Genomic DNA, 115,343 nt, shown 5'->3' with positions numbered 1-115,343 from the left:
TCTGATGCGTATTTTCGGCTCCGAGCGGTTGGAGAAGGTTCTGACATCGCTAGGCCTGAAAGAGGGCGAGGCGATTATCCATCCGTGGGTCAACAAATCCCTTGAGCGCGCACAGGCCAAGGTCGAAGGCCGCAACTTTGACATCCGCAAGCAGTTGTTGAAATTCGACGATGTGATGAACGAGCAGCGCAAGGTTATCTTTGGCCAGCGCCGTGACATCATGGAAGCGCAGGATCTGCACGAGATCACCGAAGACATGCGTCACCAGATGATTGATGATCTGATCGATCAGTACATGCCGAAAAACACCTATGCCGACCAGTGGGACACCCAAGGTTTCTATGCTGCGGTGATCGAACAGCTGGGCATTGATGTACCAGTGATTGCATGGTGCGAAGAAGACGGTGCAGATGATGATGTGATCCGCGAGCGTCTGATCGAGGCGTCCGACAAACATATGGCCGAGAAGACTGAAAAGTTCGGCCCCGAAAACATGCGCAACATTGAAAAGCATTTTCTGCTGCAAACCATCGACGCCAAATGGCGTGACCACCTGCTTACACTAGAGCATTTGCGTTCGGTTGTGGGGTTCCGCGGCTATGCGCAGCGTGATCCACTGAACGAATACAAGAACGAATCCTTCCAGCTGTTTGAAGGGATGCTCGACAGTCTTCGTTCAGACGTGACCCAGCGTCTCGCGCGGGTAGAGCCAGCGAACGAAGAAGAGCAGCAGCGCATGATCCAGCAGATGCTTGCCCAGCAACAAGCCGCAGCAGAAGCTGCGGGCGAGGCTGGCGCGCCTGTTGATGTAGCTGAAAATGTGGCGGCTGGTTTCGATGAAAATGATCCTTCGACATGGGGCAATCCGGGCCGCAATGATCAGTGTCCGTGTGGTTCTGGTAAAAAGTTCAAGCATTGTCACGGTCAGCTTGCTTGAACCCTGACCACATAAAATCGTCACAGTAACGGCGCAGGGCCGCCCCAATCCGGCCCTGTTTATGAATGATACGTAATCTCGACCCAATCCGTAGCAAGGGACCGAGAGAATGCGCCATCGCAAGGAAATCATTACGACTGTCGGAACATTGGCCTGCGCCATTGGCATCGGTTTTTTCATGCAGCAATCCGCTTCTGCACCGCAGATGTCCCCTGAATATCAGGGTCAGACATTGGTAAACGCAGATGCTGTTGTGTTGGATGTAGAAGAAATCATTCTCACTTCGGCAGAATTCGCCGAGGATTTCGTCGCTCCCAAAGCGGAAGAGGCAGTGACCCTTGTTGCCGCGCAGGAAATTGTTGCCCCCCCATCCGAAGATGTGCCTGTTGTGCAAACTGTCGCCGCTATCGCGGTTGAACCAGCAGCGCCCGAAGCGCAGCCCGAGCCTGCGTGTCTGATTACCGCCAATGCACGGCCTATTGCAGCGGCGATGGTTAACCTCACCGTTGATGCAGCCTGCTTGCCGTCAGAGCGGGTGACGGTGCATCACAGCGGTTTGCTGTTTAACCAGATGACAGACGCAGAGGGTAAGTTCGACATTACGGTTCCTGCGATGGAGCAGGATGCGACCTTTATCGTCGCGTTCACCAACGGCGACGGCGCTGTGGCACAAACCATCGTTGAAGAGCTAACTGACTTCGACCGCGTTGCCCTGCAATGGAAAGGCGATACAGGGTTTGAGCTGCACGCACGTGAGTTTGGTGCGGATTACGGCAGCGAAGGTCATGTCTGGTCCGGGGCTGCGCGTGATATGTCTTTTGCTGTGACAGGTCAGGGCGGCTTTATCTCGCGCTTGGGAGATATGGATGTTCCCGATGCGCTGTTGGCCGAGGTCTATACATTCCCTACCGGAACCAGCCGTGGCACAGGTGATGTCGCGCTGAGTGTCGAGGCCGAGGTGGCAAACAACAACTGCGGTTTGGAAATCGAGGCGCAAGCTTTGCAGACCCGCAGTGGCTTTGACATCACATCCCGTGATTTGACGCTGTCAGTTCCCGACTGTGACGCCGCTGGTAACTTTCTGGTGTTGAATAATCTCTTCGAAGACCTGACAGTCGCGTCTAACTAACGCACTATCAGAGGTCATATGATCAAAGCGATATGTGCGGCGGGTTTCGCCGCACTTTTCCTGTTTAACGCCACCCTGCCCGTATTGGCGCAGGACATCACGCTCACCTCGCGCGACAGCAAGGTTGAGCTGAGCGGGACGTTGCTCGGCTTTGATGGAGAGTTCTACCGCGTTCAGACAGAATACGGCGAGCTGACTGTCGATGGCTCTGGAGTGCTGTGTTCTGGTCCTGCATGCCCCAACCTACAGGATTTTGTGGCAGAGCTTTCGATATCTGGTGCGCCAACATTGGGTGCCATTGTCATGCCCGCCCTGATCGAAGCATTCGCCCAGAAAAACGACTATCTGACCGAGCGTGAAGAAGGTGCCGATCCAACCAGCTTTACCTATCTGATCCGTCGCGCAGAGGATGGTAAGCTGGCCGCGCGGTTCTTCTTCCGCGTAACGAATACCGACGAAGGATTTGCTGACTTATTGGCGGATGAGGCCGACATTGTGATGTCACTGCGCGAAATCCGTCCCGAAGAACGAAGCCGCGCTCGCGAGGCAGGGTTGGGCGATATGACAGGGATCAATCGCAGCCGCGTTTTGGCGCTGGATGCGATTGTGCCTGTGGTATCAGGAAGCAACCCCGTGCAGGGAATTTCGCCTGCTGATCTGGCGCAGGTGCTGGCTGGTCGTATCACGAACTGGCAGGCATTGGGCGGTCCCGATGTGCCGATTGATCTGCATTTGCCTGACGATGCCTCGGGGCTGGGGCAAGCGATAGTGGACCAGTTGTTGCTGCCCGCGGCCTTGTCGGGGTTGTCCGAGACAGCGACGCGTCACGCATCGCCCGTAGCACTCGCACAGGCCGTTGCAGCGGATACTTTTGCGCTGGGTCTAACCAGCTATGCCGAGCGGCGCGAGACGCAAGCCTTGATGCTGACGGGCAGTTGCGGTTTTTCGATGCAAGCCTCCAGAAGAACCATTAAAACAGAAGATTATCCGCTGACTGCGCCAATGTTTCTGTACTTTCCCGCCCGTCGCCTGCCACGGCTGGCGCGGGAGTTTCTGGCCTTTACCCGCGGACCTGCAGCACAGATTGTTATCCGTCGCTCTGGATTTGTGGACCAGACGCCAGAAGAGATTGCGGTGGAGCAGCAAGGCAACCGGTTTGCCAATGCGATAGCAAAAGCAGGATCCGAGATCACGCTGGGGGAGTTGCAGCGTATGGCTGCAACGCTGACGCCTATGGCACGGCTGAGCACGTCATTCCGGTTTGAGGCGGGGTCAATCCGTCTGGATGCGCAGTCGCGCTCAAATGTGCAGCAGCTGGCGCGTGCGCTGGAGGTGGGGCAATACGATGCGCGGCGTTTGCTGTTTGTGGGGTTCAGTGATGGAAATGGCGCTGCCGAGGCGAACCGAGACATTGCCCTGCGCCGCGCTGATGCCGTACGCCGCGCGGTGAGTGAGGCCGCCGAGGCTGCTAATCTGGGACGTGTTGAACTGGGTGTAGATGCTTTTGGCGAGGCCATGCCTATGGCCTGTGATGACAGTGCTTGGGGTAGACGGGCCAACCGCCGCGTCGAGGTATGGGTCCGCTAAAGATACCCTTCCGCGCGGAAGCTAAGTTCTTGAGATTTTCCGATAATCAGGTGGTCATGTAGCGTGAGGCCGAGAGCGTCACAAGCTGCGTTAACGCGGTGTGTCATCTCGATATCCGATTGCGATGGCGTTGGATCGCCCGAAGGGTGATTGTGCACGAGGATCACGGCCGAGGCGTTGAGTTCCAGCGCGCGTTTGGCCACTTCACGCGGGTAGACAGGGACGTGGTCAACCGTGCCTTTTGCCTGTTCCTCATCCCCGATTAGCATATTTTTCCGGTCAAGATAGAGCACGCGAAACTGCTCGGTTTCGCGGTGGGCCATGCTGGTGTGGCAGTAGTCCAGAAGGGCATCCCAGCTAGATAAAACATGAGTTTGCATCACGCGTGAACGGGCCATGCGGTGGGCTGCCGCCTCCACGATCTTTAGCTCGGTCACGACAGCGTCACCGACGCCGGAGATGTCGCGCAGCCGCGCCTCGGACGCGGTGAGGACACGGTTGAAATCACCGAACCGATCCATCAGCGCGCGGGCGAGCGGTTTGACGTCGCGGCGTGGGATGGCGCGGAACAGGACCAATTCCAACAGTTCATATTCGGGCATCGCGGTGGCACCACCTGCCATGAAACGCGCGCGCAGACGCTGGCGGTGGTCGGCGATATAGGACGGCTGTTTGCCGCCCACGGGGGTGGTAGCGGGCGCTTCGTCCATGAGGAAAGGGAGAGGTTGTTCGTTGAAGTCGGACATGGGGAGAGCATTGTCCGAAGATGGTTAGGGAATGGTTAACACGAGGGGTGTAGGACCACAAAACAGGGGGTGCCATGGGTACACCGCCTGTACACCCCCTGTGCACCGTCTGGCATAAGATCTGCTGTAGTGCGGGCGGAGGGTGCGGGATTGAGTTTATAGGAAAAATAAAGAAAAGGGGCGCGGGGGGGTGACCCAGCGCCCCGTTGGGGAGGTCTACATTTTTTGGGCCGCTTAGCCCTTCATTGAATCCCAGAAGGATTTCACGGAGGAGAAGAAGCTGCTGCTTTCGGGGTTGTTCTCTTCCGAGAGGTCCTCGAATTCGCGCAGGAGTTCTTTCTGGCGCGCTGTGAGATTGACCGGAGTTTCTACGGCGAGTTCGATGATCATATCGCCTGTGGCGCCGCCGCGCAGATGTGGCATGCCTTTGCCGCGCAGGCGCATCTGGCGGCCTGACTGGCTGCCAGCGGGAACCTGTACACGGCCGCGACCACCGTCGATGGTGGGTACTTCGATGCTGCCGCCGAGGGCGGCACTGCCCATAGTGACGGGGACGCGGCAGAAGAGGTTCGGGCCGTCACGCTCGAACAGCTCGTGCTCTTGTACTTCGATGAAGATATAAAGATCACCTGACGGGCCGCCGCGCATGCCTGCTTCGCCTTCGCCTGCAAGGCGGATGCGGGTGCCTGTTTCGACACCAGCGGGGATGTTGACGCTGAGCGAGCGGTCTTTTTCAACGCGCCCCGCGCCACGACATGTGTTGCAGGGGTTTTTGATGATCTGACCGAGGCCGGAGCAGGTGGGGCAGCCACGTTCAACCGTGAAAAACCCCTGTTGTGCGCGAACCTTGCCCATGCCGGAGCATGTGGGGCAGGTGGTGGGTTCGGCGCCGCCTTCAGCACCCGAACCGCTGCAGGAGCCGCAGGCCACGGATGTGGGGACGTTGATGGATTTTTGCAGGCCCGAGAATGCGTCCTCGAGGGAGACGCGCAGGTTGAACCGCAAGTCAGATCCGCGTGCGGCACGACGACCGCCAGCTTGGCCACCACGCCCGCCCATGAAGTCACCGAACAGATCGTCAAAAACATCGGAGAAGGCAGACGAGAAATCACCCTGACCGCCGCCGCCGCCAAAGCCACCACCAGGACGGCCGCCACCGCCCATACCGCCTTCGAATGCGGCATGACCGTACCGGTCGTAGGCTGCTTTTTTGTCGGCGTCTTTGAGGACTTCGTAAGCCTCGTTGGCTTCTTTGAACTGCGCTTCGGCTTCGGGCTTGTCAGTGTTGCGATCTGGGTGAAGCTCTTTCGCTTTGGTGCGGTAGCCCTTTTTGATCTCGTCGGCGGAGGCGCCTTTGGCGACGCCGAGGACATCGTAATAATCACGTTTTGCCATGGGTACTATCCTTTTCAGGAACGTGAAGGGCCGGCCCGTCTGATCGGACCGGCCCTGTCATTGGTTCCGCCGCGCGGATTTACGCGCGTTTATCGTTGTCGAGGTCTTCGAAATCGGCATCGACGATATCATCGTCCGCACCTGCATTCGGAGCTTCGTCCGCTGCTGCGGCCATGTCATCCTCGCTCGCATCCTGCGCGTTTTTGTAGATCGCCTCGCCCAGTTTCATCGCCGCTTCGGTGACATTCTGGATACCGGATTTGATCTTCTCGGCGTCTTCTGTCTCCATCTCGTCTTTCAACGCTGCGATGGCCAGCTCGATGGCTTCAACAGTGGTCGGATCGACCTTATCCGCATGCTCTTCCATCGATTTCTCGGTGGAGTGGATGAGGCTTTCGGCCTGATTTTTGGCTTCGATCAGCGAGCGGCGCTCTTTATCCGCATCTGCGTTCTCTTCCGCATCTTTGACCATTTTCTCGATATCGGCATCGGACAGACCACCGGAGGCTTGGATGGTGATTTTCTGTTCTTTACCTGTGCCTTTGTCCATCGCACCTACGGAGACGATACCGTTGGCGTCAATGTCGAAGGTCACTTCGATCTGGGGCATGCCACGTGGGGCAGGCGGGATCGATTCGAGGTTGAACGCACCCAACAGTTTGTTGTCGGCGGCCATTTCACGCTCCCCCTGGAAGCAGCGGATGGTTACGGCGTTCTGGTTGTCTTCCGCGGTCGAGAAGATCTGGCTCTTCTTTGTGGGGATTGTTGTGTTGCGGTCGATCAGACGGGTGAACACACCGCCGAGGGTTTCGATACCCAAGGACAGGGGTGTCACGTCAAGCAGAACCACGTCTTTGACATCACCTTGCAGAACGCCAGCCTGAATTGCAGCGCCGAGGGCCACGACTTCGTCAGGGTTCACACCTTTGTGCGGCTCTTTGCCGAAGAATTTTGTCACTTCTTCGATAACACGAGGCATGCGGGTCATACCGCCGACCAGAACGACTTCGTCGATGTCGGAAGCGGACAGGCCGGCATCCTTGAGCGCTGCGGCGCAGGGCTTCATCGAGGCTTTGATCAGGTCGCCTACGAGGCTTTCCAGCTTGGCGCGGGTCAGCTTCATCACCATGTGCAGCGGCTGGCCGTTAGCGCCCATTGAGATAAACGGCTGGTTGATCTCGGTCTGGGTTGCGGAGGACAGCTCGATCTTGGCTTTCTCGGCGGCTTCTTTCAGACGCTGAAGGGCCATCTTGTCTTGGGTCAGATCGACCTGATTCTCTTTTTTGAACTCGTCCGCGAGGTAATTGACGATGCGCATGTCAAAATCTTCACCGCCGAGGAATGTGTCGCCGTTGGTGGATTTCACTTCGAACAGGCCATCGTCGATTTCCAGAATGGTCACGTCGAATGTACCGCCGCCAAGGTCATAGACCGCGATGGTTTGCGTATTCTCTTTGTCGAGACCGTAGGCGAGGGCCGCCGCTGTTGGCTCGTTGATGATGCGGAGCACTTCGAGGCCGGCGATTTTGCCCGCGTCTTTGGTGGCCTGACGCTGGGCGTCGTTGAAATAGGCGGGTACGGTGATGACCGCCTGGGTCACGTCTTCGCCGAGGTACGACTCGGCGGTTTCTTTCATCTTGCCGAGGATGAAAGCGGAGATTTGCGAAGGCGAATATTTCTCGCCGCGTGCTTCGACCCATGCGTCACCATTGCCGCCATCAATCACATTGAAGGGCATGTTTTTGCGATCTTTGGCCAGATCCGCATCGTCGTTGCGACGGCCGATCAGGCGCTTGACGCCGAAGATTGTGTTTTCCGGGTTTGTGACGGCCTGACGTTTCGCAGGCTGGCCTACAAGGCGCTCGTCATCTGTGAAAGCCACAATGGATGGTGTGGTGCGCGCGCCTTCTGCGTTTTCGATAACGCGGGGCTGGCTGCCGTCCATGATGGCGATACAGGAGTTTGTTGTTCCAAGGTCAATACCAATTACTTTGGCCATGTGTTCGATCCCTCATTTAGCTCAAGGCGATTACTCGAAGCGGTGGCCCGTTGTGGCACCATTGCTCCGATCTGGTTAACGCTGGATACGTATCGTCTCCAGCGGTTCGGTGGGTATATAGTGAGGGGGTCGGGGTGCTGCAACCATGGCAAACACCAAGATGTGATGATTCAGGGAATATTCCTGAAAATTGAGCATAAATTGAGGATAATAGTGGTGAAACTGTCGGTTAAAGGCTTCGATATCCATTCGGGGTGTCTGGATATTGCGGCGCAACGGGCCGTTTTGACGGCTGTGCGCGGTGTGGTGGCCGATGCGCCGTTCTTCCGGCCTGATACACCTTATGGCAAACCGATGTCTGTGCGGATGAGTGCAGCGGGGCAATACGGCTGGTATTCGGATAAAAAGGGCTACCGCTATGTGCGCAACCATCCGTCAGGACGCCCTTGGCCCGCGATCCCCGAGCCTGTGCTGGACATCTGGCGCGACGTGACAGGGCTGGCGCGGATGCCTGAGTGTTGTTTGATCAATTACTACGGAGCAGAGGCCAAGATGGGGTTGCACCAAGACCGCGATGAGGCATCGATGGAATGGCCTGTTGTGTCGGTATCGCTAGGCGATGACGGGTTGTTTCGCATGGGCAACGTCACGCGCGGCGGCAAAACCGAGAGCCACTGGCTGCGATCGGGCGATGTGGTGGTCATGGGGGGCGATGCGCGGTTGGCCTATCACGGCGTTGACCGGATCAGGTCAGGGTCCAGCACGCTTTTGCCCAAAGGCGGACGGCTGAACCTGACGCTGCGGGTGGTGACGTGAGGGGCATGGCCCCCGTCCCGATGCAGCGGTAATGAGACATTGATGTGTCAGTACCCCGGACAGACCAGTGACCCGCCTTGCATGGTGCCTTGGCCTCGGACACATCCGGCAGGGGCGTCATTTGCGACGCTTGTCTGATAGACGGGTTCGAATGTGGCAACAGGTGCAGGCCTTTGTGTTGCAGGTTGGGTGGCTGCGGGTGCAGGGGTATATGACTGCCCGCTCAACAGTTTTGCTTGCGCGCATTGGTTAATGGCGCGCGCTTGCGCAAGGGGCAGGCCCGGACCGTTGACCACTGATACTGCGACACTCCCGTTGTTCAGACGCAGTACGTTCACGGCTTCTGGAATGTTGAGCCCCTGGTCTGCCTGACATGACATGATTGCCTGCCGCTGAACGTCTTCTGGCATCGCAAGAATTTGGTCGGCGCCGTATGTGCCGCCACAAGCTGATAGGAGTGTGGTGGCGACCACGGCTGTTGATGTCATGAAAATTCGGCAGTTCATCATTGTTGGTTCTTCCTGTTGCGCTTGTATCTTAGGCATAGGGTTGAAAACGCGCTAACACTAGCAAGTTTTGCCATACTCCGCTTCATCGATGTCTATGCCGAGCCGTTCAGGTGCCAGCCGCAGCGAAGAGCGTTGCAAGCGGCAGCGACGAGCCAATGTGTTAGCGCCGCGCGCTCCAGCTGATAGAGGCATGGCGGCGGGTGTAGAATTCGCCCATCAGGCCGATCATAATCAGGATCAGACCTACCCACAGAGCATACATCGGGTCGCTGTAGCGCGGGTTGTAGTTAAGGAAGGCATAGCCGCGTGCCTGATCAATTGTGTGGAACAGGGGGTTCCAGTCGAACATGGCCAGCATGAAACCGGGAAGGGTGTTGGCGACAAACATCTTGCCTGACGCGATCATGTTCGCGCGTTGGTAGATGGTGGAGAAGATGCCGACAGCGGTGGGGAACCACGGCTTGATCGCTAGCAGGACCACGCCCAATGCGGCACCCGTGAACCACGCCAAAATTAGCATGCCGAACGCGGCCATGGGTTGTTCGATATGCACAGGCACAAAGGCCACGTGATAGACAAACAGGATCGCACCCAGCGACAACACCTGAATATAGAGCGAGCCGAGGGCGGCGGAGCAGATGGAAATGATGGTGTTCATCGGGGCGTGCTGCATCATCGCACTTGCCGGCCCTTCGGACCCCACGACAGAGCCGAGCGCCTTGGAGTGGGTCATGTAGAGGAAGATGCCCGACATAATATAGAGCAGAAAATCACCGCGGATGGCCGCACCGCGCAGGCCGAGAATAGAGAACATCACATAGAAAGCGGCCACAAAGATCACCGATTGCAGGATGTTCGTCGCGATGGCGAGAAACGCGTTGTTATGGCTTTTACGGACAGAGCGGACGATGGAATGATAGATCAGCTCAAGCATCGACAAAGTGACGGTGAGGTTAGATCTGTTTCTGCGAACGGGTTGGAACATCTGCTGCCTGCCTTGCGGTTATGACCACTGTTGCACGGAATTCTTGCCGATCCGTTACAAGCGCATCATAAGGTATCTCAAACTTATATCAACGAAGGATGGCGAGAGTTGGGCATGGATTACGAAAAACTGACGCATGTGATGCGCAAACTGTCACTAGAGGCAGGTGACAAGATCATGGAAATATATGGTCGTGATGATTTTGATGTGAAGGCCAAGTCTGACGACAGCCCTGTGACTGCGGCAGATGAAGCAGCGGACAAGATCATCTCGGACGGGTTGCGCGAGGCGTTTCCAGATGTGTTGCTGATCACCGAAGAGCAGGCGGATACACATAGCACCACTGCGGGGACGTTCCTGATTGTTGATCCGCTGGACGGCACCAAGGAATTTATCCACCGCCGTGGCGATTTTACGGTGAACATTGCATTGGTCGAGGGCGGCATCCCAACGCGTGGTGTGGTTTATGCGCCTGCAAAAGGCCGGATGTTCTTCACAGGCGCGGCTGGCCAGTCGGTTGAGGAAACAGGCGATTTCGACAAGGAGAATGTAGGCCCGCTGAAGGCGATATCAGTCTCTAACCCTGACAATGGGGCGTTGATGGTTGTGGCGAGCAAGTCGCACCGTGACCAAGCAACCGATGACTACATCGGCAAATATAATGTCAAGGATATGAAGAGCGCGGGAAGCTCGCTCAAGTTCTGTCTGATCGCCACGGGCGAGGCGGACATCTATCCCCGTGTTGGCCGCACGATGGAGTGGGATACGGCTGCGGGACATGCCGTGCTGAAAGGTGCGGGCGGCGATGTGGTGCGGTTTGATGACCACAGCCCGTTGGTCTACGGCAAGGCAGATTATGCCAACCCGTTTTTCATCGCCTACGCCCCCGGTGTCGATCTGAAAGACGCGTGAGCGGAACCGCCGCGCAAAGAGCAGACCAGACATGAGCGAACAGACCGTTAGTGTGATTATCGTCAGCCGCGGGCGCCCTGATGCGCTGCGGCGGTGTCTGACGGGCGTGGCGCAGCTGCAATACCGCCCGTTTGAGGTGGTGGTGGTGGCCTGTCCTGACGGGATCGCAGTGACCGAGCGGCTGGAGATATTGCCAGACATCAAATGCATCGCATTTGACGAGGCCAATATCTCGGCTGCGCGCAATCTGGGTTTGGTCCATGCAGCGGGCGAGGTAGTGGCGTTCATCGACGATGACGCAGTGCCAGAGCCGCTGTGGCTGCATCATCTGGTGGCGCCTGCAGCGCGTAGCAACGTCGCGGCGATGGGCGGCTATGTGCGCGGGCGCAACGGGATCAGTTATCAGTACAAGGCGCGCACGCTGGACGGCAACGGCACCGCCCAGACGGTGGAGATTGATCCGTTTCAGGCGACAGTTCTGGCCCCGCCCAAGGGCCGTGCGATCAAGACAGAAGGCACTAACATGGCGTTTCGGCGCGATGCGCTGGTGGCGATTGGCGGGTTTGATCCTGCGTTTCGGTTCTATCTGGACGAGACGGATGTGAATATGCGGCTGGCGCGGGCGGGTCATTCAACAGCCTTGGTACCGTTGGCGCAGGTACATCACGGATTTGCCGCCAGCGCGACGCGCCGTGATGATCGGGTGCCGCGTGACCTGTACGAGATCGGCGCAAGCTGGGGTGTGTTCCAGCGCAAACACATACCCAAAGAGGCGCGCGCAGACCATTGGGACGGAATTTGCGCAGCAGAGCGGCGGCGGGTTTTGGACCATATGGTCGCTGGTCGGCTGGAGCCGCGTGATGTGCGGCGTCTGATGAAACGATTGCTGGCAGGATATGCCGAAGGTCAAACCCGCAGCTTTGGGGGAGCGGCGTTGGCGCGGCACGCAGTTTTGCCGTTTCGTCCGGTGGCGCCCGTCCGCCGCAAGGTGCGGTACGAGGCCGTGCGCGGGTTTCGGGGCACCGCTGCCGTGCAGGCGGCTGCCCGCCGCGTGGCGCAGGGCAGCATCGAGACGGTTTTTATCCTGTCGCGCACTGCCCTGTTCCACCGTGTCTCGTTCACCGAGCAGGGAGTCTGGATTCAGCGTGGGGGGTTGTTCGGGCGTGCTGACCGCGATGAGCCATTGTTTCGTCTGACGCGGTTCTCGCGCCGTGTGACACGCGAGCAAAAACGTGTCTCTCTTGTTCGGGGGCAACAGGATTGGTAACACGTGCGCCAGAGGCACAATTCCGCATAGTTTATGATAAATGTCATATTTACGCCTTTGTTATGGACCACAGAGGCTAAAAGAACGAAGCGAACGAGTGGTAAGGACCGCTTTGCCGGCCCCGAATGACCGACCGGTGCGCAATAAAAATACTAATATGATATGAGGCTATCGAAGAATTATGGGTAACAAAGTCACCACCGCTATTTTTCCTGTCGCTGGTATGGGAACCCGTTTTCTGCCTGCGACGAAATCGGTCCCGAAAGAGATCATGACGCTGGTGGATCGTCCCTTGATCCAATACGCGATTGACGAGGCACGTGCCGCAGGCATTACCGAATTTATCTTTGTTACCTCGCGGGGCAAAGGTGCGCTGGAGGACTATTTTGACCTCGCGCCGAACCTCGAAGAAGAGCTGCGCAGCAAGGGCAAGGACGAGCTGCTGGATATTCTACAAAAGACAAATATGGACAGCGGTGCCATCGCTTATATCCGCCAACACAAGGCGCTGGGCCTTGGGCATGCGGTATGGTGCGCGCGCCGTCTGATCGGAGATCAGCCCTTTGCGGTGATCCTGCCTGACGACGTGATTGCCGCGGAAAAGCCGTGCTTGCAGCAGATGGTCGAAGCCTATGAGGAGACAGGCGGCAACATGGTTGCTGCGATGGAAGTCGCGCCGGAAAAGACATCGTCCTACGGGATATTGGATGTAGCCAAGGAAGACGGCAATCTGGTTGATATCAAAGGTATGGTAGAAAAGCCGAAAGCCGAAGATTCGCCCTCGAACCTTGCTGTGATCGGTCGCTATATCCTGTCGCCATCGGTTTTGAAGAATCTGGATGACATGAAGCAGGGCGCGGGTGGAGAGATACAGCTGACCGATGCGATTGCTGCGGAGCTGGCGCAAAAGCGCAAGGTTTATGGCTACCGTTTTGCCGGTCAGCGGTTTGATTGCGGCTCTAAATCAGGGTTTTTGCAGGCGACAGTGGCTTATGGTTTGGCGCGGCCTGAATTGCGCGAAGATCTGGCAGGCTATCTGCGCGATATCATGCCTGATCTGGCCTAAGGCCCACACAACGGGAGGCAGACCCCGCACTGGATAACACACCCGACATGCGTAAGGCCCCGCCAGCGCGATTGCTGGACGTCACCCGCGTGCTGCGGCGTGCAGGGCGTGTGTGGACTGGCGTTGACCGTGTGGAACTGGCCTATCTGGAGGCATTGATTGCCGATTCTGTGCCTGCATGGGGTCTGGCGCGTACGCCTTTGGGGTATATTTTGCTGGACCAAGAGGGGCTGCACGCGCTGCTTGGGCGCCTGAATGGCGCTGTTGCATGCGCGCCACCCGATATTTTGTCGCGGCTGCAACGGGGCGCAACTGATGCCGCGCGGCGGATGCAGAGCGATGCACGGCGGTTGTCTGTTGCGCGCTGTCTTCCGCGCGGGCTGGCCGCAATGTTGCGGCGCAGGCTGCCTGTAGGGGTCGCATACCTGAACACCGGCCATAGCAACCTGTCCAAACGTGTGCTGGAGGCGGTGCGTGCGCTGCCGCAATCGCGGATTGCGGTATTTGTGCATGACGTCATTCCCTTGGATTATCCGCAGTACCAACGCGCAGGCACGGTAGCGGTGTTTGAGCAAAAGATGCGCCGCGTGTGCGCTTATGCCGATCTGTTGATCTGTAATTCGGCCGATACACTGGGCCGTGCGCGGGCCGTCATGGCGCATTGGGGGCCTGTGCCACAGGGTATTGTTGCGCATTTGGGGACAATACCGCCTGCGCCTGAGCCAGCTGAATTGCCCGCAGGTCTGCCGCCAGAGGGGCCGTATTTCATCACGGTCGGCACGATCGAGCCGCGCAAAAACCACGCGTTGCTGCTGGATATCTGGGATCGGTTGGGCCCTGATGCGCCCTATTTGTTAATCTGCGGCAGCCGTGGATGGAACAACGAGGCTGTCTTTGCGCGGCTGGATGCGCTGGGTGCGCAGGCGCGGGTGCGCGAGGTTTCCGGTCTGTCTGATGGTGCGCTTATGGCGCTGGTACAGGGTGCGCATGGCATGCTGTTTCCCAGCCACGCCGAGGGATTTGGCATGCCTGCCGTAGAGGCATTGCAGCTGGGGACCCCTGTGATGTGCAGCAATATGGCGACATTTGGGGAAATCCTTGCCAAAAAGGCCGTTTACATAGATGATTCAACCCAAGATATGTGGGAAGAGACAATAATTGAGTGGTCAAAACAGTCTCGGGATACGCTGCGGGTAAATGATTTTGAAGCGCCGACGTGGGAGGCGCATTTCAAGATTGCATTAAGTTATACCTGATAGGCGTGCAGGAAGGCTGACGACCAAGAGTATGAGGGCAGTGTTTGGGTGCAATCCGATCATATCGCCTGAGGCTACAGCGGAAACGTTGGCGCATCAGGGCATTTAGAAAACGGCGCGAACTCAAAAGCGTCGTGGACCGGACCGATCAGATTCGGCCCGACGATATTCTGTTGTTCTGCACCCAGCGAAACGAGAAAATCCGTCTGCCGTATTTCCTTGAGTATTACCGCAAGCAGGGTGTGAATCATTTCTTTTTCGTGGACAATGACAGTGACGACGGTGCGCTGGATTATCTGCGCAACCAGCCCGATGTGTCGCTATGGCACACGCGCGCCAGCTATCGCCGTTCGCGATTTGGTGTGGACTGGTTGAACTGGTTGCAGCGAAAATATGCGCATGGCCATTGGGTTCTGACCGTCGATCCGGACGAGTTTCTGGTCTATCCATTTTGCGATACGCGGCCTTTGCGTGCGCTGACGGATTGGCTGGATGCGTCCTCGATCAAGTCGTTTTCGGCGATGCTGCTGGACATGTACCCCAAGGGGCGGCTGGACGAGCAGCCTTACCGTGCCGGACAGGACCCGATCCAGATCGCGTCTTGGTTTGACAGCGGCAACTATACGATGGCCCGCAACCATGCGTTCACCAACCTGTGGATACAGGGTGGGCCGCGTGCGCGTGTGTTCTTTGCCGACAAGCCTGCCAAGGCCCCTGCGCTGAACAAGGTGCCGTTGGTCAAATGGGACCGTAAATACGTCTACGTCAGCTCTACCCATATGCTGCTGCCGCGCGGCCTGAACCAAGTGTATGACGAGTGGGGCGGCGAAAAGGCCAGTGGAGTGCTGCTGCATGCCAAGTTTATTGATACATTCGGCGCCAAGGCCGAGGAAGAATTGCAGCGGGGCGAGCATTACGCCGGATCGGTAGAATACAAAGCCTACGCAGAGCGGGTGAAGGAAAACCCGCAGCTGTGGTGCAAGTGGAGCGAGAAATACATCAACTGGCGCCAGTTGGAGATTTTGGGCCTCATGTCGAAGGGGAACTGGGCGTGACCGCGTCTATGGGTGTTGCGATGCTGGTGCATACTGCACTGGGCCGCGCCGAGCAGGTTGCGCGCCATTGGGCGGCAGCGGATGTGCCTGTGGTGATCCATGTGGACCGCAAAGTGCCGAAAAAGACCTATGACCGCTTTATCGCCTCGTTGTCGGATGTGCCGAACGTGCTGTTTAGCCAACGCTATCGCTGTGAATGGGGCACTTGGGGGATTGTCGCAGCCTCGCAGGCGACGTCCGAGTTGCTGCTGGCAAGCTTTCCTGACGTGCGGCACGTCTATCTGGCCTCGGGCTCATGCCTGCCGCTACGGCCTGTGCATGAATTGATCGACTATCTGGCAGAACGCCCGCGCACCGACTTTATCGAGAGCGCGACAACGGCGGACGTTCCGTGGACAGTCGGTGGCTTGGACGAGGAACGCTTTACCATGCGGTTCCCCTTTTCGTGGAAGCGGCAGCGGTATTTGTTCGACAAGGCGGTGAATTTCCAGCGCGCTATCGGGCTAAAGCGAAAAATGCCGCCCGGTGTGGTGCCACATATGGGATCACAGTGGTGGTGTCTGACGCGGCAAACCCTGTCGGCGATCCTGCAAGACCCCGAGCGGCCCGCCTATGACCGCTATTTCCGCCACGTGTGGATCCCTGACGAGAGCTATTTTCAAACATTATCGCGGTTGTATTCGATCAATGTCGAAAGCCGTTCGCTGACCCTGTCCAAGTTCGATTTTCAGGGCAAGCCGCATATTTTCTATGATGATCACTTGCAGCTGTTGCGCCGCTCTGACTGTTTTGTGGCGCGCAAGATATGGCCTTATGCGGACCGTCTGTATGAGGCGTTTTTGACCGATGCCGCCAGTGCAATGAAAAAGACAGAGCCGAACCCAGGCAAGATCGACCGCATTTTCGCCAAAGCAGTCGAGCGGCGGACGCGGGGGCGGTCGGGCCTGTATATGCAGTCACGCTTCCCCAATGAGGATTGGGAGAATGGCGTAACGGCGGCTGAATACTCCATGTTTCAGGGATTTGCAGAGCTGTTCGAGAATTTTGAACCGTGGTTGCATAACGCTACGGGTGCGCGGGTGCATGGGCATCTGTTTGCGCCTGACCGTGCGCATTTTGCCGAAGGCCAGACCACGCTGAACGGTGCGCTGAGCGATAATGCGATCCAGCGCGACTATAACCCCGAGACGTTCCTCACCAATCTTATTTGGAACACGCGTGGCGAGCGGCAGTGTTTTCAGTTTGGACCGCTGGACAACCAAGATATTATCTGGCGCGTCGCCAAAGACCCTAACGCGCAGATTTCGGTGATTACGGGCGCATGGTCGGTGCCGCTGTTCCGCTCAAATATGGATTTTGCGGATATTCGCCGCATCGCCGCGACTCTGCAGAAAGTGGAGAGCGAGCATATGGATGTTCTGCGTTCGCCTTTTACCAAAGCGCGGGTGCGTATCTGGAGCATGGCGGAATTTATCGAGGCTCCGATGGAGCCGTTACAGGGTATATTGGACGAGATCGGGCAGGCGCGGATCAGGCGTCTTTCGGAGGCGCCCAAAATGGTGGACCTGCATGGTTTCGGCCAATTTTTGCAAAATCTGAAGAATCAGGGGATGCATCCCTATCTCATGGGCGATTTCCCTGTTGAGCGTGGGCCAAGCTCAAACACGGATGTGCCACGCAAACCTTATCTGGTGAAATAATAATGACGAGACGCTTTAGCAGCTTTGTTGTGTTCGCAGAAATGCGGACGGGGTCCAATTTTCTGGAAGCGAATTTGAACGCTTTCGCAGGCATAAAATGTCATGGGGAGGCGTTTAATCCGCATTTCATCGGCTATCCAAACAGTACCCAGATATTAGGGGTGGATCAGGCCACGCGGGACATGGACCCGGGTGCATTGCTGCGGGCGATCCGCCACGATCCGGCTGCAATGGGCGGGTTTCGCTATTTTCACAACCATGATCCGCGCGTGCTGGATTTGGTGCTGGATGACCCTGAATGTGCCAAGATCATCCTGACGCGCAATCCCGTCGAGAGCTATGTCAGCTGGAAGATCGCGCAGGCCACGGGCCAGTGGAAGCTGACAGACATGAAAGCGCGCAAGGCGGCGCAGGCGGTGTTTGTACCTGCCGAATTCGAGGCCCATCTGGGCGCATTGCAAGAGTTCCAGCTGCTGCTGATGAACCGCTTGCAGACCAGTGGGCAGACGGCGTTCTATGTCGCCTACGAAGACCTGCAGAGTGTCGAGGTAATGAATGGTATTGCCACCTATCTGGGCGTGCCCGAGATGCTGGAGGATCTGGACAATAACCTGAAAAAGCAAAATCCCAGCCCGCTGTCGGAAAAGGTGAGCAACTATGCGCAGATGGAGGCCGCATTGGCGCGGCTTGACCGTTTCGACCTGACGCGTACTCCCAATTTTGAGCCACGTCGCGGGCCGAATGTGCCAGGATATGTGGTAGGGGTGCAGGCGCCACTTTTGTATATGCCGATCGCGGGGGGGCCGCAGCAAGAGGTGCGCCGCTGGCTGGCCGCGTTGGATGGTGAAAAGCAAAATGCGCTGGGCATGAAGATGACACAGCAGCAGCTTCGCCAGTGGAAACGCAAAAGCGTAGGCCATCGTAGCTTTACTGTGCTGCGGCACCCTATTCTGCGCGCCCATGATGTCTTTTGCCACCGGATCATGAACTCGGGTCAAGGCAGCTATTTGCAGCTGCGTCGCACATTGGTGCGCCGTTACAAGCTGCCGCTGCCTGAAGAAGGGACAGAAAACACCGTAGATCTGGCCACCCATCGCACAGCGTTTTTGGCGTTTTTGGCTTTTCTCAAGGGCAACCTTGCAGGGCAAACGTCTGTGCGGGTTGATCCTGCATGGTGTACACAAGCGCAGGCAATACAGGGATTTGGCGAGTTTACGCTGCCCGATCTGATTCTACGTGAGGATGATATGGTGCGTGAGCTGGACGCATTGGCGCGCAGTGTCGGTTATACAGATGCGCCGCGTGTAGCACCTGTATCGTTGCACGGCTTCCATGCGCTGGAAGACTTTTATGACGATGAAACCGAGACGCTGGGCGCTGATGTGTATGAGCGCGACTATATGATGTTCGGGTTTGACCGCTGGCGTTAGCGGTTAGGCCGCTTTGACGGCCTCGGTCTCGGTCAGGATTGTGTAGAGTGTGCTGGCGCTGTGATTGGCGCGCAGTTTTGCGCAGATATTGGCATCACGCAGGGTGCGCGAAACCAGTGCCAATGCCTTGAGATGTTCAACGCCAGCGTCCTGTGGTGCGAATAGCGCAAAGGCAACATCGACTGGCTGGCGATCAACGGAACCGAAATCGACAGGTTTTTCCAGCAGAACAAACAGCCCTTTTACTTTGTCTACGCCGGGCAAACGGGCATGTGGCAGCGCCACGCCGTGGCCCACACCTGTGGGCCCCAGCGCTTCGCGGGCGATAAGTGCTTCGACTACTGTTGCGGCGTCCAGGCCATAGGCGCTTTCTGCCAGCTCACCCAGATCCGAGAGGAGCCGTTTTTTGCTGGTCGTTGACGACAGCACCTTTACCGCCTGAGGCGTCAGAAGTTTTGCGAAGTTCATGTCTCTGCTTATCCCTATAAGCGCGTAGCTGTGCGCGCTCTAGCCCGTTCTCTAGGCAGGGTCAATCCAGCCGATGTTGCCGTCTTCGCGGCGATATACGACGTTGACCCCGTCCTTGCCTTCTTGTCTGAACACCTGCACGGGCGCACCTGATAGCTCCATCTGCATGACGGCCTCTCCTACAGACAATGTTGCGATTTTAGTCTGCATTTCAGCGATGATCATGGGCTGGAGTGTTTCGGGTTCTTCCCCTTCGGCATCCTTTTCTGAAGCAAGGATATACGACGAAGCCCCCAAAAGTTCAACAGGAGTCGCACGTTCGCGATGGTGATCTTTCAACCGCCGCTTGTAACGCCTCAGCTGCTTCTCCATTTTCTCGCTACAGCTGTCAAAGGCTGCATAAATTTCGTTTTCGTGGGCCTTTGCGGATGCGGTGAGGCCCGTTGAGAGGTGGACGGTCGTCTCGCAGACGAATTCATGCCCTGATTTTGAAAAGATCACCTGCGCATCAGTCGGTCGTTCGGCATATTTCTGGACGGCAATGTCCAGTTCTGTCTTTACATGCGTTTGCAATGCTTCGCCGATGTCGATCTGTTTTCCGCTGATCTGGTACCGCATAGTGTCTCCTTCAATGTGTAAACTGAACCTGCGAACGCGCCCGTGTCAGGGTACGATATGGCCGGTTCAGGTGCGGGGAATAGGCGGCTGGTTGCAGGTTGTCATCTGCCGCGCCACCCGCAGGTAGCAACGCCATCAGATACGTGAACAGCCAGTTCGCCATACTTGATTAGACGGCTGACACGTATGAAAAGTCAATCATTTATGACAAGAAAGCTTACACGCAGGGCGGGAAATAGCTCAGGAAATCTTAAAATTGTCACCAAGATAGACGCGGCGCACGTCGCCATCCTGAACCACCTCGTCAGGGGTGCCTGACATCAGTACACGGCCCTCGTGGAGGATATAGGCGCGGTCCACGATCTCGAGGGTTTCGCGGACATTGTGATCGGTAATCAGGACACCGATGCCGCGTTTTTTCAGGTCGGCGACCAGATGGCGGATATCGCCCACGGATATGGGATCAACGCCTGCGAAAGGTTCGTCCAGCAGCAGATATTTCGGGTTGGCGGCCAGACAGCGGGCAATTTCGACGCGCCGACGCTCGCCGCCTGACAGGGCCAATGCGGGCGCGCGACGCAGGTGCTCGATGGAAAACTCGCTTAGCAACTCATCAAGGCGTTTGAGTTTCTTGCGGCGGTTGCTCTCGACGATGTCGAGAACGGCAAGAATGTTTTCTTGTACAGAGAGGCCGCGAAAAATGCTCATCTCTTGCGGGAGATAGCCGATACCAAGCTGGGCGCGGCGGTACATGGGAAGGGTTGTGACGTCTTTCCCGTCGATCGTGACAGAGCCACTTTCGGGTGTGACGAGACCTGCGATGGAATAGAAGGTCGTGGTTTTGCCCGATCCGTTGGGCCCCAGCAGGGCCACGACTTCACCGCGCATCAACTTCATCGAGAAGTCGCGGATCACGATTTTCTTGCGGTAGGATTTGCGCAAATGTGAAATGCGCAGGCCTGCACTGCCTTCCGCGACGGTCAGTTCCGGGGTCGCCATCAGTTATTGCCACCTGTGGAAAGGCGGGTGCGGACATTGCCCGACATGCGTGCGGTGCCATCGCGCAAGCGGATGGTCATGGTATCGGCGCTGAGCGCGCTTGCCCCCTGCGCGAGCAGAACATTGCCGCGCATCACGATGGTGCCGTCATCAATGCTGTAATCCGCCCGCTGTGCTTCGGCAGCGTCCGGGCCTGACACAAGGGTCACGCCGCCGGTCGCCTCCATCTTGGCGATGCCGTCAGCGGTGGCGCGGTACACGACCAGCACGCGCTGGGCCGACAGGCGCATTTCACCTTGGCCAATTACCACGTTACCTGTGAACACGGCGGTACCTGTTTGCTGGTCAACCGACAGCTCATCCGAGCTGACTTCGACAGGCAGATTGGTGTCCTGTGCGATGGTGCCGAAGGCAACGCTGGCCCCTTGGGCGATAACCTGAGTCGAGAAAAGTGCCGCAAAAACCGCGATCAGCAACAAACGTAAGCTCATAATTTGCACACACTTTCATACTCAGTTGGGGGTATATACCATTTTCACACCGCTACTGAAAACCATTTGAGCGGCATCCGCGTCTTTTGGCGTGAATATCCGCATATTCCCCGCATCCAGCCGCCCCAGAGGCCCTGTTGCCGCGACCTGTTCGGGGGCCGTAATGTCGAGTGTGGAGACCTGCGTTTCAAGCCGCTGGGTGGTGATGCTGTAGCCGGAGGACGTGACCATTTGCACGTTACCTGACAGTTGGGCACTGTTGGCTGCGATATCAAGCTCGACAACATCGGCGCGCAGATCGAATGTTGCGCCTTTGCTGGTGCGGATAGAGGCGGCCACATCTTCGGCGCGGTTGGTGCCGACGCGGTCCTGAAGTGTGACCAGCTTTTCCGCCGAAAACGATATCTGGTCGCCGCGCGATGTGGTGCCAGAGAAAAACGGCCCCGTGATCTGTTGGTCGCGCAGGCGGTCTTGTACTTCTTTATCGGCAAACGGAATCGCGGTTTCGGTTTCCATCGCGCGCGACAGCAAGAACAGCGTGGACAGCAAGGCGAGGGCCGCCAGCGGGAATGCGACCTTTAGCCATGCAATAGTGCGTGAATAGCGGTCGCGCCCGATGCCTGTCATGAGTGTGCGAAGATGTCCGTATCGGGCCAGCCTGCAAGGTCAAGCTGTGCGCGCATGGGCAGGAAGTCAAAGCATGCCTGCGCCATGTCCATACGGCCTTCCCGTTCGAGCATTCCGTTCAGGACATCGCGCAGCTGGTGCAGGTACAGCACATCGGAGGCGGCATAGTCGATCTGGGCGCGGGTAAGTTCGGGCGCACCCCAGTCGCTGGACTGTTGCTGTTTGGAGATATCGACGCTCAGCAACTCTTGCAGCAGTTTGGCCAGACCGTGGCGATCCGTATAGGTCCGGATAAGGCGGCTGGCAATTTTGGTACAATAGACCGGTGCTGTGACCGCGCCAAATGCGTTGAGCATTGCCGCAATATCGAAACGTCCGAAGTGAAAAAGCTTGAGCACATTCGGGTCTTCCAGCAGGCGGCACAGGTTTGGTGCCTGTGTCTGGCCGCGTGCGATCTGGACCAGATGCGCGTTGCCATCGCCACCTGACAGTTGCACCACGCAAAGGCGGTCGCGGTGCGGGTGTAGGCCCATCGTTTCACAATCGATGGCGACCATGGGGCCAAGATCTAGATCATCGGGGAGGTCGTTCTGGTATACGGTATTTGTCATGGCACATCCTATACAGGGCACAAAGAGAAGGCGAAAGCACCGCGGCGTCAGGGCGGCGGAATATGGGTCAGCGCAGGGCGTGCGAAACGGGAGAGCAGCGTATCGACACGCAGATGGCATTGATGGCCTACCCAATCGGGAGGCAGGACAGCACGGGGAAGATCGGGGTGCCGCAGGACAATACGCCGCCAGTTATGAACAATAAGACACCGCAGCACTGCTATTTGCATCGGTGTCAGCGCACCAGCCTTTAGCGTATCGCAGGCGGCTTTAAGAATAGGTAGCAGCGCGGTGTATTCCGCCTCAAGCATTTGCGGTGCGATCTGCTCGCGCAGCCACAAAGGGGCTGGCGCACCGTTCAGGCGCAGGGCGTTTTTGGGCGGGATCGCCGCGCTGCTGCCCAGATAGATGCGCGGCAGCAGGGCTGCAAAGCCGCGATTTTCCATATCGTCCCGCAGGGTTGTGGTGGCATCGGGAAGGATAACCAGCTGCCAATCTGTTGTGGCTGCGGCAGGGCTTGCATAGATACGCGCGCTGGCCTGCCGTGTCTCGGTGCGGCTGGCGGGGGTGAGGGTGTGATGCCCGGTGCGACCGTGTTTGTGCGAAGCGATCCATCCGTCATTGCGCAAGCGGTGCAGGGCGACGCGCACGGCCTCGGGGCGGATATCCATTTCGGCCATGATGGCGGACAAGACCGGACCATCGATGGTATTGCCCTCTTCCTGTGCCAGATCGCCAAACAGTGTGACCATCAGCGGCCATACCCTATGGCCGCCCAGCGCCAGCAGCGCGGTTTTGGTCTGGGTGAAAGGGTCGGTGGTCATCAGTGGGGTCCGTTTTGGCGCGTGGTGCTGCTCGCCCCCTGTCATATACGCATTTTGCGGCGTAGGGCCAGCACCGCGGGCGATGGTTTTATGTGCCACCACTGGACACGGCGTGCTTGGCGGGGGAACATGGTGGAAAATACCCCGATCATACGGGGGTAAGAGGGGTGAATCGTGTCATATCTGTTAGAGCCAGCAATCGGTATCTGCCGTTTTTCGTTTTGCGGCAAAGGGGACTGGCGCGCATCGCGGGCGGCCAAGACGCCAGAGCAGATCGAGGCGTTTTGCACCAAAGCGGCTGCCACGCTTTATGCGCCTGACCGTATGGCGCTGCGGTTTTTCCTGCTGGAGAATTTCCTGTTGCCGTCCCTGCGCGCACAGATTGACCGCAATTTTATCTGTTTGATCCTGACCTCTGACATCATGCCCGATATGTACCGCACGCGGCTGGAAAAGCTGTGTGCCGATGATCCCAATCTGGAACTGGTCGTGTCGTCCGAGCGGACGGTTCACAAGGCGCTTTGGCCGCGCATGGCTGAGCTGAATGCACAGGCGGGGCGGCCTTTGGTCAATTTTCGCATCGATGATGATGACTGCCTGTCGAACGATTATGTTCAGGAATTGCGCAGCTATATGACCCGTCTGGGGGACAAGATGCCGGTAAGCTATTCGCGCTCGAACGGGTTGGTTGTCACGCATTATGCGGCGGATGGGGAAATGCAGATTTATCAGGCGCATTTGCCATTCAACAGCATGGGCACGGCGATCCGCGTGCATGGCGAGCGGACCATATTTTCGTTTGGGCATAATGCCCTGCACAAGCGGTTCCCTGCAATCGTCGATAATGCAGGACTGGGCTATATCTCGATCAAGATCGACGGCCACGATTCTGTGCCGATCAGCATGGCGATGCCTCATATCAAGAAAACCCATGCTCCTGTGAGCCGTAATGAGACAGAGGCCGCTTTGGCGCGGTTTTTCCCTTTTCTGGGCGACGGCACCGCATCGCGCTGTGATGTGTTGATCGACAAAATCAATCAGGCGGCAGCTCTTGCGCAGCATGGTGATGCTGCGGTGTCTTCGGCGGCGCAATGAAGCAGACCTGCGCGGGGGTGCTGCGGGCGTGACGCGGGTATTCAGCATATTCGAGCGGATCGGCATGGGTGGCGGTGGCAAGGTCAAGGCCGTCTACCACCGCATGAATGCGTTGGCGGAAATGGATGAGTTCGACCCCGTGCTGCTGACCCTTGATCACAGCCCGCGTCAAAAGCTGAACTTTGCCAAGCTACAGGCCGATGGAATTATTGCGCCGCGGGTGCGCTGCCTGTCCGTGCCCGAGGCATGCCTTGACGCCGCGCGTGCAGCTGGTGTGCAGCCCTTTGACGGCTTTCCCGTCTATGACCGTAAAGAGCGAAAGGGCAACAAGACGCTCTATTTCCGCAGCGGCGTAGAAGTGATGATGGACCGGACCAAGCCCGCGCCAATCGGCGAGATCACCAAGCGCAGCGTGCCGCACCCGCAGGGCGAGCAGCTTTTTACCCTGATCGGGGGGGCGTTGCACCAGATGGTCCAGCGCAAGGCAGACGGGACTGTCGAGACAACGGATTACGTGCAGTCCCTACCGATCAGGTGGCTGAAAACCAAAGATAGAGCGTTTTCCATTGGCAGGAATCTGATCACCGACACGATTTGCCGGATGCAGCGGGTATATGGGCAAAATGTCTTTCAACAAATCTCCTGGGGCGATGCGGCGGTGTTTTTTGACGGCGTCACCTCGGCCTATCTAGCGCCTGTAACGGACGCACGGCGCGCGCTGTTTCTGCATGCGGATCATCGCGGACCTGCGGGCGATATCGTGCCGCGATCCAAGTTCCTGATCGAGAATTTCAAGGGCGAGGCGATTATCACGTCGACGCATGTGCATAGGGCGCAGATCGCCAAAGATGTTGTGCCTGCCGCCCCTGTGCATGTGATCCCGCATTTCTGCGAGGCCGATCGTATTCGTGCAGGCACGCGCCGCCATCTGGTGACGGTGTCGCGGCTGGAACTGGTAGGCAAGCCGATTGATGAATGCATCAAAGCGTTTTGCCGGATCAAAGATGCCTTTCCCGATGTGGATTACCTGATTTATGGACTTGGCGCGGGGCAGTCTGATCTGGAAGATTTGATTGCGCGGTTGGGGTGTGGTGACCGTGTGAAGCTTGCTGGATACACAACCGACCCTGCAGATGTGTTTCAGCGTGCGATTGCTTCTGTCTACCCCACGATGACCGAGGGGTTTGGCCTTTCGATACTCGAGGCGCTTTCGGCGGGGTGTCCTGTGATATCGTATGACGTTAACTATGGCCCGCGCGAGATGATTACGACGGGTCAGAACGGGGAGCTGGTTGCCCCCCATGATATCGGGGCGATTGCAGATGCCATGACCCGTGTTTTGTCGCAGCCTGCGCATTATCAGGGCAGCACGCACACAGGATTGGAGCGGTACACCCGCGCCGCCTATCTGGAGAATTATCGCACCATCGTGCGCGCGCTGGCGGCTGGTACTACGGGGCAGAACGATACCTAGATCGCTACACCATGGCCGAAGGACGGCAATACTTGCGATTGCGTGCTGACGCTTTTCCTATTTTGGATGAGGACTGGCGCGGGCGTCCCCGCTGCGGTGTGATCTGCATAACGAGGTGATCACCCCGTAGGGAATAATCGCAATTTGATGCAATGTAGCACGCAGGTAGCGCGAGGCGGGTTATTTACCGTTTGTGCTTTTCGTATTTTACAGATCAGGATTTCGCCGTGACACTTATCAATACATTGCCGAACGGATCCAACACAACTGGCCGAGAGCTTGAGGATTTTGCGCTAAACCTCGAAGAGACCCGCGCCAACGCAGAAGACATGCGTGGCAAGGCCGAGACGATGGAAGAGGTCGTCAAGGATGCGCGCTGGGCGATGGAGCAAGTGAGCGAGGTGGAGGAACAGGCGACTGAATTTCTCGCCACCATCCGCTCCATGGATTTCTCGCTCAAGATCGCGGCCAAGCTCGGGCCATTGAAAATACCTGCGAAATTTGTCGACCGCGTGCTGGACCGTTTGGAGAATGTCGTCGAGACCGTGCGCGACAAGGCCCGTGCGCTGGAGCGCAAGATCGAAAACGGCAACTACATCGAAAAGCTGGAGCGCGCCGAAGAGAAGCTGGGTAATGTGCAAGACGGTCTGGAAGTGACCGAAAACAAGCTGACCCAATATTCGGGCACCATACAAAGCATGCTCTTTGCTTTTGATGCAGTGGGCAGTGTGCTGGACCCTGTAGAGAACGCGGGCAACAGTGCTGCACGTCCGCTCAACGATGTACTGGTGCCGATCAACCGTACCTATAACGAGATCGAGGCGCTGTTCGATGGTCTGGAGGAAGCGTTTCAGGCGGCTGGCAGCACGGCGTCTTTGTTTGATCCGCTCTCGGCTGTTGCCAAAAGTTTTGGTGCGATCAATGGCGCGCTGGGCGTTCTGAGCCCGGTTCTCAAAGAGGTGCAATCGGCGCTGTCGCCTGTGGAGTGGCTGTTGGATGCGGTGGGGTTCATTTATGACATCACTGTTGGGCCTGTGATCGACTTCTTGCTGGACAAGCTGGGTGTGACGGCGATTTTTGATGGTATCGCCAATCGCATCGCGGATCTGCTGCCCAATGTGAACGTCCTCGACGAGATGGAGCGGCGCATTGACCAGACGCTGGACCAGATCGAGGGATTTCTGGACGGATGGGACAACCGCATCACCGAATATGTCGACGATATTACCGAAGATATCGTGGAGGCGCTGGAAAACATCACCCCCGATGCGCTGCGGTTCGGCACGGACGGACGTGATGTGGTCGAGGGGCGCACGGACGGGTTTGACCTGCTGAACGGGTTGGAGGGGAATGACACCCTCTATGGTTATGCGCAGGCGGATGGCCCCGACAGTGCCACCCGCAGTGATGTGTTTGTGGCGTCCAGCGGAGATGATTTCAATTATGGCGGTGCAGGCACCGATTATCTGGTGCTGCGCGGGCGGGTAGACGATTACAAGATCAGCCAGTTCTCTGACAGCGCCCCCGTTGTCTTCAACGATCTGGGTGGGCGCTGGGGCCGTGAGGTGGCCGAGGGGATCGAGCAGTTCGTGTTCACCAATGGCGTCCTTACCCTGCAACAACTGATCGACATGGGCGCGCTGTCGCCTGCGGCCACCAACGGTCCTGACCTGATTATTGGCGGGGCGGATGACGATGTGATCGCGCCGCTGGACGGCTCGGACACTGTAGACGGTGGTGGAGGCTCTGACACCTATCTGATCCCAAAGATAGATGGTGTAAGTGGGCGCGATGTTACCGTGGTGCTGCAACAATCTATCCGTGACAGTGCCGGCAAGGAATATGACGGATATGCATGGGACGGGCGCACCCGCGACTATCTCGACAGCATCGAGAACGCGACAATGGAGGTCGACCGCTCTGCTACCTTTAGCGGGACGGACGGCAACAACATCCTTATCGGCTCCACCCGCCTAGATTTTCTGCAAGGGTTGGCAGGCAATGATTTCCTTGTGGGCGGTGACACCAGGGATATTCTTGTGGGCGGCACGGGGCGTGACCGCGTCTATGGGGGCGCAGGCAATGACATCCTGTTTGGCAATGCCTCGTCGGGGCGCGGCTCTATCTATGACGGGGGCGAAGGAACCGCGGATTGGCTCAGCTACGCAACCTCGAATTCCGTGCGTAACAATGGCCTCGATTACCGTTTCGTAGAAACCACAGGCTCTGGCGCGCTGGTGATCAACGGTGCAACGGGGGTGGTTCAGCATATGAACGGCTCGCGCGTGATTGGCACAGATACTATTTCTGGCATCGAGGAAATCACAGGCTCTGACAGTAACGACACGATCTTTGGCGCGTCGGGAGATAACGGAATAGACCCGTATTCATATGACGGTGGTGACGGTGATGATCTGATTTACACAGGCGGAGCTGACAGTGCTCTTGGTGGGGAAGGTAACGACCGGATCATCATGACTGTCGGCGGCAGCTATGTGGACGGCGGGAATGAAACGCGCGGCGCGGATGGCGAAAGCCTTGGCGGGGATACGCTTGATCTGCGCGGGCTGGGGGATGTGCGCTATAACATCCAGAACTCGTTCAACCAGCGTGTTGACTACACCGCCTTTGGTGATTTCGAGGTGGAGCGACTGGGGGATCAAAACGGCAGCCCGGTTCGCGGGCTCACACAGCTGTTTGATGGCCGGTTCGACAGCATCGAAACCCTGTTGCTGAGCAATGGAAACGATGAGTTCTTTGGGGCAGGCACAGCGCGGCTGGAAATCTTCGGTGCAGGGGGCGACGACCGCTTTGTGCGCAAGCAGGGCAATGACGGAGGCGCACAGGGGCGTTTCCACGGCGGCGACGGCAACGACTATTTCGAATTTGATGGCGAGGGCAACGAGGCCTACGGCGATGCGGGCAATGACCGCATGATTATCAACACATCCGAGCGGGATGTGATCCTTGAGGGCGGGACGGGCGATGATTTCATCACCGTTACGCGCGCCTTTGGTACTGTCACGGGCGGCGCTGGATATGACAAGCTGGCCTTGTCGAACCGCACGGGCGGAACACGATCGGATGTTGATTTGGCCACAGGCATGGCGACTGTCTACACGATCAGCAGCTTTTCGGGCACCGAGCAATCTATTATCGGTTTTACGGGTGTGTCGGGTTTTGAGGAAGTCATCGGTGGTGATGTAGAGCGCGATACCTTCCGCGGCACAGACAATGGCGAACGGTTTGTCGGCCGTGGCGGCAACGATAGTCTGAGCGGGCGCGGTGGCCGTGACGAGCTGTTTGGCGGTGATGGCAACGACACGCTTGACGGCGGGACGGGCAATGACTTTTTCCACGGCGGTGCGGGCAATGACCTGATTATCGGTGGGACAAACTTTGCCGAGACGAACACGGCATCCTACGCGAACACCCGCGTGGACGGCGCGGAAGGCCAGATTGAAGCGGGCGATTTCGGCGCGGTTCAGGTAGACCTTGGCACGGGTCGTGCCACAGGGGCGCAGGGCAGCGATACGCTGAGCGGGATCGACAATGTGATCGGCAGCGGCTTTGACGATCTGCTGGTCGGTGATCGCGGGAACAATGCCCTGACGGGTGGTGCAGGCGATGACACCCTGCAAGGTGCCAGCGGCAACGACGTGCTGGTGATGGGTGAGGGTGATGACATCGCCGAAGGCGGTACAGGTAACGACACAATCATCGCAGGGCCGGGTGAGGCAACTATCAATGGCGGGTCGGGCGATGACCTGCTGAGCTTTGGTGTGTTGGAAGGGAAGGTCTTTATTGATCTGACCACTAACAGGTACAGCGCCGACCTGATCGAGACGCGTGCCGTCTGGCGCGATGGTGGAGATGTCATGGCGCGCAACTGGAACGGCACATCCCTGAGACCCTCGGATATTGTCGAGATCGAAGCGGGTTTTGCCAACAGCGCTGACGATCTGACCCGGAGTTTGCCTGCGCCGGACGATCCGGATGCGGACAATTTCGAAGTTACCTTTGCCGAAGCGGTAAATGCCTATACAGGACGGTTCCGCAACATTGAGCGCGTGCAGGGCGGTGCTGGTGATGACACTGTGCAAGGCACACAAAACGCGGAATCTATTGCGGGGGGTGCTGGTAATGACCTGTTGCTGGGTGGCGCGGTGCGTGATCTGGCCGACGACAGCTTTGAGGCGCAGATCTACCGCGTCTATCAGGCCACGCTGGACCGTTTCCCTGACACAGGCGGCTTTGACGGTTGGGTTGCAAGACTGGAATCGGGCCAGAATACGCTTGCCAGTGTGATCCAGCAATTTGTAGCCAGCGCCGAGTTCCGTAACACCTACGGCGCGCTGAACGACGAAGATTTCGTCGAGCTGCTCTATCAAAACGTGTTGGGCAGAGAGCCTGATCTGGCGGGCGGTGCATTTTGGGAGGAGCAGCTCGCCTCGGATAACCTCAGCCGCGTCGAGGTGGTGTTGGGCTTTTCCGAGAGCCGTGAGTTCAAGGAAGCGACTGCCCTCAACGCAGCCGCCTTTGCCACCAATAATGTCCAGAACGTCTTTGCCGATGATGTGTTTCGTCTGTATCAGGCGACGCTGGATCGCAACCCCGATGCAAGCGGCTTGGATGGATGGACCAATAGTCTGGCGGCAGGAACCGCGCTCACGCAAGTTGCAGGCGGGTTTGTGGGCAGCCGAGAGTTTAGCGCAACCTATGGCAACCTGAACAACAGCCAGTTCGTCAACCAGCTGTATCTCAATGTGCTTGACCGCGCGGGAGATGCGGCCGGTATCGCGGGCTGGGTCAGCCGCCTAGAAGGGGGCAGCAGCCGTGCGGAGGTGGTTACAGGGTTTTCCCAGAGCCGTGAATTCTCCCGCAATTCTGACGCCGACTTTATCCAGTATATGCGTAGTATTGCAGGCGATACACTGGAAGGCGAAATGGGTGACGATCTGCTTGCAGGCAATCTGGGTGCGGACCGGTTCATCTTTACCTCAAACCTTGAAGAAGACGGCACTTTGAGAAGTCAGGACCGCAATATGGTTCTGGGTATTGATCGCTGGGATGCGCTAAGCTTTGAGGACTTTGGCTATGCAAATGCAGGCGAGGCGCACGCGCGAATGTCCCAGTCAGGTGATGATGTGGTCTTTTCCGATCAGGGTGTTGTTACCTATTTCAATGATATCACCCTTGCAGAAATCCAGACTCTGAGCATGACGATCGTCTAAATTTGCAGGGCCGTCGCAGGGATGTGTAGCACGATGCCCGCACCCTGCCGCCGCCCTCGTGCGAGGCGCATGGTCCAGCCTTCTGTACTGGCGATGTGATCGGAAATGGCAAGGCCAAGGCCGGAGCCTTCGTGCGCTGCGCCTTTTTGCTCCAGCCGAACATGTCGTTTGCGGGCCTGCGAAAACTGGGTTTGTGTCAGTCCCGGGCCTGTGTCATGCACCTCTACCCGCAGGCCAGTGCCATCGCGGCGCAGCGCAATCAGGACTGCGCCTGTGTCGGTGAATTTTACGGCATTGGCGACAAGATTGCTGACCAGCCGCATCAATGCAAAAGTCGAGACCACCGTATCGGGTGCGGCCAAAGCAAGGCGCACCTCAAGACCTTTCGCTTCGGCCTCCGGTGCGAACATGGTTTGGACACTGCGCAGCACTGCGTGAATCCCCATTTCTGCTGCTGGCGGCTCGCCGTGCTGTTCTATCGTGTCTGCACCTGCGATCCGGTCCTCTATCAGCCGTTCCATGTAGGCCAATGATGCCTCGAACCTGCGCACATTGTCAGCGCGTGCGCGGTGTCCACCCCCTGTGCCAGTATCAAGACCGCGAAGTGCCAGCCGCAGCCCCTGCATGGGTTGGCGCAGATCGTGCACTGTGTTTTCCAGTATTTCGCCGCGGCCTTGTGCGAGCGCCTGCGCGCGTTCGTACCGTGCGCCCAGTTGGGTCAGCCTGTTGGCGAGTGCCGTGTTTTTATGTGCCTGCACCAGTGAGGCATCAAGTGCTGCCCGCCGTGAGCGGCGCAGCGTGTTAAACCGGTCAGCGATGGCCAGCCCGATCATCAGCGCATCAAATACCAATGCGGCGCGCATGGAGTCGTATTGTACCTCCTGACTGATTTCGATGCCGACGATATGGCGGGTATTCAGGATCACGGCAGAGCCAACCACTCCGAGCCATGCGACAACATAAAACCGCACCTCGCGGAAGCGCGTGCGGGCGGCGACGATCCCTGAAATGGCGAAAGTAATGATGGCGACCATGGAAAAAACGATAAGCAATTGCTTTAGCAGTTGCGGATAGGTGAACCAGAGTGATGCGGTGAGCAGCAGCGTCATTGCGATGATGGTTCGCAAGACGATATCCATCCGCGGATGCAGGCGCGGGGTTTCGAGAAAGACCCGCGCATAGACTGCGCCGGAAATGATCACTCCCGATCCTGTCACAACCGATGCCATCGAATTGAATGCAGGCCAGTTCGGCCAAAGCATCTGAAATGCCACGCCGTCACCGTGCATGATATACAGCAAGGACGAGACCGAATAGGCGGCATAAGCCGCGAATACCCGCGCCCGAAACAGTACCAGCGACAGCATCGCCACCGTTATCAGCAGTGCCATCATGCCGTAGAATAGATATGCCTTTGCGGTACGGACGTTCGCCAGCGCCGAAAAGCTCTCCAACGTCTCGATGCTAAGGGCAAGATGCGACGAGCCTTCGCTGCGGTAGCGGATCAGTACTGTTGCTTCTTCGCCCTGTGCGAGTGTGACGGGTGCTACCAGCTGTGGAAAGGCGATGGGGCGCGCGTCAAACGGGCTTGTCCGGTCTGTGTCAAAGACGGTTTCGACCTCACCGTTCGCGCGCAGGATAAATACCGAATATTCCTGAAAGAAATTGTCCCGTGCATGCAGCCGCCAGTTTTGGTTTTCGGTGGTGTTGCGCAGCCGCAGACGCAGCCAGATGCGATCGGATGTGTACCCGAAATCAGGCCAGGCAGAAGTGACGGGTCTCATCGCCGGCGTCTCGCCTGCACTGAAATTCTGGGGCGACAGGCGGTCTCCGGTTTCAAGCAGCGCGTCAATATGGCCGCGCAACTGTGCATCCTGTGCAGGCCCTTCCAGAACCAGCACAGGGCTCTGCGCACGGGCTTGCCCGCTCCCGAAGATCAGTAGACAAACCGCCAAAGCGGCCAGAATGCCCAAAACCCGTTTCATCTACCGCACCCGTTCAAATCTTGGCGAAAACGCTACCATGGTATAGAATGGCGCGGATTGAGGGAGAAAAACAAGTCATGACAACGCGTGTCCTTGTGGCCGATGACCACCCGTTTCTGGCGGACGGTCTGGCAAGCGCGATCAACACTCTGCAAGGGTTTGAAACGGTTGGCATTGCGCGCAATGGGGTCGAAGCGATCGCGCATCTGCGCAGCCTGCGCCCCGACTGTGCCGTGATCGATTTTGCCATGCCTGGGGCAAACGGGCTGGAGGTATTGCTGGAGTTCAAGCGATGGGCGCCGCACACCCGCGTGATGGTGCTGACAGGTAATCAAAACCCTGAAACGCTACACGCGCTTTTTGATGCTGGTCCTGACGCGCTAATCGCCAAATCTGCCAGTTCCGAGCGCATCCTGAAAGCGTTGGAAGATATTGCGGATGGCGGGCAGGTTTTTGATCCGGCTCTGCTGGCGGTTGCGCAGAAGTATATAGAAACCCCTGCGCTTAGTCCTCGTGAGGCAGAAGTCCTGCATGCCATCGCGCGCGGGCAGTCCAATGCGGACGCCGCGCTGAGCCTTGGGCTAAGTCCTAAAACTGTAGACGGCCATCGTACAAAACTGATGCGGAAACTGGGTGTTCATTCAACAGCACGCCTGATTCTAGTCGCGGTGCGAGATGGCCTGATCGACCCGAGCAGTGTGGAATAGGTATATAAAACTTGCTGGTAAATTTCCCGCTGATTCAGGCAGCTGAAAAACAACATCTTCAAACAGTTCTAGTTGAAAATTTGGTGCCCAGAAGAGGACTCGAACCTCCACACCGTTGCCAGTACTAGCACCTGAAGCTAGCGCGTCTACCATTCCGCCATCTGGGCACACCTTGTAAGGGCTGCGTCTAAGGTGCGTAGCGGTAGGTGTCAATTATAATTTATGTGGCTTTTGGAAACTTCTTGCCCAAGGCCGCAGGTGCGGTTTTTTGCGCCTTGTTTGAAATGATGTGCGGGGGTACACCCTTGCCTGATAACGCGTGAGGGTATGCAACATGTCTAAACTGGTAACTATCTACGGCGGTTCGGGCTTTGTCGGGCGGTATATTGCACGGCGGATGGCCAAGGCAGGCTGGCGTGTACGGGTTGCTGTACGGCGCCCGAATGAGGCGATGTTTGTGCGGACCTACGGCGTGGTCGGTCAGGTCGAGCCTGTGCTTTGCAACATTCGTGACGATGCGTCTGTCGCGTCGGTGATGAAGGGTGCGGATGCGGTGGTGAACTGTGTGGGTGTCCTGGCCGAGGCGGGCAAGAATACGTTTGACGCAGTTCAGTCCGAAGGACCGGAGCGGATCGCACGACTGGCGCGCGCTGCGGGGATTAAACGGATGGTGCATGTCTCGGCCATCGGCGCGGACATGGAGAGTGCCAGTGACTATGCGCGGACCAAAGCCGAAGGCGAGGCGGCTGTGCTAAAGCATCAGCCTGACGCGATGATTGTGCGGCCCTCGATTGTTTTCGGGCCTGAGGATGAGTTCTTTAACCGCTTTGCAGGCATGACGCGCTTGTCGCCTGTGCTGCCCGTTGTAGGAGCAAGCACGCGGTTCCAGCCTGTGTATGTTGACGATGTTGCACAGGCGGTTGTGAAGGGCGTGGTTGGTGATGCCAAGGGCATCTATGAGCTGGGTGGCCCTGTCACGATGAGCTTTCGCGAGCTGATGAACCTGATGCTGGAGGTGATCCGTCGCCGCCGCGCAGTTGTGAACATCCCGTTCTTTGCGGCACGGATCATGGCGTTTGCTTTTGATATGTTGCAGGCGGTCACGCTGGGGCTGGTAAAGAACGGCATGATTACCCGCGATCAGGTCAAGAATTTGCGTAAAGATAATGTCGTATCTCCAGATGCGGCGGGCTTTGATGATCTGGGCATTAATCCTGTTGCAATGGTGGCTGTACTTCCTGAGTATTTGTGGCGTTTCCGCCCGTCGGGGCAGTATGACGCGATCAAGGAATCCGCGAAAAACCTGCGCTCCAGCTGATGGAAAATACAACGATTGTCGCCGCCTTTCTTGGGCTGCTGGAGGGACTGACAGAGTTTATTCCTGTATCGTCTACGGGGCATATTCTGCTGGCGGGGCATTTTCTGGGGTTCGATTCTGCGGGTAAGACATTCGAGGTTGTGATCCAGCTGGGGGCAGTTCTGGCGATCCTCACGCTCTATGCGTCGCGCCTGACGGCAGTGTTTGTCGCAGCCCCGCACGACCCGGGTGCGCGGTGGTTTATCGGGAGCGTTCTGCTGGCGTTTTTGCCTGCTGCGGTGATTGGCGTTTTGGCGCACGGGTTTATCAAGACTGTCCTGTTCGAGACGCCGATGCTGATTGCGGTGATGCTGATTTTTGGGGGCATCGTGCTGGTCTATGTGGACCGCGTTGCGCCGCCTGCCAAATACGACAACGCGATGCGGCTGCCTTTGTCGATGGCCGTCAAGATCGGCTTTATCCAGTGTCTTGCAATGGTGCCGGGTGTGTCGCGCTCGGGGGCGACAATTGTTGGGGCGTTGATGCTGGGGGCCAGCAAGCGCGCGGCGGCAGAGTTCTCGTTCTTTTTGTCGATGCCAACAATGGCGGGGGCCTTTGCCTATGACATGTACAAGAATCGTGATGTGCTGGACACAACCGCGCTGAACGAAATCGCTGTTGGCTTTGTGATGGCGTTTATTACGGCTGTCTTGGTGGTGAAATGGGTGCTGGGGTATGTAAGCAAGCACGGGTACGCCTTGTTCGGGTGGTGGCGTATTATTGTTGGGTCTATCGCTTTGGTGTTTCTTATCAGTGGCTTCTAACCTCTTATATCCGATTCGGACCTAATTTGGTGCGATTGGCGGTGGTTTGCCGCAGTGCGGCGGAAAGAAATCTACATATAGGTCAGCATTGCTGCCTTTTATTTCCTTTAGGCTTCGTTTATTCGGGTGCCTCAGACGGAAATTGAGGATCAGAGTCATGGCCAAGCAACCTATGTTGAAATTCACCAGCGTTGAACGGGACATGCCGGAGAAGCGTCCGCCCAATTTACGCAAAGAAGACTTCAACGAGATTTACGCAGAGTACGCTGATGCCAAGGCAAAGGAGCAATCCAGCCGTTGCAGCCAGTGTGGCGTGCCATATTGCCAGACCCACTGCCCCTTGCACAACAACATCCCCGACTGGCTGCGTCTGACAGCAGAAGGGCGGTTGCAGGAGGCCTACGAGATCTCGCAAGCGACGAATACCTTCCCGGAAATTTGTGGACGCATCTGCCCGCAGGACCGTCTGTGTGAGGGCAACTGTGTGATTGAATCGTCGGGCCATGGCACCGTGACCATTGGTTCGGTCGAGAAGTATATCACCGATACTGCGTGGGAGCAGGGCTGGGTCAAGCCGATCACTGCCAACCATGAGCGGACCGAGTCCGTCGGGATTATTGGTGCGGGGCCAGGTGGCCTTGCGGCGGCTGATTTTCTGCGCCGCGCTGGTGTGCAGGTCACGGTCTATGATCGCTATGACCGCGCGGGTGGTTTGATGACCTATGGTATCCCCGGCTTCAAGCTGGAGAAAGACATCGTCATGCGCCGCAACGAACAGCTGGAGCAGGGCGGTGTGACCTTTAAACTGAACTGTGCAGTGGGAGAGGATATCTCTTTCCAAGAAATCCGCGATGCGCATGACGCCGTGATTATCGCAACGGGTGTCTATAAATCACGGGATTTGACCGTGCATGGCAGCACGGCAGACGGTGTCGTAAAGGCGCTGGATTTCCTGACTGTGAGCAACAAGAAAAGCTTTGGTGATGATGTGCCAGCCTTTTCTGACGGTAGTTTGAACGCCGAGGGCAAGCGCGTTGTGGTGATTGGCGGCGGTGATACCGCGATGGACTGTGTGCGCACCTCGATCCGTCAGGGTGCGACAAGCGTCAAGTGTCTGTACCGCCGTGACCGCGCCAACATGCCTGGCAGCCAGCGTGAGGTGGCCAATGCCGAGGAAGAAGGTGTGGTGTTTGAATGGCTGACCGCGCCCAAGGCGTTTGTGACCGATCTGCGGGCGACAGATGCGACAGATAGCAGTGCCGCTGCCGGACCTGTCAAAGGCGTGATGGCGCAAAAGATGCGTCTGGGCCAGCCAGATGCGACAGGCCGCCAAGCGCCCGAAATCATCGAAGGCTCTGATTACGTCGAGGAGGCTGATCTGGTGATTATGGCGCTGGGGTTTGAGGCCGAGGATTTGCCAACGCTATGGGATTGTCCCGACCTGCCCGTGAACCGCTGGGGCACCGTAAAGGCCGACTATATCACAGGCCGCACCGAGGCCGAGGGCGTCTATGCCGTTGGCGACATCGTGCGCGGTGCGTCTTTGGTTGTTTGGGCGATCAAGGACGGCCGCGACTGCGCCGAAGCCATCATTGAACAGCTGAACGGCGCGGCGTCTATCGCGGCAGAATAGGGGGGTGCGATTTGTACACCCCCTGTACACCGGCGATGCACCGCACCGTGCGCCCCTGAATATCTGGTCGGTCAGTCGTGCTGACCTAGATCAACGGAAGAGTTAACAATGTCTGAGCAAATCCAAGGTCAGTGTTTATGTGGGGCGGTTCAAGTGACCGCCGCTGTGGACCAGCCACGCCTTCGGGCATGCCACTGCGATATGTGCCGCCAACATACATCGGGCGCGTTTTTTTCGCTGGAGACTGTCGCGGGAAGCATCGCCGTGACGGGCCCTGCACGGGACTATCAATCTTCGGATTGGGCAAGTCGCGGGTTTTGCGGCGCCTGCGGGTCGACGCTTTGGTATCAGATGGACGGTACGCGCAATCTGTCGGCAGGATTGTTCCCCGATGCGGGGGGCGGAATGCTGAAGGTAGAGTTTTTCGCGGATAAATGTCCGCAGGGCTACGCGCTGGCGGGCCAACACAAGAAGATGACGACAAAAGAGACAATTGCATTGTTTGCACCACAAGATGGAGACGCCAAATGACCAAGTATGATGACGCATGGGTTGCCCGTGAAGAAGCCAAGCGCGCGTTCATGGCCGAGAAGGGTCTCTATTCGCCCGAGGAGGAGCATTCCTCCTGCGGGGTAGGGCTGGTTGTGAACATCGACGGATCGCGCAGCCGCGAGGTGGTCGAGAACGGGATCAAGGCGCTGAAAGCGATTTGGCACCGTGGTGCGGTGGATGCGGATGGCAAGACGGGCGATGGTGCGGGTATCCACGTACAAATCCCTGTGCCGTTCTTCTACGATCAGGTGGAGCGGACGGGCCACACCCCGCGCACGGATGAATTGCTGGCAGTAGGTCAGGTGTTTTTGCCGCGCACGAATTTTGGCGCCCAAGAAACATGCCGTACCATTGTCGAGACCGAGATCTTGCGCATGGGCTATTACATCTATGGCTGGCGCCATGTGCCGGTGAAGGTCGAATGTTTGGGCGAGAAGGCCAATGCGACACGCCCCGAGATTGAGCAGATCCTGATTTCCAACGCCAAGGGTGTGGATGAAGAGACATTCGAGCGGGAGCTGTATGTGATCCGCCGCCGCATTGAGAAGGCGGCGATCGCGGCACAGGTACCGACGCTGTATATTACGAGCATGTCGTGCCGTTCGATCATCTACAAAGGCATGATGCTGGCCGAGCAGGTGGCGGAGTTCTATCCCGATCTGATGGACGAACGGTTCGAGAGTGCCTTTGCGATCTATCATCAGCGGTATTCCACCAACACTTTCCCGCAGTGGTGGCTGGCGCAACCGTTCCGCATGTTGGCGCATAACGGTGAGATCAACACGCTGAAAGGCAACCTGAACTGGATGAAGTCCCACGAGATTCGCATGGCATCAGCGACATTTGGGGATATGGCAGATGACATTAAACCCATCGTAGCTGCGGGATCGTCGGATTCGGCGGCACTGGACTCGGTTTTTGAAGTTCTGGTGCGGGCGGGGCGGTCGGCCCCTATGGCCAAGACGATGCTGGTGCCGGAAAGCTGGTCCAAGCAGGCAGTGGAACTGCCACAGGCGTGGCGCGATATGTACTCCTACTGCAACTCCGTGATGGAGCCTTGGGACGGCCCAGCAGCGCTGGCGATGACTGATGGTCGTTGGGTCTGTGCGGGGCTGGACCGTAACGGACTGCGCCCGATGCGGTATGTCGTGACCAGTGACGGGATGCTGATTGCGGGCTCTGAGGCGGGCATGGTGCCGTTGGACGAGGCGCGTGTGGTGCGCAAGGGCGCGCTGGGCCCAGGGCAGTTGCTGGCCGTGGATATGCAAGAGGGCAAGCTGTTCGGTGATACCGAGATCAAGGACAAGCTGTCGGCCGCGCGCCCGTTCGGTGATTGGGTCGGCAAGATCAACGAGCTGGACGATGCGCTGTCGGGCGTGACAGAAAAGCCGTTGTTCGAGGGGAACGAGCTGCGTCGCCGCCAGATTGCTGCGGGATATACCATTGAGGAGCTGGAGCAGATTCTGGCCCCGATGGCAGAAGACGGCAAGGAAACACTGGCGTCGATGGGTGATGATACGCCCTCGGCCGTATTGTCGGGCAAGTACCGCCCGCTGAGCCATTTCTTCCGGCAGAACTTCTCTCAGGTGACGAACCCACCGATTGATAGCTTGCGCGAGTTCCGCGTGATGAGCCTGAAGACACGTTTCGGGAACCTCAAGAACGTGCTGGACGAGGACAGCAGCCAGACAGAGATTTTGGTGCTGGACAGCCCGTTTGTGGGCAATGCCCAGTGGGACGAGCTGACCAAGCATTTCAACGCCGATCTGGTGACGCTGGATTGTACGTTCAAGGCAGGTGCTGGAAATCTGAACGCCGAATTGATGCGGATCAGGGCCGAGGCGGAGGACGCAGTGCGTTCGGGCGCGGGGCATATTGTGCTGACGGATCAGACCAGCGATGCCACCAAGATTGCGATGCCGATGATTCTTGCCACTTCGGCGGTACACAGCCATCTGACGCGCAAGGGTCTGCGCACCTTCTGTTCGCTCAACGTGCGGGCGGCCGAGTGTATCGACCCGCATTACTTTGCCGTGTTGATCGGGTGTGGTGCGACCGTGGTGAACGCGTATCTGGCCGAGGACAGCCTTGCTGACCGTATCGGGCGCGGACTGCTGGATGTGGATCTGACAACAGCCATCGCGCGTTACCGCGAGGCGATTGACCAAGGGTTGCTCAAGATCATGGCGAAGATGGGGATTTCGGTTGTCTCGTCTTATCGCGGTGGTCTGAATTTCGAGGCGGTGGGCCTGTCTCGCGCCATGTGTGCCGAATACTTCCCCGGTATGACAAGCCGCATCAGCGGTATCGGCATCACGGGTATCCAGCGCAAAGCCGAAAGCGTGCATGCCCAAGGCTGGGCAGGTAATGACACGGTGATGCCGATTGGGGGCTTTTACAAGTCGCGCAAATCGGGAGAGACGCACGCATGGGAAGCAACCTCCATGCATATGCTGCAATCTGCGTGCAACCGCGCATCCTATGAAATGTGGAAGCAGTATAGCGCCAAGATGCAGAGCAATCCGCCAATCCATCTGCGCGATCTGCTGGCGCTCAAGCCGCTGGGCGAGGCGATCCCGATTGAAGAAGTGGAAAGCATTACCGCGATCCGCAAGCGGTTTGTCACGCCTGGTATGAGCCTTGGGGCGTTGAGCCCTGAAGCGCATAAAACCCTGAACGTGGCGATGAACCGCATTGGCGCAAAGAGCGACAGTGGTGAGGGCGGTGAAGACCCTGCGCACTTCCACCCAGAGCCGAACGGCGACAACCCAAGCGCCAAGATCAAGCAGGTGGCGTCGGGACGTTTTGGCGTAACCGCCGAATACCTGAACCAGTGTGAAGAGCTGGAGATCAAGGTCGCCCAAGGTGCAAAGCCCGGTGAGGGCGGCCAGTTGCCTGGTATGAAGGTGACGGAGCTGATTGCACGGCTGCGCCACTCGACCCCCGGTGTGACGCTGATCTCGCCGCCGCCGCACCATGACATCTATTCGATCGAGGATCTGGCCCAGCTGATCTATGATCTCAAGCAGATCAACCCGCGCTGTAAGGTGACAGTAAAGCTGGTGGCAAGCAGCGGTGTTGGCACGATTGCAGCGGGTGTGGCCAAGGCCAAGGCGGATATCATCCTGATCTCGGGACACAATGGCGGCACGGGTGCCAGCCCTGCCACATCCATCAAATACGCGGGTCTGCCGTGGGAGATGGGCCTGACCGAAGCGCATCAAGTTCTGTCGATGAACAATCTGCGCGACCGTGTGACACTGCGCACGGACGGCGGTTTGCGCACAGGCCGTGACATTGTCATGGCGGCGATGTTGGGGGCCGAGGAATACGGTATCGGCACTGCCGCGTTGATCGCGATGGGCTGTATCATGGTGCGCCAGTGCCAGAGCAATACCTGTCCTGTAGGTGTGTGTACGCAGGACGAAGCCCTGCGCGACAAGTTTACAGGCAATGCTGATAAGGTTGTGAACCTCATCACCTTCTACGCCACCGAAGTGCGTGAGATTCTGGCGAGCATTGGTGCGCGGTCTTTGGATGATGTGATCGGGCGGGCGGATTTGCTGACGCAGGTCAGCCGTGGCTCGGCGCATTTGGATGATCTGGACCTGAACCCGCTGTTGATCTGTGTCGATGACGCGCGGGACACAGTGTATGACCGTCACAAGGCGCGCAATGCGGTGGCGGAAACGCTTGATGCGCAGATCGTCAAGGACGCGGTGCGGTTCCTTGAAGATGGCGAGAAGATGCAGCTGAGCTATGCAGTGCAGAACACGCACCGCACAGTCGGTACGCGGATTTCCAGCCATATCGTCAAACGCTTTGGCATGCGCAACGATCTGCAGCCCAACCACCTGACGGTAAACCTGACAGGCAGTGCGGGCCAGTCGCTGGGGGCCTTTGCGGCACCGGGCCTAAAGCTGGTCGTGGCGGGGGATGCCAATGACTATGTCGGCAAGGGTTTGTCCGGTGGTACGGTTGTTGTACGTCCGCAGATGAGCAGCACGATTGTGGCGTCAGAGAACACAATCATCGGCAATACGGTTCTCTATGGTGCAACAGATGGCTACCTGTTTGCCGCTGGTCGCGCGGGTGAACGCTTTGCTGTGCGCAACTCGGGTGCCAAGGTGGTGATCGAGGGGTGTGGTAGCAACGGGTGTGAATACATGACCGGTGGTGTTGCCGTCATTCTGGGTGAGATCGGTGCCAACTTTGGTGCGGGTATGACTGGTGGCATGGCGTATCTGTATGACCCCGAAGGGTGTGCAGTGGACATGATGAACCATGAAACACTGGTACATTGCCCTGTGACGACCGCCCATTGGGAGGATCAGCTGAAAGACATGATCGAGCGCCACGTGGCAGAGACAGACAGCCGCAAAGCGCGCGATATCTTGCAGCACTGGGATTTGGAGAAGGTGAACTTTGTCCAGATCTGCCCCAAGGAAATGCTCAGCCGTATTCCTGCGCCGCTGGGTAACGAGCAGCAGGCGGTGCCTGCGGAGTAAGCGTTTAAGAATTGTGTCAGCGACGGAAACAATCTGTTTCGCTGACACAAAATGACCCTTTTTGGAAACAATGACGGGCAAACTCTCGGCATGATTGGCCTGCATCCTGTGCCTATAGACAGAGCAGAGGATTTTGACATGACCATGAGTATTTTTCATACGCGTTTTCTTATTGCGCTGAGCGGGTTTGTCCTGCTCAACAGTTGTTCGGCCTTCGGGTAGGGGTGCTGCTGCGTGATGTTGAGGACACGTGCCTGCGTGATATTTGCGCGCAGGGGATGGATTGTTCACAACAAACAGCAGCACGGCTATAGCTGAGCAATGGCAAAAGCGACGACCAAACCCAAACGTGTGGCCAAGGCCAAGGCGAAGCCTGCCAAAACGGCGCCGCCCGCGATGACGTTGCGCCGCCGCGTGCGGCGGTTTGTCTGGCGCAGCATTGCCTATTCGTTTTTATTTGTCGCGGCGGCCGTCTTGTTGGGACGCGTGATTAACCCGCCCACCACTGCCTATATGATGGGCGAGCAGCGCAGGCTGGGCGGCATTGACCATGAGTGGGTGCCGATGGGTGAGATTGCCCCTGTCATGGCACGTGCTGTTGTGGCGGCAGAGGACGCGAATTTTTGTCAGCATTGGGGATTCGATGTGGCTGCGATCAAGCTGGCCATTGCCCAAGGATCGAACCGCGGAGCCTCGACCCTGAGCCAGCAAACGGTGAAAAACGTCTATCTGTGGCACGGACGGACCTGGGTGCGCAAAGCACTGGAGGCGGGGATTACGCCGATGGTTGAAGCCATCTGGCCCAAGCGGCGGATATTGGAAGTCTATCTGAACGTCGCCGAGTTTGATGAAGGTGTGTTCGGGGTGGAAGCTGCGGCGCGGCATTATTTCAACGTCGGACCAGAGGCTTTGACTGCGCGGCAGGCTTCGGCGCTGGCGGCTGTGTTGCCCTCGCCCAAGACGCGCAGTGCCTCGCGGCCCACGAATTTTCTAAAGAAACGGGCGGCGCAAATCCGCTCTGGCGCTGCTACTATTCGCGCAGACGGGCGGAGTGATTGTTTCGAGAGTTGAATAATCGCGCGTCACAAGGCATTTAGGGACAGCCCCTATTTACGGATGTCCCATGGCCCGCCTTTACCACGTTCCTCTGTCGCCCTTTTGCCGCAAAATCCGGCTGAGCCTTGCGGAAAAGAAGGTGGAGGTTGATCTGGTTGAAGAGCGTTATTGGGAGCAAGACCCCGACTTCATGCGCCGTAACCCTGCGGGCAAAGTGCCTGTGCTGCGGTTGGACGGCATCATGATGTCCGAGAGTGCAGCGATTTGTGAGTATATCGAGGAGACGCGGCCAGAGCCGTCGCTGCTGCCCAGTGATGCAGCACAACGGTTGGAAGTGCGCCGGCTGGTCAGCTGGTTTGATGACAAGTTCCATCACGAGGTCACCAGCAAGTTGCTGTACGAGCGGGTGAACAAGAAGATGATGAAGGCGGGCTATCCCGACAGCAAGAACGTCAAGGCGGGTGCGCGGGCGATCAAGTTTCATCTGGGATATATGACGTGGTTGCTGGACCATCGGCGTTGGCTGGCGGGAGATGTGATGACGCTTGCGGATTTTGCTGCTGCTGCGCATTTGTCTTCGCTGGATTATATTTCGGACGTTGATTGGAACAGCTGCCCCGAGGTGAAGGACTGGTACGCGAAGATCAAGTCGCGGCCAGCGTTCCGGTCGATACTGGCCGATCAGGTGCCGGGGTTCACACCGCCGAAGCATTACAATGATCTGGATTTCTAAACCCGCTGCTGTTTGCGCGTGTGGATGGTGCGGGATTGAGTTTAAGGGAAAAATAAAGAAATGGACCTGAAGCAGCGGATGGTTCAGGAGGCCTTGGGCATGGGGTTCGTCGCTTGTCGGGTGTGCAGGCCTGATGCTGTGCCGGAGGTGCCTGCACGGCTGGATGCGTTTCTGGAGGCGGGATATCACGGGCAGATGGGCTGGATGGAGGAGCGTGTGCAGTGGCGCGGCAATCCATCGGTGCTGTGGCCCGAGGCGCGATCAGTGGTTATGCTGGTGGAGAGTTATGCGCCCGAGCATGACCCGTTGGCGGTGCTGGAGCGGCCCGAGTTGGGGGCGGTTTCGGTTTATGCGCAGGGGCGCGATTATCATGATGTGGTGAAGAAGCGGCTCAAGCGTTTGGCGCGGTGGCTGATTGCACAAGAGACCTGTGAGGTGAAGGTCTTTGTGGATACGGCACCTGTGCCCGAGAAGGCATTGGCGCAGGCGGCAGGCCTTGGGTGGCAGGGCAAGCATACCAATGTTGTGAGCCGTGAGTGGGGGAATTGGGCCTTTTTAGGCTCTGTTTTTACCACATTGGCGTTAGAGCCTGATGCCGCTGAGGTGGACCGTTGTGGCAGTTGCACGGCCTGTCAGGACATTTGCCCCACCAATGCGTTTCCCGTGCCGTACCGTTTGGATGCGCGGCGGTGCATTTCGTATCTGACGATTGAGCATAAGGGACCTGTTGACGAGGATTTGCGCGCGGCACTGGGCAACCGGATTTATGGCTGTGATGATTGTCTGGCGGTGTGTCCTTGGAACAAGTTTGCCGTGGCGGCCAGTGACATCCGCTATCACGGCACGGCGGGCGGTACATTAGCCGAGCTGGCGGTGCTGGATGATACGGCCTTTCGGCTGCGGTTTTCGGGTTCGCCCATAAAGCGGATCGGCCGCAACAGGTTTGTGCGCAATGTTCTCTACGCTGTGGGCAATTCGGGGGATGTGCGTCTGCGGGCGGTGGCGCAGCGTTTATGTGAGGACGATGACGCAGCGGTGGCGGATGCGGCGCGCTGGGCTGTGGCGCGTTTGGCGCATCTATGACGCTAACGGTGCGGTGGGCCTGCGTGCTGTGGGTTAAGACGTTCTTGGAAATAACAGGAGGCTCCTGATGGCGTTGCTTTTGGGTGTGGATACGGGCGGGACCTACACGGATGCGGTGCTTTTGCGCGACGAGCGTGAAGTAATCGCCAGTGCCAAGGCGCTGACAACGCGGCATGATCTGGCGATTGGTGTGGGCGGTGCTGTGCGTGCTGTGTTGGCGCAGTCGGGGGTGGATGCGGGGGATATTGCCCTTGCTTCGCTTTCGACCACGTTGGCGACCAATGCTTTGGTCGAGGGGCAGGGCGGGCGCGTGGCGCTGATTTACATTGGGTTCAAGGAAAGTGATCTGGAGACACATGGCCTGCTGGATGCATTGAAGGGTGATCCGCATCTGGTGCTGGCGGGCGGGCACAACCATGCAGGCGGTGAGGCAGTGCCGCTGGATGAGGACAGGTTGCGCGCGTTTCTGTCGGCGCATGGCGCGGGAGTGGGTGGCTTTGCTGTCGCGTCGCAGTTTGCCACGCGCAATCCTGCGCATGAGTTACGGGCGATGGCGCTGGTGGCGGAGTTGACGGGGCGGCCTGTGTCGGCATCGCATCAGCTGTCGGCCAAGTTGAACGGACCCAAGCGGGCAATGACGGCGGTGTTGAATGCGCGGTTGATCGGGATGATTGACCGTTTGATCGGGCGGGCAGAGGATACGCTGCGCGAGGTTGGTATCTCTGCTCCTTTGATGGTGGTGCGGGGGGATGGCGCGTTGATTTCATCCGCGCAGGCGCGTGAGCGGCCTATCGAGACGATACTGAGCGGGCCTGCGGCCTCGATTGTGGGGGCGAAGTGGCTGACGGGGGCAGAGCATGCGCTGGTGTCGGACATTGGCGGCACGACGACGGATGTGGCGCTGTTGCGGGATGGACGGCCTGCGATTGATCCTGCGGGCGCGCGGGTGGGGCCGTACCGCACGATGGTTGAGGCTGTGGCGATGCGCACCACCGGTCTGGGTGGTGATAGCGAGGTGCATTTCCTGTCCGAAGGGTTGCAGGGCGGTGTTGATCTGGGGCCGCGGCGACTGTTGCCGGTTTCGCTGGTGGCGATGGAGGCGCCTGAGGTGGTGCACACCGCTTTGGATGCGCAGATGCGCAGTACCTTGCCAGGTGAGCATGACGGGCGGTTTGTACGCGCTGTCGCGGGGCAGACCCAAGAGGGGATCGGCCCGCGCGAAGAGGTGCTGCTGGAGCGGATCGGGGACGGTGTGCATCCGCTGGGTGATATCCTCCGCTCGCGGATCGAGACAGGCGCGTTGAAGCGGCTGGTGGAGCGGGGTCTGGTCCAGATGGCAGGGGTGACGCCATCGGACGCGAGCCACGTTTTGGGGCTGGCTGTAGCGTGGGACGTAACAGCGGCGCAAAAGGCGCTGGCGCTGTTCGGGCGGCGGCGGACAGGATCAGGCGATAGGCTGGCGGCAGACCCTGCAGATATGGCGCGGATCATCATTGCGCAGTTGGAGCGGCAGACTGCTTTGGCCCTGTTAGAGACTGCATTTTCCGAAGAAGAGACAGAATTTGGCGTGGACCCAGCGGTATTGGCGCGGCATGTGCTTATGCAACGGGGTCTTGGCGGGCATAAAGGATTGGTGCGGCTGGATACGGGGCTTGCGGTGCCTGTGATCGGGCTTGGTGCCTCTGCTGGCACCTATTACCCTGCGGTTGGCGCGCGGTTGGGATGTGAGATGATCTTGCCCGAGCATGCTGGTGTGGCTAATGCGATTGGCGCTGTTGTAGGGCGTGTGACGATGCGCGAGGCGGGTACTGTGACCTCGCCCAGCGAGGGGAAATTCCGTGTACATCTTACTGATGGACCGATGGATTTTGGTAACGCAGATGCGGCAGTGGAGCATCTGGAGGGTGTCTTGCGGGCAGCGGCATTGGCGGCGGCAGAAGCGGCGGGAGCCGAAGATATCCAGATCAATGTGATGCGCGATGTGCGTGTGGCAGGTGTGGAGGGGCGCGAGGTATTTGTAGAAGCGGACGTGACGGTGGAGGCGACGGGGCGGCCACGGGTCGCTGTCTGAGCGGTTTAAGCCAAGGACCGCTGTATGGACTGGCGTCGTGCCGTGTTTGCGGTTTTTTCTTTCGCTACACCATCCAGGGTCTGCAGCAACCTCGTCTTTGCGATGTGGCCAAAGGTGCAAAACCGATCATTCAAATGAACCATTTGAAGCAGAATGCTATGAGCCACAGGGCGCATCGACTTAGACATTCAGAACACGGGATTTTCGCCGCGCTTCATCGGTGAGCGCCCCATGAATTGTCCGGGTGTTTCCCCGATGAGCGTATGGAAAGCATGGATAAAGGCGCTTGGCGTCTCAAATCCCACGTCAAAAGCGGTTTCTGTGACGGATTGTCCGGCGGATAGTTTATCAAGGGCAACCATGACCCGGGAAAGCCTTCTGAGTTCGCGAAATGTCATTCCGGTTTCCGCGCGAATACTTCGGATCAGGCTTCTTTCGGAATATCCAAGCCTTTTGGCCCAGTGTTTCAGTGTTGTCCGGTCATCCGGAGCGGTTTGAAAATGCAGGGCGAGTTTCGCGATGCGCGGATCGCTTGGGATTGGAATTTTCAAAGACTCCAGCTTGCCCTCGCCAATCTCGTGAACCAGAAGATCTGCCAGAAGTATGTTCAGGCGTTGCTCATGTCCTTCGGCCAGACGGATCAGCACTTCGCGCATGAGCGGGGAGACCGAGAGGACACGCACATTTTTATGCGGCAAGGGATAGGCTCTGCTGAGGTAAGCTGTCCGCATATCGACAGGTCCAACGCAGTCTATTGCGTGCAGTGTCATCGCGGGTATCCACAAGGCGCGCCCTGTTGGTACGAACCAGACAAAGTCATGAACCGTAACCCGCATCGTACCCGAAATTGCGTGCGCGATCTGGTGTGCCGTGTGTGCATGGGGTGCGATATGCGTGCCAGCATCATAGGCAGAGCCTAAGCCTACAATCCCCCGCATATCGGCCGTTGGCATTTTGAGCGTAGTATTTGTCATTATACCGACAGACAGTAGGTGAGAATACTGCGACCTTTCAAGGACCCAGATCATTCGGAGATACAAAGTGTCACGCAACGAGGCCCTGCAATTTATAAATGTCGCGCATTTTTTCGATCATTTCTTCTTATTGATCTTTCCAACTGCGGCACTTGCCATTGCGCCTGCGTGGGGCATGAGTTTTGCCGACGTTCTTTTGTTTGGGACGCCGCTCTACGCTATGTTTGCCCTTGGGACGCTACCTGCTGGCTGGCTTGGAGACAGGGTGGACAGGCTGACGCTGATCGCCGTGTTCTTTCTCGGATGCGGGGCATCGAGCATCTGGATATCACTGGCGTCAGGGCCTGTGTCGATGACGGTCGGGCTTGCTTTGCTCGGACTTTTTGCGGCCATTTATCATCCGGTAGGTTTGGCCCATATAACCCAGATCGGGTTACGCACGGGTCGGGCCTTGGCCATTAACGGTGTTTTCGGCAACATGGGGCTTGCTGGTGCGGCGGTATCCACTGGCGTTCTGGCACAGAACTTTGGGTGGCAGAGTGCATTTGCGCTTCCGGGGGGCATCTCGGTTGCGATTGGCTGCATTCTTGTACTTCGCAACAGGGAGGGGCCCACGACTGAAGTATTGGCGGCTGGCGATGAAGGTCTGCCGACACAGGCCCGCAGTCGCAGAACACAGTGGACAGTATTTCTGGTCATTTGTATCGCCGCGCTGTTTGGCGGGATGGTGTTTAACATGGTGACACTCTCGCTGCCAAAATTCCTGAATGAGCGGCTGGGCAGTGAGGGTCTTGATCTGGCATGGATTGGTGCATCTGCCGGACTGGTATTCGCGATTGCTGCATTTGCGCAGCTGCCAGTTGGAGAGCTTTTGGACAGGATTGGTGCGCGTCCGGTCTTTCTGTGCTTGCTTGCGACCGAATCTTTTCTGCTGTTTACCCTCACGCTTGTGACGGGTTGGGCAGCTTTCACGCTGGCTTTGCTTGTTGTGACGGTGATCTTTGCAGGGATACCAATGACGACGTGGATGGTTGGACAGTATCTTGATGCGGGTGTGCGTTCTCGGGCGGTTTCTGTGGAGTATGTTTTGTCGCTGGGTGTTGGGTCGGCGGCTGTGCCTTTGATTGCGTTCTTGCAACGGGCAGAGTTGGGATTTGATCTGCAGTTTGCAGGTCTTGCCGTGCTATCCGCGATTATGTTTGCGGCGGGTTTATTCTTGCCAAGACATCGCCGCGCTTTGCCGCACGAAACCACAACAGACTGATAGGCAGATCAGTTTCTAAATCAATGAGAGCAAACGGTGGTTCGACTGTCAAAGTGCGGCGCCGTTGAAACCATAGATTGCCAAATCTGTTTTTGAAATTTACGCTGCGGGTGAACAGGAGACTGAAAATGAAACTGACAATTGTCGTCGTCGTGGTGAGCAAGAGGTGCATGGTCCGATAAGGGTTTCCATATTTCTTACCATGCGCCCCCGACAGAGTTCGGGGGCTTTTTTGTTTCCAGACCAGAGAATTCTCTATGTCCCAGACCAGAACACCGCCCCATCTTGCGACCCTCATCCTGCTGCCAGCGTTTTCGGTGCTGTCGCTCAACATGTTCCTGCCGTCCCTTGCGAACATCGCTGCGGATCTGGACGCTGAGTATGGAACTGTCAGCCTTGCAGTTGCGGGTTATCTTGCTGTTACGGCTGTCGTCCAACTTGTTGTCGGTCCGTTGTCTGATCGCATTGGCAGGCGCCCCGTTCTGTTGGTTGCGCTTACTTCTTTTTCTGTTGCTTCGGTTGGATGCTCTCTTGCTCAGGACATCTGGACGTTCCTGCTTTTTCGTATGCTCCAAGGCGGGATCATTTCCGGCTATGCGCTGTCGCTTGCTATTGTCAGGGACACCACATCAGAGCGCAAAGCGGCTGGTCGCATCGGGTACATCAGCATGACGATGGCAATTGCTCCGATGCTCGGTCCAATGCTTGGCGGCGTGCTTGATGCCGCATTTGGGTGGCGTGCGAACTTTTACTTTTATGCCGTGTTCAGTTTGCTGTTGTTGGTCGTGTGTTGGATCGACTTGGGCGAGACCAAGCCAGCCGGATCAGACCAAAAAGACGCATCGCCACAGAGCATGGGAACTCTTGTCCGCGAGCCGTTATTTTGGGCGTATTCATTATGTACCACTTTTTCTACCGGAGCTTTTTATATCTTTCTGACAGGTGCGCCGCTTGTTGCTGCGTCAGAGTTTGGTGTGACGACTGCAGAGTTGGGGTTCTACATCGGAACAATAACAGCGGGCTTTATGCTCGGAAGTTTCTTGTCGGGACGCTTCGCGCCGAGGTTTGAGCCATCCGTGATGATGCTTGCCGGTCGCCTCACCGCTTGTGTTGGTTTGAGTATTGGTCTGGCTGCGATGCTGGCTGGATATATGACCCCTGTAGTTTTCTTTGGCAGCACGGTTTTTGTGGGTCTGGGCAATGGCCTTACGATGCCAAGCAGCAATACAAGCGCGATGTCTGTTCGGCCCAATCTGGCAGGAAGTGCAGCGGGGCTGAATGGCGCGTTGGTGGTTGCGGGCGGGGCGATACTGACAACGCTTACTGGTCTGATATTGCCCGCAGAAGGAGCGGGAGTCGTGCTTCATATTCTTATGTTGGGAGCTTCGGGCGCAGGGCTGATTGCAGTGATTTGGGCGATGCGCCTTCAATCTGAAAAGCTGTCTTGAATGCCCGCTGCCGCAAAACCGACAGGTGCGGTAATTCCTGCGTGCGAAGTCATCATGTCTGACGGGCAGTAACCAACTACGCGCGGCGGGGTGGAAGGATGCAGGGTGATTTTTTCCCGACGCGCCCGCGCTTGTGTTTATGCTGATTGCCGTCAAGTATCGGCTATGACGGCTGCGGCCAAGAAGCAAAGGGCATGAGTGACGCTTTGAATGATGAAAATGTAGCAAAGGTAATCGAAGAGTTTGCCGGAATTGTCAGGGATAGATGGGACAAGCTAGGGTATCTGGAGGGGGATGGAGGTGCTTTTGCCACGGGCCATACGCCAGCCATAGCGCCCCAATCATACCTGTGCAGGTTCTATGCAGGCTTGTCCGAAGACGGCCTCAAGGATGCAGAATCCGAGAGCGAGCGGCACTTGCCACACCAATACCGCAGTTTCCTGAGTGCGTTTAATGGCGGACATATCATGGGGATTTCGTTGCACGGTTCAACTGGCGGAAGCAACCTGCGCCAGATTGACGGTATCGGTCAACCGGTAAGCATCAGATACCAGAACGTGTTCTATACCAGACCGGATTATATCCCCGAAGGTCACTTTGGTCTCGGGGCGATGAATGGCGAGTATTATTCTCAGGGCCATCTGTATTTAACCAGCACTGGCGAAGTCGAGCTGATCAACAGAGAACACAATTTGATCGCAAAGACATGGCCCAGCCTCGCTGGGTTTTTGAGCGAGGAAATTCCGCGACAGCTGACGCGCTATGACGAGGCGGGGCTGGAGACTAAACGTGTAGCGCGGCTTCCGGGGAATACGGATGACTGGGAGGCGTTGGGTAAGGCGGCCACAGAAGAGCGAAGAAAAGAGGCGACGGTTTTGCAAAAGGTCAAACGCGGGCTGGGCGGGTTGCTTGGCAAATAGGTACTGATCCCGCAGGGACCGGATGCGCAGCGGTTTGGTTTGTCCGAGGCTGCCCAGATACGATCTGTTGGCGTCTCTCAGTTGGCGGTATCTTAGGGTCGCCCGCGTGGGGCGACCCTTGCCGTTTTACTCTGCCGCGGCGCGTTTGGGCAGTACCCAGTCGGGACGGGGGAAATGGCAGGTGTAGCCGTTGGGAATACGCTCTAGGTAGTCCTGATGCTCTGGCTCTGCTTCCCAAAAATCCGAGACCGGCTCGACTTCGGTGACGACCTTGCCCGGCCAGATGCCTGACGCTTCGATATCTGCGATGGTGTCGAGGGCTACGGCCTTTTGGTCCTCATCCTCATAGTAGATGGCCGAGCGATAGCTCATCCCCATATCGTTGCCTTGGCGGTTGATGGTAGTTGGGTCGTGGATCTGAAAGAACAGTTCCAGCAATTCGCGATAGCTGAGAACGGTTGGGTCAAAGATCACCTCGATCGCTTCGGCGTGGGTGCCGTGGTTGCGGTAGGTGGCGTTGGGAACATCGCCCCCTGAATATCCGACGCGGGTTGCCACCACGCCTTTACGTTTGCGGATCAGGTCCTGCATTCCCCAGAAACATCCGCCTGCCAGTACTGCGCGCTGCTTGTTCATGCTGCGTCCTCCACTTGATTGATGTAATCGCCGTAACCTTCGGCCTCCATATCGTCACGGTGTATGAACCGCAGCGAGGCCGAGTTGATGCAGTACCGCAGGCCGCCACGATCCTGCGGACCGTCAGGAAAGACGTGGCCGAGGTGGCTGTCGCCGTGGGTGCTGCGCACTTCGGTGCGGACCATGCCGAGGCTGCTGTCAGTTAGTTCCTGTACGTGTGCAGGCTCGATCGGTTTGGTAAAGCTTGGCCAGCCGCAGCCGCTCTCGTATTTGTCTGCGGAGGCGAACAGAGGCTCGCCCGACACGATGTCGACGTAAATCCCCGGCTCTTTGTTGGACAGCAGTTTGCCTGTGCCCGGTCGCTCTGTGCCGCTTTCTTGTGTGACGTAAAATTCCTCGGGTGAGAGGGTGGCGATGACGTCTGGGTTCTTGGTGTATTGGGTCATGGGCGCTCCTTACCGCTGGTCTGCTCTATTAGATGGTGCTTTGGCGGGAAAATCAAAGGGGTGGATTGCTAGGGCAAACTGATTGTGAACCTGCGGCGTCATCCGTGCGTATAGTTATCAGGAGGATACAACATGCGATTGATTATGGCGATGATAGTGGCGCTGTGGGGCGGTATGGCGGTGGCGGCCCCGCGTGACGCGGTGTTTCCCTCCATCGACGGAGGCGAGATCGCGTTGAGCGATTTCGCGGGCCAGCCTGTGTTGGTTGTGAACACAGCCTCGCAATGCGGGTTCACGCCGCAGTACGACGGGTTACAGGCGCTACATGACCGCTATAGCGCGCAGGGGCTGGTGGTGTTGGCCGTGCCGTCAGATGATTTCAACCAAGAGCTGGCGAGTGCGGCGGAGGTAAAGGAGTTTTGCGAAGTGAACTTTAACCTGACGCTGCCGATGACAGATATGTTGCATGTGCGCGGGTCCAAGGCGCATCGGTTTTATCAAGACGTCAAGGCAGAGACGGGGTTCGTGCCGCGCTGGAATTTCAACAAAGTGTTGATCGGGGCAGATGGTGCTGTGGTGGCAACGTGGGGCGCAAATGCAAAGCCAGATCGCGGTGCGATCCCTAAAGCGATTGAAGCGCAATTGAATTAAGGCGTACCAGACCAAAGGACGCTGCTGCTTTTCGTCTCTAATGCAGGTGAAATGCCATAGTTGGCGCGGTAGCTTTTCGAGAAATGCGACAGGGAGCGAAACCCGCAAGCCACACAGATATCGGTGACTGACATGTCGGTCTGGCGCAGCAGGTTGCGCCCTTTTTCCAGCCTGACGCGCATGTAATGGCGTTTGGGTGATATGGACAGGTATCTGGCGAACAGGCGTTCCATCTGGCGGGTGGAGAGGTTTATTGCGGCGGCGATCTCGTCCGGGGTTAGCGGATCTTCGATGTTGTTTTCCATCACCTGCATCGCCTTGAGCAGTTTGGCATTGCGCACTTCGGGCCGTGATTGCAGGGACATGCGCTGGGCGTCGCTATGGCTGCGGGGGACGGTATAGACCATCTGGTCGGCCACCCATGTGGCCAGGTCGGTGCCATAGTCGTTTTGCAAACGGTGCAGCATCATATCCATCGACGCAGCCCCGCCCGCAGAGGTAAAGATGCGCCCGTCGATGGAAAAGATCGTGTCCTCCATCGTGACATCGGGCAGCATTTCGGCCAGTGCGGTTTTGTACTCCCAGTGGGTTGTGACACGTTTGCCGCCGATCAGACCTGCCAGCGCCAGTATGTAGGTGCCTGACGATAGCGCGCCCAGATCATTGCCGCGCCGTGCCTCGCGCCGCAGCCAGTTGAGCACGGGTTTTGACGCAGCTCTGCCCGCATGCTCGCCCGCGCAGACGATCAGCGTCTCGCCGCGTTCCAGCGGGCTGAGCGGGCCGTCGACTGCGATGCTCACGCCGTTGTATGCCTTTGCGATATCGCCATTTTCAGACAAGAGCCGCCAGCGGTAGAACTGCCGGCCTGACGGGTGGTGATTGGCGAGCGACAGTGCGTCCAGCGCGCAAGAGAACCCCAGCGTCGAGAACCCGTCAAGAAGCAGAAAGGCGTAGGATTTGGGCGGGTTGTTGATGTCGCTCATGAACACATGGTTACAGAGCCAGACCAAGAATACTTGGCGCTGTGCGGCATGGTGATGTCGGTATCAGGCGTTGCGCTGGCGCGAGATTTGTACGGCAAGGATCCCAGCCGCAATGATGACCACGCCCATGATATCACGAGGGCCGAGTGCCTCGCCCAGCAGGACGGCGGCGATGGCAACGCCAAAGAAAGGGTTGAGGAAGTGGAAGGTCGCCGCGCGGGTGGCCCCGATGCGGCCCACAAGCAAGAACCAGATCCACGTCGCCAACAGGCCCGGGACAAGGCAGGTATAGGCAAATGCGATTGCCAGCGGCCAGCTGGGTGTGACGTGCGGTGTCTCGAACAGGAGGGTCGCAATGGTGAGGGCGGCGCAGCCCACCAGCATTTGCAGGCCCACAACCATCAGCAGATTGCCCCCTGACGAGGCTCCGCGCACTGTAAGCGTGGCGATGGTGAGGGCCAGAACTCCGATAAAGCAGATTGTGACGCCGATCAGGTCCAGATCATCTGTCAGCCGTGCGCCCATGATCAATGCCACACCGCCAAGCCCCGCGATCAGGCCGATGATGCCCAGCGGGCCAAGGCGGTCGCCCATAAACGCCCATGCGGCCAGCGCCACCATCAGCGGCATGGTAGAGGCGATGATGGCGGCCAGTGATGCTTCGATGGTTTGCATGGCGACAAAAAACAGCCCCAGATAGACGGCGTTTTGCAGGATGCCGAAACCGATGGTGGCGCGCCATTGTGCGCCTGTCAGGTTCCAGTGCTGCCCCAAAACGCGGGCAATCGCGATGCCGATCAGCCCCGAGACAAAATAGCGAACCGAAAGCGCGGCAAGGGGCGATGCATCGGCTACAATGATACGTGCAGAGGTAAATGCCGAAGACCACATCAGCGCGAAGGCAAGGCCCAGACCGATTGCACGAATGTCCATGGGGTGTCGTCCTTTGAATACAGGGTCAGTAATGGGGCGGATCAGGACAAAGGGCAACCTGCTGTATTGTGTGACCGGCTGTAAGCCTAAGCCAATCTTGACTAGGGGGATGGTGATGCGGGGCATCAGACCTTGCATATGACCAATGTTGCGCAGGCATCGTGAGGTATCATCGGGCGGTCAATTCAGCCAAGCGATAGGTACGTTATTGACAATACCGGTGCAAAATATGCTATCAATGTCCTCTATCGTGAGAGGCATCTGGCAATGAAAACTGTTGATAAGGCGCTCACTGTTCTGGACCAGTTTTCTTTTACAAACAAGGAAATCGGGCTGAGCGAAATGGCGCGAATGTCGGGGCTGGACAAGGCGGCAACGCGTCGTTTGCTGGTTGCGCTCATAGAGCACAATTTCATCGAGCAATCCCAAGAGACCAAGCGTTACCGTTTGGGTCACGGGTTTTTGCGGCTGGCGCGGATCAGGGAAGCGACTGTGCCTGTCAGCCATATTGCGCAGGATGTGGTATCGCGCCTTGTGGACCAAACAAATGAGACGGCGCATGTGGGTATTCCCGGCCCATCGGGAATGACGACGATTGCGCATAAGCTGCCCAATCGGGGCCGTGTGGTTATTGTTCTTCCTGCCGAAGTTTTGAATTATCACGCCACGGCATCGGGGTTGGTGTTTCTGGCCTTTGCCTCTGATGTGACTGCTACGCGGATTATGGACCTGAAACGCGAGAAAATCACGCCGAACACGATCACGTCCAAGGCCGAGGTTTTGCGCCTGACCAAGGAGTTTCGCGCGCAGGGTTATGCGAAAGTCAGCAATATGTTCGAGCAGGATGTCTCTAGCATCGCGATGCCGTTCTATAGCGAGGCGGGCGACCCGACAGGCACAATAGCGATTGCCCTGCCCACGGACGAGATGACGCCCGCGCGTTGTGATGTGCTGCTGCCACAGCTTCGAAATGCTGTACGCGAAATCGAGATGGCGTTGACGGGGCTTTAGGCCGCTTCAGAGCTTGATCCATGCGGTTTTCAGATCAACGTATTTCTCAAACGCATGCAGCGATTTGTCATGCCCGTTGCCCGATTGTTTGACCCCGCCCATGGGTACGGTCACATCGGGGCCGCCGTATGTATTGACGTGCACAACGCCTGTCCGCAACTCCCGCACCATGCGGTGCGCGCGTGATAGATCAGCCGTCCAGACGCCACCCGCCAGACCGTAATCGGTGGCGTTGGCTTGGGTGATTGCATCTGCCTCGTCGGCAAAGCTGCTCACGGCAAGGACGGGGCCGAAGACTTCTTTTTGAATAATCGTGTGCTCGGGGGTGGCCCCTGTGATGATTGTTGGCTCCATGTAATATCCGCCTGTTTCTTGCAGGATACGTTTGCCACCCTGCGCGACTGTTCCGCCTTCGGCCTGTGCGGTTTCAACGTAGGCAAGGTTCTGGTCGAGTTGGGTTTGGTTGTTTATGGCACCCGCTTGGGTGGTCAGATCCAGCGGATCGCCGACTTTTATAGCGGCCGCAGCTTTTGATAATTCGGCCACAAATTCGTCGTGGATGCTGTGCTCTACCAGCAGGCGCGATCCAGCGACACAGACCTGACCAGAGTTTCGGAAGATGCCAGCGGCGCTGACGGCGGCGGCCTCGGCCAGATTTTTGGCATCGGCAAAGACGACGTTGGCGGATTTGCCGCCCAGCTCCAGATAGCAGCGTTTCATGTTCGAGGCGGCCGAGGCTTGCAGCAGGCGGCGGCCTGTGGCACCCGACCCTGTAAAGGCGATAACATCCACGTCCATTGACGTAGAGAGCGCCTCTCCTACAATTTTGCCCGCACCTGTGACCACGTTGAGCACGCCAGGGGGGATGCCTGCCTCCAGTGCCAGCTCGGCCATACGGATCAGCGAGAGCGCGGCAGTCTCGGACGGTTTGAGCACGACAGAGTTGCCCATGGCCAGTGCTGGCCCCAGTTTCCATGCGCCGATCATCAGCGGGAAGTTCCACGGGATAATCGCAGCAACCACGCCGATTGCTTCGCGGTGGATCAGGCCCAGCACGTCATCGGAGGTCGGTGCGATTTCGCCGTACACTTTGTCGATCGCTTCGGCGTAATAGCGGATGGTTGCGATGGCCGATCCCGGCTCGGCTTTGAGGGCCATGCCGATCTCGGTGCCGTTGTTGCGTACGCCCATGACGGCCAATGCCAGCATTTCGGCCTCCATCAGGTCGGCCCATCGCAGCATGATTTTCTTGCGTGCGGCAGGGGGCATACCGCGCCAGCGTTTGTCCTCGAATGCGCGTCGGGCAGAGGCGATGGCGCGTTCGGTATCACCTGCGGTGCCAGCGGCGGTTGTGGTCAGGATGGACCCGTCGATGGGCGAGATTACAGTGTCGGTTTTGCCCGACTCTGCGGGGCCTGTCTGGCCGTCGATCAGCAGGCCGCGCGGGGATAGGGGGGCGTGGCGCAGGGCGTCGATTTTCGTTTGGTCGGACATGGGAGTTTACCTTTGCTGGGTGTCGTGCAGATCGTGGTCGATATCAGCCTCGGCCAGACGCAATTTATGCTCTTTGCGCAGGGTTCTGAAATGGGCGAGGATCACCAAGACGATCATGATGGCGAGAATGGCGGCGATGGGGCGTTCGACAAAATCCAGCGGTGTTTTCACGCGGATCATGGCAGAGCGCAGTTTGACCTCCATAATGCCGCCGAGGACCATGCCGAGGACAATGGGGACCACGGGCAGATTGAGGCGTTTGAGGATCAGGCCCAACACCCCAAAGACGGATGCAATGGCGCAATCGACCACCGAGTTGCGCAGTGAATAGACGCCGACAAAGCCAAGGATCAGGATCACCATGCCCAGAAAGCGGGTGGGGATCTGGATGACTTTGGTCAGCAGGTTGGTGGAGAAGATCAGGAAGACGATCACGATCACATTGAGCAGCAGCATCGCGATATAAAGCGCATAGACGAAATCAAGTTGGTTCTGGAAAAGCTGTGGGCCGGGGATGACATTGTGCACATAGAACACCGACAGCATCATGGCGGTCAGCGCCTCGCCCGGAATGCCCAAGGCAAGTAGGGGGATCATGGCGGCGGCGGGAACCGCGTTGTTTGCTGCCTCGGACGCGACCAGGCCCTCGGGGGAGCCTTTGCCGAACATGTCGGGCGTTTTGGAGGATTTGCGCGCATAGGTGTAGGACAGGAATTGCGCGGTGAATTCGCCCACACCCGGGATCATGCCCATCAACACGCCAAAGCTGCCAGCGGCGGTGGCGATGCGTTTATAGAGCCAGATTTCCTTCATTGCGTTCATGATCCTGCCTTGGACGGGCAGGATTCTGGGTGCGCTGTCTTTTTCCGTGAGCAGCAGGAATGCTTGGCTCAGGGCAAAGAGGCCCAGCACCACAACGATCAGGTCAAAACCGCTGGTCAGCCATGTCTGTTCAAACGTCATACGCTGGTTGTATTTCACGTCCAGCCCCACAGTGTTGAGCAACAGGCCAAAGGCGGCAAGCATCCCTGCGGCAAAGACCTGCCCTCTGTGGGCGAGGACCACCAGAATGACGCCCAAGAGGGCAGCGAGGAAAATCTCGCGGCTACCAAAATGTGGCGCGATGAGGGCCAGCAGGGGGGAGAGCAGAATGAGGCACAGGATGCCGAAGACTCCGCCCCAAAAGGACGCGGAATAGGCAAGGGCAAGCGCACGCTGCGGCTCGCCGCGTTCGGTCATGGGATAGCCGTCATAAGTGGTAAGCGCGTTCACCGCGGTGCCAGGGGTATTGATAAGAATGGCGGGCAGCGCGCCGCCATACATGGACGAGCCGTAGATGCCCAAGAGCATCGTCAGCCCGACAATAGGATCAAGCGAAAATGTGGCGGGCAGCAGAATGGCGATGGCAACAGCCGCCCCGACACCCGGAATGGCCCCGATAATGACGCCCCCAATTGATCCGATCAGCAGGGCTGCCAACACATCCCACCGCATCAACAGCTCTGCGCCTGCGAATAGAGTTTCCATATGGGTGATCCTAGAAATACGTCAGCATGAAAGAGCGCAGCGCAGTCGGCAGTAGCTCGTAGAGCGCGCCGCCCGGTACTTTCACCTGTAGGAAGGTTTTGAAAATTAGGACAACGGCACACCCGAACCCCGCGGCGAGCAACAACATCTTTGCGCTGCGGTAGCCCAGTCGCCATGTCAGCGTGACAGCGACAAGGACGGTGGCGGGCAGATAGCCAAGCTGCGGTACAGCGATCACATAGGCCATGAACCAGCCTGCAAATTCGATGGATCTGATCCAGAACCACACCTCGCGCCAGCGGCCGTCAAGCGCGGGAGACACCAGCGAAGATACCAGATGCAGCGCCGAGAAAACCGCCATTGTGATGACGGCGGCGTAGGGCCAGAAGGCAGGTTGCGAGAAGAGTTTTGTATTGCCGACCCATGTGTTCTGCGTGGGCAGACTGAAAAGCAATGCAATGCTGAACAGTAAAAACATGACGCTGAACACAAGATCGCCCGGACGTCTGTACCGTTTGAAAAGATCCTGAAGTGTTTTCACCTTTTTCATCAGCACATCCCGAGGCTTGATCGTTTGATGAAAGGCGGGCCATGCGACCCGCCTTTCATTCTGCTATCCGGATTTAGAGCAGGGCTTATTCAAGCATCGCGTTGATTTTGCCCAGTGCTTCCGTGTCGACTTCGATCTGTTTGACCGTGTCGGCAGCGTCTTGCCAATACACCAGCGCGCCTGTCTCTTTCATGTAGGTCTTGGCGCGCTCCGAGGTCATCGTCTCTTTGGCGACGGCAATGATTTTTTCGCGCACGTCTGCGGGTGTGTCTTTGTGCACAAACAGACCGTTCCAAAGCGACAGGGAAAGGGATGGATCAAGCTCACCCACGGTTGGGGTGTCGGGTGTCAGGCCGATCCGCTCGCCACCGATGGAGGCCAGCACCTTGATGTCATCGAGACAGGGCAGGACCAGTTGCAGCGTGGTGTTCATCACGTCGACATCGCCAGAGGCCAGCGTGTTGCAATCAAGCATGTCGAACGCGGCATCAGCGGCGAAAGAAAAGCCCTTTTGCTTGGCCAGCGCCATTGTCACTTTGGTCGGAATGAGGGGGCCGCCGAAGTGGCCCAAAACGACATCGTTGTCTTGCGCGTGCGCTGCCAACTCATCAACCGTGGCGTAAGGCGCATCGCCGCCCGCGACGATCACGAAGGGGTAGGTGAGGAACGCGCCCAGAGGCTCGAACGGGTTCGGGTTAAGTTCCGGAATGCCGATGTTGGGGCCGATGATTGGCACGGCGAGAATGAAGGAGCCGACCGTGTAGCCGTCAGCGGGGGCTTTTGCCACTTCGACCGCACCAGGGAAAGGGCCGCCGCCGCCGCCAGGTTTGTTCACCACAGCTGCAGGCACACCGTATTTTTTCTGAAAGTCGTCGGCGATCATACGCGTCAGTACATCTTCGGAATCACCAGGAGGCCACGGAACGACAAACTCGACTGGTTTTTCCGGATATTCGGCCGCAGCAATGCCCGGCAGCACGGCCATGAGCGATGCAACGCTGGCCAAAAGTACTTTCTTCATTTCTGTCTCCCTGTTTTATCGGTGCGTTATTCACACCGTTGGTGTAATTTAGTTTGACGCAGATTTTAACTTCTGTCAACAATTCCAGCAGCACAGCTTCAACGCCTGATATGATAAACCTTGGTCACTGTGCGGCCGGCGGACTGTGTCTGGAGGTATTATTATACCCCATCCTGTCTAGCCGACCGCGAACCATATTCCCCGGAAAGGGTAACGCCATGAAAGATGATAACTTTCTCAAGGAAAATAATGCCCGCCACATGTGGCATCCGATGACGCATCCTGCGGATAGTCTGGCCAATCCGCCCAAGATCATTACGGGCGGCAATGGCGTACGCATTGTTGATGTAGACGGGAATGAGACGATTGATGCTGTGGGCGGGTTGTGGAACGTCAATCTGGGCTATTCCTGTGCGCCTGTGAAAGAGGCCATTGCCGCCCAGCTTGATCAGTTGCCCTATTACTCGACCTTTCGCGGCACCTCGAATGATGCGGTGATCGAGCTGAGTTATATGCTGCGCGAGTTTTTTGAGCCTGACGGGTTAAGCCGTGCGTTTTTCACCTCTGGTGGATCGGACGGCATAGAGATCGCGCTGCGCCTTGCGCGACAGTATCATAAAGTTTGCGGCGAGGCGGGTCGCACCAAATACCTGAGCCTGAAAAAAGGCTACCACGGTACGCATACAGGTGGTGCATCGGTGAACGGCAATCCGAATTTCCGCACACAGTATGAGCCGCTGTTGCCGGGCTGCTATCACATTCCTGCGCCCTACACCTACCGCAACCCGTTCAACGAGACCGACCCCGAAAAGTTGGCGCAGCTATGTCTGGCGGCCCTTGAGGACGAGATCAACTTTCAAGGGGCCAGCACGATTGCCGCATTTATCATGGAGCCTGTGTTGGGCGCTGGCGGCGTTATTCCGCCTCACGCCAGTTTCATGCCCGGTGTGCGCGAAATTTGTGACCGCAACGGTATTCTGCTGATCGCGGATGAGGTGATCACCGCTTACGGGCGCACGGGGTCATTGTCGGGGTGTCGCCACTGGGGCGTGCAGCCTGATTTCTCAGTGACGGCCAAGGCGATCACCAACGGGTACTTTCCTTTCGGTGCGGTCATGATCGCAGATCATATCGCCGAGGCGTTCGAGAATGATAAAACGGGCAAGGCGAATGTTGCCTCGGGCTATACCTATTCGGGGCATCCTGTGGGGGCGGCGGCGGCGATTGCCTGTCTGAAAGAAACCCAGCGCCTCAAGGTGAACGAGAACGCTGCCGCGCGCGGCAACGAGATGATGGCAGGTCTGGAAGCACTGAAGGTCAAGTATGACGTTGTGGGTGATGTGCGCGGCGGCGAAGGTCTGATGAACGCGATGGAGTTGGTCAGTGATCGCGCCACCAAAAAGCCGCTGGATGCCCCGCGCATCAAGGCGATCTTTGACGCCACCCATGCGGCGGGCGTGATGGTGCGCGTCTCTGGCCCGAACCTGATCCTGTCGCCCCCGCTGGTCGTCACCCAGCAGGACGTGGCCGATATTCTGTTTGCGTTGGACAAGGGACTTGCCGCTGCATGACCAGGGTTTTGCCCAACACTGCGCCTGTTGTCATTATTGGTGGCGGGATCATCGGGATGTCGACCTTGTACCATCTGGCGCACCGCGGCGTGCCAGCGGTCTTGATCGAGCGGCGACGCATCGCCAGTGGCACGACATGGCATGCTGCTGGCATCGTGGGGCAATTGCGCGACAGCACTGCGCAGACTGAACTGGGCAAATATACCGCCCGCCTGTTTCGTGATCTGGAAGAAGAAACAGGGCAGGGTACAGGATACAAGCAGAATGGGACGATCAACATATCGCTGAGCGATGTGCGTCACGAGCAGCTTTTGCGTGCGCATGATCATGCCACGCGGATGGGCATCCCCAGTCAGATGCTCTCACCCCATGAAGTAAAGGAGCATTGGCCCGCGCTGGTGATTGATGATGTGCAGTCGGGGTTTTTTGTGCCTTCCAACGGTCAGGTCAACCCGCTGGACGTGACCATTGCGCTGTCCAAGGGCGCACGCCAAAAAGGTGCGCACGTTTTTGAACAAACGCTGGTCGAGCGTTTGGAGATCAGGAACGGCAAGGTTGTGGCTGTGGTCACGGACCAAGGCACCATCGCCACCGAACAGGTCTTGATCGCGGGGGGGATGTGGTCGCATCTGTTTGCCAAATCCCACGGGATTACGGTGCCGCTGCACGCGGCCGAGCATTTCTATGTAGTGACGGAACCTGTGGCGGGCCTCCCCTCCAGCCAGCCGATACTGAATATCATGGAAGAGCGGAATTATTGGAAAGAGGATGCTGGCAAGATCCTGATTGGCGGGTTTGAGGCGCAGGGCAAGGCATGGGCCAAAGCCGGTATTCCGAAGGATTTCGAGTTTGACGAGCTGCCCTTTGATATGGAGCATGTCGAGCAAGACCTGATGCGCATGTTTGCGCGGATGCCATCGCTGGAGAACATGGGCATCCAGACGTTCTTTAACGGGCCAGAGAGTTTCACGCCTGACGGTCGGCCCTATTTGGGGCCAGCGCCCGAAGTGAAAGGCGTTTTTCTGGCAACGGGCATGAACTCGAACGGTATCCTGAATTCTGGCGGGACGGGCCTGACGATGGCGGAGTGGATGATCGACGGCGCGCCGTCACGATCTATGGCGCCGTTGCTGGCTGCGCGCGCACATCCGTTTCAGGCCAACACCCGCTATAATCAGGAGCGTGCGGCGGAAAGCGTGGGCTTTCACTACGGGATCAGCTGGGCGGGGCGGCAGGTAGGGTCTGCCCGTGGTGTGCGTCGCGTGCCGCTGCACCGCGCGCTGAAAGATGCGGGCGCTGTCATGGCGGAGCGTATCGGTTGGGAAGTGCCGATGTATTTTGATGCAGACGACCCGACGTGGTCTGATGTGCCCTCCTTGCGGTGGAAGCCGTGGTCGGACCGGATCAAGGCGGAGTGTCTGGCCGCCCGCGACGCCGCTGTGCTGCTGGATCAATCGATGTACGGCAAGATTTTGGTACAGGGGCCTGATGCAGTGCGCGCGCTGAACCGTGTGTGCGGTGCGCAGATGGATATGGATGTAGGCATTTCTGTCTATACCCAGTTTCTGAACGCAAAAGGCGGGATCGAGGCGGATGTAACTGTAACGCGGACCGCGCCCCAGTCTTTCATAGTGGTTACAGGCCACCCCAGCCAGATGCGTGACCAATGCTGGATCAGGGATAACGCCGACCCTGCATGGCAGTTCGAGGTGGTTGATGTGACCTCGGGCTATTCGCTGCTGACGCTGCACGGCCCTTTATCGCGTAGCATCCTGCAATCACTCAGCGGTGATGATCTGTCGAATGTGGCCTTTCCCTTTGGTGCTGCGCGCCTGATTGACGTGGCTCATGCACGCGGCTGGGTGATCCGCCGCTCGTTTCTGGGAGAGTTGGGGTATGAGATGATGTTCCCGACGGAGTTTACAGAAGGGGTTTATGAGGCGCTGCTGGAGGCAGGTGCGCCCCACGGTCTGCGCCATATGGGAATGTTTGCGATGAATGCCTGTCGCATCGAAAAGGGCTTTCGTCACTTTGGCCATGACATCGGCGAAGATGATACACCGTTTGAGACGGGTCTGGGGTTTGCGGTGAAGCTGGACAAGGTGGAGCAATTCCTCGGGCAGGAATGCCTTGCCCGCCAAAAAGCCGAAGAAGGCCCTGCGACCAAGCACCGAACGGTTGCGATCAAAGTGCCGGAGCTTGACGCGCAGGACGGTCCCTATCTGATCCATAATGAGCCGATCTGGAAAGATGGTGACATTGTCGGGCATGTTACCTCGGGGGAGTGGGGATTCCGACTGGAGGCGATGGTCGGGCTGGCGAGCATTGAGCGTGAGGGCGGTGCGTCAAAGGCGTGGATCGACGAAGGCGGATTCGAGGTGCAAATTGCGGGCAAAATCTATCCGGTGATTGCGCAGCTTGCGCCATTTTATGACCCAAAAGGCGAGATTATGCGGGGTTAAACCCGTTTCGGGAGGAAGAATATGACTGATAAGACCATTCTGATCGTAGGCACATACGACACCAAAAACGACGAGCTTGAGTATATGGCCACGCGTATCCGCACCTTGGGCGGGGGCGTGATGACGATGGATATCTCGGTGCTGGGCGATCCTGAACAGCCCACGGATGTTTCCAAACACCAAGTGGCCGAGGCGGGCGGTAGCACAATTCAGGCGCTGATAGATCAGGGCGAGGAAAGTGTCGCCATGCAGGCGATGGCGGATGGTGCAAGTGCGCTAGCATGTGCATTGCAGGCGCAAGGAAGGTTCGATGGCGTCGTCATCCTTGGCGGATCTATGGGGACGGATGCGGCGCTGGATATCTGTCAGGCTTTGCCGCTGGGCGTACCGAAATACGTCGTCTCTACGGTAGCGTTTTCACCGATTATTCCTGCGGACCGGTTGTCTGCGGATATCCAGATGATTCTGTGGGCGGGGGGGCTCTATGGCCTGAACCCCGTGTGCAAAGCGTCGCTGTCGCAAGCGGCGGGGGCTGTATTGGGTGCGGCGCGCGCGGTTGAAATGCCCGATAACCGCCGCCCGCTGGTAGGGATGACATCGCTGGGATCTTCCTGCCTGAAATACATGAAACTGCTGAAGGCCCCGCTGGAGGAACGTGGATTTGATGTGGCGATTTTTCATGCCACGGGCATGGGTGGCATGGCGTATGAGAGTATTGCGCGCAACGGTGGTTTTGCATGTGTGATGGATTTTGCGCTGCCTGAATTGGGGAACCTGCTGGCGGGGTCCGTGATTAACGGTGGCGAAGACCGGATGTTGAATGCAGGGGCTGCGGGTATTCCGCAAATCGTGGCACCGGGGTGTCTGGACCTGATTGATTTTGCGGGCTGGCAGGAAATTCCCGATCGCTACAAGGACCGTCCATTCCATCCGCACAACCGTTTGATCGTTTCGTCCGGTTTGAACGCGGAAGAACGGCGCGAGACAGCGCGCGAGATCGCCAAGCGGTTGCAAGCGTCGGACACGCCTGCTCATGTGATCCTGACCAATCAGGGGATCGAGGAGTGGGACAAAGCGGGTGGCCCTGCGCATGACCCCGAAGCCTTTGGCGCGTTCTGTGACGAGATGCGCCGCGTGATGCGGGACCCGATCATGTTCACCGAGTTGGACTGCCACATCAACGATCAGGCCTTTGCCGACAAGGCGCTGGAAATCTTCGACGCATGGCTCGCTGACGGCACAATCAAGACCGGAGCATAAGATGAAAGACACCCCCCCCGATCGCGACGCGCGCTATGATGTTCTGTTCGAGCCTGTAAAGATCGGGCCTGTTACCGCGCCCAATCGCTTTTTCTCGGTGCCGCATGCGACGGGGCATAACCCGCTGATGCCCAACGGCTCTATCGGGATGCGCGAAATGAAGGCCGAGGGTGGCTGGGGGGTCGTCTCGATGCAGCTGGCCGAGATTGACCCAACCTCGGACATCTCGAACCTGCCGATCGAGAAGTTCTGGGATGACACGGATGTTGCATCCCATGCATTGCTGGTGGAGCGGATCAAGAAGCACGGCGCCCTGACAGCGATCGAGCTGGCCCACACTGGTATCCGCGCGCGCAATATGGACACAGGCACGCCAGTGCTTGGGCCATCGTCAATGCGTATCCTCAAGCCGCAAAACCCGATCCAGTCCAAAGCGATGGACAAACAAGACATCAAACAATTCTGCGAAAGCCACAAGCGCGCGGTCCACCGCGCCAAGCGGGCGGGCTATGACATGGTTTATGTCTATGCTGCCCATGATGCGGCGCTGGTCTGGCATTTCCTCAACCCGATGTACAACCGCCGCACGGATGAATACGGCGGATCATTCGAAAACCGCCTGCGCCTGCTGCGCGAGGTTCTTGAAGACACGATGGAGGCAGCTGCGGGCGATGTGGCTGTGGCTGTGCGCATACCTGCCCATGATTTCAAAGCAGGCAGCCCGTTGACCTATGACAACGAGGCCCGCGCCGTCATTGAAGCTCTGGCCGAGGTGCCTGACCTGTGGGATGTCAACGTCGCGGGCTGGCCGCGTGACAGCGGCACCTCAAGGTTTGACGACGAAGGGCATCAGGAAAAATACACCAGTTACGTCAAGCAAGTGACGTCCAAGCCAGTGGTTGGCGTGGGGCGCTATACGTCTGTTGATGCGATGGCGGGGCTGGTGCGCAACGGAGTGTTTGATCTGATTGGTGCGGCGCGCCCGTCGATTGCTGATCCGTTCCTGCCCAACAAGGTGAGAGAAGGCCGCATTGACGACATCCGCGAGTGTATCGGATGTAATGTCTGCGTGTCGTCAGACGCCTATTCCGTACCGCTGATGTGTACGCAGAACCCGACGATCAGTCAGGAGTGGCGGCGCGGCTGGCACCCCGAGAATATCCCGCAGGCGCCAAGGGCCGAGAATACGTTGATTATCGGCTCTGGCCCAGCGGGGCTGGAATGTGCGCTGACGCTGGCCAAGGCGGGCCACAATGTGACCATTGCCGAAAAGGAGGCCGAGTTTGGCGGGCGGGTCAGACTGGAGCGCACGTTGAAGGGGCTGGCTGCTTGGGGGCGGGTTGCAGACTATCGCTTGTACCAATTGCAACAGATGGCGAATGTATCGCTCTATGCCGAAAGTGATATTGCGCCCGAAGATGTGGCCGAGTTCGAGGCGGATAACATTATTGTCGCTACTGGTTCAAAGTGGTGCAATAGCGGTGCAGGGGCCACAACCTTTACCGCTATTGACGGGTTTGCCAAACATGCGATCACGCCTGACGAGATCATGGCCGGTGCAGAAGTGAACGGCCCTGTCGTGATCTATGACGACGATCACTACTATATGGGTAACGTACTGGCGGCGCATTTGGCGTCAAAGGGGCATGAAGTGCATTTGGTCTGCCCACTGCCGTCCATCGCGGAATGGATGGGTTATACGCTGGAGACGCCGCGTGTTCTGGATGAAATGATCGCGCTGGGCGTGCATATGTATCCCAACACCACGGCGCAGGCATGGCAAGGATCGGCGTTGCATGTAACGCGCAGTGATACGGGTGCGCAGATGCCGCCAATTGCGGGTGCTACACTGATTACGGTCGGGGTGCGCAACCCGTCTGACGGGTTGCTGGGTATGCTAAAGAACATGCCTGAACTGACAGACAAGGTCAGCGGGATCGGCGATTGTCTGGCCCCTGGCATTATTCAGGCGGCGGTCTTTTCAGGCCATGCCGAGGCGCGCAAACGCATCGGCGGGGAGCCCGAGAACGGGATTTACAAGCGCGAGACGCCCGTGCTGTTTGCACGCTAGGGCATGGGGGTGCCTTTTAGGTGTTTGCCGGCATTGTGATCTGTTTGTCCTGTGGCAGCAGCGCGTTCATTTCCGCAATATGTTCGGGCAGGCATTTGGTCAGAAAATCGTAATGCTTGATCACATGCTTGCGCGCTGCGGGTCCGAGGTGGGCGAAGTCCTGTGGCCGCTCCAGAACTTCTACGACCTGCTTGGCCAAGGCGGCGGGGTTGTGAAAATCGACCAGCAGGCCGGTTTCGCCATGTGTCATTGCTTCGCGCACAGGCTCTACGTCTGCGGCGACGATTGTAGCCTGCATCGACATTGTTTCCAGCAGCGACCATGACAGCACGAAAGGCATTGTCAGATAGATGTGGCAGCGGCTGATCTGGATGATTTTCTGGTATTGGTCATAGGGCACCTGACCCAGAAAATGCACACGGCTCCAATCAATGCGGTGGCCGACTTCGGCCTCCATCTCGCCGCGCAAGCCGCCGGGTGATTTGCTTTTTGCGCCGTAGGACACCTCGTTACCGCCGATGACAAGCACGCGTGCGTTTGGCCGCGCCTCCAGAATATCGGGCAGGGCGCGCATGAACTGGTGAAAGCCGCGCATGCGTTCCAGATTGCGGGCCATATAGGTCACGATTTCATCATCGCGCCCTACCGGTTTTTCAATCCGCCCCAGTTTCAGAACGGCTTTTGGGTCGGGCAGCAGTTTGTCCGTGCGAATACCGTCATGGCAGACATAGATCTTGTCGTGCATTTCTGGCGGAAAGCAGTCGCGCTGCCATTTGGTGGGGCTCAGGCCACGGTCAACAGTCAGAATATTGGCGGCAGGCACTGCATTGCGCGCCTGCAACAAGAAGGGCGTGTGGGCGTTCACCGGCTCTTCCTTGTCAAAATTCACTGGCCCGCCGTACAAGCGGTAGTAATACTCAAAGAAACCGATAATCGGCACATCTGCCCAGAGTTGTTTGAAAAACGTCAGCTCACCCCAGCCTACATGCCCTACGATCAGGTCGGGTTTGAACCCTTCCTCGCGTTCGATCTGCTGGGCGGCCATGACCGCGCCAAACCCCGCGCCTGTTGCTTCCTCCCAGACTTTGCTGAGTCCGTAAGCATCTTTGGCTGGCGTGCGGTGGGGTTTGTAAATCCGCGTCTCGACCCCGTCGAGCTTGGCAGGTTTCAGTCGTTGGGTCAGGAAGTAGATCGTGTGTCCGCCCTGCGCCGCCAGCCATTGCACCAGCTCACGGTATTGGCCGGGCATATTCTGGTGCACAAACATAATATTCATAGCGCGTTGCGCCTTTCAATAGATCGAAATAGCTTCAGATAACCCCAAGCATGCGGCTTTGGCAAATACCTGCTATTTGCCTGACCAGACGGGGTCGCGTTTTTCCGCAAAGGCGCGCGCGCCTTCCAACTGGTCGTCGGAGGAATAGAGGATATCGACACTGCGCAACTGCCGCTTGGTGATACGGTTCATGGCATCTGCGAATTTGGCATCCTCTGCATCGCGCACGATCTCCTTGATGGCGGCATACACCAGCGGCGGCCCCGAAGCGAGAAGGCGGGCCAGCTCCCATGCGCGATCCATCAACTGATCGCCCGGCATGACTTCGTTAATCAGGCCCCAGCCTTTTCCCTCGTCCGCGTCAAACCAGCGGCCAGTCAGCAGCAGCTCCATCGCGATGTGATAGGGGATGCGCTTGGGCAGCTTTACGCTGGCCGCGTCGGCGACGGTGCCAGATCGTATTTCAGGCAAGGCAAAGGTCGCGTGGTCGGCAGCGAGGATCATATCCGCGCTCAACGCCAGTTCCAGCCCGCCGCCACAGCAGATTCCATTCACAGCGGCAATCACGGGCTTGTTCAGACCGGGAAGTTCTTGCAAGCCGCCAAAACCGCCGACGCCATAATCTCCATCCACCGCATCGCCGTCTGCGGCTGCCTTGAGATCCCAACCAGGGCAAAAGAACTTGTCACCGCCGCCTGTGATGATCGCTACGCGCAGATCGGGATCGTCGCGGAAGCTGGCAAAAACCTCGCCCATGGCGCGTGATGTTAGCAGATCAATTGCATTGGCTTTCGGACGGTCCAGCGTGACCTCCAGAATGGCGCCCTCGCGGCGTGTTTTAATTGCATCCATCGTTATTCTCCTCAGGCTTGGCGCAGCAGCGCATCCACGGCAATTGCGCCATCGGGTGTGCACATCAGCGGATTTATCTCTACCTCGCTTACGCGGGCAGCATTGGCAATGACGTAGTCCTGAACCGCCATTACAGCGGCGATGATCGCGTCCAGATTGGCAGCGGGTTTGCCGCGATATCCCGCGATGAGGGGCCAGATGCGCAGGCTGCGCAGCGCGGACTCGACGGATTGTTTGCTCGCAGGCACCAGAAGGGAGGTCGTGTCTTGCCACAGCTCTGTCAGCACGCCGCCTGCGCCTAGCGTCAGGACAAAGCCATGCGCAGGATCGCGCACAATACCGACCAACAGCTCGGCCACAGCGCCTTGGACCATCTCTTCAATGAGGTAATCGCCTTGTGGCATCTGGCGTGCTGCCTCAGCCAGCGTGCCATGATCCAACCCGATGCGCACACCACCGGCCTCTGATTTATGCGCAAGCCCTGTGACTTTGAGCACCAAAGGGGCGGTCAGTTCGGCGGCCTGTACGTGCAAGGCATCAATGCCCTTCGCAGCGCCGCCTTGGGGCACGCGCAAACCAAAGGCATTTAGGGCTGATTTTGCATCGCTTTCATCGACCATGCCGGTTTCACGATCTGCGCCAGGTAGCAGCACCGGCGCTTGTGGGGTGGCGGCAGGTCGGGCGGCAAGGGCTGCGGCAGAAACAGCTTCGCGCAGACCGTTGATTGGCACAACACCGCCTGCCATTAATTGTGTTGCCACATCGACCGGCATCAATTCAGGCAGAGTTGCGACAACGGCAACAGGTCTGCCGCTGATTGCCCGCACTGCGAGGGCTGTTTGGGTTGCGCAGTCCCAATCCGAGGCATCCGTATGAGGGTAATCCACGATAATCATTGTCAGCCCGATATGTGGCGCTGCCATAGGTAACCAGGCGGCTGTCATCTTCTCAACATCCCGCCAAACATAAGTATGATAGTCCAATGGATTGCTAAGTGCGACCATCGGGCCCAAGGCCTGCGCTAGTGCATCGCGCTGAGGCAGCGTCAGCGGAGGAAATTCGAGGCCCGATCCAACGGCAGTGTCAGCAGCAAGGCTGGCCTCTCCGCCCGAGCAACTGATCGAGGAGAGCGTAGGCGCATCCAGCCGCCCGACCATATGCATTAGTTTGAGGGTTTCCAGAAACACGGGCAGGTCCGAGACCCGCGCGATCCCCAGACGGGCAAGCAACGCGGAAGCTCCCGCATCGCCCCCTGCAAGTGAGGCAGTGTGTGATATCGCAGCTTGCTGGGCCTGATCCGAACGCCCGACTTTGAGGGCGATCAACGGCACCCCTTTGGCCCGAGCCTTTTCTGCCAAAAGCTGCCATGCTGTCAGGTCGCCAAAGCCTTCAATATGTAGACCTATCGCTGTAACACGCGGGTCTTCCAGCAAATCGGCTGCGATCTGCGCTTGCGAGGTTTGCGCCATATTTCCGCAGGCCACGACATAGGCCACAGGCAAACCACGTTGCTGCATTGAAAGGTTGATCGCAATATTGGAAGACTGCGTCAGGATCGCTACGCCACGCTCGACCCGAGTGCACCCATGCTGGTCAGGCCATAAAAGCGCGCCGTCCAGTGCATTGATAAAACCGTAGCAATTGGGACCCAAGACAGGCATCTCACCCGCGGCTGCGATCAGCTGGTCCTGCAGATCAGCAGCTGTACCGTCCTCTGCCGCTGCCTCGGAGAAGCCTGAGGCAAAGCACACAGCACCACCTGCACCCATCGCCTGCAGATCGCGCACCACACCAACTGTAGCATGCCTGTTCACACCAATGAAAACGGCGTCAGGCGCATGGGGCAGCGCGGCAATTTCTGTCACGGCATCAATACCTTCAACCACCCCACCTCGCGGATGAACAATGTCAATGCGCCCCGTAAAGTTCATCCGTCGCGATTGGCGTACAATCTGCGCGCACCAAGCTCCGCCACCTACGACGGCAATAGACTGCGGTCTGAACAAACGCGAAAGGTCATGCGCCATGCAATCCGTCCTTCCAGAAGAGATTCCTGCCTTCGGCGAGAGCATTTATGGCCAGAAAAAATAACCATATATTAACTAGAATCGCACAGTTTTGACGGTGCGGAACAGGCCGGAGGGCCGATGGCCGTGCCAGGAGAAATAGCGCCGCTGTTTTCTCATGGGGGGCTCTGATACGGGCCCCCCTATTTTTTCTGGCCACAAATCCTCCGGGGGAATCTGTGCGAAGCACGGATGGGGGCTGGCCCCCGCCCACGTCGACGCGCGTGCGCGGCGAAAAACCTTTCACGCACCCAAGGCCCGCAGCATCTCGCGGCTGATGATGTGCCGCTGGATCTCCGACGTCCCATCCCAGATCCGTTCCACACGGGCATCGCGCCAAAACCGCTCCAGCGGGTAGTCATCCATCAGCCCCATGCCGCCATGCACCTGTATCGCGGCGTCTGTCACACGCGCCAGCATTTCGCTGGCATAGAGCTTTGCACTGGCGATTTCGCGGTTGGCTGGCAGTGATTTGTCCAAGCGGTCGGCGGCAGCAAGTGTCAGCAAATCGGCGGCATCGATCTCGGTCACCATGTCGGCCAGCTGGAATGATACGCCTTGGAACTTGCCGATTTTCTGGCCGAACTGTTCGCGTTCAGCGGCATAATTCAGGGCGTAGTCAAACACGCGGCGCGCGCGGCCTACGCTCATCGTGGCAACGGTGATGCGCGTGGCATAGAGCCACGTGTTCATCACTTCAAAGCCACCGTCGACTTCGCCCAGCACCTGGGCGTTCGGCAGACGGCAATCATCAAATTCAAGGATCATGTTTTTGTACCCACGGTGGCTGACCGATTTATATCCGTCGCGGATAGTAAAGCCGGGTGTGCCACGGTCGACTAGAAACGCGGTGATCCGCTTTTTAGGGCCTTTCGGTGTCTGGTCTTCGCCCGTTGCGATAAAGACGATGATAAAATCCGCATGATCGGCGCCAGAGATAAAGTGTTTGGTGCCGTTCACCACCCAATCGCCACCATCGCGCACCGCGCTGCATTTCATGCCGCGCACGTCAGAACCTGCACCTGGTTCGGTCATGGCAAGCGCGTCCATTCGCTCTCCGCGCACTGCGGGCATGAGATACCGCTCGATTTGTTCGCCTTCGCAGGCCATCAGGATATTTTGAGGGCGGCCGAAGAAATGGTTCAGCGCCATAGAGCCGCGGCCAAGTTCGCGCTCGACCAGTGCAAATTCCACGTGGTTCAGGCCAGCACATCCGACGCTTTCGGGAAAGTTGCAGGCGTAGAATCCCAGATCAATTGTCTTTTGCTTGATCTCTTGGGCGATCTCGGCGGGAACTTCGCCGGTACGCTCGACCAGTTCCTCATGGGGATAGATCTCTTTTTCCACGAAGGTCCGTACTGTGTCGGCGATCATCCCGTGTTCTTCTGTCAGGCCGTAAATCATTCTGTCTTCCTGCTGTTAATTCTGTCGGGACCGCTTGCTGATGCCTAGCCTGCGTAGTCCGAATTTTCCGTATCCAGTATCGCCTTGAGTTCGGCCAGATGGCGCGCGTCCTGTTCGGGGTATTCCTCCAACTCGCGCGCTGTTTTTTCAGCGATCTCATCGCTGATGTGGCGCAGAGGAAGGCCGGTTTGCAGGGCGCGGATATAGGTCTCGGCGGCGCGCTCAAAATAATACAGGCGGTTGAATGTGTCGGCCACCGTATCGCCGATCACCATGACACCGTGGCTGCCCATGACCATGACCTTCTGCTTGGGGTCGGTCAGCAGTTTGGCACAACGGGCACCTTCGTCGGCGAAGGCGAGGCCGCCGTAGTCTTCATCAATCACCACGCGGTTGAAGAAGGTACAGCAGTTCTGGTCAATAGGGGGCAGGCGGCTGTCTTGGAGACAGGCCAGTACTGTCGCAAAAATAGAATGTACGTGCATAACGCAACGGGCATGGGGGCAGGCGGCGTGTACTCCGCCGTGCAGACCCCATGCTGTCGGGTCCGGTGCGTTCGGCCCCTCATAGGTTTCGGGATCGTCGGCATCGATCAGCAGCATGTCGCTTGCCTTGATCCGGCTGAAGTGCACCTGATTGGGGTTCATCAGAAACTGTGTGCCGCTGTCGTTCACTGCCAATGAGAAGTGGTTTGCGACCCCTTCGTGCATGTTAAGTCGCGCTGTCCAGCGAAACGCAGCCGCCAGATCGACGCGTTCCTGCCAGTGGTCCATGTTTGGCTTCATCTGTGTCACGGTCATGTTCTAGCCTCTTTCGTTTCATTGAACGGACCATTCCAAATGCGCCCTGTCCATCCTGTTTGCGTCATGTGTCGATGCGTTTGCTTGGAACCCATGTGTATCCGTTTTCACATAAGATGTATGCCTCGTGCAGGCCGTGTGGTTTGTCTGTCGGCTCTTGCAAGATTGTGCCGCCAGCGGCCTTTGCCCGCGTGCAGGCCTCGGCTGGGTCTGTTTCATACAGGCGCAGTTCGACCCCTGCGCCGCGGGGGGGTGTTTCGGGCAGCAGGCCCAGCATCGGGTTGGAGTGATACGTGCCATCGCTGTGTAGCTGAAATACCTGATCGCCATAGGTCATGATCGCGAAATCGGCTGTGGGCTGGTGGGCTTTCATGCTAAAAACAGTTTCTAAAAAGGTAACTTGGGCTGCGACATCGCGCACCAGCAGGTTCACGCCCATGCCGCGCAGGCTGCGGCCGAAATCGCCAGCATCTACTGTGTCATATTCCATTGTGCGCCTCCCGCTTGTACCTCTGCGTACCCTGTGGAATATTGGGACATGACACAAGCATCTTTCCCCGCATGGCCCGATGTGGCCGCTGATCTGGTCCATGTTGCTGCGGGCCGCGCGCCTGCCGAAATGATCATTCGTGGCGGCATCTGGGTCAATGTACACACCCGCGAAGCCCTACCCGAGTATGACATCGCGATTACCCGTGGCCGCATTGCATTTGTCGGGCCGAGTGCGGATCACTGTTGCGGTCCCGATACGCAAATTATCGAGGCGCACGGGCGCTATATGATCCCCGGTCTGTGCGACGGCCATATGCATATCGAGAGCGGGATGCTGACCCCCGCCGAATTTGCCCGTGCTGTGATACCACATGGCACGACCAGCATGTTCACTGACCCGCACGAGATCGCCAATGTATTGGGTCTTGAAGGCGTACGGATGATGCATGACGAAGCCTTGATGCAGCCGATCAACATCTTCACCCAGATGCCCTCCTGTGCGCCCAGTGCGCCGGGGATGGAGACAACAGGGTTTTCCATCACTGCGCAGGATGTGTCCGAGGCGATGCAGTGGGAGGGCATTATCGGGCTGGGCGAGATGATGAATTTCCCCGGTGTGATCGGTGCTGATCCGCAGATGTTGGCCGAAATTGCTGCCACGCAAAACGCGGGTAAGACGGTGGGCGGGCACTATGCCTCGCCGGATCTGGGGCCTGCGTTTGCGGCCTATGTGGCGGGTGGCCCTGCGGATGATCATGAAGGCACCTGCGAGGCGGACGCGATTGCGCGGATGCGGCAGGGGATGCGTGCGATGATCCGCCTCGGGTCGGCTTGGTATGATGTAGAGAGCCAGATTACTGCCATTACCAAGCGTGGTCTTGATCCTCGGGGGATGATCCTGTGCACGGATGATTGTCATGCGGCCACGCTGGTAAATGACGGTCATATGAACCGCGTTGTGCGCCATGCAATTGCGTGTGGGTGTGACCCGTTGATTGCCTTGCAAATGGCAACGATCAACACGGCCACCCATTTCGGGCTCGAGCGTGAGATAGGTTCGCTCACGCCGGGGCGGCGGGCCGATGTGATCCTGAGTTCGGATCTGACGACGCTTCCCATAGAGACTGTTATTGCGCGTGGGAAGGTCGTGGCCGAAGGCGGTGTGTGTCTGGTAGATTGTCCGCATTATGACTGGCCCCGCGATGCGCGCCAGACTGTGAATATGGCGCGTGATCTGGAGGGGGATGATTTTACGATTACGGCCCCCGCGGGAGCGAACGCTGTTACGGCCAATGTGATTGGTGTTGTCGAAAATCAGGCGCCGACGCGTGCATTGCAATTCGAGCTGCCTGTGACCGAAGGGCGTGTGACCGCCCACGGTGATGTGGCACAGATTGCGCTGGTAGAGCGGCACCGCGCAACGGGGGGCGTCGTGAATGCGCTTGTCTCAGGCTTCGGGTATACGGGATGTATGGCGATGGCTTCGACCGTGGCGCATGACAGCCATCATATGATTGTCGTTGGGACGGATGCCGACCAGATGGCGCTGGCGGCGAACCATTTGCGCAGTCTTGGTGGCGGGATTACGGTATTCAAGGATGGTGCTGCGCTGGCCACGATTGATTTGCCAATTGCGGGCCTGATGTCGGATAGCCCTGCCGCCGATGTCGCGGCAAAGATGGACGAAATGATGCAGGCGATGCGCGATTGTGGATGCACGCTCAACAACGCCTATATGCAGCACAGCCTGCTTGCGTTGGTGGTGATCCCCGAATTGCGGATATCCGATCTTGGCCTGGTCGACGTGCGCAGCTTTGAATTTATTGATGTGATTGTGTCATGAAGATATTTGCCACCAACCTGTCTGCGCTGATGCCTGAAGGAATTGCGCTGCCGTCCGAGTTGATCGCGGCATTTGACTGGCTGGAGGATCAAGGCTGGCACCAGACCCGAGGAACGGGCGCGCCAGAGGAACATACGCTGCTGATTTATCCGCCAGAGCATCAGAACCATCCTGTTGCAAGCCATGTGGCATTTGGCGGCACGACTTTGCCCTACACAGGGCATTGGTCAGCGCCCGACCCGCAGGTCGATGCGCGCATTGCCGAGATTGGCGAGACATCAGGCGATGGTGGGCGTGTCGCAATCTGGTTGGACGACAACGGCAAGCAACAGTTCGTTCACATCGGGCATGACAGCCTTGGGGTGATCACAGATGATCCACTGGTATTGTTGCAATTCCTTGCCATGGGCTATCCCGAGCCGGGGTCGCTTGTACGGTCTGATATTACTCCTGTCGCGGCCTATCTGGAGTATCACGGGGTCGTGCGCCTTGAAGATTTCGGACCTGAGGAGCAGCCGGTTTTCCCTGTCGCGTTTCAGGGGTTTCTCAAAGAACGGTTCGACCTTGATATGCCTGCGACAGCGCGTGATCTGGGGATCGCTGATTTCCCTGAATACGGTGACGACACCACCAGTGATCCCTTTGCCCGATGGATCAACAAGGCCACACCAGAACCGAGCGAAGCTGATCTGGCCTATGAAATGGAATTGATGCGCACGATTGAGGCGCTAGACCTCAAAGACGATGACAGCTCGGAGACGATTATGGGCAAGATCGGCTCTTTGTTCAAAAGCAAGGATAACAAAGAATGAAGCAGTACCAGATTCTGACGCCGGATGCCCCCCAAGCAGAAGCCTTCACCGATGCCACCGCTGCTGTGGACCGATTGACCGCGCTGTATAGCGATGCCGTTAATTTCTTGCGTGAACGCTTTGCAGAGGCCATGCAGGACACCCAGCCCGACACTCGCATCCGTGCCTTCTATCCCGAGGTGCGGTTTACCACCTCGTCCTATGCGCAGGTGGATACAAGGCTGAGCTTTGGGCATGTGTCTGGCCCTGGCACCTATGCCACCACGGTCACGCGGCCTGATCTGTTTCGCAATTATCTGATTCAGCAGATTGGCCTGCTGATTGAAAACCACGGGCAGCCTGTGCTGATCGGAGTGTCCGAGACGCCGATTCCGCTGCATTTCGCCATGACGGCCGAAGCAGGTGTGACTGTACCTCAGGATGGCGCTGCTGATTTCACCCTGCGTGATGTGTTTGATGTACCAGACCTGAGTACCACCAACGATGATATCGTGAATGGCACGTATGTTCCTGTGGAGGGTGTCGGCCCTCTGGCCCCCTTTACCGCCCAGCGCGTGGATTATTCGCTGGCGCGCCTTGCGCATTACACGGCGACGGATCCAGACCATTTTCAATGTCACGTGCTGTTCACCAACTACCAGTTTTATGTGACCGAGTTTGAGGAATATGCTCGTGCTATGCTGGCTGATCCCGATAGCGGCTATACCTCTTTTGTTTCGACGGGGGATCAGGAGATCACGCAAAGCGACGGGGTGATCCAGACACCGCTGAAGCTGCCGCAGATGCCGACCTATCACCTAAAACGCGCTGATGGTTCTGGCATCACGCTGGTGAACATCGGGGTTGGGCCGTCCAATGCCAAAACGGCGACCGACCATATCGCGGTGCTACGCCCGCACGCCTGGCTGATGGTGGGCCACTGTGCGGGGCTGCGCAACAGCCAAGCCTTGGGTGATTTCGTTCTGGCCCATGCCTATCTGCGCGAAGATCACGTGCTGGACGATGATCTGCCCGTCTGGGTGCCAATCCCCGCGCTGGCCGAAATCCAGATCGCGTTGGAGAATGCCGTGGCGCAAGTGACCCAGCTGGAGGGATACGAGCTTAAACGTGTGATGCGGACAGGCACTGTGGCCACAATTGACAATCGTAACTGGGAGCTGCGCGACCAATCCGGTCCTGTGCAAAGGCTTAGCCAGTCGCGTGCTGTTGCCTTGGATATGGAAAGTGCGACCATCGCCGCCAACGGCTACCGCTTTCGCGTGCCCTATGGCACCTTGTTGTGTGTGTCTGACAAACCCTTGCATGGCGAACTGAAACTACCTGGCATGGCGTCCGACTTCTACAAAACGCAAGTTTCGCGGCATTTGATGATCGGAATCCGTGCGATGGAACAGCTGCGCGGAATGCCGCTTGAGCGGATTCATAGCAGGAAATTGCGCTCTTTTGACGAAACGGCCTTCCTCTAGACGGGTGGGGAACGAAAAAAACGCAAAAATCCGCGTATTTCTGCGGAAATCATTCCACTATTCGTTGTGCTTGGTATCAACATACCGTTACATTCTGCAAATGAGGCCCAACATTCGGGCAGCCGAGGAGATTTAAAAATGGCAACTAAACCAATGACAAAAACCCAGCTCGTCGCCGCACTGGCCGAAGAAATGGGCACAGATAAAAAAGCAGCAGGCGGCGCGTTGGACGCAGTTTGTGCGCTGATCACGAAAGAAGTATCCGGTGGTGGTGCTGTCACTCTGCCCGGCGTTGGCAAAATCTATTGCCGTGAGCGCCCCGAGCGTATGGTCCGCAACCCTGCGACGGGTGAGCAGTTCAAGAAAGACGCTGACAAGGTTGTCAAAATGACAATCGCGAAGGCGCTGAAGGACAGCGTGAACGGCTAAGGCTTTCACGACAAGAACTAAAAAAGGGTCGTCCAGTCGGGCGACCCTTTTTCGTTGTGTGGATGAACTTGTAACCCTCAGTGTTAGTTGGTGGCCACATTGATGATGCTGAAGGCCGAGCCGATCAGACCGGCAACTACGCCGATGCTGGACACAGGGCTTTCTGTCGCGAGCACCAGATCACCAGAGTTGATGAAGAAGTTACGTGCAGAGAACAGCCCGTCAGACGTGGTCAGATCAATGGTAAAGACGACGCGCTGCTGGCGCGGCCCGCGCTGCCCTGCGCGCAACGCAGATGCAGGGTATTCACGCAGGATCAAAACACCCTTGGGATTTGCACGCGCATCGTTGACGCCACCGATTGTAGCCAGTGCATCAAGCGCCGAGACTTTGTCGCGGTTGAACGAGAACTGGTTTTCATTGCCTGCCGCCCCAAGGGACAGGAAGTACCGCTCGTCTTTTTCGACGATGATGCGGTCGCCACCACGCAAGCGGGTATCAAGCTTGGGGTTATCAAAAAGGCGGCTTAGTGAGGTGCGATAGGTTTTATGACCGCGCACCAGCTTGACCTGCGGGTTTGTCAGGGCGTCGTTCACGCCCCCTGCTGCCGAGATAGCCGCGAGGACCGAGAAATCCTGATCGGGCATCTTCACATTGCCGGGGCTGCGTACGCCACCGATCAGATCGACAGAATTGGTGCGCCCTTCGGCCATCGACAGCTGTACCTGTGCACCAGGCGCCACATCTTCCAACTGGCGTTGTAGCAGGCTACGGGCGCCGTCGGGGGTGCGGTCGGCAACGCGAACCTTGCCCACGTAAGGCACAAAGATCGAACCTGTAGAGGAGACGCGTAAATCGGTCAGGTTTGTGCTGCGCTGACCGGGTGCCATGAGCAGTGAATTCTCGGAGCTATCCCAGATCGTCACATTCAAAGTGTCACCCGCGCGGATGATTTGCGCGTTCGAGCCGTGGCTGTGCGACAACCAGCCATAGTGACGTTCGCCCGTACTGGGCCATTCGGTCAGGCTGGGCAGGAACGCTTTGGAAACCGGGTAAACGGCAAAGTCAGCCTCGGGCTGGTCGGCGCCCTTGACGATCTCGGCCTGGATGGCGGCACCGCGCGGCAGGCTGCCGCAAGCGGATAATGCTGCACAGACTGCGATCCACAGAATGTATTTGCCTAGCTTGCCCATCGGTCCCACCATGTATTCAATTATTATTCTCCCCGACTGCCCGCCAAATGATCCAGTGGGTTCGGGTTGGAAAATGCTCAGACGCACGATACTGCATGGTGCTATGAGGTCAATCATTTCGACAAATATGCGCGACGATTCTGCGGTGCTGGTGCTGGGTGCCAATGGACGTCTGGGCCAGATGTTGTGGCGGCACTGGCCTGAGGGGGGTCAGTTATGTGGTCAGAGCAGGCGGCCTGTCGCCGGTCTGTCCCAGTTCGATCCGCTGGTGGAGACAGCAGAGCTTAAAGATGCCGTATCGCGTGCAGGGGTAGTGATTTGCTTGTCCGGGATCACTCCGGCCCATGCGGCAGCAACAGGGGATGCGATGGAGCTGAACACTGATCTGGCTTTGGCTGCAATAGATGCGGCACCCGCAGATGTGCGGGTGTTTGTTGCATCATCGGCTGCCGTCTATGGTGCGGCAGATGGGCCACACCTAGAGAGCGATGCAGGCACGCCCGTCAGCACTTATGGTCACGCAAAGCGCGCGATGGAACAGGCAGCGCTGGCGCATGGTCAGGGCCGTGTATGCGTCTTGCGCATTGGCAATGTGGCGGGGGCAGATGCGATTTTGGGAGGCTGGCGCGCAGGTTTTGCGCTGGACCGCCTGCCAGAGGGCGGTACCCCAAGGCGTAGTTATATCGGGCCGCAGAGTTGGGCACATGTGATGTATGCATTGTGCAATGCCGAGACGCTGCCGGACATACTCAATATCGCGGCGCCCGGTGTTGTCGCGATGGGGGATTTGCTGGATGCCGCGGGGCTGGCATGGACCGCGCGCGCGCCACAAGATGAAGTGATTGCCGAAGTTGCGCTGGACACCACCGCGCTGGAACGGCTCTATTCTTTCGAAACTGACGAGTGCACAGCGCAAGGCATGGTTGCGCAGTGGAAACTGGGAAAGACATAAGATGACTGGGCAAATGAGATGACTGGGCAAAAACGGATATTCGATTTATTTTTTGCCAGTCTTCTGGTGGTTATACTTGGCCCCGTCATCTTGCTGTTGGTTGTTTATATCTATCTCAAACAAGGGCGGCCGCTCTTTTATGTAGCCGAGCGGATGAAGACGCCCGAGCAGTCTTTCGGCTTGATCAAGTTCCGCACAATGACCGTCGTTGACGAAGATCAGGGTGTATCGGGCGCGCATAAAGCATCGCGTGTTACGCCTGTAGGTGCGCGGTTGCGCGCCAAGCGGCTGGATGAGTTCCCCCAGCTTTGGAACATTCTCAGGGGCGATCTGTCGTTTGTAGGTCCACGCCCGCCGTTGCGCGAATATGTTGAGCGGTTCCCCGATATCTATAGCGAAGTTCTGAAATCCCGTCCCGGTGTGACGGGCCTTGCCACGATCCGGTTTCATAAGCACGAGGAACGGCTGCTGTCGCGGTGCAGCACCGCCGCACAGACGGATGATGTCTATTGCCGTATCTGTGTGCCGCGCAAAGCCAAGCTGGATATGATCTATCAGCGGCGGCAAAGCATTTGTTATGATTTTGATCTGGTGTTCCAGACGATTGCTAATCTGTTCCGCCGCGCGTGAGACAAAAATGCGTCGGTGTCGCGTGTGTCTGTATCAAAAGGTATGCGTTTTTGGCGAATCCCCTTAGTCTGGCGGGATATAGAGAATGAAGTATACCAAGGCCCGCTGGGGGGCGTGCCGATGAAGGCACAGGGGTATGCGGGTGGCCACAAGCTGCCGTAACTTTGGAACGGGCCATGTTGAACTGGATCAAGTCGCTGAACAAAGCGCAAAAGCGCCGCGTTATGCAGGTGATAGACGCCGTGCTTGTACCGCTTGCGCTGTTGTTTGCCTTTGCTGCGCTGGACTTGCCTGGAGGTACTTGGGAAAACATGCGCAGCTATATGTTGCTGCTGCCTTATATGATTTTTGCAACGATCGGCATTTCGATCTGGATCGGGATCAGCGACATTCAGGTCAGCGCCTATGAGGCGGCATCGGTTGGTCTGACGGGTATTCATGCGTTGCTACTGACCATCGCGTCGATCGTGTTTTCCGATATTGCGGGACTGGGCCTGCCCATCGGGCTGCATATGGTTTTCGGGGTGGTGTTTTTCTGTTTTGCGGTGGCGAGCCGTGCCGTCCTGTTGCAGCTGGTGCTGGCCGTCTACCGATATTCGGCCACACGCACGCGGGTCCTGATCTATGGTGCGGGCACCACAGGGTCGCAGATCGTCTCGGCCTTGCGCGGACATGAAACGATCCAGCCAGTTGCGTTTGTCGATGATAATAAGGGTCTGCACGGGATGCGCGTGCAGCGGTTGCCAGTCTTTCCTGCGGTCAACATTGCGAAAGTGGTCCGTGAAAACCAGATTGATCGCGTGCTGCTGGCGGTGCCCTCGCTTAGTCGGCCCAAACAGGCGCAGATTGCGCGGCGGTTGGAGAAGATGGGCCTTGAGGTTCAGACGCTGCCGTCGTTCTCGCAATTGATCGGGGAAGAGGCGCTGGTGGACCAGTTGACGCCCGTTTCCGCCAAGAGCTTTCTCGGACGTGTCGAGGTGGATCACCCGCTGGGGGATGCCAGCAACAGTTATCGCGACAAGGTTGTTCTGATTTCAGGGGCTGGCGGTTCTATCGGGTCGGAACTGTGCCGTCAGGTGATTGAATGCAAACCCGCCAAGCTGATCCTGTTCGAGTTGAGCGAACTGGGTCTTTATAACATCGACATGGAATTGCGCAGCGTGATCGAACAGGACGATCTGGATATCGAGCTGATCCCCGTTTTGGGGACGGTTACGGACAGCCGACAGGTGCGCAAGCTGCTGCTGACACACGGGGTTCAGGTGGTGCTGCACGCGGCGGCATATAAGCATGTTCCGCTGGTCGAGGCGAACCCGCTGACGGGGCTGGTGAACAATGTGTTTGGCACGCAAACGCTGGCCGAACAGGCTGCCAAGGCTGGGGTCGAGCGTTTCATGCTGATATCCTCTGACAAGGCGGTGCGGCCTGCCAATGTCATGGGGGCGTCCAAGCGTCTGGCGGAGCTGGTCGTGCGCGACATGGCCACACGTGTTGGCAACAAAAAGGGCACTGTATTCTCGATGGTGCGGTTTGGTAACGTCCTCGGCTCATCGGGGTCGGTTGTGCCGTTGTTTCAGGACCAGCTGAGCCGTGGCGGCCCGCTGACGGTGACCGACAAAGGGGTCGAGCGGTATTTCATGACCGTGCAAGAAGCGGTGCAGCTGGTGTTGCAGGCCTGCTCCATCAGTCGTGGCGCAGAAGTGTTCGTTCTGGATATGGGGCAACCTGTCCCGATCCTGCGGCTGGCGCGCCAAGTAATCGAAAGCGCGGGATATGAAGTGCGCGATGCCGATAATCCTGACGGCGACATTGAAATCCAGATCACGGGTCTGCGCCCCGGTGAGAAGATGTCAGAAGAATTGACTCTTTCCGATGATCTGCTGGGTACAACTTACCCCAAGATTTTCATGACCCACGAAGAAGGGCTATCCCAGATCGAGATCGCCAGCGCTCTGCGCAGCCTGCGCGAAGCCTTCGTTGCAAGTGACGAAGATATGGCGCGCGATGTGGTCCGCCGCTGGGTCGAAGGTTTTCAGGTGGTTGTTGAAAAGGCCGACGTTTCCTGAGCAGCGCGCAGAATTGTCACGCAATGCGCCAATTGCTGCGACAGGATAGGGGTTTTGTTGCGTCTTGTACCTGCGCGGTGCATTAATTGCGGAAAAGACAGTTCCGGACAGAGAGCAGATAATGATCCGACATCTTGCACAGACCAGCCTTCGTGCGGCGCTATTGGGCGCGGCTTCGCTTTTGCCGACGCTTGGCAGCGCGCAAAGTGCTGACGCCGTTTTCGAGACACCCAACCGTCCGAGCCTCAACTTTTACGGTGTGACAGGCCTGATCGACATGCCCTCGGCCGAAATGTTGCCTGACGGGCAGGTTGCCATTGGTATTTCTACATTCGGGGCGTCGACACGCACGACGCTGACATTTCAGGCGCTGCCACGGATACAGGCCAGCTTTCGCTATTCGGGGATCAAGGACGCGAATATCGCGGGCTTTGACACTTACCGTGACCGCAGCTTTGACATCCGTTTTCTGCTCAACCGTGAACGACGGTATCTGCCTGCCGTGACGGTGGGTTTGCAGGATTTCGCTGGCACCGGCATCTACGCGGGCGAGTTCGTGGCCGCGACCAAAAACTTTTCCGGTGGTCGCATTCCCGGGAATATCAAAGCGACTGTCGGTCTGGGGTGGGGGCGTCTTGGCAGCTCTGGCAGCATTGGTGCGCCGTTTGGCAGTAACCGTCCACAGTTCCAATCGGGTGATACGGGTGGCGAGCTGTCTGTAGACCAATGGTTTCGCGGCGAGGCGGCACCGTTTGCCGGTGTGGAATGGCAGATTAACGACAAATGGGGCGTGAAGGCTGAATACAGCTCGGACGCGTATGACGTCGAGACAACGCAGGGCGTGATCGAGCGCAAGTCGCGCTTTAACTTTGGCGCAGAGTATCAGGTCTCCAACGGGGTGCGTTTGGGCGGCTACTATCTCTACGGCTCCGAAGTGGGGCTGAACCTGCAAATCCAGCTGAACCCGAACCGTCCTGTATCCAAGCTGCGCATCCCTGCGCCGCGCCCCTATGACGTGCGGCCAAGCCGCCGTGCGGACCCTGCCGAATATGACACCGACTGGCTGGTGAGCGAGGCGCAAGCCTCGGCTGAGGTGCGCGATGTGCTGATCCCGCTGCTGGAGGCCGAGGGCCTAACGCTGATCGAGGTCAAGACAACCACATCGACCACAGAAGTGCGGTATTCCAACCAGCGTTATGGTGCGGTGGCGGTTTCCGTCGGACGTGTGGCGCGGGCAATGGCGCGGGTGCTGCCTGCCTCGGTCGAGACATTCCGCATTGTGCCTGTGGTGAATGATCTGGCGCAGTCGGTTGTGGTCTTTCGCCGCTCGGATCTGGAAGCGTTGGAGTTTGCGCCTAACTCTCCCGATGCCTTGCTGGCTGTGACGGGGTTTGGCAGTGCGGATCCAGTGCTGGCAGGTGCTGCGCGAAACGAGACATTATTCCCCAAGCTCAACTGGGCCATCGGCCCGTATCTGACACAACGGTATTTTGACCCGAACGAGCCTATTCGTGTAGATGCTGGCATCGCGCTGAGCATGTCCTACCAGCCCGCACCCGGTTGGAAGATCGCGGGTCAGGTGCAGCACCGTCTGACGGGCAATGTCTCGGAGATTTTCCGCCAGAACCAATCCAATCTGCCGCGTGTTCGATCGGACGCGGTGGAGTATGACCAGGGGGGGGATACATCCATTCCCCGTCTCTATGTCAGCCGCCAGTGGAAAGCGGGTCCTGACCTGTATGCGCGTGTCTCTGCAGGGTATCTTGAGCGGATGTTCGGCGGCGTCTCGGCAGAGGTATTGTGGAAGCCGGTGGCAAGCAGGCTGGCCTTCGGGGTTGAGGCGAATTACGTCAAGCAGCGTGCGTTCGATGATTTGCTCGGATTTCAGGATTACAGCATCGCGACGGGCCATGCTTCGGCCTATTATGAGTTTAACCACGGGCTGACCGCACAGGTCGATGTCGGGCGCTATCTGGCTGGCGATGTGGGGGCGACATTCACGCTGGAACGTGAGTTTGCAAATGGCTGGCGTTTGGGCGGGTTCTTTACGCTGACCGACGCTACAGCGGAGGAATTTGGCGCTGGATCATTCGACAAGGGGATCAAGATTACAATTCCCGCCAACTGGTTGTTGGGCAAACCCGATACGCGGGTCAGGTCGACAACCATCAGGCCGTTTTCCCGTGATGGGGGCGCGCGTCTGAATGTACCGGGCCGTTTGTATGAACAGGTCCGCAGCGGCCACCGTCAGGGGCTGGTTGGAAACTGGTCTGGAGTTTGGGAATGATGAAAATTGCATCACGTCTGGTTGGCGCAGGGCTGATCGCTGGTGTGCTGGCGGCCTGTAGCTCCGACACAACGGATCAGACAAGCCTTCCGCGCGTTCTAGCGACGACATTGCTGAGCACGGTCCAGACCCGCCGCGCCGAGCCACCGCAGCAGGTGGTTGTCACACCCGAGAGCTACGCAAAGATTGTGATTCCCCTATTGCAGGTGAACCCGGCCAATACGGGCGGTAGTGACTTCCTTCAGCGTGCCGCATCGCGGCGTGATTCGACCCAAGGTAAAGTAGAAGTCTGGAAATCCTCCGATGACGCGCAGATTTTTCTGAGAAATGGTGTCGTGATCGGCACAAGAGGGATTGGGCGTGACATAATTGCTGCGGATGCAAACTATGCCGTTAACGCTTTGCGCACGGGGGCCAGCAGTAGCGGTTTGCGCAGCTTTATTGTTTCCGATGGCGATGTAACAACAAGCGAAATGCAATATCGTTGTGACATAAGAAACCTCGGGTCTAAGAAAATTGTTGTTGTAAATCGGTCGTTTACAACCAATCACTTCCGCGAAACCTGTGTGAGTACAGTGGCAGGTGGGGCGGATTTGCGTAATGAGTACTGGGTGGAACGTAGCACTGGAGTGGTGCGAAAATCCAATCAATGGGTCGGTCCAGTGGCGGGATATTTCGAAATGATTCTGCTTAAAAATTAGGCATCAGTGCAACACTTGGCAGATCATCGCCAATAATGTAGTCTACCCCCGACAATACCGTTGAGAACTTGATTTGTTTAAGCTATCTCCAATTTAAATGAGCTTCGGCTCGAACAGAATTTATTAACACAGGATGAACAACATGTTTAAGATTATCTCCGTAGCCACATTGGTAGCTTTCACAGCGACAGCTTCTTTCGCGGGCTCCATCAAGCCAGCAGAAGATGACGATGATGTAATCGCATACGTACCAACTGGCGGCTCCGGCATCGGCGCACCAGCAGTAGTTGGCGGCATCCTGGCGGCTGTTGCAGTAGCGGCGCTGGTTTCCGGCGGCGGCGACGATGATGATGGCTCCGTAGACGGCCACGGCGACCAGCCAGAAGACTAAGTCTTTATAGACTTAACAGAATTAGGCGGCCTTTCCTAACGGAGAGGCCGTTTTTCGTTTTGGCTTTGGAACCGGAAGGTTGTCTGAATGGACAAGCGATTGCTGTCATTTGGTCATGGGTATTCTGCGCGGGCACTTGCCGCGCGTTTGGTGCCTGAGGGCTGGCATATCATTGGGACAACCCGCGATCCTGAAAAAATGGATGCGATTGCCGCAACAGGCGTTGAACCCGTTCTATGGCCTGGCACCGACATGCAGCCACTGATTGCGGAATTTCCCAATGTCCTGATATCGGCAGGACCAGGACCAGACGGTGACCCAGTGTTGGCCCAATTGTCTGGCGCTTTGGCCAAAGCGGCCCCTGCAATGCGCTGGGTCGGCTATCTTTCGACAACGGGTGTCTATGGCGATCACCAAGGCGGCTGGGTGGACGAGCGGACACCCCTCACCCCAAGCACCAAGCGCGGGCAGGCCCGTGTGGAGGCGGAGGCAGCATGGCAAGCTATTGCGGGATTGCCGCTGCACATCTTTCGGCTGGCGGGGATTTATGGCCCCGGGCGCGGGCCGTTTTCCAAGGTCCGCAACGGCACCGCGCGGCGAATCATAAAAGAGGGCCAAGTGTTCAGCCGCATCCACGTTGAGGACATAGCCCTCGCGCTTGAGCTGTCTTTAAAAGCGCCTTCATCAGGGGCGATTTACAACCTGTGTGATGATGATCCTGCCCCGCCTCAGGACGTGATCGGCCATGCTGCCGAATTGCTGGGCATGCCCGTTCCGCCCGCGGTCGCGTTCGAGACTGCTGAGATGACGCCGATGGCACGCAGCTTTTATGCAGAAAGCAAACGGGTGCGGAATGATCATATCAAAGACGTGCTGGGTTGGCGGCCTGCTTATCCCGATTATCGCAGCGGACTGGCAGCGATGCTGGCGCAATCCGATACCTGAGCGAAAGAAAGGTTGCTGCCTTGTCGCAGTGGGGCAGACACGCCATATACACCCGAACCTGTCCATGACGGAGCCACCATGACACCCATCCAGAAACTGACCGCTACTTTGGAATCGAACATTGTTCGCAATACGATCCTAGGGGTGATCCTGTTTAATGCGATTATTCTGGGGCTAGAGACATCCAAGCCTATTATGGCGCGGGCTGGCGGACTGATCCTGTTGCTGGACAAGATCTGTCTGGCGATTTTTGTGGTTGAGCTGGTGGCGAAACTGATCGCCTACCGCGTGCGGTTTTTCAGAGATGGATGGAACATCTTTGATTTTATCATCGTCGGTATTTCGCTTGCCCCTGCGGCCGAAGGATTCTCGGCGTTGCGGGCGCTGCGCATTTTGCGGGTCCTGCGGATAATCTCGGTCGCGCCCAACCTGCGGCGCGTGGTTGAGGGATTTGTGACTGCGCTGCCGGGTATGGCCTCGGTTTTCCTGCTGATGTCGCTGATTTTCTATATCGGCGCTGTCATGGCCACAAAACTGTTCGGCATGGGATGTGATCTGTGTACGCCCGAGCAAGCGGCGGATTTTAATCTGTGGTTCGGAACACTCGGGCGCTCGGGTTATTCACTGTTCCAGATCATGACACTGGAAAGCTGGTCGATGGGCATCGTGCGCCCCGTGATGGAGGTTTACCCACTGGCATGGATGTTCTTTGTTCCGTTTATCATGATGACAACCTTTGCGGTGGTGAACCTGCTGGTTGGTTTGATCGTGAACTCCATGCAGGACGCGCATGCCGAAGAATCAGTCGCCAGTACCGATGCCTACCGTGAAGACGTGCAGGGTAAACTGGTCGCGCTGGAGGCCAAGCTGGACCAGTTAATCGCAGCCCGCAAAGACTAGGCGGTCTGCGCACCAATCTGAGCAATACCCAGTGTGTTGAGGACTTTTGCTTCGATATGCTCGGCGTTCATGCCTGCGACGGCGTACATATCGGCAGGGCTTGCCTGATCTATAAAGATGTCTGGCAGCACCATTGAGCGGAACTTCAGACCTGTATCAAATACGCCTTCTTCCGCCAGCAGTTGCGCCACATGGCTGCCAAAGCCGCCAACGGCACCTTCCTCGACGGTGATCAGTGCTTCGTGATCGGCAGCCAGCGAAAGGATCATGTCGCGGTCCAGTGGTTTGGCAAAACGTGCATCTGCAATGGTGGGTGTAATGCCCTTGGCGGCCAACGCTTCCGCTGCTTTTTCAACTTCCTCCAGCCGCGTCCCGAAAGACAGTATTGCGACACGGCTGCCTTTAGCGATCATACGGCCTTTGCCGATCTCCAGTGGTTTCCCACGCTCGGGCAGGTCCACGCCGCGCCCTTCACCGCGTGGAAAGCGGAAGGCGATAGGCCCGTCATTATGCGCTGCGGCGGTGGCGACCATATGCTTTAACTCGGCCTCGTCTGCCGCGGCCATAACGACAAATCCGGGCAGATTTGCAAGATAGGCGATGTCGAAAGACCCCGCGTGGGTTGCACCATCAGCGCCCACAAGCCCTGCGCGATCAATGGCAAAGCGCACAGGCAACCGCTGGATCGCCACATCATGCACAACCTGATCATAGCCGCGCTGCAGAAAGGTCGAATACATCGTGCAAAAGGGCTTCATCCCGCCCGCAGCGAGGGCCGCGGAAAAGGTCACACCATGTTGTTCGGCGATACCAACGTCAAAGCAGCGCGAGCCGTAGCGTTCCAGAAATTTGGTAAGCCCCGTGCCATCAGGCATCGCCGCAGTCACAGCACAAATCTTGTCATCCTCTGCCGCCTCCTGAAGCAGGCTTTCGGCATAGACATTGGTGTAGCTTGGCGCGTTGCTGGGCGCTTTTTTCTGTTCGCCCGTAACGACATTGAATTTCGCGGTGGCATGGCCCTTGTCGCGTGCAGCCTCGGCAGGGCCATAACCCTTGCCCTTTTTGGTTAGGACATGGATCAGGATCGGGCCTGTTGCCCGCGCTTTGACGGTGCGCAAAACCGGCAGCAGCTGGTTCATGTCATGCCCGTCAATGGGGCCGACATAGCTAAAGCCCAACTGCTCGAACAGGGTGCCGCCTACTGTCATACCTTTCAGCATATCCTTGGCGCGTTTGGCCCCTTCACGGAACGGATAGGGCAGCAGGCTCACGGCGCCTTTTGCGGCTGATTTCAGTTCCTGAAACGGTTCTTCTGCATAAAGACGGCTGAGATAGGCGGACATTGCTCCAACGGGGGGGGCAATGCTCATCTCGTTATCGTTCAGGATTACGATCAGGCGCTTTTTCAGGTGACCTGCGTTGTTCATCGCCTCATAGGCCATGCCAGCGGACATGGAGCCATCGCCGATCACGGCAATTGCATCGCCCAGACCTTCGGGCGTTACCCCGCCCAGATCGCGCGCTACCGCAAAGCCCAAAGCAGCCGAAATAGAAGTTGAGCTATGCGCCGCGCCAAAGGGATCATATGGAGATTCGGACCGTTTGGTAAAGCCACTCAATCCACCCTCCATCCGCAGGGTGCGGATGCGGTCACGCCGTTCCGTCAGTATTTTATGAGGGTAGCATTGGTGGCCAACGTCCCAGACGATCTTGTCGCGGGGGGTGTCAAAAACAGCATGCAGTGCAACGGTCAGCTCAACCACGCCAAGGCCTGCACCTAGATGCCCGCCTGTGACCGAGACAGCAGAAACTGTTTCCGCGCGTACTTCACCTGCCAGCTGTGTCAGCTGCGTGTCGCTGAGCGCTTTCATATCAGCGGGGCGGTTTATCCGGTCCAGCAGGGGTGTGTTCGGCGTATTGGTCATCTCTTTGTCCCTAGCTTTTGCGTGCGACCACAAATTGCGCGGCCTCCCGTAGCGTATCGGCCTGCGTGCCGTATCCAGATAGTACGTCACAGGCGGCCGTCACCAGCATTTGCGCCTGCGCCTTGGCGCCATCAAGGCCTAGCAGTGACACGAATGTGGCTTTGCCCGCGCCTGCATCCTTCCCAACGGCTTTGCCAACGGTGGCTGCATCGCCCTCGACGTCAAGGATATCATCGGCAATCTGAAAGGCGAGGCCCAGATCGCGGGCATATTGACCCAGTGCAGCGGCATCAGCTTGTGCCATATGCGGTCCAGCCGTGGCAGCCCATTCGATCAGCGCACCTGTCTTGCCTGCTTGCAGAACTTTGATCTGTGCAAGGGTAAGCGGAGCCTCGGCCGTCTCGGCTGCTATATCAAGGGCCTGACCGCCAACCATTCCCCGAACACCAGAGGCATGCGCGAGACTGCGCACAAGATGGATCCGCGCAGCATCGGGGCAAACGGTTTGAGCCACCAGATCAAAGGCAAGCGTTTGCAGCGCATCACCCGCCAGCACAGCAGTGGCCTCGTCCCATTTGCGGTGGACGGTTGGTTGGCCGCGCCTCAGATCATCATCGTCCATGCAAGGCAGATCGTCATGCACAAGCGAATAGGCGTGTAATGCTTCAATCGCCGCTGCGGCGGGCAAAGCACGATCAGGTGCTACGCCGTGCAGTCGCGCCGACTCCATTACCAAAAACGCACGCAACCCTTTGCCACCGGACGTGGCATAGATCATCGCGTCGCGGATCGCGCCGTCAGTACCTTGTAGTTCAGTTGCGATACGCGCACTTGCACTTGTGCCTGCATCGGCCAGTGCTTGCGCAAATCCCCCCACAGCTACAGCCCTTCTACAGGCTTCAGACCGGCAGGGTTTCCATCGGCATCCAGCGTGATCGCCGCAACCTTCTCTTCTGCTTCTTTCAGCTTCGCCTCACAGCGCGCCTTCAGCAACGCACCGCGCTCATAGAGCGTAATGCTCTCGTCCAGTGCTACATCGCCACGCTCCAGCTTGCCCAGAACGGTTTCCAGTTCGGCCATCGCCGCTTCAAAGCTCATCTCGTCCACGGGTGTATCGGTCATAAGGTCTCTCTTCACTTCAATCCGCACCACCATAATCGTGCCTTTCCAGCAAGGCCAGCACCGCTGCAGCATTGAGTATTTTTTCTGGCCATAAATCCTCTGGGGGAGGTGTCCCGACAGGGACAGCGGGGGCTAGCCCCCGATGGCTGCATCAATCAGGTGCCAACATATAGCCTGCACCGCGCACCGTTTGCAGGTAGCGCGGTTGCTTGGGGTCGGCTTCGATTTTGCGGCGCAGGCGGGTGATCTGCACGTCGACAGCGCGCTCTTGCGCTTGGCCTCGGTCGCGGCCCAACTCTTCTACCAGCTTCGAGCGGCTCAATGCCTCGCCCGGTCTGGCCGAGAATATCTTCATCAAATGTACTTCGGTGGCCGTCAGACGGACCAGCTCTTCGCCCTGCCACATCTCGCCCCTTTCCATATCATAGCGGATAGGACCAAGGCTCAGCACTTTCGGTGCTGTATCTTCGGCGGGGGCATCTGGTACGCGGCGCAAGATGGCGTTGATGCGCAATAACAGCTCCTTGGGCTCGAACGGTTTGGCGAGGTAGTCGTCCGCCCCCGCCTCCAGCCCCTCGATGCGGTTGTCTGTCTCGCCTTTGGCGGTCAGTAGTAGGATGGGCGTTGTCATCGTTTCACGCAGGGCGCGTGTCAGGGTCAGACCATCCTCACCGGGCATCATCACATCGAGGATAATCATATCGAATTCCAACCCTGACAAAACCCGCCTGGCATGAGCGGCATCGCGGGCGGCTGTTACCAGAAACCCGTGGCGCATCAGGAATTTCTGTAAAAGCATGCGAATACGTTCGTCATCGTCTACGATCAACAGGTGGGCGTCTGGTGCGCTCATGATGCGGTATCCTTCAGGCGTGTATAGCTGTTGCGCATTTCGGTATCCATCATCGCTTCCAGCACAGTCCGAAAGCCTGCGACCGCCTCTGGCCCTGCCTCGCGGTATGCGGCGCGCATCCGCGCGCGTTGGGCATCCGATAAGGTTTGTTCCAAAGTGCGTCCTGCCTGTGTCAGTGTGAGGTGCCGCTCGCGCTTGTCCATGCGGCCTACCCTGCTTTCTACCAGACCATCGGTAATCAGGGTGCGCAATACACGGTTCAGCGACTGCTTTGTGACCCCGAGGATGTTGAGCAGGTTGTTCACGGTTGTGCTGGGCGCACGCCCGATAAAGTGGATGGCACGGTGGTGCGCCCGCCCGTACGCCATATCGGCCAGAATACGGTCTGGATCGGCGGTAAAACCACGATAGGCAAAGAACATCGCCTCGATCCCTTGTCGCAGCTGTTCATCGGTCAGAAACAGCAATGCTTCGCCGGTGGAGGGGGCGGATGTGCGCCTGTCCATGCAGAGTCTCCCGAGGGTATTTTCAGCGCCCAGTTTATGTCAGTGTTGTTGACACTCCAACCCCGAAAGGCTACGCAGCAACAGGTTTTGCGTAACTATATGTCGATACTGCATCATCATACGCAATATGTGAAAAATAATCACGTTTCGGGAAGGAAATACAATGGCTGGCGGATATGATGACCGTGATGGGCACATCTGGATGGACGGGACAATGACTCCTTGGCGGGAGGCAAATGTACATATCCTGACCCATGCAATGCACTATGCCTCTTCGGTATTTGAGGGTGAGCGGGCCTATAATGGCAAGATCTTCAAAAGCCGTGAGCATTCAGAGCGGTTGCATCGCTCGGCGCAGATGATTGATTTTGAAATCCCCTATAGCGTGGATCAGCTTGAGGCCGCCAAAGCCGAAGTGCTGGCAGCATCGGGTCTGAAAGACGCCTATGTGCGGGCGATTGCCTGGCGTGGCGCGGGCGAAGATATGGGCGTAGCTTCACAAAAGAACCCTGTGCGCGTGGCCATCGCTGCATGGGAATGGGGTGCCTATTATGGGGACGCCAAAATGAAGGGTGCCAAGCTCGACATTTCCAAGTGGAAGCGCCCCTCGCCTGAAACGATCCCCAGTCATGCCAAGGCGGCAGGGTTGTACATGATCTGCACCATGTCAAAGCATGCGGCCGAGGCCAAAGGGTGCTCCGACGCGATGATGTATGACTATCGCGGCTATGTGGCCGAGGCGACGGGTGCCAACATCTTCTTCGTCAAGAATGGCGAAGTGCATACGCCCGATCCCGACTGCTTTCTCAACGGCATCACACGGCAAACGGTGATCGGGATGCTGCGCGAGCGCGGTATCACCGTGCACGAGCGTCATATCATGCCCGAAGAGCTGGAAGGTTTCGAGCAGTGTTGGTTGACGGGTACAGCTGCTGAGGTCACGCCTGTTGGTCAGATCGGTGACTACCATTTCGAAGTCGGGGCGCTGACCCGTGACATCGCAGAAAGCTACGAGAAGCTGGTGCGCAGCTGATTTGTGACACTTGGGGCCACCAGCCCGCGCGCAGCGCGGGCTGGTGGCGTGGCGGGGCCGAAGGCCCCGCAAACCATCGGGTTCAGTGCATAAGCGTTTAGTACAGCGCCACCGGATTGATCATTGCTTGTACAGTGCCAACAATGCGTGGCTGGCCCAGAACGAACATAAATTCGTTCACACCTTCGCGCAGCAGTGGTCCTACATTCATTGTCTCTAGAATATAGATGCCGTTTTCTTTGAGCAAAGTGACGTGGCCATAGAACACCTTGTCCCCTTCGGGCGCAGGGATCGGCTCTAGCCCCCATGTGTCTGCACCAACGGCCATCGGGTTAAGAGACGCGAGATAGACGGCCCCTTCGTTGTTGAGACCTGGCTCGGAGCTGCCCCAAGCCGTCGGGTCGCTTTCCAGCATGCCTTCGGTCCACCCTGTATGGAACAGAATGATATCGCCTTCACCCATGGTTACACCTTGGGCCTCTGCGGCTTCCTTTATCTCGGTCTCGCCGAAGTGGGCACCTGCTGGCATCACATCCACACCCGCATGCGCTGCCATGTCCAGTATAACGGCACGGCCCACCAGTGGTGGCACGGCATGGGTGCCCAGTTTTGTCAGTCCGGTGATTGCGCTGATCTCTTTCTCGTCCAGACAGTTGTAATAGTGACCGCCTTCTCCGAGGTGGCCCAGACCATCCAGCTGTGATCCGATGCCGATCCATGTTTGCAAGATGTCGTCGTTATAGTTGCCCTCATAGCCAAAGCCCGACAGTTTCTGCCCGCCTTGCTGGTTAGGCTGCACCACCTGCAAGCTGAGCGAGCGGGGCGGGAACGCTGGCGTGTTTGGTCCGATGGCAATGCCCAGCGGCATGGATTTGCCCTGCTTGATCAGCTTGGCTGCTTGCATCGTGCGATCCGGCGTCACAAGGTTGGCCGAGCCGAGCGTATCTTCCGGACCCCATTGGCTGGTCGAGGTGCATTCGGCGAATGCCGCACCCGCACCAAGGGTCAAGCCAAGACAAAGCCCTGCTATTTTCTTCAAAGTCATATCAATCCTCCACTATTGGACGGGCTGCCCTCTGGTGGGACGATTCGCCCTGTCTAGGCTTGCAGGCTAGCACGGGAGTTAGGCTTCGCGAAAATTATCAACATACGCGGGAGTATGCCTTCCTAGAAATCAACACCGCGCTGGGCTTTGATCCCTGATTTGAAGGGATGTTTTATCTCGGTCATCTCCGAAACCAGATCGGCATAGTCGCACAATTCGGGCTTGGCATCGCGGCCTGTCAGAATCACACCTGTACGTTTGTCGCGTGCTTCTAGGCCAGCGATTACATTCGCCACGTCAAGATAATCATAGCGCAGGGCGATGTTGATTTCGTCCATGACGATCAGGTCATAGTCACCACTCTCCATCATTTGACGGCCTTTGGCGAATGCGGCCTCCGCGGCGGCGATGTCGCGGTCTTTGTCTTGCGTGTCCCATGTGAACCCTTCGCCCATGGTGTGCCATGTCACTTCGCCCAAACGGTCAAAGAACTGGCGCTCTCCGGTGATCCACTTGCCCTTGATAAACTGGACCACGCCAACTTTCTGCTTCCAGCCCAATGCGCGGATGATCACGCCGAAGGCGGATGAGGATTTGCCCTTGCCGTTGCCGGTATGGACAAGCACCAGACTCTTTTCGGGGTCTTTCAGATCAGCCACGCGTGCGCGCTGCTTGGCCTGTACTTCCTGCATCTGTTTTTTGTGGTCGGTGTCGTCTGTCATGGGAGTGCTTTCTAATGAGGGTGTTAGCCAGGGCTGCCTTGGGGTGGGATACTGGCCTTTGCTTTGCTTCTGTCCAGTCCCAATTGCCGTTCGCGCCAGATAATCAAAACGCCCCCTGCGATCACAAGGGCAGCACCGGTGATGATTGCAGAAGTCGGCAGCTCTCCGAAAACGATCCAGCCGATGAGGCTGGCAAAGATCATGGACGAATAGTCAAACGGGGCGAGGGTAGAGGCAGCCCCAAAGCGCAGCGATGTGGTGACCAGAATCTGCGCAACACCTCCGACAAGTCCAGCGGCGATCATTAATCCTGCGACTTTCCAGCCCGGCATGACCCAATCGAGGGGCGCCCATCCGGTCCATTCGCCCAAGGGGTATGTCATGAGGGACAGGCAACTGGCCGTGAGCGAAAAGTAGAACACAATCGCGGCGGTGTGTTCGGTCTGAACCAGACGGCGCACATGAATTTGCACCAATGCTCTGAGTATTGAAGCAGCCAGCACCATCAGCGCGCCGAGGGTTGCGAGGGTGGTCACGCTGTTGCTGTCCAGTGAAAGGCGGGGCGCCATTACGATCATTACGCCGACCAACCCCAATGCAACAGCCGACAGGCGGAAAAGCCTTATACGCTCTCCCAGAAATAGGGCAGCGAAAAGGACGGTGAACATAGGCGTGGCGTAACCGATGGCGGTGACTTCGGGCAACGGCAACAGCCCGAGCCCGCCAAATGTCAGCACCATTGCGGTGGTTCCGAACAGTCCGCGCCAGACATGGCCCATCAGGTTTTGCGGGATCAGACCTGTGCGCAGATCATGCTGCTGCCAGAGCCAGAGTAGAATAATGGGAAAGGCAAAAAACGAGCGGAAGAAAACCGCTTGGACAGGCGGAACAGTCTGTGACGCACTCTTGATCAGGGCAGCCATGACCATAAACAGAAAGATTGAAATCAACCGAAGCGCGATTGCCGTGCCCGGCCTGTTCTGGGTTAAATCATGCGCCATGCCTTTCTTTGCGCCTTGAAGCGGTAAAGATCAAGCATCTGATGTGGTGGCAAATTCTTGAAGAACCGTTGTCGGGTTAGCCAATGACACCGCGATTTTCACCAATCTGACCGCGGTGTAGCAACAGGTGGTCCAGGATCACACATGCCATCATCGCCTCGCCTACAGGAACCGCACGGATGCCCACACAAGGGTCGTGACGGCCTTTGGTGATGATCTCGGTTTCCTCGCCGGATTTGGTGATCGTCTTGCGCGTTGTCAGGATGGAGGACGTAGGCTTGACGGCAAACCGCACAACAATGTCCTGTCCTGTGCTGATCCCGCCAAGGATGCCGCCCGCGTGATTGGAGGAATAGCGCGGTCCTGCGGGAGTGACGATTGGCAAATCGGTGTTTGGAATTTCTCTCCTGGATAGTTTATTTCGTGCAAGATGCATCATGACGCCGCCTGAGACTTCGGCGGCGTAGTCGAGGTCATCGAGGTTGAACCAACGTTCGATCTGGCCGTTACTAGCAGGTAACATCACTAGCTTTTCAGTGATGTGTGCGCCAACAAGTACAATCTCAACAATGTCATCACCCATGAAAATCTCGTCTGCGTTCAATTCGCCTGTCAGCATGGCGGCTGACATACCTTCGCCGATTTCCACGCCTTTGACGGCATTGATGCTCATCATGGCGGCTGCCAGATCGGTGTCGAGTTTACCGTAGACTGGTGCGCCAACGCCTGCGGGCACGCCGCGCGCAGTGACTTCGATGATTGCGCCGACGGAGGAGCCTGATTTGCGCAGGCCGTCCAGATAGGTGGCCCAATCGGTTGCCGCCTGTGCGTCTGGCACCCAGAACGGGTTTTGCTCGATCTGCTCCCAGTCAAAGGCATCACGGTTAATCTGGTGTGGGCCCATTTGCACCATGTAGCCCGTGATTTCGACGTTCGGTGCAATCGCTTTGATCGCTTCACGGGCCAGCCCGCCTGCTGCCACGCGGCTGGCTGTTTCACGGGCAGAAGAGCGCCCGCCACCGCGATAGTCGCGCACACCATATTTCTGGAAATACGTAATGTCGGCATGACCCGGGCGGAATTTCTCTTTGATATCGCCGTAGTCTTTTGACCGTTGATCGGTGTTTTCAATCATCAACTGAATTGGCGTGCCTGTTGTCACACCCTCGAAAGTACCGGACAGAATGCGCACCTCGTCGGCCTCGCGGCGTTGGGTGGTATATTTGTTCTGGCCGGGTTTACGCTTGTCCAGCCAGTGCTGGATCATTTCAGGCGTGATCCGAACTCCGGGAGGGCATCCATCAACGGTCGCCCCCAAGGCAGGTCCGTGGCTTTCGCCCCATGTGGTCACGCGGAAAAGATGGCCAAAGCTGTTGATCGACATGCGGAGTGCTCCTTTGCTTCCTGCCTTAACGGCGCAGGCGCGCTGTCTCAAGGGTTTTTGGCTTGCCAAAGGGACGCGGCCCTCCTACCTATTGCGATACCTCGGGGTGCCAATGGCTGAGATGTACAACAGTACAGACCCGTAGAACCTGAACCGGTTAACACCGGCGGAGGGAAGGTCTGGACATACTTCCAACACCTCTCTGCGCCGCAATTTGGAGGATGCTATGAAGTATCTCACGTTTGCGACTGCAACACTGACTGCCACTACATTTCTGACCACAGCTGCAATGGCCGATACGCCGGAGTTGGTGGTTTATACTTATGACAGCTTTGTAAGCGATTGGGGTCCTGGTCCTGCGATTGAAAAAGCGTTTGAGGAAACCTGCGGCTGTGATCTCAACCTTGTGGGTCTTGGCGACGGGGCGGCGTTGCTGGCGCGGCTCAAGCTGGAGGGCGCACGCTCGGACGCTGATGTTGTGATGGGGTTGGATACCTCCCTGATCGCTGCGGCCAAGGAAACGGGGCTGTTCACGGAAACGGCTGTAAGTGCGGAATATGCGCTGCCGATTGCATGGGATGATGCGGTTTTTGCGCCATATGACTGGGGCTATTTCGCCTTTGTGCATAACAAGGATCTGACGCCGCCTGCGAATTTCAAAGAGTTGGGCGCAAGTGATCTGAAGATCGTCATTCAGGACCCACGTTCCTCTACTCCTGGATTGGGCCTGCTGATGTGGGTCAAAGCCGCTTATGGCGAGGAAGCGCCGGCGATCTGGGAAGCGATGGCAGATAACGTCGTGACAGTGACCAAAGGCTGGTCCGAGGCCTATGGCCTGTTTCTGGAGGGCGAGGCCGACATGGTGCTGAGCTACACGACCTCGCCAGCCTATCATCTGATCGCGGAAGAGGACGACAGTAAGGCTGCGGCAGAGTTTGATGAGGGTCACTATATGCAGATCGAGGTTGCGGGTGTTCTTGCGGGAACAGACCAACCTGAACTGGCAGAGACATTTTTGAACTTTATGGTGTCGGATGCGGCCCAGACGATCCTGCCCACAACCAACTGGATGTATCCTGCTGTAACCCCGAGCGGCGGTCTGCCAGCAGGGTTTGAGACGCTAACCATTCCTGAAAAAGCGTTGTTGACGCCAGCGGCAGATGTTCCTGCGATCCGCGAGGAAGCATTGGCTGAATGGCTCTCCGCACTTTCCAGATAAGCACTAAGACGGGGATCAGTGCCGCACTTTTTGTGCTGGCGCTGATCGCTTTGGCGCTGGGCGCAGTGATAAGCCGCGCCGAGGCGGGCGCTGGTTTGGGTGCAGCTGATGTGGCTGCAATCCGGTTCACGGTCTTGCAGGCGGCATGTTCTGCAGTTTTTTCCGTTGTGTTGGCAGTGCCTGTTGCACGTGCGCTGGCGCGGCGGCGTTTCGTCGGGCGCGGCGCGTTGGTCACGCTGTTAGGTGCACCGTTTATCTTACCAGCGATCGTTGCTGTGCTGGGTCTTTTGACTGTCTTTGGCCGCAGTGGTTGGGTAAATTCGGCGCTGGGGGCGGTGGGCCTTCCCGACGTATCGATTTATGGCTTTCATGGCGTGGTGCTGGCCCATGTGTTCTTTAATCTGCCACTGGCCACGCGGCTGCTGCTGCAAGGTTGGCAGAACATTCCCGCTGAGCGGTTCCGCTTGTGTGCACAGTTGCGGTTGACCCCGCGTGCAATGTTTCGTGCAGTGGAATGGCCGATGCTGGTGCAGGTGGTGCCTGGTGCATTGGCGCTGGTGTTTGTGATTTGCCTGACCAGTTTTGCAGTGGCGCTGACGCTGGGTGGTGGACCCCGTGCCACCACGATTGAGCTGGCGATTTATCAGGCGTTTCGCTTTGATTTTGATTTGGGGCGGGCGGCGCTGCTATCGGTGGTGCAGCTGGTGCTGGCAGGTGGCATGGCGCTGATCGCGCTTTGGCTGGTACCGACCATCAGCGTGGGCGGCGGACTGGACCGCGTGATGCCCCGCTGGGACGCGCGCGGTGGGTTACAGCGTGGTTTGGATGTCGCTGTAATCGTATCGGCTGCGCTGTTTCTATTGGTCCCTCTGGCGGCTGTTATTTTACGCGGGTTAATGGGGCTGCCGCAGATGCCTGCGGCGGTTTTTCAGGCTGCGGGTGTGTCTATTGGCGTAGCTACGCTGAGCATCTTTTTGCTGTTGGTCTTGGCTCTCCCGATTGCTGGCTGGATCGCGGGCAGGCGTAAGGGCGGGGTAGAGGCAGTGGGCCTGCTGGGCCTTTCGGCCTCGCCGCTGATGATCGGGACGGGGTGGTTCATTGTTATCAACCCCTACGCTGATCCGTTCGATTTTGCGCTGGCGGTGACTGTGGTGGTCAACGCGATGATGGCGTTGCCCTTTGCTCTGCGCATTCTGGTGCCGCCCATGCGGGATGCGGTGCAGCAATACGGACGGTTGAGTATGATGTTGGGCCTGACGGGCTGGCGGTTGTGGCGGGTGGTGCTCATCCCGCGACTGCGTGCGCAGATCGGTTTCGCGGCGGGTCTTACGGGGGCATTGTCGATGGGTGATTTGGGGGTGATTGCGCTGTTTGCCGATCCTGACCGTGTCACACTGCCGCTGCAGATGGTGCGACTGATGGGGGCTTACCGCATGGATGCGGCGGCAGGGGCAGCGTTGCTGCTGCTTGCGCTGAGCCTTGGGGTGTTCTGGATATGCGATAAGGGAGGGCGCTGGCGTGCTGAGACTTGAGGAAACGTTGATCGCGCAAGGTGACTTCCAGATGCGTGCCGATTTTACGCTGGAGGCGGGTCGGCGTTATGCTGTGATTGGTCCATCAGGGGCGGGGAAATCCACGCTGCTGGCGGCGCTTTGCGGGTTTGTGCCGCTGTCGGCAGGGCGGATGCTTTGGCAGGGTGCTGATATTACGGATGCAGATCCGGGCGCACGGCCCATGACTATGCTGTTTCAGGACAACAACCTGTTTCCCCATTTGACGGTTCTGCAAAACGTCGGTCTTGGGCTACGGCCAGACCTCGGAATGAACGCGCAAGAGCGTCAGCGGGTTGAAGAAGCGCTGATGCGTGTTGATCTATCGCGATTTGCGGCAACCAAACCTGGAAGTCTGTCTGGTGGACAGCAAAGCCGCGTGGCTTTGGCACGGGTGCTGGTGCAGGCGCGGCCCCTCGTTTTATTGGACGAGCCTTTTGCGGCGCTTGGCCCCGCCTTGCGCAACGAAATGCTTGATTTGGTGCAGGATATGGTAGGCCAGACAAAAGCTGCGCTGGTAATGGTCACACATGCGCCCGAAGACGTGCGGCGTATCGCGGATGAAGTCATATTTGTTGAGGGTGGTCACGCCCATGCGCCCCGTCCGGCGGCAGCGTTGATGGATGATCCACCGCCGGAGTTGCGTGCATACCTTGGCTGATATTGTCGAAAAATAGGGCCTAGGCGTCCGAGGTAATTGCGAGAGCGGCACGCGCGGCTTCGCGGCCCTTCTCGACAAAATGTGCGCGGTAGATTGTGTTGTGATGATCAGTCTCCTGATACTGGTGGGGGGTAAGTGATACCGACAATACGGGTACGCCCGTGTCGAGCCCAACACGCATTAGTCCGTCAACAACCGCCGCGGCGACGAAATCATGTCGATAAATACCGCCATCAACGACAAAGGCTGCGCAAATCACAGCGTCATATTTGCCTGATTTGGCCAGTTGTTGTGCTTTGAGCGGCATCTCGAAAGCTCCGGGGACATCGAAAACATCTGTTTGTGCATTTGGTGTGTTTTCCGCAAATCCATCATAGGCGCGGTCAACGATATCTGCATGCCACTGCGCTTTTACAAAGGCAAAGCGGGTCTTTGGGGTGTCTGTCATGGTCATCTCCTTTAGGTTCAACAGTCCACCCAAGGCGATCACAAGACATTGGCCGCACCTCTAGGCGCGACCTGTATCCTGCATTCTCTTCCATCCGGACTTTAACCGTCGGCTCCGGCATCTCACCGGATCTGCTTGTCCCGCCGCCTCTCAAAGAGAGGTCGGCAGCGCTCGCGGGCTCAGGGGCATGCCCCTATACCGCCGGTGGGGAATTTCACCCCGCCCTGAGAATAGTCCTAGATTGCCAAGCATGGGCGACCTCTGCAATAGCTGATCGTGTCACAGGTTCAGGAGGGTATGATGCACCCCAATCCGATTTTTCATGATGCAGATGCTGCGCGTAACATCGCCTTTGCACGCAGCCGGGCTTTCGGCATCCTTGCGGTAAGTGATGCAAATGGTCCGCATCTAAGCCATATTCCGTTTCTAATGAGCGAAGATGGTACAACTGCCGATCTGCATCTTGTCCGTTCGAATCCCATTGCGCGCATGGGAGAGGGGCCGCACGGGGCCAAGATTGTGGTGTCCGGCCCTGACAGTTATGTTTCGCCCGATTGGTACGGTGTGGTAGATCAGGTGCCTACCTGGAATTACATAGCTGTCCATTTGGCCGGCACGTTGGAGCGTTTGCCCCAAGACACAATGCACGAGATGCTGGAGCGCCAATCAGCTGCCTATGAACAGCAACTTTCGCCCAAGACGCCTTGGACAACTGGAAAGATGACTCCCGAGGTATTGGAAAAGATGATGCGGATGATTGTTCCGTTCCGCTTTAGCGTTACCGGTGTGGATGGGACATGGAAGCTGGGACAGAACAAACCTGATGCAGTACGGATCGCCGCCGCAGACGAGATGGAAGTCCACGGCATTGGAAGCGAGGTCAACGTGATTGCGCGCATGATGCGTGATCTTGATCACAGCTGAGCCGCTTGCGATTTCTGGCGCTGGGGTAAAGAGTGGCGCGTGAAACAGCAGCAAAGGATCAATCACATGAAGCTCTATTATGCACCGACATCCCCCTATGTCCGCAAAGTCATGATCCTGCTGGAAGAGACGGGGCAGCGCGATGATGTGGAGCTGATAAATGTCGCGACCACGCCTGTTGCCGCTGATCCATCCCTACTTGCCAAAAACCCGCTCGCCAAAGTACCCGCGCTAGAGCGGCCTGATGGTCCGACACTTTATGACAGCCGCGTCATCACGGCCTATCTGGACGCGCGGGCAGGCGACAAGCTGTACCCGACAGGGCCACGCCGCTGGGATACCCTGACGTTGGAGGCGACAGCCGACGGTATTCTGGACGCCGCACTTTTGATGACCTACGAGACGCGACTGCGCCCCGAAGACAAACAGATGCCCGAATGGGTGGACGGCCAGTGGGACAAGATTGCTCGTAGCGTTGCCGCACTCAACACCCGCTGGATGAGCCATCTGCAAGGCCCGCTGGATATGGGGCAAGTCGCTGTGGCCTGCGCGCTGGCATATGTAGACTTCCGCCATGATGCGTGGGGCTGGCGGCAGGGCAACGACGGGCTGGCCGCGTGGTTCAAGGAGTTCGAATCGCGTGAATGGATGCAATCCACCGTCCCGCCTGCGGGCTGAAACGCCCTGCTGGTAAATATTTCGGCGCGGATTTTACCAAACTGCGACCCTTTGCGCGTCTAAACCATCTAGACGACTCCTGTGCTGCGCGTTAGGTACCGCAGCAATATCCGGCGTCACAGGAGAAGTGCGTCTGGATTTCTGTTTGCCGCGATGCGGCCCAATTACGGAGAAACCGACGTGTCACAAGCTGATGATATCGAAGGCAACCGGAGGGACTTCCTCTATTATGCGACTGCTGGCACAGGTGCCGTAGCCGTTGGTGCCGCTGTTTGGCCGCTGGTCAATCAGATGAACCCCTCTGCGGATGTTCTGGCCCTGTCCTCCATCCGCGTGGATGTGAGTGGCGTTGAGCCAGGTTCGCAGTTGACTGTTAAATGGTTGGGCAAACCTGTGTTCATTCGACGCCGCACTGCGGAAGAGATTGAAGCAGGCCGCGCTGTTGACCTGTCGGATTTGCCGGATCAGGGTGCCGAGAATGCGAATATCGCGAGCGACGCGACAGCCCTCGACGAAAACCGCACCATGGACGAGGCTGGTGAATGGCTGGTCATGATGGGCGTGTGTACGCACCTTGGCTGCGTGCCATTGGGCGATGCTGGTGATTTTGGTGGTTGGTTCTGCCCTTGTCACGGTTCGCACTACGATACGGCTGGCCGTATTCGCAGAGGCCCCGCGCCGTTGAATTTGCCTATCCCACCGGCAGAATTCCTCGACGAATCCACATTGAAACTCGGTTAAAGGAACAAACTTATGTCTGGAATTCCTCACGACCATTACGAGCCAAAGACAGACGGCGAAAAGTGGCTGCACAGCCGCCTGCCGATTGTCGGGCTGATGTATGATACACTGATGATCCCCACGCCCAAGAACCTGAACTGGATGTGGATCTGGGGCATCGTTCTGACCTTCTGTCTGGCGCTGCAAATCATCACCGGCATCGTTTTGGCGATGCACTATACGCCGAGCACTGATGCGGCATTTGCCAGCGTCGAGCATATTATGCGGAACGTAAATGGCGGCTACATGCTGCGGTATCTGCACATGAACGGCGCCTCGCTGTTCTTTGTCGCGGTTTATGCGCATATTTTCCGCGGTCTCTACTACGGGTCCTACAAAGCCCCGCGTGAGATTACGTGGATCATCGGTATGATCATTTACCTGTTGATGATGGCGACTGCGTTCATGGGTTACGTGCTTCCATGGGGTCAGATGTCCTTCTGGGGTGCGACAGTTATCACAGGCCTGTTCGGTGCGATCCCGTTCATTGGTGATGCACTGCAGACGCTTCTGTTGGGCGGTCCTGCTGTTGATAATGCGACGCTGAACCGCTTCTTCTCGCTGCACTATTTGCTGCCGTTTGTGATTGCGGGTCTTGTTATCCTGCACATCTGGGCGTTCCACACCACAGGCAACAACAACCCGACTGGCGTACCTGTGCGGACGACTTCGAAAGAAGAAGCCGAGAAAGACACGCTGCCTTTCTGGCCCTACTTCGTAATCAAGGATTTGTTTGCACTGGCTGTTATTCTTGTGGTGTTCTTTGCGGTCGTAGGCTTCATGCCGAACTACCTCGGCCACCCTGATAACTACATCGAAGCGAACCCGCTTTCGACGCCGGCACACATTGTGCCAGAATGGTATTTCCTGCCGTTCTACGCGATCCTGCGCGCCTTCACGCCTGACGTTTGGCTCGTGATGTTTGTTTCCTTCGTCTCCGGCGGAATCATCGACTCGGCCTTCTTCGGTGTGGTTGCGATGTTTGCGGCGATTGCTGTGATGGCCGCTGTGCCATGGTTGGATACATCGCGCGTACGCTCGGGCCGTTACCGTCCGATGTTCAAGTGGTGGTTCTGGCTATTGGTCGTCGACTTCTTCGTTTTGATGTGGGTCGGTGCAATGCCAGCGGAAGAGCCTTATAACACAATCGCTTTGATCGCGGCTACTTACTGGTTCGTCTACTTTTTGGTGATCATGCCGCTGCTGGGTGTCATCGAAAAGCCTGATGCAATGCCAGACACGATCGAAGACGACTTTAACGCGAAACTCGCGAAAAAAGCCGGCGGCGCGACACCAGTCGCGACCCCAGCGGAGTAAACCAGAGATGAAAATGATCAAAGCAACACTCCTGAGCGCGCTTATCGTGCTGACAGCCCCCGCCGCATTCGCGGCGGGTAAGAAGGGGGCGCCGATTGAGGATATCGATTTCTCGTTTGACGGTCCTTTTGGTACCTATGATGTAAACCAGCTTCAGCGTGGCCTTCAGGTCTACACAGAGGTTTGTTCTTCATGCCACGGTTTGAAATTTGTCCCCCTGCGGACACTTGGTGATGAAGGCGGCCCTATGCTGCCCGAAGAGCAAGTGATCGAGTATTCCAAGCAGTGGGAAGTTTTCGATGCTGATCTGGATGATTTCCGCGAAGCCACACCTGTGGATCACTTCCCGAAATCAGGCATGGAAACAGCGCCTGACTTGTCGCTTATGGCGAAGAAGCGCAAAGCGTTTTCCGGTCCGTATGGTCTGGGTTTAAATCAGTTGATCTATGGCTTTGGTGGTGCTGAATACATTGCAGCACTGCTGCACGGTTACACAGGTGAAGAGAAAACCCAAGCTGGCGTCACATTGTACGAGAACAAGTACTTTGAAGGTGGTTGGCTCTCCATGGCGCCGCCGCTTTATGGCGAAGACGTGGACTATGCTGACGGTAGTTCCAACTCGATCGAGGCGATTTCAGAAGATGTCGCCGCCTTCCTGATGTGGACAGCCGAGCCAAAGATGGGCGCGCGCAAGCAGGCCGGCTTTGCCGGTGTTTTGTTCCTCACGCTGTTGTCTGTGCTCCTGTACCTGACCAACAAGCGCCTGTGGGCTTCGGTCAAATATAAGAAAGACTGACGGCAGTCGTCATAAGATCCTTTAGCGCCCGCGAGTATCACTCGCGGGCGTTTTGCGTTGAGCCATCTTGGTACTTCGACTGATTGTCCGCGGTTTTGGGGATCAGATGCAAGGCGGTGAGTTGTCTGTTTGGAACAGGCTGCCAAGCGTACAAGAAATTAGCCCCCCGATCCGAAAGGACCGAAGGGCTGAGGCGTTCACAAGTCCTGATGAGTGCAAAGTGGACCCGTGACAGGGGAGTAAAATGAAAAACCAATGAGTCGGACGACGATATTCAATTACCGCCACAGATCAAAAAGCTAAGCTTTTTTCACTGCCTGTCCGACTCTGGATCGTTCTAATTGGCGGTGAGACGCTTTGAGTATGAAAGCGCTTTCATCCCTACCGCCGTAGGCTCTATGCCCCTGTTCTGCGCGTAAAATTTTCTGTTGTCTGTGAACTGCTTCACATTTCGTTAATAATTGCCGCTCTCGGCAAAGTTTCTCAGGGCTTTGGCATCAAGGACAGTAAGCGTCCCGCGCCGCATATGGATCAGGTTTTGTTGTTTCCAAGCAGAGAGCGTTTTTGAAACGGTTTCGCGCGTTGCTCCTACAAAGGCGGCAAGATCGGCATGTGACATCTGTAGCTCACGCAGATGGGGGCCAGAAAGGTGCAGCACTCTATGTGCCAAGCGGGTCGGCACATCCATAAAGACCTGTTCGTGATATTGTGCAGACATCCAGCGCATCCTCAGACCAGCCAGTTCGATCATATCGAGATAAAGCGCGGGGTTCTCATGAAGGGCTGAAAGGACGTCATTATTTTGGAGCTTCCAGACCTCGGTATTGGCAGTTGTACTCACGGTCGCGGTGCGCGGACCGGGGGCAAACAGAGCAATCTCGCCGAACAACTCGCCAGGTCCAAGAATTGCGAGACTTAGTTTTTGGCCCTCTCGTGAGGTAACGCTGACCTCGACCTCACCGGAAATGACTGCAAACAAGGTATCACCCTGATCACCGCTTTCAAACAGCGTAACGCCGCGTGGCAGTTTTACGCGGCTTGCAAGCGCCGTGAACATTTTGCGCAAAGCGGGAGAGGCGGAAGAGAGGAAGCCCACATCGGCAAGGGATGGATTGTTCATCGAGTGGCCTCTTTATGAAATCAGTCTGATGCGTCAAGCATGCAATTGCGTGCCAGTGTGCTGCTGGATGGTTGCACGCACGATTGTACCCTCGTTTTGTGGTGCGGCGAAGGATACTTCGGCAAACTGTGCTGTACGCCCCATATGTGGATTTTCCATCAGAATATCGTGGGATCGACCTACCTGTGCAGCGAGATGGCGTTGAACAGCCTCCTGTCCAGCGGCACGCAGCCGTGATGCGCGCTGTTTGATCAGCGTGCCATTCACTGCTGGCATACGCGCGGCTGGCGTCCCTTCGCGGGCGGAGTATGGAAAGACATGAAGCCATGTGAGGTCACACTCCTCAACCAGCCTGAGGGCGTTTTCAAACATCGCTTCTGTCTCGGTCGGAAAGCCTGCGATGATGTCAGCACCGAACGTCATATCAGGGCGCAGAGCCCGCGCTTGGGTGCAAAACGCTATGGCGTCATCGCGCAAATGGCGGCGTTTCATCCGTTTGAGGATCATGTCGTCACCGTGCTGAAGTGACAGGTGAAGATGTGGCATCAGACGGTGTTCGGTTGCGATGGCTTGCATCAGGTTTTCATCCACCTCAATGGAATCAATCGAACTGATCCGCAGGCGTGGTAAATCAGGCACCAGCCGCAAAATGCGCATCACCAGATCACCGAGTTTCGGAGCGGCGGGCAGGTCTGCGCCCCATGAAGTGAGGTCAACACCCGTAAGAACAACTTCGTTAAAGCCCTTGTCCACCAAACGCTTGATTTGATCGACAACAACACCCGCGGGGACAGAGCGTGAATTGCCGCGACCATAAGGAATGATACAAAACGTGCAGCGGTGATCGCAGCCGTTCTGGACCTGAACATAGGCGCGGCTGCGTGTGCCAAAGCCGTCGATCAAATGGCCTGCTGTTTCTGTAACAGACATGATGTCATCGACTTGCAGCGCCTCTGTCTCGCCTATGAAGTCAGCAGCAAGTCCGCGCCATGTATCGCCCTGCATCTTTTCAGTGTTCCCGATAACCGCGTCGACTTCGGGCATTTCAGTAAATGTCGCTGGTTCGGTCTGGGCGGCGCAGCCTGTAACGATCAGGCGCGCATTCGGGTTGGCTTTGCGCAGTTTGCGGATGTCCTGACGCGCCTTACGCACCGCCTCGGCTGTGACGGCGCAGGTGTTTACCACGACCGCGTCGCGCAGGCCTGCGTCTGCCGCAAGCTCTTTCATCGCCTCCAGCTCATACTGGTTCAGACGGCAGCCATGGTTGGAGAAGACAGGGGCGCTCATGCAAAACTTTCTATGAACTGGGCAGTAAGCGTGCCGTCTGCGACGTGCATTGTTGGCCCTGTCATCCAGACCCCGTTATCCCGCCACGCGACACTTAATGTACCGCCATCCAAATCAATAGTGACCTCGCGCCCTGTAAGACCCCGCCGTGCAGCGGCAACAGCCGTGGCGCAGGACGAAGAGCCAGAGGCGAGCGTGATGCCCACGCCCCGCTCCCACACGCGCATACGGATGTGGTTGGGACCAGTGACTTGTGCGATCTGTACATTGGTGCGCTGGGGGTAAAGGGGGTGATGCTCATGCGCTGCGCCAAAGCTGGCCAAATCAATGACATTCACGTCAGGGACGAAAAAGGTGCAATGCGGATTGCCCATCCCCGTCGCCACAGGCGCCCCATCTATGGGCAACGATAGCGTGTCCATTTCATGCGAAAGCGGAATTTCGTCCCACGCAAGTTGTGGCTGGCCCATGTTTACGGATGTCAGCCCGTTACCCGAATCTCTTGCCTCCAGATCGCCACGGTCCGTCGTCAGGTGCAGTTTTTTGGTGCCCAGTGCGGCCATTAGATACCGTGCGATGCAGCGTGTCGCATTGCCGCAGGCCGCTGAGGTGGAGCCGTCTGCATTATAGAAGGTCAAATGTGCGTCGCCTGTGCCCTTGCTGATAACGGCCAGTTGATCAAACCCGATGCCTGTATGGCGGTGCGCAATACCGCGAATTAGTGCCTGTGACAGCGGTATTTCACGCGTCCGCGCGTCAACAACGACAAAGTCGTTGCCAAGACCGTGCATTTTCATAAACGGTAAAGGTGAGGAAGAGCGCTGGTTCATTCTGGGCATATAGCGGGGGTGATTGAGTTATTCCAGCAGTGCGTAGAAAATTCATGCGTTATTGGGGTTGACCCACCCCGCACAGGTTTCTAAACACCGCGTCAGTGGGCCCTTAGCTCAGTTGGTAGAGCAACTGACTTTTAATCAGTAGGTCGTTGGTTCGAACCCAACAGGGCTCACCACTTTTGCACTGAACTAGCAAACATTTTCGTTAAGTGAGCAAACGAAATTGTTATCCTCATCGGAGCGGTTCTTGGTATTCCGGCGACATGGTGCTTTGCGAAACATATCCGCGATCTGATGGATATAGCAGACGGGTGAGCGGCGCGGTGAAAGTTGGCAAAGGCCGTGGCGGCCTAGAGTTAACCCCAGCGATCTTGGCGCAGTGTTACGTCTGCTACTGGAAAAGGCGCAGTTGTTGATCCGTCGCGGTCGACCTATCCAAAGGGTTCGGCGCTAGATCATGGCGTATGTATCAGGTTCTGTTCTGCTATCCTTGCGCCGTACTTGTCGGATTTCTGCTGACAAATGCACCCACAATGATGATCGCCAATCGAGCGGCTGGTTTCATGTCGGGGTTGGGGCATAAATACTACCCCATTGGCACTTAGTGTGAGCTGCCGTTTTTCAAACGCTGATCAAAGGCTTGGTTCGCTTTGTCGAGCATGGTCTTGAACTTGTCGAATTCATCTTCGTCAAACAGGCTTGCAACATTAGCAGCAAAATCCAGAGCGTGCGGCCAGTTTTCCTCAATAATAGAAGCGCCTTCATTGGTCAGTCTGTACAAAATGCGGCGGTGGTCTATCGGATCGGCACGGCTTTCGATCCATCCCTTTGCAGTCATTGACTTTACGACCCGACTGGTATGCGCCGGATCTTGGGTGGAATGTCGTGCAAGCAAACGCAGGTGCAGCTCTCCGAACTGGGCCAGACTGACCATGACGCGCCATTGCTGGACACTAATGTTAGCAGGGCGCAGTGTTTCACGCTGAAACACCGTCGACAGTTTGGTTGCAAGCCGCAAGATCCTGATGGGGAGGTTTCTGTCCATTTCAGCTTTTGAAATCAAAGTCATCGTTTCCTCGCTGGATGTTGGGTGCCATACCATTAGCATCTATTATATTGTTGCAGCCGCAACAAAAATATTGACTCAAAAATAGTTTCCCTTCCAAGCTGGCAAGATAAAAAGTTTCTGGGAGGAACACATGTCAAAGCACTATTTTAAGAGCGCGCTGATCGTTGCGAGCTTGCTCGCATCGCCTGCGTTTGCGCAGGTAAACCTGACGGCGGAGACCGCGTCATCTGGCGGTTCTACACATTTGTCGGCTGCGCATTTGACCGAGATTGCGGGTACTTCGGGTGTTGCGAACATCCAGCTGGCCGAAGGGCAAACGCTGACCAACTCTTTGCAGAATGTCGCGGAAGGCAGCACAGATATCGCGAGCACGCCGCATATCCTGCCCTTCCTGATGAGCCGCGGTGTCGGACCCTACGGCAAACTTGGCAAGGAAAAGGGTGCCGAACTGGCGTCGAACTTGCGTTCAATCACGCCCTATACGCTGGGCATCTTCTTTCTCTATGCATTTGACTCAAAGGGTATCAATGGGTGGGACGATCTGGAGGGTAAAGTGATCTTTAACGGCCCGCCACGTGGCGGTGCGTTGAACAATGCCCGGACTATGATCGAGCTGATCACAGGCCTCAAGGATGGTGACGGATATACCGGTATCCAGTCAAATTGGGGCCAGGCGACCGCAGTGATTACCGGTGGTGAGCCGGACGGTGTGGTGCTGCCTGAGCTGTTCCCGAACTCACGCACAGCCACAATCGGGTCTGCAGGTAAGATTACAGCATGGTCGATGCCCAAAGACATCTACGAGAGCGAGGCTATGCAAAAATACATGAAAGCGCCTGGCAGTGCCTCTGTTGAAATCCCGATTGCGGATTTGCAAAAGAACATGGGCGAGGATTGGACCTTTGTATCGGAAGACGGCACATTCCGTGCCTTGGCTACAATTGGCGGCGATGTCGTAAACAAGAATATGGATGAAGAACTGGTCTACAATCTCGTGACTGCTTACATCGGTTCGCTGGATGCGCTGAAGGCAAAAGCGCCTTTTGGCGAGACTGTCAGCTATGACAATCCTGCATGGGGTATGTGTGGTGCCAACCCGATGAAGTATCACAAAGGCGCTTCGCGTGCGTGGGAAGATGCCGGTTACGAAGTACCGGACTGCGCCAAAGACAATTCCTGACCGAAACATCTAGAGCCAATTACCGCCCCCGACGCAGCGTTCGGGGGCGGTCTTCTATTCTGTAAGCCGGAGCCTGCTTTTATGAATGATCAAGCGGAGATGAGGCCAAGTGATGCGACGTTTCCCAATCGTACAGTCTATTGGGTTGCCTTGGGTTTTGTTTTTCTTGGTGTTTTGAACAGCATGCCGACGATCCCTGGATGGGATGATTTCTGGCGCAACATCACGGGCATGGAAAAACTAAAAGTTCGCAATTTTGCGACCGAGATTTTCTATCCGATCATCTTTTTTGTCATGATGCTGGTGGTTGCCTTAAAACACTCCATGTGGCGCGATTGGCAGGGCCAGCGGCGCGCGCCATTCGGCCTGGCGATGGATGTTGCTTTGGTTGCGGCAGCAGCAGCGATTTCACTGACCTATCTGATCGAAATTGACAGTGTTTGCATGATCGACGTGATGACAGGCGAACGCGCGCGTCTGATCGCTGAAACTCTAAAAGCCGAGATCGCCTTTGCCGAGGATATGGGCCTGCCAGTACCGCAGTCTGTGGATGATCCGGGCTGTGTATCAACGACCGGTGTCTGGCTTGTCGCGATTATGGGCGTCTCAATTCTGGTTTTTCTGGGCTATAATATCAAAGTCTGGGGCCTGCCCTTGGTGCTCGTGTCGCTGGTTATCGCGCTGTACACGATTGCCACTGTGCTGGTGTGGTATTTCCACGGACCAGACGACATAAACAAATATCTGATGACCAAACTCGGGGGCGAGCCGCGTACGTTTCTGGACGGGCGCCCCAATGTGCATGACGCGCTGGTGAACAATGCGTCGGGTATGCTTGGAAGGTTCATGAACATCATCATGAACGTGGTGTTCCCCTACATCATCCTTGGTGCGATGTTCGGCAAATCGGCGGGGGGGCAGTCACTGATCAAACTGGCGTTCCGTTGGACCCGTAAACTACGCGGCGGGCCTGCCCATGCTGCAATTGTCTCTTCCGCGATGTTCGGCACGATCACCGGTGGACCCGTTATCAACGTGCTGTCGACGGGTGTTTTGACCATCCCCATGATGGTAAAGCGCGGTTTCTCGCGGGTGTTCTCTGGCGGGGTTGAGGCCGCCGCCTCCTCCGGTGGATCAATCATGCCGCCGGTCATGGGGGTTGCTGCGTTTATTCTGGCAGGTCTGACAGCAGTGCCGTACCGCGACGTGATTATCGCCGCGACGTTGCCCGCGATCGCCTATTTCTTTTGCTTGTTCCTGTCGGCGGTATTTCAGGCCCGCAAGCAGGGGTTGGAAGCCTTTGGCGAACTTACCGAAGATATGCATCTGACACGCACCGATTTTCTGCATCTGGCCCAGATATTTTTGCCGATCCTCTTGATCCTCGCCTTGCTGCTGACCCCCAAAGACGGCATCGGGTGCGGCCCGCTTGGCTGGCTGTTTGGTATCGAGACGATAATTAACGGCGACCAATGCAGAGC

General features: G+C 57.4%; 99 protein-coding genes, 2 tRNA genes and 2 riboswitches (2 of these 103 only partly in view). Of the genes, 57 read left to right on the top strand and 44 right to left on the bottom strand.

All coding sequences use genetic code 11. The features are described 5' to 3' along the window. The 3 genes from secA to Q0903_RS06110 all read left to right on the top strand — a co-directional run. Positions 1-937: the final stretch of a preprotein translocase subunit SecA gene (gene secA, locus Q0903_RS06120; RefSeq protein ID WP_299413771.1), read on the top strand. Its footprint begins 1,763 nt before the window's first position; only the last 937 of its 2,700 coding nucleotides appear in the window; the start codon falls outside the window, past its left edge; its stop codon occupies positions 935-937. Between the two features lie 109 nt (positions 938-1,046). Continuing rightward, entirely contained in the window at positions 1,047-2,066 is a 1,020-nt protein-coding gene (locus tag Q0903_RS06115; RefSeq protein ID WP_299413768.1) for a hypothetical protein, read from the top strand. Between the two features lie 18 nt (positions 2,067-2,084). Continuing rightward, the gene (locus Q0903_RS06110; RefSeq protein WP_299026503.1) at positions 2,085-3,653 is read left to right on the top strand and encodes a phosphate ABC transporter substrate-binding/OmpA family protein; all 1,569 of its coding nucleotides are present in this window, start codon (positions 2,085-2,087) and stop codon (positions 3,651-3,653) included. On the opposite strand, the gene radC is transcribed toward Q0903_RS06110, so the two are convergent. The 3 genes from radC to dnaK form a co-directional block, all read right to left on the bottom strand. Further along, positions 3,650-4,363 carry a DNA repair protein RadC gene (gene radC / locus Q0903_RS06105; protein ID WP_299027726.1) on the bottom strand — a complete coding sequence of 238 codons (714 nt, stop codon included), beginning with the start codon at positions 4,361-4,363 and terminating at the stop codon, positions 3,650-3,652. The two genes, Q0903_RS06110 and radC, sit on opposite strands and share 4 nt — an antisense overlap. A gap of 270 nt (positions 4,364-4,633) precedes the next feature. After that, entirely contained in the window at positions 4,634-5,794 is a 1,161-nt protein-coding gene (gene dnaJ / locus Q0903_RS06100; protein WP_299026501.1) for a molecular chaperone DnaJ, read from the bottom strand. A 79-nt stretch (positions 5,795-5,873) separates the two neighbouring features. Further along, on the bottom strand, positions 5,874-7,793 hold the full coding sequence (gene dnaK / locus Q0903_RS06095; RefSeq protein WP_299026499.1) for a molecular chaperone DnaK: 1,920 nt from the start codon (positions 7,791-7,793) through the stop codon (positions 5,874-5,876). A 213-nt stretch (positions 7,794-8,006) separates the two neighbouring features. Here dnaK and Q0903_RS06090 point away from each other — a divergent pair, with 213 nt between their 5' ends. After that, complete coding sequence (locus tag Q0903_RS06090) at positions 8,007-8,609, top strand: alpha-ketoglutarate-dependent dioxygenase AlkB (protein WP_299414488.1); 603 nt, start codon at positions 8,007-8,009, stop codon at positions 8,607-8,609. A 47-nt stretch (positions 8,610-8,656) separates the two neighbouring features. On the opposite strand, the gene Q0903_RS06085 is transcribed toward Q0903_RS06090, so the two are convergent. After that, positions 8,657-9,118 carry a hypothetical protein gene (locus tag Q0903_RS06085; RefSeq protein ID WP_299413763.1) on the bottom strand — a complete coding sequence of 154 codons (462 nt, stop codon included), beginning with the start codon at positions 9,116-9,118 and terminating at the stop codon, positions 8,657-8,659. Between the two features lie 160 nt (positions 9,119-9,278). Beyond that, the gene (locus tag Q0903_RS06080; RefSeq protein WP_299026495.1) at positions 9,279-10,103 is read right to left on the bottom strand and encodes an ABC transporter permease; all 825 of its coding nucleotides are present in this window, start codon (positions 10,101-10,103) and stop codon (positions 9,279-9,281) included. 114 nt (positions 10,104-10,217) lie between these two features. Between Q0903_RS06080 and cysQ the strand changes: the two genes are divergently transcribed. The 7 genes from cysQ (at position 10,218) to Q0903_RS06045 (ending at position 18,789) form a co-directional block, all read left to right on the top strand. After that, positions 10,218-11,015, top strand: a complete 798-nt coding sequence (cysQ, locus tag Q0903_RS06075) for a 3'(2'),5'-bisphosphate nucleotidase CysQ (RefSeq protein ID WP_299026493.1) — start codon at positions 10,218-10,220, stop codon at positions 11,013-11,015. 31 nt (positions 11,016-11,046) lie between these two features. Continuing rightward, on the top strand, positions 11,047-12,282 hold the full coding sequence (locus tag Q0903_RS06070; protein WP_299413759.1) for a glycosyltransferase: 1,236 nt from the start codon (positions 11,047-11,049) through the stop codon (positions 12,280-12,282). A 181-nt stretch (positions 12,283-12,463) separates the two neighbouring features. After that, entirely contained in the window at positions 12,464-13,348 is an 885-nt protein-coding gene (galU, locus tag Q0903_RS06065; RefSeq protein WP_299026489.1) for a UTP--glucose-1-phosphate uridylyltransferase GalU, read from the top strand. Between the two features lie 47 nt (positions 13,349-13,395). After that, the gene (locus tag Q0903_RS06060; protein ID WP_299413756.1) at positions 13,396-14,604 is read left to right on the top strand and encodes a glycosyltransferase family 1 protein; all 1,209 of its coding nucleotides are present in this window, start codon (positions 13,396-13,398) and stop codon (positions 14,602-14,604) included. Positions 14,605-14,672: 68 nt separating this feature from the next. After that, the gene (locus Q0903_RS06055; RefSeq protein WP_299027720.1) at positions 14,673-15,659 is read left to right on the top strand and encodes a glycosyltransferase family 2 protein; all 987 of its coding nucleotides are present in this window, start codon (positions 14,673-14,675) and stop codon (positions 15,657-15,659) included. Between the two features lie 20 nt (positions 15,660-15,679). Then, entirely contained in the window at positions 15,680-17,359 is a 1,680-nt protein-coding gene (locus Q0903_RS06050; RefSeq protein WP_299414486.1) for a beta-1,6-N-acetylglucosaminyltransferase, read from the top strand. Between the two features lie 2 nt (positions 17,360-17,361). Next, positions 17,362-18,789: a nodulation protein NodH gene (locus Q0903_RS06045; protein ID WP_299026485.1), complete on the top strand. Its 1,428-nt coding sequence runs from the start codon at positions 17,362-17,364 to the stop codon at positions 18,787-18,789. 3 nt (positions 18,790-18,792) lie between these two features. On the opposite strand, the gene Q0903_RS06040 is transcribed toward Q0903_RS06045, so the two are convergent. The 7 genes from Q0903_RS06040 to Q0903_RS06010 all read right to left on the bottom strand — a co-directional run bounded on the left by Q0903_RS06040 (position 18,793) and on the right by Q0903_RS06010 (position 23,427). After that, on the bottom strand, positions 18,793-19,257 hold the full coding sequence (locus Q0903_RS06040) for a PTS sugar transporter subunit IIA (protein WP_299026483.1): 465 nt from the start codon (positions 19,255-19,257) through the stop codon (positions 18,793-18,795). A gap of 51 nt (positions 19,258-19,308) precedes the next feature. Beyond that, the gene (gene raiA / locus Q0903_RS06035) at positions 19,309-19,875 is read right to left on the bottom strand and encodes a ribosome-associated translation inhibitor RaiA (protein WP_299026481.1); all 567 of its coding nucleotides are present in this window, start codon (positions 19,873-19,875) and stop codon (positions 19,309-19,311) included. A gap of 240 nt (positions 19,876-20,115) precedes the next feature. Then, positions 20,116-20,874: an LPS export ABC transporter ATP-binding protein gene (gene lptB / locus Q0903_RS06030; protein WP_299413751.1), complete on the bottom strand. Its 759-nt coding sequence runs from the start codon at positions 20,872-20,874 to the stop codon at positions 20,116-20,118. After that, a complete protein-coding gene (gene lptA, locus Q0903_RS06025; RefSeq protein ID WP_299027714.1) occupies positions 20,874-21,368 on the bottom strand; it encodes a lipopolysaccharide transport periplasmic protein LptA in 495 nt (164 codons plus the stop codon). The genes lptB and lptA overlap by 1 nt, the downstream gene beginning before the upstream one ends. 18 nt (positions 21,369-21,386) lie before the next feature. Beyond that, positions 21,387-21,992, bottom strand: a complete 606-nt coding sequence (lptC, locus tag Q0903_RS06020) for an LPS export ABC transporter periplasmic protein LptC (RefSeq protein WP_299413748.1) — start codon at positions 21,990-21,992, stop codon at positions 21,387-21,389. Continuing rightward, positions 21,989-22,603, bottom strand: coding sequence for a ribonuclease D (locus Q0903_RS06015; protein WP_299413745.1), 615 nt, complete (start codon positions 22,601-22,603; stop codon positions 21,989-21,991). Before Q0903_RS06015 ends, lptC begins: the two co-directional genes overlap by 4 nt. Before the next feature lie 47 nt (positions 22,604-22,650). After that, positions 22,651-23,427: a PaaX family transcriptional regulator C-terminal domain-containing protein gene (locus Q0903_RS06010; RefSeq protein ID WP_299413742.1), complete on the bottom strand. Its 777-nt coding sequence runs from the start codon at positions 23,425-23,427 to the stop codon at positions 22,651-22,653. Positions 23,428-23,601: 174 nt separating this feature from the next. Here Q0903_RS06010 and Q0903_RS06005 point away from each other — a divergent pair, with 174 nt between their 5' ends. The 3 genes from Q0903_RS06005 to Q0903_RS05995 all read left to right on the top strand — a co-directional run bounded on the left by Q0903_RS06005 (position 23,602) and on the right by Q0903_RS05995 (position 31,230). Further along, positions 23,602-24,522: a glycosyltransferase gene (locus tag Q0903_RS06005; RefSeq protein ID WP_299413739.1), complete on the top strand. Its 921-nt coding sequence runs from the start codon at positions 23,602-23,604 to the stop codon at positions 24,520-24,522. Next, positions 24,494-25,996: a glycosyltransferase gene (locus Q0903_RS06000; protein ID WP_299413736.1), complete on the top strand. Its 1,503-nt coding sequence runs from the start codon at positions 24,494-24,496 to the stop codon at positions 25,994-25,996. Before Q0903_RS06005 ends, Q0903_RS06000 begins: the two co-directional genes overlap by 29 nt. 227 nt (positions 25,997-26,223) lie before the next feature. After that, complete coding sequence (locus Q0903_RS05995) at positions 26,224-31,230, top strand: DUF4214 domain-containing protein (RefSeq protein ID WP_299413733.1); 5,007 nt, start codon at positions 26,224-26,226, stop codon at positions 31,228-31,230. Here the strand turns inward: Q0903_RS05995 and Q0903_RS05990 are convergent. Continuing rightward, complete coding sequence (locus tag Q0903_RS05990) at positions 31,227-33,215, bottom strand: sensor histidine kinase (RefSeq protein ID WP_299413730.1); 1,989 nt, start codon at positions 33,213-33,215, stop codon at positions 31,227-31,229. The two genes, Q0903_RS05995 and Q0903_RS05990, sit on opposite strands and share 4 nt — an antisense overlap. Positions 33,216-33,292: 77 nt before the next feature. On the opposite strand from Q0903_RS05990, the gene Q0903_RS05985 reads away from it, so the two are divergent. Continuing rightward, positions 33,293-33,922: a response regulator transcription factor gene (locus Q0903_RS05985; protein ID WP_299026456.1), complete on the top strand. Its 630-nt coding sequence runs from the start codon at positions 33,293-33,295 to the stop codon at positions 33,920-33,922. A gap of 81 nt (positions 33,923-34,003) precedes the next feature. Here the strand turns inward: Q0903_RS05985 and Q0903_RS05980 are convergent. Beyond that, positions 34,004-34,089, bottom strand: a tRNA-Leu gene (locus Q0903_RS05980). A gap of 167 nt (positions 34,090-34,256) precedes the next feature. On the opposite strand from Q0903_RS05980, the gene Q0903_RS05975 reads away from it, so the two are divergent. The 9 genes from Q0903_RS05975 (at position 34,257) to Q0903_RS05935 (ending at position 47,679) form a co-directional block, all read left to right on the top strand. Further along, a complete protein-coding gene (locus Q0903_RS05975; protein ID WP_299413727.1) occupies positions 34,257-35,240 on the top strand; it encodes a complex I NDUFA9 subunit family protein in 984 nt (327 codons plus the stop codon). After that, the gene (locus Q0903_RS05970; RefSeq protein ID WP_299027712.1) at positions 35,237-36,043 is read left to right on the top strand and encodes an undecaprenyl-diphosphate phosphatase; all 807 of its coding nucleotides are present in this window, start codon (positions 35,237-35,239) and stop codon (positions 36,041-36,043) included. Before Q0903_RS05975 ends, Q0903_RS05970 begins: the two co-directional genes overlap by 4 nt. A gap of 157 nt (positions 36,044-36,200) precedes the next feature. After that, positions 36,201-37,676 (top strand): NAD(P)-dependent oxidoreductase, encoded by a 1,476-nt coding sequence (locus Q0903_RS05965; protein WP_299413725.1) that lies wholly within the window; start codon positions 36,201-36,203, stop codon positions 37,674-37,676. 108 nt (positions 37,677-37,784) lie between these two features. After that, positions 37,785-38,207, top strand: coding sequence for a GFA family protein (locus Q0903_RS05960; RefSeq protein WP_299026447.1), 423 nt, complete (start codon positions 37,785-37,787; stop codon positions 38,205-38,207). Next, the gene (gltB, locus tag Q0903_RS05955) at positions 38,204-42,736 is read left to right on the top strand and encodes a glutamate synthase large subunit (protein WP_299026444.1); all 4,533 of its coding nucleotides are present in this window, start codon (positions 38,204-38,206) and stop codon (positions 42,734-42,736) included. The genes Q0903_RS05960 and gltB overlap by 4 nt, the downstream gene beginning before the upstream one ends. 321 nt (positions 42,737-43,057) lie before the next feature. After that, positions 43,058-43,807 carry a monofunctional biosynthetic peptidoglycan transglycosylase gene (gene mtgA / locus Q0903_RS05950; RefSeq protein ID WP_299413721.1) on the top strand — a complete coding sequence of 250 codons (750 nt, stop codon included), beginning with the start codon at positions 43,058-43,060 and terminating at the stop codon, positions 43,805-43,807. 52 nt (positions 43,808-43,859) lie between these two features. Continuing rightward, positions 43,860-44,525, top strand: a complete 666-nt coding sequence (locus Q0903_RS05945; RefSeq protein ID WP_299026432.1) for a glutathione S-transferase family protein — start codon at positions 43,860-43,862, stop codon at positions 44,523-44,525. A 60-nt stretch (positions 44,526-44,585) separates the two neighbouring features. Beyond that, a complete protein-coding gene (gene queG / locus Q0903_RS05940; protein ID WP_299413718.1) occupies positions 44,586-45,608 on the top strand; it encodes a tRNA epoxyqueuosine(34) reductase QueG in 1,023 nt (340 codons plus the stop codon). Positions 45,609-45,675: 67 nt separating this feature from the next. Beyond that, positions 45,676-47,679 (top strand): hydantoinase/oxoprolinase family protein, encoded by a 2,004-nt coding sequence (locus Q0903_RS05935; protein WP_299413715.1) that lies wholly within the window; start codon positions 45,676-45,678, stop codon positions 47,677-47,679. A gap of 188 nt (positions 47,680-47,867) precedes the next feature. Here Q0903_RS05935 and Q0903_RS05930 read toward each other — a convergent pair whose 3' ends face one another. Next, positions 47,868-48,617: a helix-turn-helix transcriptional regulator gene (locus tag Q0903_RS05930; RefSeq protein ID WP_366141484.1), complete on the bottom strand. Its 750-nt coding sequence runs from the start codon at positions 48,615-48,617 to the stop codon at positions 47,868-47,870. 103 nt (positions 48,618-48,720) lie between these two features. Here Q0903_RS05930 and Q0903_RS05925 point away from each other — a divergent pair, with 103 nt between their 5' ends. The 3 genes from Q0903_RS05925 to Q0903_RS05915 all read left to right on the top strand — a co-directional run bounded on the left by Q0903_RS05925 (position 48,721) and on the right by Q0903_RS05915 (position 52,285). Then, positions 48,721-49,917: an MFS transporter gene (locus Q0903_RS05925; RefSeq protein WP_299413710.1), complete on the top strand. Its 1,197-nt coding sequence runs from the start codon at positions 48,721-48,723 to the stop codon at positions 49,915-49,917. Between the two features lie 257 nt (positions 49,918-50,174). Further along, entirely contained in the window at positions 50,175-51,365 is a 1,191-nt protein-coding gene (locus tag Q0903_RS05920; protein ID WP_299413708.1) for a multidrug effflux MFS transporter, read from the top strand. A 194-nt stretch (positions 51,366-51,559) separates the two neighbouring features. Continuing rightward, the gene (locus tag Q0903_RS05915; protein ID WP_299026411.1) at positions 51,560-52,285 is read left to right on the top strand and encodes an SMI1/KNR4 family protein; all 726 of its coding nucleotides are present in this window, start codon (positions 51,560-51,562) and stop codon (positions 52,283-52,285) included. 126 nt (positions 52,286-52,411) lie between these two features. On the opposite strand, the gene msrA is transcribed toward Q0903_RS05915, so the two are convergent. Continuing rightward, positions 52,412-52,921 carry a peptide-methionine (S)-S-oxide reductase MsrA gene (msrA, locus tag Q0903_RS05910; protein WP_299413705.1) on the bottom strand — a complete coding sequence of 170 codons (510 nt, stop codon included), beginning with the start codon at positions 52,919-52,921 and terminating at the stop codon, positions 52,412-52,414. Then, on the bottom strand, positions 52,918-53,367 hold the full coding sequence (msrB, locus tag Q0903_RS05905) for a peptide-methionine (R)-S-oxide reductase MsrB (RefSeq protein WP_299413702.1): 450 nt from the start codon (positions 53,365-53,367) through the stop codon (positions 52,918-52,920). The genes msrA and msrB overlap by 4 nt, the downstream gene beginning before the upstream one ends. 132 nt (positions 53,368-53,499) lie before the next feature. On the opposite strand from msrB, the gene Q0903_RS05900 reads away from it, so the two are divergent. Next, the gene (locus Q0903_RS05900) at positions 53,500-54,018 is read left to right on the top strand and encodes a glutathione peroxidase (protein ID WP_299413698.1); all 519 of its coding nucleotides are present in this window, start codon (positions 53,500-53,502) and stop codon (positions 54,016-54,018) included. Here the strand turns inward: Q0903_RS05900 and Q0903_RS05895 are convergent. Continuing rightward, positions 54,015-55,001, bottom strand: a complete 987-nt coding sequence (locus tag Q0903_RS05895) for a GlxA family transcriptional regulator (RefSeq protein ID WP_299413695.1) — start codon at positions 54,999-55,001, stop codon at positions 54,015-54,017. The genes Q0903_RS05900 and Q0903_RS05895 overlap by 4 nt on opposite strands. 63 nt (positions 55,002-55,064) lie before the next feature. After that, positions 55,065-55,934 carry a DMT family transporter gene (locus Q0903_RS05890; protein ID WP_299413693.1) on the bottom strand — a complete coding sequence of 290 codons (870 nt, stop codon included), beginning with the start codon at positions 55,932-55,934 and terminating at the stop codon, positions 55,065-55,067. A gap of 267 nt (positions 55,935-56,201) precedes the next feature. Here Q0903_RS05890 and Q0903_RS05885 point away from each other — a divergent pair, with 267 nt between their 5' ends. Beyond that, complete coding sequence (locus tag Q0903_RS05885) at positions 56,202-56,945, top strand: IclR family transcriptional regulator (RefSeq protein ID WP_299413690.1); 744 nt, start codon at positions 56,202-56,204, stop codon at positions 56,943-56,945. Positions 56,946-56,951: 6 nt separating this feature from the next. Here the strand turns inward: Q0903_RS05885 and Q0903_RS05880 are convergent, their stop codons facing one another. The 4 genes from Q0903_RS05880 to Q0903_RS05865 form a co-directional block, all read right to left on the bottom strand. Beyond that, positions 56,952-58,439 (bottom strand): aldehyde dehydrogenase, encoded by a 1,488-nt coding sequence (locus Q0903_RS05880; RefSeq protein ID WP_299413687.1) that lies wholly within the window; start codon positions 58,437-58,439, stop codon positions 56,952-56,954. Positions 58,440-58,445: 6 nt separating this feature from the next. Further along, positions 58,446-59,966 carry a tripartite tricarboxylate transporter permease gene (locus Q0903_RS05875; RefSeq protein WP_299026393.1) on the bottom strand — a complete coding sequence of 507 codons (1,521 nt, stop codon included), beginning with the start codon at positions 59,964-59,966 and terminating at the stop codon, positions 58,446-58,448. 10 nt (positions 59,967-59,976) lie between these two features. Continuing rightward, positions 59,977-60,516: a tripartite tricarboxylate transporter TctB family protein gene (locus Q0903_RS05870; protein ID WP_299026391.1), complete on the bottom strand. Its 540-nt coding sequence runs from the start codon at positions 60,514-60,516 to the stop codon at positions 59,977-59,979. 85 nt (positions 60,517-60,601) lie between these two features. Beyond that, positions 60,602-61,537, bottom strand: a complete 936-nt coding sequence (locus tag Q0903_RS05865) for a tripartite tricarboxylate transporter substrate binding protein (RefSeq protein ID WP_299413683.1) — start codon at positions 61,535-61,537, stop codon at positions 60,602-60,604. 218 nt (positions 61,538-61,755) lie between these two features. On the opposite strand from Q0903_RS05865, the gene Q0903_RS05860 reads away from it, so the two are divergent. The 4 genes from Q0903_RS05860 to Q0903_RS05845 are packed head-to-tail and all read left to right on the top strand — an operon-like array spanning position 61,756 to position 68,901. Then, entirely contained in the window at positions 61,756-63,108 is a 1,353-nt protein-coding gene (locus Q0903_RS05860) for an aminotransferase class III-fold pyridoxal phosphate-dependent enzyme (protein WP_299413680.1), read from the top strand. Next, complete coding sequence (locus tag Q0903_RS05855; RefSeq protein ID WP_299413677.1) at positions 63,105-65,570, top strand: FAD-dependent oxidoreductase; 2,466 nt, start codon at positions 63,105-63,107, stop codon at positions 65,568-65,570. Before Q0903_RS05860 ends, Q0903_RS05855 begins: the two co-directional genes overlap by 4 nt. A gap of 21 nt (positions 65,571-65,591) precedes the next feature. After that, positions 65,592-66,830 carry a Tm-1-like ATP-binding domain-containing protein gene (locus Q0903_RS05850; protein ID WP_299413674.1) on the top strand — a complete coding sequence of 413 codons (1,239 nt, stop codon included), beginning with the start codon at positions 65,592-65,594 and terminating at the stop codon, positions 66,828-66,830. 1 nt (position 66,831) lies between these two features. Then, on the top strand, positions 66,832-68,901 hold the full coding sequence (locus Q0903_RS05845; RefSeq protein ID WP_299413672.1) for an FAD-dependent oxidoreductase: 2,070 nt from the start codon (positions 66,832-66,834) through the stop codon (positions 68,899-68,901). A 16-nt stretch (positions 68,902-68,917) separates the two neighbouring features. Here the strand turns inward: Q0903_RS05845 and Q0903_RS05840 are convergent, their stop codons facing one another. The 6 genes from Q0903_RS05840 to Q0903_RS05815 form a co-directional block, all read right to left on the bottom strand. Continuing rightward, positions 68,918-70,177: a glycosyltransferase family 4 protein gene (locus tag Q0903_RS05840; protein WP_299026374.1), complete on the bottom strand. Its 1,260-nt coding sequence runs from the start codon at positions 70,175-70,177 to the stop codon at positions 68,918-68,920. A gap of 72 nt (positions 70,178-70,249) precedes the next feature. Next, positions 70,250-71,029, bottom strand: coding sequence for a carnitinyl-CoA dehydratase (locus tag Q0903_RS05835; RefSeq protein WP_299026369.1), 780 nt, complete (start codon positions 71,027-71,029; stop codon positions 70,250-70,252). 11 nt (positions 71,030-71,040) lie between these two features. Then, entirely contained in the window at positions 71,041-73,056 is a 2,016-nt protein-coding gene (locus tag Q0903_RS05830; RefSeq protein WP_299413668.1) for an acetate--CoA ligase family protein, read from the bottom strand. A gap of 282 nt (positions 73,057-73,338) precedes the next feature. Continuing rightward, positions 73,339-74,499 carry an acyl-CoA dehydrogenase family protein gene (locus Q0903_RS05825; RefSeq protein WP_299413665.1) on the bottom strand — a complete coding sequence of 387 codons (1,161 nt, stop codon included), beginning with the start codon at positions 74,497-74,499 and terminating at the stop codon, positions 73,339-73,341. A 44-nt stretch (positions 74,500-74,543) separates the two neighbouring features. Continuing rightward, a complete protein-coding gene (locus Q0903_RS05820; protein WP_299413662.1) occupies positions 74,544-75,299 on the bottom strand; it encodes a class II aldolase and adducin N-terminal domain-containing protein in 756 nt (251 codons plus the stop codon). A gap of 64 nt (positions 75,300-75,363) precedes the next feature. Next, positions 75,364-75,789: a VOC family protein gene (locus Q0903_RS05815; protein ID WP_299413659.1), complete on the bottom strand. Its 426-nt coding sequence runs from the start codon at positions 75,787-75,789 to the stop codon at positions 75,364-75,366. Positions 75,790-75,837: 48 nt separating this feature from the next. On the opposite strand from Q0903_RS05815, the gene ade reads away from it, so the two are divergent. The 4 genes from ade (at position 75,838) to Q0903_RS05795 (ending at position 80,341) form a co-directional block, all read left to right on the top strand. After that, positions 75,838-77,634 carry an adenine deaminase gene (ade, locus tag Q0903_RS05810; RefSeq protein ID WP_299413657.1) on the top strand — a complete coding sequence of 599 codons (1,797 nt, stop codon included), beginning with the start codon at positions 75,838-75,840 and terminating at the stop codon, positions 77,632-77,634. Continuing rightward, positions 77,631-78,446: a hypothetical protein gene (locus tag Q0903_RS05805; RefSeq protein WP_299413654.1), complete on the top strand. Its 816-nt coding sequence runs from the start codon at positions 77,631-77,633 to the stop codon at positions 78,444-78,446. Before ade ends, Q0903_RS05805 begins: the two co-directional genes overlap by 4 nt. Beyond that, complete coding sequence (locus tag Q0903_RS05800; RefSeq protein WP_299413651.1) at positions 78,443-79,912, top strand: AMP nucleosidase; 1,470 nt, start codon at positions 78,443-78,445, stop codon at positions 79,910-79,912. Before Q0903_RS05805 ends, Q0903_RS05800 begins: the two co-directional genes overlap by 4 nt. Positions 79,913-80,050: 138 nt before the next feature. Then, positions 80,051-80,341 carry an HU family DNA-binding protein gene (locus Q0903_RS05795; RefSeq protein WP_299026347.1) on the top strand — a complete coding sequence of 97 codons (291 nt, stop codon included), beginning with the start codon at positions 80,051-80,053 and terminating at the stop codon, positions 80,339-80,341. 83 nt (positions 80,342-80,424) lie between these two features. Here the strand turns inward: Q0903_RS05795 and Q0903_RS05790 are convergent, their stop codons facing one another. Continuing rightward, entirely contained in the window at positions 80,425-81,534 is a 1,110-nt protein-coding gene (locus Q0903_RS05790; protein WP_299026344.1) for a polysaccharide biosynthesis/export family protein, read from the bottom strand. 127 nt (positions 81,535-81,661) lie between these two features. Between Q0903_RS05790 and Q0903_RS05785 the strand changes: the two genes are divergently transcribed. The 8 genes from Q0903_RS05785 to Q0903_RS05750 all read left to right on the top strand — a co-directional run bounded on the left by Q0903_RS05785 (position 81,662) and on the right by Q0903_RS05750 (position 90,406). Further along, the gene (locus Q0903_RS05785; protein ID WP_299413648.1) at positions 81,662-82,486 is read left to right on the top strand and encodes an NAD-dependent epimerase/dehydratase family protein; all 825 of its coding nucleotides are present in this window, start codon (positions 81,662-81,664) and stop codon (positions 82,484-82,486) included. An 18-nt stretch (positions 82,487-82,504) separates the two neighbouring features. After that, positions 82,505-83,116, top strand: coding sequence for a sugar transferase (locus Q0903_RS05780; protein ID WP_299413645.1), 612 nt, complete (start codon positions 82,505-82,507; stop codon positions 83,114-83,116). A gap of 176 nt (positions 83,117-83,292) precedes the next feature. After that, complete coding sequence (locus Q0903_RS05775) at positions 83,293-85,182, top strand: nucleoside-diphosphate sugar epimerase/dehydratase (RefSeq protein WP_299026336.1); 1,890 nt, start codon at positions 83,293-83,295, stop codon at positions 85,180-85,182. A 121-nt stretch (positions 85,183-85,303) separates the two neighbouring features. Continuing rightward, complete coding sequence (locus Q0903_RS05770) at positions 85,304-87,469, top strand: YjbH domain-containing protein (protein ID WP_299026334.1); 2,166 nt, start codon at positions 85,304-85,306, stop codon at positions 87,467-87,469. After that, the gene (locus Q0903_RS05765; protein ID WP_299413642.1) at positions 87,466-88,170 is read left to right on the top strand and encodes a YjbF family lipoprotein; all 705 of its coding nucleotides are present in this window, start codon (positions 87,466-87,468) and stop codon (positions 88,168-88,170) included. Before Q0903_RS05770 ends, Q0903_RS05765 begins: the two co-directional genes overlap by 4 nt. Positions 88,171-88,312: 142 nt before the next feature. Next, the gene (locus Q0903_RS05760) at positions 88,313-88,561 is read left to right on the top strand and encodes a hypothetical protein (protein ID WP_299026328.1); all 249 of its coding nucleotides are present in this window, start codon (positions 88,313-88,315) and stop codon (positions 88,559-88,561) included. A gap of 87 nt (positions 88,562-88,648) precedes the next feature. Continuing rightward, on the top strand, positions 88,649-89,506 hold the full coding sequence (locus Q0903_RS05755) for an SDR family oxidoreductase (RefSeq protein ID WP_299413639.1): 858 nt from the start codon (positions 88,649-88,651) through the stop codon (positions 89,504-89,506). A gap of 78 nt (positions 89,507-89,584) precedes the next feature. Next, positions 89,585-90,406 carry an ion transporter gene (locus Q0903_RS05750; RefSeq protein WP_299026322.1) on the top strand — a complete coding sequence of 274 codons (822 nt, stop codon included), beginning with the start codon at positions 89,585-89,587 and terminating at the stop codon, positions 90,404-90,406. On the opposite strand, the gene dxs is transcribed toward Q0903_RS05750, so the two are convergent. From dxs to Q0903_RS05725, 5 genes are all read right to left on the bottom strand, one after another. Next, on the bottom strand, positions 90,403-92,331 hold the full coding sequence (dxs, locus tag Q0903_RS05745; RefSeq protein ID WP_299413635.1) for a 1-deoxy-D-xylulose-5-phosphate synthase: 1,929 nt from the start codon (positions 92,329-92,331) through the stop codon (positions 90,403-90,405). The genes Q0903_RS05750 and dxs overlap by 4 nt on opposite strands. A 10-nt stretch (positions 92,332-92,341) precedes the next feature. Next, complete coding sequence (locus Q0903_RS05740) at positions 92,342-93,154, bottom strand: farnesyl diphosphate synthase (RefSeq protein WP_299414484.1); 813 nt, start codon at positions 93,152-93,154, stop codon at positions 92,342-92,344. A 56-nt stretch (positions 93,155-93,210) separates the two neighbouring features. Continuing rightward, positions 93,211-93,453 carry an exodeoxyribonuclease VII small subunit gene (locus Q0903_RS05735; RefSeq protein ID WP_299026316.1) on the bottom strand — a complete coding sequence of 81 codons (243 nt, stop codon included), beginning with the start codon at positions 93,451-93,453 and terminating at the stop codon, positions 93,211-93,213. Between the two features lie 151 nt (positions 93,454-93,604). Then, the gene (locus Q0903_RS05730) at positions 93,605-94,306 is read right to left on the bottom strand and encodes a response regulator (protein ID WP_299413632.1); all 702 of its coding nucleotides are present in this window, start codon (positions 94,304-94,306) and stop codon (positions 93,605-93,607) included. Beyond that, positions 94,303-94,812 (bottom strand): MarR family transcriptional regulator, encoded by a 510-nt coding sequence (locus Q0903_RS05725; RefSeq protein ID WP_299026312.1) that lies wholly within the window; start codon positions 94,810-94,812, stop codon positions 94,303-94,305. Before Q0903_RS05725 ends, Q0903_RS05730 begins: the two co-directional genes overlap by 4 nt. Positions 94,813-94,975: 163 nt before the next feature. On the opposite strand from Q0903_RS05725, the gene Q0903_RS05720 reads away from it, so the two are divergent. Continuing rightward, positions 94,976-95,845 carry a branched-chain amino acid aminotransferase gene (locus Q0903_RS05720; protein WP_299026309.1) on the top strand — a complete coding sequence of 290 codons (870 nt, stop codon included), beginning with the start codon at positions 94,976-94,978 and terminating at the stop codon, positions 95,843-95,845. Between the two features lie 97 nt (positions 95,846-95,942). Here the strand turns inward: Q0903_RS05720 and Q0903_RS05715 are convergent, their stop codons facing one another. The 4 genes from Q0903_RS05715 to aroC all read right to left on the bottom strand — a co-directional run bounded on the left by Q0903_RS05715 (position 95,943) and on the right by aroC (position 99,997). After that, on the bottom strand, positions 95,943-96,890 hold the full coding sequence (locus Q0903_RS05715; RefSeq protein WP_299413628.1) for a cyclase family protein: 948 nt from the start codon (positions 96,888-96,890) through the stop codon (positions 95,943-95,945). 122 nt (positions 96,891-97,012) lie between these two features. Continuing rightward, complete coding sequence (cobO, locus tag Q0903_RS05710) at positions 97,013-97,612, bottom strand: cob(I)yrinic acid a,c-diamide adenosyltransferase (protein WP_299413625.1); 600 nt, start codon at positions 97,610-97,612, stop codon at positions 97,013-97,015. 23 nt (positions 97,613-97,635) lie between these two features. Next, positions 97,636-98,613: a DMT family transporter gene (locus Q0903_RS05705; protein WP_299413623.1), complete on the bottom strand. Its 978-nt coding sequence runs from the start codon at positions 98,611-98,613 to the stop codon at positions 97,636-97,638. Between the two features lie 76 nt (positions 98,614-98,689). Then, a complete protein-coding gene (gene aroC, locus Q0903_RS05700; RefSeq protein ID WP_299413620.1) occupies positions 98,690-99,997 on the bottom strand; it encodes a chorismate synthase in 1,308 nt (435 codons plus the stop codon). A gap of 92 nt (positions 99,998-100,089) precedes the next feature. After that, positions 100,090-100,189, top strand: a riboswitch (TPP riboswitch). A gap of 34 nt (positions 100,190-100,223) precedes the next feature. Here aroC and thiB point away from each other — a divergent pair. The 3 genes from thiB to Q0903_RS05685 are packed head-to-tail and all read left to right on the top strand — an operon-like array spanning position 100,224 to position 103,427. Next, positions 100,224-101,216: a thiamine ABC transporter substrate binding subunit gene (gene thiB, locus Q0903_RS05695; RefSeq protein WP_299026294.1), complete on the top strand. Its 993-nt coding sequence runs from the start codon at positions 100,224-100,226 to the stop codon at positions 101,214-101,216. Further along, complete coding sequence (locus tag Q0903_RS05690; RefSeq protein WP_299413616.1) at positions 101,192-102,748, top strand: thiamine/thiamine pyrophosphate ABC transporter permease ThiP; 1,557 nt, start codon at positions 101,192-101,194, stop codon at positions 102,746-102,748. Before thiB ends, Q0903_RS05690 begins: the two co-directional genes overlap by 25 nt. Then, positions 102,735-103,427 (top strand): ATP-binding cassette domain-containing protein, encoded by a 693-nt coding sequence (locus Q0903_RS05685; protein WP_299413613.1) that lies wholly within the window; start codon positions 102,735-102,737, stop codon positions 103,425-103,427. Before Q0903_RS05690 ends, Q0903_RS05685 begins: the two co-directional genes overlap by 14 nt. Positions 103,428-103,446: 19 nt before the next feature. On the opposite strand, the gene Q0903_RS05680 is transcribed toward Q0903_RS05685, so the two are convergent. Continuing rightward, positions 103,447-103,875: a 6,7-dimethyl-8-ribityllumazine synthase gene (locus Q0903_RS05680; RefSeq protein WP_299026280.1), complete on the bottom strand. Its 429-nt coding sequence runs from the start codon at positions 103,873-103,875 to the stop codon at positions 103,447-103,449. 78 nt (positions 103,876-103,953) lie between these two features. Beyond that, positions 103,954-104,111: riboswitch (FMN riboswitch) on the bottom strand. A 64-nt stretch (positions 104,112-104,175) separates the two neighbouring features. Between Q0903_RS05680 and Q0903_RS05675 the strand changes: the two genes are divergently transcribed. From Q0903_RS05675 to Q0903_RS05655, 5 genes are all read left to right on the top strand, one after another. Then, the gene (locus tag Q0903_RS05675; RefSeq protein WP_299413610.1) at positions 104,176-104,799 is read left to right on the top strand and encodes an FMN-binding negative transcriptional regulator; all 624 of its coding nucleotides are present in this window, start codon (positions 104,176-104,178) and stop codon (positions 104,797-104,799) included. Positions 104,800-104,865: 66 nt separating this feature from the next. Further along, the gene (locus Q0903_RS05670) at positions 104,866-105,477 is read left to right on the top strand and encodes a glutathione S-transferase (RefSeq protein ID WP_299413607.1); all 612 of its coding nucleotides are present in this window, start codon (positions 104,866-104,868) and stop codon (positions 105,475-105,477) included. 180 nt (positions 105,478-105,657) lie between these two features. After that, positions 105,658-106,218: a ubiquinol-cytochrome c reductase iron-sulfur subunit gene (gene petA / locus Q0903_RS05665; RefSeq protein WP_299026274.1), complete on the top strand. Its 561-nt coding sequence runs from the start codon at positions 105,658-105,660 to the stop codon at positions 106,216-106,218. A 12-nt stretch (positions 106,219-106,230) separates the two neighbouring features. Beyond that, complete coding sequence (locus Q0903_RS05660; RefSeq protein ID WP_299026272.1) at positions 106,231-107,574, top strand: cytochrome b N-terminal domain-containing protein; 1,344 nt, start codon at positions 106,231-106,233, stop codon at positions 107,572-107,574. Between the two features lie 13 nt (positions 107,575-107,587). Continuing rightward, complete coding sequence (locus Q0903_RS05655; protein ID WP_299027703.1) at positions 107,588-108,370, top strand: cytochrome c1; 783 nt, start codon at positions 107,588-107,590, stop codon at positions 108,368-108,370. A gap of 454 nt (positions 108,371-108,824) precedes the next feature. On the opposite strand, the gene Q0903_RS05650 is transcribed toward Q0903_RS05655, so the two are convergent. From Q0903_RS05650 to dapF, 3 genes are read right to left on the bottom strand one after another with little or no spacing between them, the layout of a single operon-like run. After that, complete coding sequence (locus Q0903_RS05650; RefSeq protein WP_299413604.1) at positions 108,825-109,490, bottom strand: Crp/Fnr family transcriptional regulator; 666 nt, start codon at positions 109,488-109,490, stop codon at positions 108,825-108,827. 33 nt (positions 109,491-109,523) lie between these two features. After that, positions 109,524-110,777 (bottom strand): tRNA (N(6)-L-threonylcarbamoyladenosine(37)-C(2))-methylthiotransferase MtaB, encoded by a 1,254-nt coding sequence (mtaB, locus tag Q0903_RS05645; RefSeq protein ID WP_299413601.1) that lies wholly within the window; start codon positions 110,775-110,777, stop codon positions 109,524-109,526. After that, on the bottom strand, positions 110,774-111,616 hold the full coding sequence (gene dapF / locus Q0903_RS05640) for a diaminopimelate epimerase (RefSeq protein WP_299413598.1): 843 nt from the start codon (positions 111,614-111,616) through the stop codon (positions 110,774-110,776). The genes mtaB and dapF overlap by 4 nt, the downstream gene beginning before the upstream one ends. Positions 111,617-111,713: 97 nt before the next feature. Between dapF and Q0903_RS05635 the strand changes: the two genes are divergently transcribed. Then, a tRNA-Lys gene (locus Q0903_RS05635) sits at positions 111,714-111,789 on the top strand. 425 nt (positions 111,790-112,214) lie between these two features. On the opposite strand, the gene Q0903_RS05630 is transcribed toward Q0903_RS05635, so the two are convergent. Beyond that, the gene (locus Q0903_RS05630) at positions 112,215-112,682 is read right to left on the bottom strand and encodes a MarR family winged helix-turn-helix transcriptional regulator (RefSeq protein WP_299026259.1); all 468 of its coding nucleotides are present in this window, start codon (positions 112,680-112,682) and stop codon (positions 112,215-112,217) included. A gap of 130 nt (positions 112,683-112,812) precedes the next feature. Between Q0903_RS05630 and Q0903_RS05625 the strand changes: the two genes are divergently transcribed. Together Q0903_RS05625 and Q0903_RS05620 are read left to right on the top strand one after the other, a co-directional pair. Beyond that, positions 112,813-113,862, top strand: coding sequence for a TAXI family TRAP transporter solute-binding subunit (locus tag Q0903_RS05625; RefSeq protein WP_299413595.1), 1,050 nt, complete (start codon positions 112,813-112,815; stop codon positions 113,860-113,862). Positions 113,863-113,943: 81 nt separating this feature from the next. Beyond that, positions 113,944-115,343: the 5' portion of a TRAP transporter large permease subunit gene (locus tag Q0903_RS05620; RefSeq protein WP_299413593.1), read on the top strand. Its footprint extends 964 nt past the window's final position; the window shows 1,400 of its 2,364 coding nt (coding positions 1-1,400); it begins with the start codon at positions 113,944-113,946; the stop codon falls past the right edge of the window.

Origin of the sequence: uncultured Sulfitobacter sp. (assembly GCF_947502895.1) — a bacterium.
Classification (GTDB): Bacteria; Pseudomonadota; Alphaproteobacteria; order Rhodobacterales; family Rhodobacteraceae; genus Sulfitobacter.
This window is presented reverse-complemented; position numbering and strand designations above follow the sequence as displayed.

Excerpts from the sequence above, each read along its gene's own strand:
- Q0903_RS06115 (WP_299413768.1), top strand. The coding sequence starts at position 1,047 with ATGCGCCATCGCAAGGAAATCATTACGACTGTCGGAACATTGGCCTGC.
- Q0903_RS06110 (WP_299026503.1), top strand. The coding sequence starts at position 2,085 with ATGATCAAAGCGATATGTGCGGCGGGTTTCGCCGCACTTTTCCTGTTT.
- radC (WP_299027726.1), bottom strand. The coding sequence starts at position 4,363 with ATGGACGAAGCGCCCGCTACCACCCCCGTGGGCGGCAAACAGCCGTCC.
- dnaJ (WP_299026501.1), bottom strand. The coding sequence starts at position 5,794 with ATGGCAAAACGTGATTATTACGATGTCCTCGGCGTCGCCAAAGGCGCC.
- dnaK (WP_299026499.1), bottom strand. The coding sequence starts at position 7,793 with ATGGCCAAAGTAATTGGTATTGACCTTGGAACAACAAACTCCTGTATC.
- Q0903_RS06085 (WP_299413763.1), bottom strand. The coding sequence starts at position 9,118 with ATGATGAACTGCCGAATTTTCATGACATCAACAGCCGTGGTCGCCACC.
- Q0903_RS06080 (WP_299026495.1), bottom strand. The coding sequence starts at position 10,103 with ATGTTCCAACCCGTTCGCAGAAACAGATCTAACCTCACCGTCACTTTG.
- cysQ (WP_299026493.1), top strand. The coding sequence starts at position 10,218 with ATGGATTACGAAAAACTGACGCATGTGATGCGCAAACTGTCACTAGAG.
- Q0903_RS06070 (WP_299413759.1), top strand. The coding sequence starts at position 11,047 with ATGAGCGAACAGACCGTTAGTGTGATTATCGTCAGCCGCGGGCGCCCT.
- galU (WP_299026489.1), top strand. The coding sequence starts at position 12,464 with ATGGGTAACAAAGTCACCACCGCTATTTTTCCTGTCGCTGGTATGGGA.
- Q0903_RS06060 (WP_299413756.1), top strand. The coding sequence starts at position 13,396 with ATGCGTAAGGCCCCGCCAGCGCGATTGCTGGACGTCACCCGCGTGCTG.
- Q0903_RS06050 (WP_299414486.1), top strand. The coding sequence starts at position 15,680 with ATGCTGGTGCATACTGCACTGGGCCGCGCCGAGCAGGTTGCGCGCCAT.
- Q0903_RS06045 (WP_299026485.1), top strand. The coding sequence starts at position 17,362 with ATGACGAGACGCTTTAGCAGCTTTGTTGTGTTCGCAGAAATGCGGACG.
- Q0903_RS06040 (WP_299026483.1), bottom strand. The coding sequence starts at position 19,257 with ATGAACTTCGCAAAACTTCTGACGCCTCAGGCGGTAAAGGTGCTGTCG.
- raiA (WP_299026481.1), bottom strand. The coding sequence starts at position 19,875 with ATGCGGTACCAGATCAGCGGAAAACAGATCGACATCGGCGAAGCATTG.
- lptB (WP_299413751.1), bottom strand. The coding sequence starts at position 20,874 with ATGGCGACCCCGGAACTGACCGTCGCGGAAGGCAGTGCAGGCCTGCGC.
- lptC (WP_299413748.1), bottom strand. The coding sequence starts at position 21,992 with ATGACAGGCATCGGGCGCGACCGCTATTCACGCACTATTGCATGGCTA.
- Q0903_RS06015 (WP_299413745.1), bottom strand. The coding sequence starts at position 22,603 with ATGACAAATACCGTATACCAGAACGACCTCCCCGATGATCTAGATCTT.
- Q0903_RS06010 (WP_299413742.1), bottom strand. The coding sequence starts at position 23,427 with ATGACCACCGACCCTTTCACCCAGACCAAAACCGCGCTGCTGGCGCTG.
- Q0903_RS06000 (WP_299413736.1), top strand. The coding sequence starts at position 24,494 with ATGCTGCGGTGTCTTCGGCGGCGCAATGAAGCAGACCTGCGCGGGGGT.
- Q0903_RS05990 (WP_299413730.1), bottom strand. The coding sequence starts at position 33,215 with ATGAAACGGGTTTTGGGCATTCTGGCCGCTTTGGCGGTTTGTCTACTG.
- Q0903_RS05985 (WP_299026456.1), top strand. The coding sequence starts at position 33,293 with ATGACAACGCGTGTCCTTGTGGCCGATGACCACCCGTTTCTGGCGGAC.
- Q0903_RS05975 (WP_299413727.1), top strand. The coding sequence starts at position 34,257 with ATGTCTAAACTGGTAACTATCTACGGCGGTTCGGGCTTTGTCGGGCGG.
- Q0903_RS05965 (WP_299413725.1), top strand. The coding sequence starts at position 36,201 with ATGGCCAAGCAACCTATGTTGAAATTCACCAGCGTTGAACGGGACATG.
- Q0903_RS05960 (WP_299026447.1), top strand. The coding sequence starts at position 37,785 with ATGTCTGAGCAAATCCAAGGTCAGTGTTTATGTGGGGCGGTTCAAGTG.
- gltB (WP_299026444.1), top strand. The coding sequence starts at position 38,204 with ATGACCAAGTATGATGACGCATGGGTTGCCCGTGAAGAAGCCAAGCGC.
- mtgA (WP_299413721.1), top strand. The coding sequence starts at position 43,058 with ATGGCAAAAGCGACGACCAAACCCAAACGTGTGGCCAAGGCCAAGGCG.
- Q0903_RS05945 (WP_299026432.1), top strand. The coding sequence starts at position 43,860 with ATGGCCCGCCTTTACCACGTTCCTCTGTCGCCCTTTTGCCGCAAAATC.
- queG (WP_299413718.1), top strand. The coding sequence starts at position 44,586 with ATGGACCTGAAGCAGCGGATGGTTCAGGAGGCCTTGGGCATGGGGTTC.
- Q0903_RS05935 (WP_299413715.1), top strand. The coding sequence starts at position 45,676 with ATGGCGTTGCTTTTGGGTGTGGATACGGGCGGGACCTACACGGATGCG.
- Q0903_RS05930 (WP_366141484.1), bottom strand. The coding sequence starts at position 48,617 with ATGCGGGGGATTGTAGGCTTAGGCTCTGCCTATGATGCTGGCACGCAT.
- Q0903_RS05920 (WP_299413708.1), top strand. The coding sequence starts at position 50,175 with ATGTCCCAGACCAGAACACCGCCCCATCTTGCGACCCTCATCCTGCTG.
- Q0903_RS05915 (WP_299026411.1), top strand. The coding sequence starts at position 51,560 with ATGAGTGACGCTTTGAATGATGAAAATGTAGCAAAGGTAATCGAAGAG.
- msrA (WP_299413705.1), bottom strand. The coding sequence starts at position 52,921 with ATGAACAAGCAGCGCGCAGTACTGGCAGGCGGATGTTTCTGGGGAATG.
- msrB (WP_299413702.1), bottom strand. The coding sequence starts at position 53,367 with ATGACCCAATACACCAAGAACCCAGACGTCATCGCCACCCTCTCACCC.
- Q0903_RS05900 (WP_299413698.1), top strand. The coding sequence starts at position 53,500 with ATGCGATTGATTATGGCGATGATAGTGGCGCTGTGGGGCGGTATGGCG.
- Q0903_RS05895 (WP_299413695.1), bottom strand. The coding sequence starts at position 55,001 with ATGAGCGACATCAACAACCCGCCCAAATCCTACGCCTTTCTGCTTCTT.
- Q0903_RS05890 (WP_299413693.1), bottom strand. The coding sequence starts at position 55,934 with ATGGACATTCGTGCAATCGGTCTGGGCCTTGCCTTCGCGCTGATGTGG.
- Q0903_RS05885 (WP_299413690.1), top strand. The coding sequence starts at position 56,202 with ATGAAAACTGTTGATAAGGCGCTCACTGTTCTGGACCAGTTTTCTTTT.
- Q0903_RS05880 (WP_299413687.1), bottom strand. The coding sequence starts at position 58,439 with ATGTCCGACCAAACGAAAATCGACGCCCTGCGCCACGCCCCCCTATCC.
- Q0903_RS05875 (WP_299026393.1), bottom strand. The coding sequence starts at position 59,966 with ATGGAAACTCTATTCGCAGGCGCAGAGCTGTTGATGCGGTGGGATGTG.
- Q0903_RS05870 (WP_299026391.1), bottom strand. The coding sequence starts at position 60,516 with ATGAAAAAGGTGAAAACACTTCAGGATCTTTTCAAACGGTACAGACGT.
- Q0903_RS05865 (WP_299413683.1), bottom strand. The coding sequence starts at position 61,537 with ATGAAGAAAGTACTTTTGGCCAGCGTTGCATCGCTCATGGCCGTGCTG.
- Q0903_RS05860 (WP_299413680.1), top strand. The coding sequence starts at position 61,756 with ATGAAAGATGATAACTTTCTCAAGGAAAATAATGCCCGCCACATGTGG.
- Q0903_RS05855 (WP_299413677.1), top strand. The coding sequence starts at position 63,105 with ATGACCAGGGTTTTGCCCAACACTGCGCCTGTTGTCATTATTGGTGGC.
- Q0903_RS05850 (WP_299413674.1), top strand. The coding sequence starts at position 65,592 with ATGACTGATAAGACCATTCTGATCGTAGGCACATACGACACCAAAAAC.
- Q0903_RS05845 (WP_299413672.1), top strand. The coding sequence starts at position 66,832 with ATGAAAGACACCCCCCCCGATCGCGACGCGCGCTATGATGTTCTGTTC.
- Q0903_RS05840 (WP_299026374.1), bottom strand. The coding sequence starts at position 70,177 with ATGAATATTATGTTTGTGCACCAGAATATGCCCGGCCAATACCGTGAG.
- Q0903_RS05835 (WP_299026369.1), bottom strand. The coding sequence starts at position 71,029 with ATGGATGCAATTAAAACACGCCGCGAGGGCGCCATTCTGGAGGTCACG.
- Q0903_RS05830 (WP_299413668.1), bottom strand. The coding sequence starts at position 73,056 with ATGGCGCATGACCTTTCGCGTTTGTTCAGACCGCAGTCTATTGCCGTC.
- Q0903_RS05825 (WP_299413665.1), bottom strand. The coding sequence starts at position 74,499 with ATGATTTACGGCCTGACAGAAGAACACGGGATGATCGCCGACACAGTA.
- Q0903_RS05820 (WP_299413662.1), bottom strand. The coding sequence starts at position 75,299 with ATGACCGTGACACAGATGAAGCCAAACATGGACCACTGGCAGGAACGC.
- Q0903_RS05815 (WP_299413659.1), bottom strand. The coding sequence starts at position 75,789 with ATGGAATATGACACAGTAGATGCTGGCGATTTCGGCCGCAGCCTGCGC.
- ade (WP_299413657.1), top strand. The coding sequence starts at position 75,838 with ATGACACAAGCATCTTTCCCCGCATGGCCCGATGTGGCCGCTGATCTG.
- Q0903_RS05805 (WP_299413654.1), top strand. The coding sequence starts at position 77,631 with ATGAAGATATTTGCCACCAACCTGTCTGCGCTGATGCCTGAAGGAATT.
- Q0903_RS05800 (WP_299413651.1), top strand. The coding sequence starts at position 78,443 with ATGAAGCAGTACCAGATTCTGACGCCGGATGCCCCCCAAGCAGAAGCC.
- Q0903_RS05795 (WP_299026347.1), top strand. The coding sequence starts at position 80,051 with ATGGCAACTAAACCAATGACAAAAACCCAGCTCGTCGCCGCACTGGCC.
- Q0903_RS05790 (WP_299026344.1), bottom strand. The coding sequence starts at position 81,534 with ATGGGCAAGCTAGGCAAATACATTCTGTGGATCGCAGTCTGTGCAGCA.
- Q0903_RS05785 (WP_299413648.1), top strand. The coding sequence starts at position 81,662 with ATGCGCGACGATTCTGCGGTGCTGGTGCTGGGTGCCAATGGACGTCTG.
- Q0903_RS05780 (WP_299413645.1), top strand. The coding sequence starts at position 82,505 with ATGACTGGGCAAAAACGGATATTCGATTTATTTTTTGCCAGTCTTCTG.
- Q0903_RS05775 (WP_299026336.1), top strand. The coding sequence starts at position 83,293 with ATGTTGAACTGGATCAAGTCGCTGAACAAAGCGCAAAAGCGCCGCGTT.
- Q0903_RS05770 (WP_299026334.1), top strand. The coding sequence starts at position 85,304 with ATGATCCGACATCTTGCACAGACCAGCCTTCGTGCGGCGCTATTGGGC.
- Q0903_RS05765 (WP_299413642.1), top strand. The coding sequence starts at position 87,466 with ATGATGAAAATTGCATCACGTCTGGTTGGCGCAGGGCTGATCGCTGGT.
- Q0903_RS05760 (WP_299026328.1), top strand. The coding sequence starts at position 88,313 with ATGTTTAAGATTATCTCCGTAGCCACATTGGTAGCTTTCACAGCGACA.
- Q0903_RS05755 (WP_299413639.1), top strand. The coding sequence starts at position 88,649 with ATGGACAAGCGATTGCTGTCATTTGGTCATGGGTATTCTGCGCGGGCA.
- Q0903_RS05750 (WP_299026322.1), top strand. The coding sequence starts at position 89,585 with ATGACACCCATCCAGAAACTGACCGCTACTTTGGAATCGAACATTGTT.
- dxs (WP_299413635.1), bottom strand. The coding sequence starts at position 92,331 with ATGACCAATACGCCGAACACACCCCTGCTGGACCGGATAAACCGCCCC.
- Q0903_RS05735 (WP_299026316.1), bottom strand. The coding sequence starts at position 93,453 with ATGACCGATACACCCGTGGACGAGATGAGCTTTGAAGCGGCGATGGCC.
- Q0903_RS05730 (WP_299413632.1), bottom strand. The coding sequence starts at position 94,306 with ATGAGCGCACCAGACGCCCACCTGTTGATCGTAGACGATGACGAACGT.
- Q0903_RS05725 (WP_299026312.1), bottom strand. The coding sequence starts at position 94,812 with ATGGACAGGCGCACATCCGCCCCCTCCACCGGCGAAGCATTGCTGTTT.
- Q0903_RS05720 (WP_299026309.1), top strand. The coding sequence starts at position 94,976 with ATGGCTGGCGGATATGATGACCGTGATGGGCACATCTGGATGGACGGG.
- Q0903_RS05715 (WP_299413628.1), bottom strand. The coding sequence starts at position 96,890 with ATGACTTTGAAGAAAATAGCAGGGCTTTGTCTTGGCTTGACCCTTGGT.
- cobO (WP_299413625.1), bottom strand. The coding sequence starts at position 97,612 with ATGACAGACGACACCGACCACAAAAAACAGATGCAGGAAGTACAGGCC.
- Q0903_RS05705 (WP_299413623.1), bottom strand. The coding sequence starts at position 98,613 with ATGGCGCATGATTTAACCCAGAACAGGCCGGGCACGGCAATCGCGCTT.
- aroC (WP_299413620.1), bottom strand. The coding sequence starts at position 99,997 with ATGTCGATCAACAGCTTTGGCCATCTTTTCCGCGTGACCACATGGGGC.
- thiB (WP_299026294.1), top strand. The coding sequence starts at position 100,224 with ATGAAGTATCTCACGTTTGCGACTGCAACACTGACTGCCACTACATTT.
- Q0903_RS05690 (WP_299413616.1), top strand. The coding sequence starts at position 101,192 with ATGGCTCTCCGCACTTTCCAGATAAGCACTAAGACGGGGATCAGTGCC.
- Q0903_RS05680 (WP_299026280.1), bottom strand. The coding sequence starts at position 103,875 with ATGACAGACACCCCAAAGACCCGCTTTGCCTTTGTAAAAGCGCAGTGG.
- Q0903_RS05675 (WP_299413610.1), top strand. The coding sequence starts at position 104,176 with ATGCACCCCAATCCGATTTTTCATGATGCAGATGCTGCGCGTAACATC.
- Q0903_RS05670 (WP_299413607.1), top strand. The coding sequence starts at position 104,866 with ATGAAGCTCTATTATGCACCGACATCCCCCTATGTCCGCAAAGTCATG.
- Q0903_RS05660 (WP_299026272.1), top strand. The coding sequence starts at position 106,231 with ATGTCTGGAATTCCTCACGACCATTACGAGCCAAAGACAGACGGCGAA.
- Q0903_RS05655 (WP_299027703.1), top strand. The coding sequence starts at position 107,588 with ATGATCAAAGCAACACTCCTGAGCGCGCTTATCGTGCTGACAGCCCCC.
- Q0903_RS05650 (WP_299413604.1), bottom strand. The coding sequence starts at position 109,490 with ATGAACAATCCATCCCTTGCCGATGTGGGCTTCCTCTCTTCCGCCTCT.
- mtaB (WP_299413601.1), bottom strand. The coding sequence starts at position 110,777 with ATGAGCGCCCCTGTCTTCTCCAACCATGGCTGCCGTCTGAACCAGTAT.
- dapF (WP_299413598.1), bottom strand. The coding sequence starts at position 111,616 with ATGCCCAGAATGAACCAGCGCTCTTCCTCACCTTTACCGTTTATGAAA.
- Q0903_RS05630 (WP_299026259.1), bottom strand. The coding sequence starts at position 112,682 with ATGACTTTGATTTCAAAAGCTGAAATGGACAGAAACCTCCCCATCAGG.
- Q0903_RS05625 (WP_299413595.1), top strand. The coding sequence starts at position 112,813 with ATGTCAAAGCACTATTTTAAGAGCGCGCTGATCGTTGCGAGCTTGCTC.